The sequence below is a fragment of the Dyella sp. AtDHG13 genome (assembly GCF_003201105.1).
In the GTDB taxonomy this organism is placed as follows: domain Bacteria; phylum Pseudomonadota; class Gammaproteobacteria; order Xanthomonadales; family Rhodanobacteraceae; genus Dyella; species Dyella jiangningensis_B.
On the sequence record NZ_QICJ01000001.1, the window covers coordinates 115,344 to 230,686 of the forward strand.

The following is a 115,343-nucleotide window of genomic DNA, read 5'->3' on the forward strand; positions in this document are numbered from 1 at the left end:
GTCGCCGGTCACCACGTCGCCCGATGCCGGCCCATATGGGGTGTCGAGGGCATGGCGCGAAGTGTTCTCGAGCCCGGGGAAGTTGTACAAGCCGCTGCCGCCGATGACGGCCAGGTCGATGCTCACGATGCGTTCCTGTCTGGATTCAAAAGTCTTTGATGGAGGCGGCCAGCCGCTCGGCGAAGCTCTGCAGATGGCGGCCCAGCGCCTCCCGCGTGCGGTCGTCGGCGAGGCGGCCATCGATGATCTTGGTATGCGCCTGGAACACCAGCACGTCGCCCTGCGGTTCGGTGCGGGCGCCTGCCCTGCGCAGCACGAGGCGAAGCTGGTCCTGCGCTCGCACCGTGCCGGTGATGCCTGGGCTTGCGCCAACGATGCAGATGGTCTTGCCCGTGAGCGCCGCCACCTTGCCCGCCTTGCCCGCGCGCGAGGCCCAGTCCACGGCGTTCTTCAGCACACCGGTGATGCCGCCGTTGTACTCGGGACAGGCGAACAGCAGGCCATCCGCGCGCTCGATGGCCTGCTTGAACTCCACGACGGGTGCGGGATCACCCTGCTCTTCCACGTCCTGGTTGAACAACGGCAGGTCGTGCAGGCGATGGATGATGATGTTCATCCCCGCCGGCGCCAGTTCCTGCGCCGCATGCAGCAGCGCGGTATTGAACGAAGCCTGCCGCAGGCTGCCGGAAATCCCCAGAACGTTCATTGCTCACTCCCGTAGCGCCCCGCCTCGAGGGAAGCGCGATGTCACTTCAGCGCATAGATGCCCGGCAGGTTGCGACCCTGCTCGTGATAGTCCATGCCAAAACCGAACACGTAGCGATCCGGCAGCTCGACGCCGTTGAAGTCGGACGCGATGCCATCCACCAGCCGGTCGTGCTGCTTGGTGCAGAGGCTGGCGATCAGCACGCGGCGCGCGCTGCGGCGCAGGCAGTCGTCGCGCACGGCCTTGAGGGTGTGGCCTTCGTCCAGGATGTCGTCCACCAACAACACGGTTCGGCCGGTGAGGTCGACGGCCGGCTCGCGCAGCCAGTGCAGCTCGCTGCCCGAGGTGGCGCCGCGGTAACGCGTGGCGTGCACGTAGTCGAGTTCCACGTCGGTGCGGATGGCCAGCGCCAGCAGACCGGCGAAGATCAGTGCGCCATTCATGACGGTGAGGAACACCGCCCGTTCGCCATCCAGCGCCGCGTCGATGTCGCGCCCCATGGCAGCGATCACCGATTCTAGCGATGCGCGGTCGAACAACAGGTCGGCGTCGGCGAGCGCCTTGGCCAGCGAGGGAGAGGATGAAGTCATGCGGATGGGTTTCCTTCCGCGGCATGCAGCGCCGCGATGCGCGCGATGAAACGCTCGCGCTGGGGATTGTCGTTGAGGCTGTCCCAGGTGGACGCCACCGCGCCACGCAAGGCAGCGATGCGTTCGGGCGCGGCGGCTGCGCGGCCCTGCACGGCGGCGATGGCCTCGTCCACTACGTCGGGAAAACAGGCGAGCACCAGATCGCAACCGGCGTCGAGGTGTGCGTGCACCCGTGCAGCCACGCCGCCAGCCGCGCCGGCGGCCGCCATGCTGATGTCGTCGCTGATCACCGCGCCACCGAAACCCAATTCGCCGCGCAGGATGTCCTTGATCCAACGCGAGGAAAAGCCGGCAGGCTGCGGATCCACTTCGGGATAGATCACGTGCGCCACCATCACGGCCTCGGCGTGCGCGGCCATGCCTTCGGCGAACGGCACCAGGTCGTCGCGACGGATGATGTCGAGCGGGCGCGGGTCGATAGCCGTCGCCTTGTGCGTGTCCACCGCCACCGAGCCATGCCCAGGGAAGTGCTTGAGCACCGCCGCCATGCCGCCCAGGTGCATGCCGCGCACATAGGCCTGCGAGAGTTCGGCCGTGATGGCCGGGTCGGCATGAAAGGCGCGCTGCCCGATGGCCGCATTGCCGCGCGCCAGATCGACCACCGGGGCGAAGCTGAAGTCCACGCCGCTGGCACGCAGCTCGCTGGACATGATCCAGGCGTGCTCCTCCGCCAGGTGGATCGCTTCTTCCGGGTCGCGGTCGTAAACGGCGCCGATGGTGCACAGTGGCGGCAGGCGCGTATAGCTGTCACGGAAACGCTGGACGGGGCCGCCTTCCTGGTCCACGGCGATGAGCATGTCCTCGCCGCCCACGTCACGGATATCGTCCACCAGCGCCATCAGCTGATCGCGCGAGCTGTAGTTGCGCGAAAACAGCACCACGCCCGACACGCCCGGCGCCTTCAGCCACGCGTGCTCCGACGGTGCCAGCGTAGTGCCGGCCAAACCGATCATCAGCATGACGATGCGTCTCCCGCGGCCGAACGCTCTTCTTGCGTCCAGCGCGCATAAGGATGAGCAATGAGGTTGACGTTGTAGTAGCGGGCCAGGTGGCTCACCTCGCGTCCCAGCCACGCGGGGCGCGGAAACGCGGCGTCCGCCGAAGGCAGCTCGACCTCGGCCACGACCAGCCCGGCGTTCTCGCCAAAGAACTCGTCGATCTCGAACAGCACGCCGTCGACGATCACGTGGTGGCGGATCTTCTCGACCACGCCGTCGCAAAGATCGGCAAGCATCTGCTCGGCATCCGCGATGGACACGGGGTACTCGAACTCCGCGCGCTCGATGCCCAGCTGCGCGGACTTGATGTTCAGCCACGCGCGCTCGCCCGCGCGACGGACACGCACCGAGGCGCGCGCCGTGCCGTCGTGCAGCGCCTGCGCACTCACCAGGTAGCCCTGGGCGATGCGCTCGCTTTCGCTGACCGCATCGCGCCAGCCATCGTCGCCCAGGAGGAATTTGCGTTCGATCTCAATGCCCATGCTTTGGCCGATGATTGGGGGATTGTGTGACGGGGCGGTGAAAGCGGCGGCGCCGCTCAGCGCTCGAACAAGGCGATCGACTCCACGTGCGCGGTATGGGGGAACATGTCCATTACCCCCGCCGCGCTCAGGCGGAACCCGTGCTTCTGCACGAGGATGCCGGCATCGCGGGCCAGCGAGCCCGGATGGCACGACACGTAGACGATGCGCCGGGTTTCCTTGTGCGGCAGGTATTCCAGCACCTTGTCCGCGCCGGCCCGCGGCGGGTCGAGCAGCAGCTTGTCCCAGGGCTGCCTGGCCCAGTGCGCGTGCCGCTGGTCTTCGAACAGGTTGGCCACCTCGAAGCGTGCATGGGTGATGCCGTTGCGCGCGGCGTTCTCCGCGGCGCGCTCCACCAGGCCGTGCTCGCCTTCCACGCCCACCACCTCCGCCACGCGGCGGCCAATGGGCAGGGTGAAGTTGCCCAGGCCGCAGAACAGATCGAGCACGCGATCGGTCGGCTGCGGATCGAGCAGCTCCATCGCCCGCGCCATCATGCGGCGGTTCATGCCGGCGTTCACCTGCACGAAGTCGAGCGGGCGGAATTCCAGCTCCACGTCCTCGATGGCTGCATCGCCACTGGGAATGCGAAACGCCAGGCGCGGCGCCTCCGGCCACAGCGGATGCACGCTGGTCACGCCGCCCGGCTGCAGGTACATGGCGAAGCCATGTTGCTTGCCGAACTCGATCAGCGCCGACTGGTCGCGCTCGCTCAGCGGCACCATGTGACGGAACACCAGCGCGACGACATCGTCGCCGGCGGCGAACTCGATCTGCGGAATGTCCGCCGCCGCATCCATGCCGCTCACCAGTTCGGCGAGCAGGCCGATCTTGGGACCCAGCGCCGGATGCACGACCTCGCACTGCGTGATGTCGGCCACGAAGCGCGGATTGCTTTCCTCGCGGAAACCCACCAAGACGCGCCCCTTCTTCGCCACGGATCGCACGGACAGGCGCCCCTTGCGACGGTAAGCCCACGGCTCGTCGGTGACCGGCGACAGCCAGGCTTCCGGCATTACCTTGCCGATGCGCTCGAAGTTGTCCTTCAGCACCCGCTGCTTCACCTCGATCTGCGAGGCGGCATCCAGGTGCTGCAGCGAGCAGCCGCCGCACTGGCCGAAGTGCTGGCAGCGTGGCTCCACGCGATGCGGCGAACGGGTCAGCAGCTCCACCACCTCGGCCTCGTCGTAATGGCGATGCCGCTTGCGGATGCGCAGCTTGACCTCTTCGCCCAGCAGCGCGCCGCTGACGAACACGGCCTTGCCGTCGATGCGCGCGACGCCTTTGCCTTCATGGCTGAGGTCGGTGATGGTGGCTTCGAATTCTTTCATTGCAGGTGTCGTATTCCAGAAACGCGCGCGCCCGGATCAGCGGGACCCGGGCGCGGTGATCGGGCTGGTAGCCAGTTCGCCGGCCCGCGTCGGGCGGCGCCAGGGAACGGGCCGTGAATGGGCGAGTGGCTTACTTCTGCTTCCAGGCGCCCGAAGGGTCCTGATAATACCAGCCCTGGCGCGCCCGCTCGATCCAGCCCTTGGCGAAGGTGGCGCGGATCTGCGACTCCCACTCCGGGTGATTGTTGGCATTGGCCACTTCGCGATACAGGGCGTTGCGGTCGCGGTTCTCGTCGGCCACGGCGGCGTTCACGCCCGCGCGCTGGTCGAGCGGCAGCTTGCCGGCGTCGCGCACGGCCACCAGGCCGTCCTGGGTGAAACCCAGCACGCCGCTGTTGAACAGCGGCGCCAGCGTGTCACGGAAGCGTGCCTGCATGCGCCCGTGGATCGCGTCCGTCGTCGCCGTCTGGATGCGCAGGTTGGGCGCATCGGCCGCATAGGCGGCCGGAATCAGCAGGTCCAGCAGCATGGCGGAGGGCTGGCCGCCTTTTTTCGGCGCCGGCGCGGGCTCGTTGTTCTTGGCGGGCGGCGCAGGCGTCGCGTTGTCCAGCACGGTGCCGATGAACTGGTCGGCCGCCTTCTGCGCGGCGGCTTCGGGGAAATAGACGTTGATGGTGACGCACCCCACCAGCGCGACCAGCAACAGGGTCAGCAATCCATAGACAAGCTTGCGCATCTTCGACTCCTTCGGGACGGTGTGGGGCGGTGGCGCCTGATTCGACAGGCCCTTAGTGGACTTCCGGTCCGTTGCCCTCGATGGCGGCCTTCAGGCGACGGACGAGGGTCGGCCAGTCGACCTGGGTCTGGTGACCGATCACCTGCAGGCGCGGCAGTCCGCTGCCCTCGACGATAGTGTAGCCGTCGGCGTCGTTGTCCAGGCCACCCATGTGGCACACGGAAGCCTGCAGCGTGCAACTGAGACCGATGCGCTTGTAACCGAAGGTCTTGAACAGCTTGAGCACCGCGCCCTGCAAACCAGCCGCCGCGCCGCCGCCACCGACCGTGGTCAGGTTGTTCACGGCGCGTTGACTGATGCGCCCGCCACTGCCTGCCAGCAGGCTGGCCTTGAAGGCGACGGGATTCCAGTTGACCAGGCGCAGCTCGTCGATGGAGCCATCCATGCGGCCGGTGATGTTGCCGAAGTCGAAGACGCTGGTCATGGCGCCCAGGTCGAGCTGGCGTAGCTGCACGTCACTGGTAAGCACGGGACTGGGGCCGAAGGGGCTTTGCAGGGCCAGGCGCGTGATGTCGATGAAGCCGTCGAACACATTGACCGACAGGCCGCCCTCGAGCTCGAAGCGGTCGTCCACCCAGCGCAAGGCCGGAACGGCGCCGCCCAGCGTGCCCGGAAACTCCGGCCAGCCCATGGCGCGCGAGAACGCCGCCATGTCGATGCCCGCAAAAGCCAGCGAGGTTTCCAGTCGCCGTCCCTTAGACGCCGCGGGGCGCCATTCCAGATCGCCCACGTGCACGCGGCCGTTGAGCAGCGGAATATCGACCGAGTGCTGCAGGCTGAGCGCGCCGCTGCGGCTTTGCCAGCGCATCTGCGCGGGCCCGTGCGGCATGCGATAGACCTGCAGGGCCTGCCAGGACAGCGTGGTCGCCGGCCGATCGGCGTTGGCGTTCCAGTCGAGGCCGCCATGCAGGCCCTTCACGCCCAGCCGGCCTTCGCCGTCCGCTGCGTCCAGGCCATCGGTATCGAAGGCAAAGCTGCGCAGGCCATCGGCGCCGAGATCCAGGTTGCCGCTGAGCTGCCCCTGGATGTGCATGTCGCGCAGCCCCAGCGTGGCCAGCCATGCCTGTCCATAGCGCTGATAGGCAGCAGGGAAACGCGATTGCAGGCGGTCGAGCTTGAGCTGCTGCAGATCGCCCTTGGCATTGAACGCCATGGAGCCGTCGAGCTGCAGCGCATCGGCATCGGCCACGCGCAGGCGGCTGAAATCGACCGCACCATTGTGCGTGGCCGCGGACAGGCTCAACTGCACGGAGTGATCGGGCAGCCGGGCAAAGATGGGGCCCAGCAGCAATTCGCCGCCTCGCAGGCTGGCATCGAGATCGATGCGCGACGGTGCGCTGGTCGTATCGATATTCAGGCGTCCATTGCCGTTGACGGACTGTCCCGCCAACGCGCCGCCCGGCGTATCGAAGCCGCCGCCGCTCAACGCGAACTGCCCGGATGCCTGCAAACCCTTGTCCTGCAGGTCCAGCGCCATGTCCGCATCCAGCTTGCCGCCGGTGGCGCGGCCGGACCACACCGTGCTCAGGATGCCCTGCAACCAGGCCAACGGCACGCCCTTGAGGCTGATCTGCGCGTGCGTGGGCTGATCCAGCGGAAGCGCGGTGCTGGCCTGGATGGCCCCCTGCGACAGGTCGATCTGGAGCGTGTTGGCGGCTTGGTCGATCACCATCGACACTTTCGCATTGCTCAGCGCGCCACCCTGCGCACCCGACAGCTGGGCGACGCCATCGAACAGCCAGCGCATATGGGTGTCGCGCTGCAAGGTGCCCTGCAGGTCCACGCCGACGCGCTTCCAGCCCATGGACGGAACGTCGGCCTTGGCGGCCTTCAGGCTCAGCTTGAGTCCGCCCTGCCCGTCTTCGCCGATCTGCGATTGCACGCCCTGCATCTTGAGGCCGGGCACGGTCACCGTCTTCGCGCCCAGCGCCACATCCGCGCGGGCCGGCAAGGACCAGGCCACCCCCAACAGGATGATCAGACTGAGCAGCAGGTGGCTTGATGTGGCACGCATGACGCGCCATTCTGCCAAAATCAGCTGAACGACACGGACTAGTCATGCAACACCCGATTTCCAGCACCCCATCGGGGCACCGGAACGCGCCCGAGGCCGTCCGCGCGCTGGTGGCCGACGATGATCCGAGCAGCCGCTTCTTCCTGGTGGAAGCCTTGCGCAGCCTGGGGCTCGACGCGCATGCCTGCCACGATGGTCCGTCCGCCATCGCCATGGCCCGGCAGGAAGCCTTCGACCTGCTGCTGCTCGACTGCCGCATGCCCGGCGCCGGCGCCGAAGAAGTGCTGGCGGCGCTGCGTGGCGATCCGGATGCGCGCTCCAGTGACTGCACCGCCGTCGCGACCAGCGCCGAGATGGACATGAAGCAACGCCAGCGCCTGCTGTCCTCGGAATTCAGCGAGGTGCTGCAGAAGCCCTGCAACCTGGCCGACCTGCGACGCATCCTGGCCCTGGTGCAGGCCGGCACCACCAGCACGCCGCTGCTGGATGACGCACAGGCCATCGCGACCATGGGCGACGCCGAAGTGGTGAAAGCCATGCGCACACTGCTACGCGTGGAACTGACCGGCCTCTACCAGGACCTCGACGCGCTGCTGAACACCCCGGACGCGCTGGCAGATCGCCTGCATCGGCTGCGCTCGTCCTGCGGTTTCTGCGGCGCCACGGCCCTGGGCCTGCAGACGACGGTGCTGCAGCGTCACCTGAAGATGGGCCATGCGGGGGCATCGGTGCCTCTGTCGCGCTTCCGGCGTTCCCTGCTGGCCACCATCGAGGCGCTTGCCGCCGAGGACAAGGCCTGAGGCCACACCGGCTCAGCGGCGCGACATGGCCGCACCGAGCACGTGCCACGCACGCAGCTCGCCGCCGCCCAGGTGGAAGCGGATCACCTCGCGCATCATCGTCCGCAATGCCGACAAGCCAGCCGCATCGGGCATCACGTCCGCGGCGAGCGCGATCAGATCGGCGCCACGCAAGGCATGCGCCGTACCGGCCCGACACGGCATGGGCCCCTGCTCCACCACATAGCGATAGAGCTGCGTGGACTCTACCGGCTCGCCAGACTCCGCCTCGAACTCCAGCTGAAGCGCATAGCCCACCGCCTCCAGCAGGTCGCGCTCGAAACGCCGCAGGCTCCATGCCAAGGGTTCGCCGCCGGCCAGGCGCGGCAGCGTGCGCGCGTAGGCGTCGAACAGCTCGGGCAGCGGATCCTGCCGCCCCGTCAGGCGGACAGCCAGCTCATTGAGATAAAGACCGGCAAGCCCCGCGTCCCCGACAAGACGCAACGGCGCCCCCACGCCTTCGGCCGACTGCAAGGTCGCCAGTTCGCCCCGCTGCATCAAGTCGAGCGACAGCAACTGGAAGGGTTCGAGCTGTGCGCGCTGCAGCCGCGCGCGCTCACGCCGCACGCCGCGTGCGACCACGCCGAGCCGCCCATGGTCCCTGGTCAGGCACTCGAGCAGCAGCGACGTCTCACGATAGGGCCGCGAGTGAAGAACATAGGCAGGCTGCTGTTCGATGCGCATGGAAAGGAGCGGTGCGCCCGGGTCATCCCGTCGTCAGGAATGGAGGTTGCCGGCAGGCGCAGGCGCGATCAATCGGTGTAGCCGAACTTCTTCAGCATGGTCTCGTCGTCCACCCAGCCTTCGCGCACCTTGACCCAAAGGCGCAGGAACACCTTGCGCTCGAAAGCGCGCTCCATGTGGCGGCGTGCCGACGTGCCGATAGCCTTGAGCTGCGCGCCGCCATTGCCGATCACGATGGCCTTCTGGCCTTCGCGCTCCACCCAGATGACGGCGTGAATCTCGGCGACACCGTCCTCGCGATCCTTGAATTGCTCGATCTCGACGGTGGTGGCGTAGGGCAGCTCCTGGTCCAGCCGCAGCATCAGCTGTTCGCGCACCATCTCCGCGGCGAGGAAGCGCTCGCTGCGATCGGTGATCTCGTCCTCGCCGAATACCGGCGGCTGCACCGGCAGACGCTTGAGAATGCCCGCTTCCAGGTCCTTCAGGCCCTTTTCCTTCAGGGCGCTGACGTAATACACGTCGTCGAAGCTGTGACGCGTCATCAACTCCACCACGAACGGCAGCATGGCCGACTTTTCCTTGGCCAGGTCGACCTTGTTGATCACCAGCAGGCGCGGCACCTTCTGCTCCACCAGCGCGTCGTAGAGGGCCTCGTCCTCGTCCGTCCAGCGGCCGGCCTCGATCACCTGCACGACCACGTCCACTTCGCTGATCGCCGACCGGGCCGCCCGGTTCAGGCTGCGATTCATGGCGCGCTTGGCGCCACGATGCAGGCCCGGCGTATCGACGTACATGATCTGGCCGGCTTCGCTGGTGGCGATGCCCAGGATGCGGTGGCGGGTGGTCTGCGGCCGCGGGCTGACGATGGACAAGCGGAACCCGATCAGCGCGTTGAGCAGGGTCGATTTGCCCACATTGGGGCGACCGGCGAGCGCCACGGTGCCGCAGCGGAAATCGTCGTGGGGAAGTTCGGCGGGCGCGCCGAGATCGAGTTCGTCGTTCATGAATTCAGTTCCTGCAATCGGCGCAGCACGGTTTCAGCGGCGTCCTGTTCGGCGGCGCGGCGACTGGTGCCGCGACCCTCGGCGCGGATCGGCGCCGGCTCGGTGATTTCGCAGGACACGTCGAAGGTCTTGGCGTGGTCTTCGCCATGGCTGTCGATCAGATCGTACTGCGGCAAGGGCCAGCCGCGCGCCTGCAGGAGTTCCTGCAGGCGGGTCTTGGCGTCCTTGGAGGATCGCGGGATAGCGGCCACCAGCGGCTCGAACAGCGCGCGCACCACGGCGCGGCAGGCGTCGAACCCGGCGTCCAGGTAAACCGCCGCCACCAGCGCCTCGAAGGCGTCGGCCAGGATCGACTCACGCCTAAAGCCGCCGCTCTTCAGCTCGCCGGAGCCCAGTTTCAGTTCGTCGCCCAGCTCCAGCTCGCGGGCGATCACGGCTAGCGCCTGGCCGTTCACCAGCTGGGCCCGCAAGCGGGACATCTCGCCCTCGCTGGCGTTGGGGTGGGCCTCGTACAGCAGTTCCGCCACGACGACGCCCAGCAGGGCGTCGCCAAGGAACTCCATCCGCTCATTGTTCGGCCGGCCGGCGCTGCGATGCGTCAGCGCCAGCTGCGCAAGGGAGGGATCGCGAAATCGATAGTCGAGCTTGGTCAAATCCAGAGCCTGTGCTTAACCGTCGACATTGCCCTGCAGCTCTACGCTCTTTTCGAAGTGCACGAGGAAGTCGATGTTGTACATGAAGGGAATGCGCTTGTCGTAGCTGACGTTGAGCTCCGTGGCGTTGCCGGTGCGCTTGAGGCTGATGTCCTGCGGCGTGATGGTGTCATCGCTCACGTATTGGAAGTCCAGCTTCTTCATCAGCGCACCGCGGACCTCCGCCGGAGTCTTGGCGGCGTTTTCCGAAGCCAGCTGATTCATGGCCTTCGTCACGCCCATGAACTCGGTGTACGCAGGCACCAGCTTCATCGCCATGTAGCCGAAAAAGCCCACCACCATGAGCACCACGAGAAACCCGATCAGGGTGATGCCTTTCTGCTTCGATTTCATAGTCCCCTCGCTATGCCGCCTCGCGGCGATTTCCGGCTGACTGGCATGGCGCCACCGAACCGCTCCGGCAGCGGCTTGGCGCGCGCATTGTCGCGCCAAGTCGACGCGGGCGTCACGGGGCGCATGCCCAAGGCCGTCACGCTTTTAATGAATGACCGTGCCCATGCGATGGAACGCAACACTCGAGCCGGTCCAGCTCAGCCAGATCAGGAAGGCCTTGCCGGCGAGATTCTGCTCCGGCAGGCAGCCCCACCAGCGGCTGTCCGTGCTGTTGTAGCGGTTGTCGCCCATGGCCAGGTAGCAGCCCTGCGGCACCACCAGCGGCACGTGCGGGTTCGGCAGCGGCGGCGGCACGGCGTAATTGGGCATGCGCGCCGTCAGGTGGTTGACCACGCCGCCCTCGCCGTTGGGCAGATGCTCGTTCCACACGGTGGCGCCCATTTCCAGCATCAGGCGGGACTCGGCGCGCTTGGGGTCGCCTTCGTACGGGCCCACCAGGTCGGCCGCCACCGGCTGGCCGTTGACGATCAGCTGGTCGCCATGCATTTCCACGCGATCGCCCGGCACGCCGATCACGCGCTTGATCCAGTTCTGGCTGGGCACCGGCGCATGCGGGTCCGCGCAGCTCTGGTCGCCGCTGCGCACCAGCTTGCCGCCGTCCTCGCACAGGTAACCCGGGAAACGGAATACCACCACGTCGCCGCGCTTGGGCTCGCCCAGGTTCACGAACTTGTTGTTGAAGGCCGGCATGCGCAGGCCGTAGGCAAACTTGTTCACCAGGATGAAATCGCCCACGTCCAGCGTCGGCATCATCGAGCCGGACGGGATGCGGAAGGGCTCGGCCACGAACGAGCGCAGCACCAGCACGACCAGTACCACCGGGAACAGCGAGCGCGCCCAGTCCACCGCGACCGGCTCGTGCATCTCCCTGCCCGAAGCTTCGGCCCTGGCCTTGCGCCGCTTGTAGAACAACAGGCGGTCCAGCCCCCAGATCACGCCGAACAGCACCGTCAGGCCAAGCAGAATCGCCGAAAAATCAAAATCCATTGAGTGCTCCTTCGGAGCGGGGACTGGGAATGGAGGATAGTGAACAGGCAGGCGCACACGCCGTCTACCTATTCGCTATTCCCTATTCTCCATTCCCTGCTCTATTTATCCACCTTCAGCACGGCAAGGAAGGCCTCCTGCGGAATTTCCACGCGGCCCACCTGCTTCATGCGCTTCTTGCCTTCCTTCTGCTTCTCCAGCAGCTTCTTCTTTCGGCTGACGTCGCCGCCGTAGCACTTGGCCAGCACGTTCTTGCGCAAGGCCTTCACGGTCGAACGGGCCACGATCTGAGCGCCGATGGCCGCCTGGATCGCCACGTCGAACTGCTGGCGCGGAATCAGGTCCTTCATGCGCTCCACCAGGTCGCGACCGCGGCGCTCGGCATGGATGCGATGCACGATCAGGCTCAGCGCGTCCACGCGGTCGCCGTTGATCAGCACGTCCACGCGCACGAACGGGCCCGCCTCGAAACGCTCGAAGTGGTAGTCCATCGAGGCATAGCCGCGCGACACCGACTTCAGGCGATCGAAGAAATCGAGCACCACTTCGGCCAGCGGCATTTCATAGGTGATCTGCACCTGGGTGGCCAGGTACTGGATGGAGCGCTGCACGCCGCGCTTCTCTTCGCACAACGTGATGATGTTGCCGATGTAGTCGGGCGGCGTAAGGATGTTCGCCACGATGATCGGTTCGCGGATCTCGTTGATGAGGTTGGCCGCCGGCAGCTTGGCCGGGTTGTCCAGCATCATGATCGAGCCGTCGCTCTTCTCCACCTCGTACACCACGGTGGGTGCGGTGGTGATCAGGTCGAGGTCGTACTCGCGCTCCAGGCGCTCCTGCACGATCTCCATGTGCAGCATGCCGAGGAAGCCGCAGCGGAAGCCGAAGCCCATGGCCTCGGAGCTTTCGGGCTCGAAGAACAGCGCAGCGTCGTTGAGGCGCAGCTTGTCGAGCGCCTCGCGCAGCGCCGGATAATCGTCGGCGGAAACGGGGAACAGGCCCGCGAACACGCGCGGCTGCATGGTCTGGAAGCCCGACAGCGGCTTCTCGGCGGGCTTGCCGGCCAGGGTCAGCGTGTCGCCGACCGGTGCGCCATGCACGTCCTTGATCGAGGCGGTGATCCAGCCCACCTCGCCCGGCGAGAGCTTGTCGAGCTTCTTGCGCTTGGGCGTGAACACGCCCACTTCGCTGACCTCGTGCGCGCGGCCGGTGGACATCACCAGCAGCTTGTCGCCCGGCTTGATCTCGCCCTGCACCACGCGCACCAACGACACCACGCCGAGATAGTTGTCGAACCACGAGTCGATGATCAGCGCCTGCAGGCGATCGGTGTCGCCCACCTTCGGCGGCGGAATGCGCGCCACGATGGCCTCGAGCACTTCCACCACGTTCTGGCCGGTCTTGGCGCTGACGGCCACCGCGTCGGTGGCGTCGATGCCGATCACGGCCTCGATCTCGCCCTTCACCTTTTCCGGGTCGGCGGTCGGCAGGTCGATCTTGTTGAGGACGGGCACTACTTCCAGGCCCATTTCCACCGCCGTGTAGCAGTTGGCGACGGACTGCGCCTCCACGCCCTGCGCCGCATCGACCACTAGCAGCGCACCTTCGCACGCGGCCAGGGAGCGGCTGACCTCGTAGGAGAAGTCGACGTGGCCTGGGGTGTCGATGAAGTTGAGCTGGTAGGTCTTGCCGTCGCGCGCCTTGTACGGCAGCGACACGGACTGCGCCTTGATGGTGATGCCGCGCTCGCGCTCGATCGGATTGTTGTCGAGCACCTGCGCCTCCATCTCGCGCTCGGTCAGGCCTCCGCAGATCTGGATGATGCGGTCGGCAAGCGTGGACTTGCCGTGATCGATATGGGCGATGATGGAGAAGTTTCGGATCAGTTCCATGGAGCACGCTAGCGGCGTTCACTGCCCTGCGCGGCGCGCAGGCAGCGCATGACCGGGATGGTCACACGAACCCGGCATTATCGCATGGAACAGGGGGCCTCCGGGCACCCCGCATCGGGGCTCGCCTTCGGCAACACGCAGGGATCGGAACGCCCCGAGACCGGGGCGTCACACGACCCTCCCTGCATCCGTGACGACGGTAGCCCAAGCCCCCATCGTCACGGCCACCCGGCCGCGGAACGGCCGGGTCACGACGAGATCACGACCGACGGCGCTGCCATTCGCCGCCCATCGCCATCTCACTCGTCCTTGCCACCGGGCACGGTAAGCCCGATGAAGCCACTCTGATCGCCGTGGCGAACCAGCAGAAGCACGGTGTCACCGGGCTTGGCGTCCTTCGTGGCGTCCCGGAAGGCGGAAACGCTGCCCACCTTCTTCTGGTTGACCATGAGGATCACGTCGCCCGGCTGCAGCCCTGCCCGCGCCGCCGCGGAGCCGGTGACGTTGCCGATGCCCACGCCCTCGCCCGGCTTGAGGCCAAGCTGCTGGCGGGTATCGCTGTCCAGTTCCTGAACCGACAGGCCTAGCGCGCTGGCGCCCGTGCGGGCCGCCGGCTGGTCCGCATCGGCCGAGGCCATCACGGCGTTCTTGTCGCGCGGCATTTCGGCGACAGTCACCGGTATGTTCTCTTTCTTGCCGTCGCGCAGAATTTCCAGCGTGGCCTTGGTGCCCGGCGGTGTCTGGCCCACCAGCGGCGGCAGATCCGCGCTCGAATTGATGCTCTGGCCGTTGTAGGCAAGGATTACGTCGCCCGGGCGAATGCCGGCCTTCTCCGCCGCGCCGCCCTTGGTCACCTGGGTCACGGCGGCGCCATTGGCATTGTCGAGCTTGAGCGCCTTGACCATGTCATCCGTGACCTGCTGCACCATCACGCCGAGCTGGCCGCGCGAGACATAGCCCTTTTCCTTGATCTGCTTGACCACGTTCATGGCCACGTCGATCGGAATGGAAAACGCCACGCCCTGGTAACCGCCCGTGTTGGAGTAGATCTGCGAGTTGACGCCGACGACCCGGCCCTGCAGGTCGAACAGCGGGCCGCCGGAGTTGCCGCGGTTGATAGGCACGTCGGTCTGGATGAACGAGGTATACGGCTGGTCCTGGCTGCCCAGGTTCCGGCCCACCGCGCTCACGATGCCCTGCGTCACCGTGTAGTCGAAACCGAACGGCGAACCGATGGCGAGCACCCACTGGCCGGGCTTGAGCGTGCGCGAGTCGCCGACGGTGACGGACGGCAGGCCGCCCTTGGCGTCGACCTTCAACAGCGCGATGTCATACTGCGGATCGCTGCCCACCACCTTGGCGGTGAGCACGCGGCGATCCTGCAGGCGCACGGTCACCGTGTCAGCGCCGTCCACCACGTGCGTATTGGTAAGGACATAACCGTCCGGCGAAATGATGAAGCCGGAACCCAGCGAGGTGCGTGCCTGTTCTTCCGGGGAGGGCATCATCGGCATGCCGAAGAAACGGCGGAACATCTCCATCTGCGGGTCGTCGCTGTCGTCATCGCCCGGCGCCCCGGGCATGCCGCGCGGCGCCGAACGGCCCTTCGCCTGCTTCTTGCCGCTGTACTTGGCCTCCACGTGCACGACCGCGGGCGCGTTCTTCTGCACGATGCTGGTGAAATCAGGCAGCGAGGACATCGCAGGTGGCGCTGCCTGGGCCTGCACGCCGCCGGCCAGGGCCACACTCATGACAACAGCACAGGACAGCGTACGCAGAGCAAGTCGATTCATGCACGTCTCCTTCGTGTTTCAGGCACGCCGGACCCGTCCGCGCGACGGACAGGGCCGGTCAATCAAGTGGGAACGATCAGGCCGCGGCGATGGACACACGGCCGGCGATCATTGCGGGCCAGCAGCCTGGGCGGGCTGCTGCTGGTCCGGGTGAACCAGGATCAGGTAGCTGCCATCGCCATTGCTGGCCGCGGGATAGCGCGCCACCCGGTAGGGCGTCATGCTGTCGCGCGAGTACAGCAGCGTGCTGCCGCTGTCGCCCTCCAGCGTGGCCGAGGCCCGCTGGCTGATCTTGTAGGGCACCTCGGAGTAGACGTTCAACCCCGGCGGCGCCACGGCGGGCGACTCCGAACGCGTGGCCTGGGCCGTGCCGGTGTCCGTGGTCGTCGTCGGCACGGAGGCCATCTGCGGAGACAGGCGATCCGCCCCCTGCCCGGCCGGCTGCGCCACCATCAGGGCCGCCACGGCCACGCCAGCCGCGATGGCGCCACCGGCGGACCAATGCAGCCAGTGGCGGCGCTTGCCCTGCTGCACCACCGCGCCATCCTGCTCGATGGCCAGCATCACGCGGGCGGCAAAGCCCTCGGAAGCCAGCGGGGACAGCTCACGACGCAGGCCGTCCCGGGCCACGTGATAGCGCGACCAGGCCTGCTGGAGCGGCATGTCATGGTCGAGCCGCCGCAGCAGGAAGCGTAGTTCTTCCTTCGACAGCTCGCCGTCCATGCCGGCAGAAAGGTTTTCGCGTTGATTATCAGTCATGGGTTCTTGCCCTCGCGGTCCGACAGGAGTGGCCGCAATTTCTCATCGATAGCTTCGCGCGCCCGAAAAATACGTGAACGAACCGTACCGATCGGGCAACCCATCGCCTCGGCGATTTCCTCGTAGCTGAGGCCGTCCACTTCACGCAGGGTGATCGCGGTCCGCAATTCCTCAGGCAGCGCTTGGACAGTGGAAAACACCGTTTGTTCAATTTCCTGCCGCATGAGTTCGCGCTCAGGGGTGGCACTTTCCTGCATGCGGTCCGCGCCGGGCACGAAGGCGGCATCGTCGATGGCGATGTCGTCGGCGGGCGGACGGCGCCCCAGCGCCACCAGATGGTTCTTGGCCGTGTTCACGGCAATCTTGTACAGCCAGGTATAGAAAGCACTCTCGCCGCGGAAGGACGCAATGGCCCGCCAGGCGCGGATGAACGCTTCCTGTGCCACGTCCTCGCACTCGGCGTGGTTCTTCACATAGCGGGAAACCAGGCCGATGACCTTGTGCTGGTACTTGCGCACCAGCAGATCGAAGGCCCGCTTGTCCCCTTGTTGGACGCGCTCGACCAGCGCACTGTCCAGTTCGTTTTCGCCCATCCGGGCCATCTCCTTCGTCGATGCTGCCACGCGCCCCGGGACGCCTTGTGGATGGAAGCGGTCTGCTCAGACAAGAACCGATCGTGCTAGTTCAGCAAGCTTCGTCCCGGAACGACAAGTGCGCCGGTGGCGTCACCGATGGTGGAAACGCACGGGCGCGCCCACGGAGCACCCGTCGTGGCGAACAGGCCGCCGCCACCCCAGGGAGTGCGGCCCACGGGCGCATCAGGCGCCCTTCCGGGAAGTATGGGGGCCGGTGTGCCGCTTGCAAGTCAGGCGGCGGAATCGCCCACGCCGGCGAGCAGGCGCTGGCGCTCCAGCAGCAGCTTTTCGAAGGCCGGCTGCGGCAACGGACGGCAGAACAGATAGCCCTGCAATTCATCGCAGTGGTTGGCGCGCAGGAACTCCATGTGCTGCTCGGTTTCCACGCCCTCCGCCACCACGCCGCGCTTGAGGCGGTGCGCCATCTCGATGGTGGCGCGCACGATGGCCTCGTCATCGGGATCCACCCCGATGTTCCTGACGAAGCTCTGGTCGATCTTGATGCGGTCCGCAGGCAGCTTGCGCAGGTAGTCCAGCGATGCCGCGCCCGTGCCGAAATCGTCGATGGCGATGCGCACGCCCAGGCGATGCAGGCCCTGCAGGTTTTCCACCAGGTTGGGCGCCGCCTTGATGCTGATGCTCTCGGTGATTTCCATCTCCAGCAGGTTCGCTTCGAGCCCGCTTTCGTCCAGCGCCGCCGACACCACCTCCAGCAGGTTGGGCTGCATCAGCTGCACCGCCGACAGGTTCACGCCCAGACGCAACCCGAGTCCAAAGCGGCGCTCCCACTCCTGCGCATGACGGCAGGCCGCGCGCAGCACCCATTCGCCGATGGAAACAATCAGGCCGGTTTCTTCCGCCAACGGGATGAAGAAGCCGGGGCCAATGAAGCCGAGCTCCGGATGCTCCCAGCGCACCAGCGCCTCCATGCCGACGATGTCCTCGGTAACCGCGTCCACCTGCGGCTGGTAGAACACGCGCAGCTCGCCCTTGTGCTCGGCATGCCGCAGGCCGGACTTCAGCGCCAGGTTCTGCTGCTGCGACTGCTCCGCGCTGCCCTCGAAGATCTGATAGTTGTTGCGGCCCAGGCTCTTGGCCGCGTACATCGCCTCGTCGGCGTGCTTGAGCAGGGTGTCGGCGTCCGGCGCATCGTCCGGGAAGAAGCTCACGCCGATGGATGCGGTGACCTGCAGCTCGGTGCCGTCGTCGATGCGCAGCGGCGCGCCCATCACCTGCACGATCTTTTCGGCGATGCGCAGCACGTCCTCGTTCTTCACGATGTGGCGCAGGATCACCACGAACTCGTCGCCCGCATAGCGCGCCACCGTATCGGAAGCCCGCACCGTGCTGCGCAGGCGCTGCGTGGTGGTGAGCAGGACCTGGTCGCCTACCGCATGGCCCAGCGTGTCGTTGATGGTCTTGAAGCGGTCCAGATCCACGAACAGAAGCGCGAAGCACTCGCCGGTGCGATTGGCTTCGCGGATGACGGTGTCGAGGCGGTCGTTGAAAAGCAGGCGGTTCGGCAGGCCCGTCAGCGCATCGAGCAAGCCTTCGGCGCGCCCCTGTTCGCGGGTGTGCCGCAATTCGATGGCGTGCGCGAAGCGCGAGGCCGCCACGCGCAATACCGGCTGCACGATGGCCAACGACGGCAGCGGCTGTCGGGTGCCGATCAGCAAGGCGCCCAGCACGGTGCGCCGCTCGTCCTGCAGTGGCCAACCGGCAAAGCCGGCGAGCCCCAGCTGGGCGAGCAAGGGATCCATGGGTGCCAGACGCGCGGCATCGACCTGATGCAGCATCGCTTGTCCGGACAGCACCAGGCGCAGCGAACTCTGCAGGTGCGGCCCCGGCCACAGCTGCTCGTCGCCACGCCAGTACTGCACGAGCTGCACGGGCGCGCCGCCCTCGTCGGGCCGCGCGGACCATACGGCCAGATAGTCCAGCCCCATTTCCTCGTACAACAGGCGCGCGGCCTCGGCGATGCCCTCGTCGCCGCTGCCGGAAGCGAACATCCGCGCCAGCAGCGCCAGCGCCACTTCGGCGCGCACGCACGCACGGTCGCTGCGGAACATCAAGGCCACGGCGTCGCGGCCGGCGTGGCGCACGGCACGCGCGCTCACTTCGCCCGAGTCCGCTCCTCGCGAGGAGCGCCGACGCCCGGCGTGCCATTGGCGCGAACCTTCCGCGATCACATGCTCGACCGTGGTCTCGGCAAAAGCCAGCAGCTCCTTGATGGGACGACCGCGCAGCTCGTGGTCGCCCAGCCCGCTGTTGCGGGCGAGCGCGGGGCTGTAGTCGACCAGCCGCCCCCGGGCCGGGTCGACGATCAGCCATTCGGCGTCGACCTCGTCGAAGGCGAATCGGTAGTCGCCGTTGCGCGAGGCCGCGGCGTCATCGGCGACGTCGCCATGCGCCGCCACGCGCTGCATGCGTTGCCAGCGCGAGAGCAATTCGTGCTCGATCTGCGAGGCGTACAGCCAATCGGCGATGCCGGCCGGCAACACGTTGGGCTTGAGCACGGCGCCGTCATCGAGCACGGCGAGAACCGGGGCGCCCACGCAGGCGGGCAGACTACGCAACACCTCGATGCCCGCCATGGCTTCGCGGCCATCGCCTTCGAAAACCATGACGATCAGCGCCAGCGGCGACCGGCCTTCCAGCAGGATGCCCGCATGGGTGGCATCGCGCGCGGAATGCACGACGAAGTGTCCGTCTTGATCAAAGGTGTCGAACAGGGCCCGGCGGAGTTCCCGCTGCGCCGCAACGACCAGGATACCGGCAGGACTGGCCATGTCAGAGCATCCAGCGGCCGTCGCGCAGGCGGGGGCGCTGCGCGGGTTTGGGCTGGCAGCTCAGGCGCACCAGCACGTCGTTGAAACTGGCCACCAGCGACTCCGGAGGGTCCAGCAGCACCACCCGGCGCACGTGTCCCGTCGCGGCCCGCGCCAGCTGCCGCAGCAGCGTGGCGTCCGCCATGGGGAGCGGCAGCGGCAGGCGCTGCAGCAGATAGACGCCGAAGTGATTGCTCTGGAGCATGTAGCGCAATGCGATATTGAGTCGCTGCGACCCGGGCAGCGCGACGTGCTCTTCGCGCAGGTTGCCCAGGCCCAGTTCCGGATTCCACAGATACACAGCTTGCCCGCTGCGCCGGACCAGGGGCCGCAGTTGGCCAACCAAGCCGACCTCCTCGCCGCCATCGAGGGCAATCAGGTTGCCCCGAACCGCTAGGATGCGATCGAGGATCTCGGCGCCGGCCTGGGCGGGGCTGGCGGGGGTGGCGATGGACGTGTTCATGCGGGACTAAATTACGTGCTCAGGGGCGGTTCGCATAGCTCGAAACCAAGCCTCGCCGGAAACCGCTGCGCATTTCATGCGGCAGCGCACAGCTCGCGTTTTTATGGGCCGTTCATCCATGCCCGCGGGCGCCCGGAGCGTCTCGCAATCCTCGCTACGGGAGGGTATGGTGCAAGGCTTCATGGCCACCCTGTTTACCCCCATGTTCGAAGGATTGCGCTTCAATCATTGGAAGACGAGCCTGGATGACAGCGGCATCGTCACCCTGTCGCTCGACCGCGCGGGCAGCAACGTCAATGCCATCTCGCGCGAGGTGCTCGATGAACTGGGCCAGATCGTCGAGCGGCTCGCCATTGAGAAGCCGGCCGGTGTGTTGATCCATTCGGCCAAGCCGTTCGGTTTTGCCGTGGGCGCCGACATCAAGGAATTCGTCACCTACGCCCAGCAGGGCACGGTGCTGGAAAATATCGAGAACGGCCAGCGCGTGTACGAATCGCTGGCGCGTCTGCCCTGCCCCACGGTCGCGGCCATCCATGGCGCCTGCATGGGCGGCGGCACGGAACTGATCCTGGCCTGCCGCCAGCGCATCGCCGCGGACGACGACAAGACTCGTATCGGCCTGCCCGAGGTCATGCTGGGCATCCATCCCGGCTGGGGCGGCACCGCCCGTCTGCCGCGCCTCATCGGCGCCCCCGACGCGCTGCCCGTGATGCTCACGGGCAAGGCCCTGTCGGCCAAGCGCGCCCTGTCGCTGGGCGTGGTCGATCGCCTGGCTCCGCCGGCAGAGCTGCTGGCGGAGGCTCGCGCGCTGCTGCGCCGGCCGCATGCCCGTCCGTTCGCCCAGCGCGCGAAGGCCTGGGCCACCAACACGTGGCTGGCCCGCCAGATCCTCGCGCCCATGGTCATCAAGCAGACCGCCGCCAAGGTGCGCAAGGAGCACTATCCCGCGCCCTTTGCGCTGATAGATGTATGGAAGCGCGGCGGCGCCAGCATCCAGCAGCGGCTGAAGCTTGAGGCGCGCTCGGTCGCCAAGCTGGCGGAAACCTCCACCGCGCAGAACCTGATCCGCATCTTCTTCCTGCAGGAACGCCTGAAGGGACAAGGCAGCGGCATCGATCACGGCATCAAGCATGTGCACGTCGTGGGCGCCGGCGTGATGGGCGGCGACATCGCCGCCTGGGCCGCGTTCAAGGGCTTCGAGGTGACGCTGCAGGATCGCGAGATGAAGTTCATCCAGCCCGCGCTGGACCGCGCCCGCCAGCTCTACGAAAAAAAGCTCAAGACGGCCGACAAGGTCGAAGCCATCGTGCGTCGCCTGCGCGCGGACGTCGAAGGCAAGGGCGTCGCCACCGCCGATCTGGCCATCGAGGCGATCTTCGAGAACGCCGAGGCGAAGAAGTCGCTGTACGCCACCATCGAGCCACAGTTCCAATCCAATGAACTGCTCGCCACCAACACCTCGAGCATTCCACTGGATGAACTTCGCGTGGGCCTGAAGGCGCCCGAGCGCTTCCTCGGCCTGCACTTCTTCAATCCGGTCGCCCAGATGCCGCTGGTGGAAGTGGTTCGCCACGACCAGCTGGATGCCAATGCCGAGAAACGCGCCCTCGCGTTCTGCAAGGCCATCGGCAAGCTGCCGGTCGCCGTGAAGGGGACACCGGGTTTCCTGGTCAACCGCATCCTGATGCCTTACCTGCTCGAAGCCATGCGCCTCTACAGCGAAGGCGTGCCGGGTCCGGTGCTCGACAAGGAAGCGAAGAAGTTCGGCATGCCGATGGGGCCGATCGAGCTGGCCGATACCGTGGGCCTGGACGTGTGCGCCTCGGTCGGCAAGGAACTGGCGCCTTTTCTTGGCCTGGAACTGCCGCCGGGACTGGAGGACAAGCTCGCGGCCGGCAAGCGCGGCAAGAAGGACGGCCAGGGCATCTACGTGTGGCAGGACGGCAAGCCGCAGAAGCCGGAAGTCGACCCCGACTACGCCGTGCCCGCCGATCTGCAGGACCGCATGATCCTGCCCATGGTGAATGAGGCAGTCGCGTGTCTTGCCGACCAAGTGGTGGACGATGCAGAGCTGCTCGACGCCGGCGTGATCTTCGGTACCGGTTTTGCACCTTTCCGCGGCGGCCCGATCCAGTACGTGCGCAGCGAAGGCGCCACCGTCGTGAAGGGCAAACTGGAACGCCTCGCGCAACGCTATGGCGAACGCTTCGCACCCAAGAACGGCTGGGATCTGCCGACGCTGGCCAAGACCGGCTTCGACCTTCCGACCAACGAGACGCAGAGCGCCGATAGCGAGAGCTGATCACACGGCATCATCGCCACGCAAAAAGCCCGGCCTAGGCCGGGCTTTTTTTACGACTCAGGCCAGCGTGCTGGCTTCACCACATCAGGTCGTCAGGAACACCGTCCTCACCCACGCCGCTCTCGCTGCCCGGCTCCACCAGCAAGGCGACCTGATGGACATCGATGGCCTTGACCTGCTCGGCCAGCTCGCGCGTCACCACGAGATAACGCCCCTGCTGCTGGATCACCCCGAGCTCGCCGGCGTTGATCGCCTTGAGCTGGTCCGCATCGACGTGCACGCGACGAATCTTTCCGCCGTACTCGAAATGGCGGACGTGCTCGACGTCGGCCTTGTTCAAGGTCTTGCCTTCCAGCAGCTGCTGAATCTTCAGCTTGCGCTCGCGACGCAGGCGCGCTTCTTCTGCCGCCGCCTGCTCCGCACGCTTGCGCTCGTTGGCTTCGGCCTGCGCACGAATCGCGTAAGCCTTGGCCAGATCGATTTCTTCCTGGCTCTTGCCGCCCGCAGGCTTGCCGTGCGGCTTGTTGTGCTGTCCCGGCTTGCCTGCCTTGGACGGCGCGCCGCCATGGCGCGGCGGGAAGGGCTTGCTCCCTTGCGGCGGCGACGGACGCTTCTCTTCACGGACCTGTTTGACGATGCCGCTCTTGAGCAGCTGATCGCGCAGGGATTCGGCCATGGTTGAAACTCGCTTGCGTGGTACGGGAACGAAAAGTGCGTATCAATAATGCGGCGGCGGCGGCTCGCTGTGCGGATCATGCCCTTGCGAGGTGCGCAGCGCCGACAGCTCACTGCGCAACCCACGGATCAGATCCTCCAGCGCAGCCAGCCGCATCGACAACTCGGCATCGGCGGAAGCCAGGGCGTTCACCGTGTCGTCGACGAAAGTGAGCCTGACTTCCAGCTCGGTCAGGCGCTGCTGCAGGGAATCGTCCGCCATGTTCACTGCCTCAGGCTGCGGCCGCGACCGATACCGTAATACGCCAGCCCCGCCTCTTCCACTGCCGCGGGATCATACAGATTGCGGCCGTCGAACACCGCCGGCTCGGCGAGCATGTCGCGGATGCGCGCGAAATCCGGGCTGCGAAACGCCTTCCATTCGGTGACGATGGCGAGCACGTCCGCACCTTCGAGTGCCTGGTAGGCACTGTCGCAAAGGACGAGGTCAGCGCGATCGCCGTAGATGCGGTGCGTCTCATGGCGCGCCTCCGGATCAAAGGCCCGCACCTTGGCGCCCGCCTTCCACAGCGCTTCCATCAGGTTGCGGCTGGAGGCCTCGCGCATGTCATCGGTGTTCGGCTTGAAGGCCAAGCCCCACAGGGCGATGGTCTTGCCGGCGAGCTCGCCGTTGAAATGGCGCGAGATCAAATCGAACAACTTGGTCTTCTGGTCGTGGTTCACCGCTTCCACCGCACCGAGCAGGCGGGCCTGGTAGCCCACGCTGCGCGCGGTGCGCTCCAGCGCCTGCACGTCCTTGGGGAAGCACGAACCGCCATAGCCGGCACCGGGATAGATGAAGTGGTAGCCTATGCGTGGATCCGAACCGATGCCCTGCCGCACCAGCTCCACGTCCGCGCCCACGTGCTCGGCGATGTTGGCGATTTCGTTCATGAAGCTGATCTTGGTGGCCAGCATCGCGTTGGCCGCGTACTTGGTCAGCTCGGCGGAACGCTCGTCCATCACCACGGTGCGGTCGTGGTTGCGGTTGAACGGCGCATACAGCTTGCGCAGCACGCCGATGGCGCGCTCGCTGGAGCTGCCGATGATGATGCGGTCAGGGCGCAGGCAATCCTCCACCGCGTCGCCTTCCTTCAGGAATTCCGGATTGGACACCACGTCGAACTCGACGCTCACGCCACGGCGGGCAAGCTCGCCGGCGATGGCTTCGCGCACGCGATCGGCAGTGCCCACCGGCACGGTCGACTTGTTCACCACCACCGTGTAGCGGTCCATGTGCTGGCCGATGGTGCGGGCCACGCCAAGCACGTACTTGAGATCGGCGCTGCCGTCCTCGTCCGGCGGAGTGCCCACGGCAATGAAGACCACCTGCCCGTGGGCAATGGCCGGCGCAGGGTCGGTCGTGAAGTCCAGCTGCCCACTGGCGTGGTTGCGCTTGACGATGGGCTCCAGGCCCGGCTCGTAGATCGGGATATCGCCCTGCTTCAGGCGCTCTACCTTGGCCGCATCGATGTCGACGCAGACCACGTGGTTGCCCATCTCGGCCAGACAGGCGCCGGTGACCAGACCCACATAGCCGGTACCGAAGATAGTGACCTTCATTGTCGTGCAAGCTCCCAGAGGCAAGACAGCGATTCTAACAGGGCGGGCATAAGCCCAAGCTAAGAGAACTCCGCTCTTGGCGCCGCAGGCAACGCCCCAAAAAGCACAGGGCGCGAATCGCTTCGCGCCCTGCCTTTAGCCTTGGAGAGCTGTGCTACGCGATTACTTCGCGCCGCCAGCCTGCTCGCCAGCCGGGGTCGGACCGGTCTTGACCAGGGTGACGTCGAAGATGATCGTCGCGTTCGGCGGGAAGCCGTTCTGCGGCTGCGCACCGTAGGCGATGTTCGACGGGATGAAGAACTTGTAGTGGCCGCCGACCTGCATCAGCTGCATGCCTTCGCGGAAGCCCGGGATCACGCCGGCGAGCGGGATGGAAGCCGCGCCGCCGCCCTCGTGCTTGGACGAATCGTCAAAGGTTTCGCCGTTGACGAAGGTGCCGACGTAGTTCACCTGCACCGTGTCGTTCGGACCCGGGCGGGCGCCGGTACCCTGGCTGATCACCTGGTACTGCAGGCCCGAAGCGGTGGTCTTCACGCCCGGTGCGGTCTTGTTCTTGGCGAGGAAGGCGTCGCCTTCGGCCTTGTTCTTGGCGGCGACCTGGGTGTACTCGGCCTTGGCCTTGGCCTGCAGATTGGCGACGAACGCGTCACGGACCTGCTTGGCTTCGGCTTCGCTCATGGTCGGCTTCTGGCCCGACAGCGCGGACTGCAGCGCGCGAGCTACGGTGGCCGGGTCCACTTCCTCGCGGACCAGCGGCGGCAGCGAGCTGGCCAGATCCCAGCCGACCACGTAGCTGGCCTTGGTCTTGTCGACCGCAGCCGGAGCGGCCGTAGCGGGGGCGGCGGACTTCGCAGCCTGTGCGTGCACGCCAGCGGTCATGCCCAGAGCAACAGCGAGCGCGGCCGCCGTCAGCGTGGGACGCAGAAAATGCTTCATGTGGAACTCCCTCGTATTTGGATGTGCCGGCGCTACCGGACTCAAAGCCCCCCCGATGGAGGCAGGCCCCGCATTGTGCGGTGCTTACAGAGTCTTGGCAACGATGCGGGGCCTGTGACCGTCAGTCGTGATTAAAAGTTCACGATTTGGCCTGGAAGCGCGGCTTTTTACGAATTCTGCACACCTGGTCGGGTACCACACCGAGATGACAATTCAGGCATGCCCGTCATCAGAACGTCCTGGTTTCTCAAGCGTATCGCGCAATGCCGCCTGCAGACGGGCGTGAACCTGCACCAGACCGCGCCACAGCAGCCACGCCAGCAGGAGCAGTACGAGCACCAGCACCACGGCGACTTCGCGCGGCGGCAGGATGGTCGAGGCCAGCGCCGCCACCAGCAGCCCCAGCACCCACATCGCCGCCAGCGGGATGAAACGCGCCAGCACGCCGCGGATGCGCATGTTGTAGGCGCCGCCGATGCGCTCGGGGATGCTCAGTTCCGCCAGCAGCATGCCCAGCGCCGACGCCTTGCGGTACGCCGCCACGATCATCGGCAATGAGATCAGGGCGGCGATGGACCACGCCAGGCTGCGTTTCACCTGCGGGCTGTCCGCCAGGAAATCCCAGTGGAAGAAGCCGCGGCGATACAGGTAGGACATGATCAGGAACGCGGCGACCACCAGCATCATGTTGATGATCACGTGCCAGACGAGACGGCGGATCATCTTCGCCACCATGGCGCCCTGCCCGCTCAGACTCAGGTTGCCCATCCAGTCAGTGTAGGCGCGCAGGACACCAGTCAGGCCAGCGGGCAGGCGCCGCGCGAGCACGTTCGCCAGCGGATCGGAAGCACGGATGAGGTATGGCGTCAGGAACGTCGTGATGGCCGACACCGCCACCGCCACGGGATAGAGAAAGCTGCTGGTGACCTTCAGCGTGAGGCCCAGCGAGGCGATGACGAACGAAAACTCACCGATCTGTGCCAGCCCCATGCCCACGCGCAATGACGTGCGTCCGTCGTTACCGGCAATGAAGGTGCCGAAGCTGCACGTGATCACCTTGCCCAGCACCACCACGATGGTGACCACCAGGATCGGCAGCCAATACAGCTTGAGCATGGCCGGGTCGATCAGCATGCCGATGGCGACAAAGAAGATGGCGCTGAACATGTCGCGCACCGGGCCGATGATGCGCTCGATCCGCATCACGCTCTGCGACTCCCCCACGATGGCGCCGATCATGAAGGCGCCCAGCGCCACGCTGTAGCCCATCTCGGTCACCAGCAGGCAAAAACCGAAGCACAGGCCCAGCACGGCGACCAGCAGCACATCGTCCCGGCTCACGCGCGCGATGTAGTCGACCACGCGTGGCACCAGCAGCAGGCCGACCACCAGCGACACCGCCATGAAGAGCGTCAGCCGCCCCACCGCCGCGGCCGCCTCGCCAGCCTCCAGGCCACCGGTGCTGGCGATACCCGTCAGCAGCGCCATCAGCACGATGGCGATCACGTCCTCGATGATGAGGATGCCGAACATCAGCTGCGCGAAGCGCTCGCGCTTGAGGTTCAAGCCGTCCAGCGCCTTCATGATGATGGTCGTCGACGACATGGAAAGCATGGCGCCGAGGAACAGCGCATCCATCGGCGTCCAGCCGAAGAAGCGCCCTATCTCGTAGCCGAGCCACACCATCAAGACGATTTCGCAGACCGCCGCGACCAGCGCCGCGCCGCCGACCTCGCGCAGCTTTTTCAGGCTGAATTCCAGCCCCAGCGCGAACAGCAGCAGGATCATGCCCAGCTCGGACAGCGTGCGGATGGTCTGCTCGTCGTGGATGAAAACCACAGGAAACGTGTAAGGCCCGACCAGCACGCCGGCGATGATGTATCCGAGTACGACCGGCTGACGCAGCCGCTGGAAGATCACCGTCGTCAGGCCCGCGATCAACATGACGGTCGCGAGATCCTGGATGAAGTGCAGATCGTGCATCAGCGAAATCCGTAGGAGCGTCTCGCAAGACTAACAATCAGGCGTGCGATGCACAGCCCTGCGCGACGCCGCTGATCATTTACTCGCCACATGCGCGCATCCGCGCGCCAAGGCCGCCGCGCCCGACCTCACGTAACTATCTGTTGTGATTCATTCGTGAAAAAAAGTTGAAAGAAATTCACAACGAGCGCTTGACGAAATCGCAAACCCTATCTATTCTTTCGGGCTTCCAGAGGCACTTCGGGGCCATAGCTCAGCTGGGAGAGCGCCTGCATGGCATGCAGGAGGTCGGCGGTTCGATCCCGCCTGGCTCCACCAAATTTAGATACGTCCCCATCGTCTAGAGGCCTAGGACATCACCCTTTCACGGTGGCGACCGGGGTTCGAATCCCCGTGGGGACGCCACTCTAACGCCAAACCGGGTTCCGGCGAAGCGGCCTTGAGTGGACATGGATGTAGTCTGGTTTGGTAGAAGTACTGGAAGTTGTAAACGTGTGGAGCGGTAGTTCAGTCGGTTAGAATGCTGGCCTGTCACGCCGGAGGTCGCGGGTTCGAGTCCCGTCCGCTCCGCCACTTACGAAGGACCCGCCTATGGCGGGTTTTTTGTTGCCTGAAGAAAAGCAACCAGCCAACCCACCCGGGCAACATCCTGGTCTAGAGCGGCTCGCCCATCGGCCCTCGCAGCGCCTCGTCCGGCGACTGGTGATCTTCCAGCCGCTCCAGCGTTCCCTTGGAATGCCCCTGCTCCGCCAGGTATTCCAGCCAGCGCGAAAGAAACCCGTTCATGCGCAACCGGTGCTGCAGCACGGTGTGGGCCGGCGGAAACGGGCCCAGCACCTGCCACAGATGGCGCCCCGGATGGCAATGCAGGGCCTCGGCCACGTGCGCGTCGGTGTACATGCGCAACTGTGCCGATGGCGAGGGCTGCCCCGTATGCGCGTCGACGAAGTTGTAGGTGAGTTCCAGCTCCAGCGTGTACGGGTGCCGCTCCTGCACCTGCAGCCGCACGTCCAATCCGTCGTCGACGCTGGACACGTAGAACCCCGGCCCCAGCTCCTGCGGAACGAACAGCCGGGTCAAGCGATGGTAGTTCTCCGCATAAAGCCCCATCAGGAAGCCGAAGCGTCCCGGCAACAAGGCTTGGCGGCTGTCCAGTACGGCACTCATGGGCGGCACTCGCTCCTTCAGAACATGGTCCGCTCGATTCCGAAGCGGTCGAAGATCTTGCTCGCAATCTCCTCGATGGAGACGTGCGTGGTGTTGAGGCTGGGAATGCTTTCGCGGCGCATCAGCTTCTCGGCCTGCGCCAGCTCCCAGCGGCATTGCTCCAGCGTGGCATAACGGCTGCCCGCGCGCCGCTGTTCGCGGATCTGCGCCAGCCGTTGCGGGTCGATGGTGAGACCGAACAGCCGATCCTTGTAGGGGCGCAGTCGCGCCGGCAGTTCGAGTTTGTCCAGGTCGTCGTCGGTCAGGGGGTAATTGGCGGCGCTCACCCCGTAATGCAAGGCCATGTAGAGACAGGTCGGCGTCTTGCCGGAGCGGGACACACCCACCAGGATCAGGTCCGCCTGCGCATAGTCCACGTCGATGCCGTCGTCGTGGGACAAGGCATAGTTGGTGGCGTTGATGCGCGCCTCGTACTTGTCGAAATCCACCAGGCCGTGCGAGCGGTTCACCGCGCCGGAGCGCTTGGCGCCGAGTTCCTCTTCCAGCGGCCCGATAAAGGGCGCGAACACGTCCAGCATCAGCGCCCCGCTCTCCGCCACGATCTCGCACAGGGCGCGCGAGGCCATGGTGTTGACCACGATGGGGCGCTCGCCAGTCTGCGCGTAGCGGGTCTTGATGCGCAGGGCCGCGGCCTCGGCTTTCTGGGCGTCATCGATGAAAGGCAGGCGGTGCTTGTCGAACTGCACGCCCTCAAACTGCGCCAGAATGCTGTTCCCGATTGTCTCGGCGGTAATACCAGTGGAATCGGAGATATAGAAAACGGTTCGCTGCATGGGTACTCCAAAGTCCCTGTGGGTTCTTGCCTGACACCTTAGCTCAAGGTGAAAAGCCTGTCTTTGCTTGACTCACGGCTGACTGGTATGCAGTTGGCGCGGGTTTTCGCCCGAATGGTCTTCTTGTGCTACGCACCATCGGCAGCGGACAATACCAGTTCTTTGTAGCCCGTTTTCTTGAAGAAACCGGGACACACCTGTTTCCGAAACCTAAGAGCTCTCGAGGAGACTCCCTTGAACGACCTGGTGCTTTGGCTCGACACGCTGCGCATGACCGACCTGGGCAAGGTCGGCGGCAAGAATGCGTCGCTCGGCGAGATGATCGGCAATCTCGCCAAACTCGGCGTGTCGGTGCCCGGTGGCTTCGCGACCACCGCTGACGCGTTCCAGCAGTACCTCGACAAGAGCGGTGTGGCCAAGCGCATCCAGCAGCGCCTCGCCTCGCTGGATGTGGACGACGTAAGCGCCCTCACCACCGCCGGCAAGGAAATCCGCGAGTGGGTCACCGAGACCCCGCTACCGGCCGACCTGGACCAAGCCATCCGCGACGCCTACGCCAAGCTCTGCAAGGACGCCGGCGCCGAGAACATCGCCGTGGCCGTGCGCTCCTCCGCCACCGCGGAAGACCTGCCGGATGCCTCCTTCGCGGGCCAGCAGGAAACCTTCCTCAACGTGGTCGGCATCGAGGACGTGCTGCACAAGGTGAAGGAAGTCTTCGCCTCGCTGTACAACGACCGCGCCATCGCCTACCGCGTGCACCAGGGCTTCAAGCACGAGGACGTGTTCCTCTCCGCCGGCGTGCAGCTGATGGTGCGCTCCGACGTGGGCGCATCCGGCGTGCTGTTCACGCTGGACACCGAGTCGGGCTTCCGCGACGTGGTGTTCGTCACCGGCTCCTACGGCCTGGGCGAAATGGTCGTGCAGGGCGCGGTGAATCCCGACGAGTTCTACGTGTTCAAGCCCACGCTGAAGGCCGGCAAGCCGGCCGTGCTGCGCCGCAGCCTCGGCGCCAAGCAGCAGCGCATGGTGTATTCCAGCGCGCCCGGCGAGCGCGTGAAGATCGAGGAGACGCCCGCCGAACTGCGCAACCGCTTCTGCATCACCGACGAAGACGTGCAGGAACTGGCCAAGCAGGCGCTGATCATCGAGCAGCATTACGGCCGCCCGATGGACATCGAATGGGCGAAGGACGGCAACACCGGCAAGCTCTACATCGTGCAGGCCCGTCCGGAGACGGTGAAGTCGCGCGCGCACGCCACGCAGCTGGAGCGCTTCCATCTCAACGAAAAGGGCAAGGTGCTGGCCGAGGGTCGCGCCATCGGCCAGAAGATCGGCGCCGGCAAGGCCCGCGTGATCCGTTCGCTGGCCGACATGAACAAGGTGCAGGCCGGCGACGTGCTGATCGCCGACATGACCGACCCCGACTGGGAGCCGGTGATGAAGCGCGCCGCCGCCATTGTCACCAACCGCGGCGGCCGCACCTGCCACGCCGCCATCATCGCCCGTGAGCTGGGCGTGCCGGCCGTGGTCGGCACGGGCAACGCGCTGGACACCATTCCGGACGGCGCGGAAGTCACCGTGTCCTGCGCCGAGGGCGACACCGGCATGATCTACGAAGGCCAGCTCAAGTTCGACCGCGTGACCGCCGACCTCGGCGACATGCCGGAAGCGCCGCTCAAGATCATGATGAACGTGGCCAACCCCGAGCGCGCCTTCGACTTCGGCATGCTGCCGAACGCCGGCATCGGCCTGGCCCGCCTGGAAATGATCATCGCCAGCCACATCGGCGTGCACCCGAAGGCACTGCTGGAATACGGCAAGCAGGATGCCGAGACCAAGCGCAAGATCGACGAGCGCATGGCCGGCTATGCCGACCCGGTGTCGTTCTACGTCGACCGCCTGGCGGAAGGCATCGCCACCATCGCCGCCTCGGTCTACCCCAAGCCGGTGATCGTGCGCCTGTCCGACTTCAAGTCCAACGAGTACGCCGGCCTCATCGGCGGCTCGCGCTACGAGCCGCATGAAGAAAACCCGATGATCGGCTACCGCGGCGCCAGCCGCTACGTCGATCCGGGCTTCGCCGAGTCGTTCGGCCTGGAGTGCAAGGCCGTCAAGCGCGTGCGCGAAGTGATGGGCCTGGACAACGTGTGGGTGATGATCCCGTTCGTGCGCACGCTCGGCGAAGGCCGCAAGGTCATCGACGTGCTGGGCAAGAACGGCCTCAAGCAGGGCGAGCACGGCCTGAAGGTCATCATGATGTGCGAAGTGCCGAGCAATGCCCTGCTCGCCGACGAGTTCCTGGAGATCTTCGACGGTTTCTCCATCGGCTCCAACGACCTGACCCAGCTCACCCTGGGCCTGGACCGCGACTCCAGCATCGTGGCCAACCTGTTCGACGAACGCGACCCGGCGGTGAAGAAGCTGCTCGCGCTCGCCATCAAGACGGCCCGCGAGAAGGGCAAGTACGTCGGCATCTGCGGCCAGGGCCCGTCCGATCATCCGGACCTGGCGGAATGGCTGATGGATCAGGGTATCGAGTCCGTGTCGCTCAACCCGGATACGGTGGTGGATACCTGGCTGCGCCTGGCCAAGCGCAAGGCGGCCTGAGTCGCTCCAGCAGCAGCGTGTGATCCCAAAAGGGCGGTGGCGACACCGCCCTTTTTCTTGCCCGGCGATCGCGATAGCGACATAGCCCTTTTGTCGCCCAGGCGATCAAGGCACGCAGGGACGCCCGCTGGTATCGAACGTGCTGTCGTCGGAAACAATCCGTCCCTGCTCCACGGTGAGAAACGTGGATATGGGCAAACGCAGCGGCTTTCCTGTTGCCTGGCTTCTTGCCACAAAACGCACGGCCACCTGATTTCCCTGAACGACCACCTGCTCGATGTCGTCGCGTATATCGGGAAAGGCAGCGAACAATTCGCGATAGGTCCGCATCACCTCCGCCCGCCCTGCTCTTGGGCTACAGAAGTCCGACGACGACAACCGCGCATCGCTGGCGTAGAGGCCTGCCATGGCCCCGGCGTCGTGACGGTTGAAGGCATCGAACATCGCCCGCACGACGGACTCGGGCGAGGTCGGCACATCGGCCATCGCGCCCATGGCGAGGCCCAACAGCATGGCAGTTGACGGATTCATGAAGCCTCCGCGGCACATTGGGGAGTACCCGCAGTCTCCCTGTGCCTCACCGCCGGCGCGTTTCACGACTTGCTCTTTTCGCCTCAGCGAAACTTTGCGATACGCGCAGGGTCCACTTTCATCATCGACCTACGGGAGCACGCCATGCGACGACTCACCAGGCTGTTGGCGAACAACAGGGGCTTCCTCACCTTCATGCTCTGCATGTTCATGTTCCGCAGCGCGGTGGCTGACTGGAATGTCGTCCCAACCGGCTCCATGCAGCCGACCATCGAGATCGGCGACCGCATCCTGGTCGACAAGGCGGCCTACGACGTCCGCCTGCCCTTCACCCACGTCTCGCTACTGCACCGCGCCGACCCGCAGCACGGCGACATCGTGGTGCTGGATTCGAAGGCCGCTGGCGAGCGCCTGGTCAAACGCGTCATCGGCGTGCCGGGCGATCAGATCGCCCTGGTGCAGAACCACCTGTACGTGAACGGCAAGGCCGCCGGCTATCGCCCCATCCAGGTCAGCGGCATTCGTGCCGACCGAGAAGACCCGGCCCTCTACGCCATCGAAGACACCGGCGCCGTGCAGCATGCGGTCCGCTGGTCCCTCGCCACCCGCGACCACACCAACGACTTCGGCCCCGTGACCGTGCCCGCCGGCCACTACCTGCTGCTTGGCGACGACCGCGACCACAGTGCCGATTCACGCTATTTCGGCTTCTTCCCCCGCAACGAGATCACCGGCCGCGCCACGCGGGTCGCCCTATCCCTCGACCCCGGCAACCACTACCTGCCCCGCGCGGACCGCTGGGGCGCCGCCTTGCATTAGCTCCACCGGCATCCGCGACAAAAATCACCCGCCCCCATTGCCAGCACCCCTCGCACCACATAGAATTACCGGCTCGCGTGGACCACACGCACCATCTTGGAGAGGTGGCAGAGTGGTCGAATGTACCTGACTCGAAATCAGGCGTACGTGTAAGCGTACCGTGGGTTCGAATCCCACCCTCTCCGCCAGAAAAGCAAAACGCCCCCACGTGGGGCGTTTTGCTTTTCTGGCGGAGAGGGTGGGTGAGAGCCCACGCGGGTTCGACAAATTTGCAGGAGCAAATTTGGACAGCCGAAGGCTGGCCCCGCAGCGCGCAAGCGCGGAGGGGTCGGGTCCAAGGATGGACCCGACAATCCCACCCGTCACGGCGCCAGCACCCCGCCTTTCCCGTGTTTTATTTCAAACCAAACCCTATTCTTCTTTACGCATTCATCCCCTATCCGTCATGCTCGCATCGCGTCGCCACACCAGGCATCCCATGATCGAGTTTGGACACGGAACCCACGTCGGTTTGCGCCGTACGCGCAATGAAGACACCTACTACGCCGATGCCTCGCTCGGCCTGTTCCTCGTTGCCGATGGCATGGGCGGGCACCAGCACGGCGAAGTGGCTGCCGCGCTCGTTCGCGATGCCGTGGCCGACCTCGTCACCCGCGGACACAGCCTCGTCGAGGCTGTGCGCGCGGCGGACGAGCGGCTGATCCAGCACAGCCGCGGCTTTCGCGATGCGCGCCCGATGGGCACGACCATCGCAGCGCTGCGCCTGCACGCGGACAGTTACGAAGTGGTATGGGTTGGCGACAGCCGCGTGTATCTCTGGCAAAAAACACTGCGCCAGGTGAGCCACGACCATTCGCTCGTGCAGGAACTGGTGGAAGCAGGCACGCTCGACCCGGCGCAGGCTGCACGCCATCCGCACCGCAATGTCATTACCCAGGCCCTGGGCATCACCGCCGCGGAGCAGTTGCACATCGGCATGGCGCGCGGAAAGCTCGAGCACGGTATGCGCTTCCTGCTCTGCAGCGATGGGCTCACCGAAGAAGTCGGCGATGCGTCCATTGCGAGCATCGTGTCGCGGCAGGATCTTTCCGCGCAGGAAAGCGCCGAGCATCTGCTGCTCGCCGCACTTGATGGCGGCGGCAGCGACAACGTCACGGTGATCCTGGCCCGGATCAACTGAGCCGGGCCATCGCTTCAGTGCACGGCGGGCGCCTCTTCGCGGCGCCACACGCAAATACCACCCGCACTCTTGTCCAAGGCGTCGAGTCGTTTTTCGTGCGCCGCCGTTTCGTCGGCATCGGCGCGCAGCACGCGCGGACGACGATCAAGCACCACCGGCGCAAGCGTCACGGCAACGCCCTTCTCCTGCGCGCCCTCAAAACCAAGATCGAGCACGACCTGGCCGGACGTCATCGCGATATAGACGTCCGCCAGCAGCTGCGCGTCAATCAGGCCGCCGTGCAGGTCGCGCGCGGAGTTGTCGACGCCCAGGCGCTTGCACAGCGCGTCCAGGCTGTTGCGCTGGCCGGGATAGCGCTCGCGCGCCATCGCCAGCGTGTCCAGCACGCTGCAGCGATCTTCCAGTCGACCGAACGACTCACCCAAGCGGGCCAGCTCGGCGTTGATGAAGCCCACGTCGAACGTGGCGTTGTGGATGATCAGTTCCGCGCCATCGATAAAGGCGAGGAACTCCTCCACCACGTCCGCAAAGCGCGGCTTGTCCAGCAGAAACTCGTCCTCGATGCCCGTGACCTGGCGCGCGCCTTCGTCGATGGCCCGGTCCGGGTTGAGGTAGGTCTGATAGTGACGCCCGGTGGGACGACGCTCGATCATCTCCACGCATGCGATTTCGATCAGGCGATGGCCCTGACGGACTTCGAGACCCGTGGTCTCGGTATCCAGCACGATCTGCCTCATGCCTTGCTCCTGAATTGCTCGGCCTGCTCGCGCGCCGCCACGTCCACACGCTCGTTTTCCACGTGGCCGTTGTGGCCACGCACCCAATGCCAGCGCACCTGATGCGTTTGCGTGGCGCTGGACAGGCGCTCCCACAGGTCCTGGTTCTTTACCGGCTTCTTGTCCGCCGTTTTCCAGCCATTGGCGCGCCACTTGGGCACCCACTGCTCGATGCCCTGCATGACGTACTTCGAATCGGTGGTCAACGCCACCTTGCAGGGGCGCGTCAGCGCTTCCAGCGCGGCGATGGCGGCCATCAGTTCCATCCGATTATTGGTAGTGGCCGGCTCACCGCCTGAGAGCATGCGCTCGCCGCCCTTCGCACGCAGCAAAGCTGCCCAACCACCCGGCCCAGGATTGCCCAGGCAGGCGCCATCGGTAAAAGCTTCCACTTCAGTCATCGTCACCATCAACAATTCAAAAAATCAGGATGCCGCATTGCGTCGGGCACCCGGCGCCAGGCTCACGTTGACCGTGGCTGGCAGGGCCTTGGGCTTGAGACGGATGGGCGTGGCCATCCGGCGCCGCTTGCGCGCGATCAGCAGATAACCGCCGCCGAAGGCATGCGTGGCATCGATGCCGGCATGGCTGCTGGGCCACAGTCGACCGACGCGTTCGATGCGCTCGATATCCAGCTCGCGCCTGCGTACCCAGCGCTCCAGCAGGAGCGGCGAATGCATGGTCGGCGAATGGCCGCGCGTGCGCCACATCATCCATGGCAGCCACGCGCTGAGCGGATGCAGGCCGGTCAGCGCCAGGACGCCGCCCGGCGCCAGTACGCGCGAGGCTTCTTCCAACATGTCCTGCGGCGTGGCCGATACTTCCAGGGCGTGGCGCAGGAGCACCAGGTCAAACGCGTCGTCGATAAAAGGAAGCGGCTCGTCCACCCGGGCCTTCACGTCGCCGTCGTACTGCCTGGCGGCCACGCTGAGACGCGTCCAATTGCCCAGCAAGGGCAGTACCGGAGGCGTATCGTTGGCCGCCGCACTGATCAGGAGAGCATGAGGCCCGCTGCAGCGCTGCAGCCCCGGGGCAAGGGCCACGGTCTCCTCGGCCAGCAGGTTGCGCAACGGGGCGCTGCTGTAGATGTCTTGGTCACGCTGAGACATGGAGGGCCGACCGGTCGTCATGATGCCGACAGTGTAACGGGAGGTCGCCTACAACGTATCCTGGTCCGCAGCTCGGTGTTGGCCGACACCTCAAGTCTGAATATCCCTACAGCCGATTAACGTCTCAATAACGAGTGAGGTCCGCCAGCGGCTTATAGTCAGCCACTTCGCGCAAGCCAGGGAGAGGGCCTGCGTCAGTCGATACGAAACCCTGGAGGACGACTCCTTGCACGTCGTACCGTTACCGGCGCTTGCCGACAACTACATCTGGTTGCTGCACGACGAGGAAGGCCATGCCATCGTCGTCGATCCCGGCGAGGCGCAGCCCGTCGAGGAAGCGCTTGCACAGCGCCAGCTTCAGCTGCGCGCGATCCTGCTGACGCACCATCACCACGACCATATCGGCGGCGTGGACGCACTGCTGTCCCGCCACGGCGTGCCGGTCTATGCACCGCACGACGAACGGATCAGCAAGGCCACCTATCGCGTGGGCGACGGTGACGTGGTGAAGCTGGCGACACCGGCCGCCACCTTCGACGTCATGGCCGTGCCCGGGCACACGACCACGCACATCGCTTATGCCGGCGAAGGCGTCCTGCTCTGCGGCGACACGCTTTTCAGCATGGGCTGCGGGCGACTGTTCGAAGGCACGCCTGCGCAGATGCTGGCATCGCTCGACCGCCTGGCATCGTTGCCGAGCCATACGCTGGTGTGCTGCGCGCACGAATACACCGCTGCCAACGGCCGCTTCGCGCAGACCATCGAACCTGCCAACGCATCGCTCGCCGCGCGCCTGCAGGAAGTGGCCGCGCTACGCGCTAACAACAAGCCCAGCCTGCCCGTGGCGCTTTTCGTGGAGCAGGCCACCAATCCGTTTCTGCGTACCGACAGCGACGAGGTCATTGCGTGGAGTCGGCAGCAAGGAGCAGACGGCGATCGCGTGTCGCGCTTCGCCGCCCTGCGGGCCAGCAAGGACGTGTTCACCGGATGAAAACCACTCGCCGCTTACGCCCGCTCCCCCTCGCCACGTCGATATTCCTGGCGGCATGCGCATCGGGTCCTGCCCAGAAGCCGGCACCGGCGCCTGCGCCCTCCCCGGCCCCGCAGCCGGTCGCATCCAATCAGCCGGTGCGCCCGCAGCCCGCGCCGGCGACGAGCTATACCGCCGACGACAGCAACGTCTGGCAGAACCTGCGCAGCAGCTTCGCCATGGCCGACTGCGATGCCGATCCGGGCATCACGATGTGGGCTCGCCGCTACACCAGCAATCCCGAGCGTTTCGAGGACCAGCTCGCCGCGGCGGCACCGCGGCTCGCCTACGTGCAGCAGGTGGCGGCGCGCCACAACGTGGCCGGCGAATTTGCATTGATCCCTTGGGTGGAAAGCCAGTACCGCCCCATCGCCGGTAGCAAGGGCATGCCGGCTGGCATGTGGCAGATCATGCCGCAGACCGCCAATGCCATGGGTATTCGCGTCGACAAGAATTTCGATGGCCGCATGGACGTGCCGGCCGCGACCGACGCCATCATGGCGCTACTCAGCCGTTACCACGACGACCTTGGTGACTGGCGACTCGTGGATTACGCGTTCAATGCCGGCGAGTTCGGCATCAAGCGCGTGGTGAGCCAGCACGGTTCACCGCCGGCCGAACCGGTGATTCCGAAAATGCCCGTCAAGCCGGTGACGCGCGAGCATCTGGTCAAGCTGCTGGCCATCGCCTGCGTCATTCGCGACCCGGGTCGATTCAACGTCAGCCTGCCCACCCTGTCCTCGGAGCAACGCCTGGTCACGGTGAGCGTCGACAACTCCATGCCCATCGCGCGCGCCGCCAGCCATGCCGGCATGTCGACGGATGAACTGAAGGACATCAATGCCGCATTCCGCAATGGCATGGTGGACACCAACGCATCGCCGTATCTGCTGCTGCCCAGCAACAAGGTCCAGCAGTTCCGAAATTCGCTGCTTGCCGAAAACAACAACGGCACGCAGAACGTACCCGGCACGGCAACGCTACCGCCCCTGGGCGCGGCACTGAGCGCAGCCGATGGCGACGACGCCAGCTCCGCACCGACGAAGTCGAATGGCGGCGGCAAGCGCACCCATACCGTGAAGTCTGGCGAGAGCCTGTGGTCCATTGCCCGCCGATATTCGGTGGACATCAAGCAACTCGAGCTCTGGAATCACTTGCAGGGTGCCGTCGTCAAACCGGGGCAGATCCTCAAGGTGAGCGCGCCAGGCTGACCCGGTTCCGGCGCATCGGGCCGGCACGCACGACCCAACGAAGAAGGGCGGCCCAAGGCCGCCCTTCTTTTTCATCATTGCCGATGGCGTTGCCGATCACATGCGATCGGCAGCGATCTTGATCTCGGTCTTGGCCTTCAGCGCATCGATGAAGCCCTGCGTGGCGAGAATGCCGTAAGCCTGGGCCATCTGGTCACGCAGCGTGCTGCGCTGCTCGGCCGTGATCTTGCTGAGGTCGCCGTCCTGGACCTTGTCCACGGCCACCAGCGCATAGTTGCCGTCATGGGTGGCGACGCGGGCAAACTCGGCCTTGCCGCCAGCGGGATGCGGCAGCAGGAAGGCCTGCTGGAGCACTTCGGGCGCCACGCCCTGCTGCATGCGCACGGCGTCCGCCGTGGTCTGCACGGTCGCACCGGCGGAGCTCGCCACGGCCTGCATGTCCTCGCCCTTCTGCAGGCGCGCCAGCAAGGCATCGGCGTGCTTCTGCTCCTCGGCAGCCGTGCGCTCATCGAGAATCTTCTGGCGCACCTGATCCTTCACTTCGGCCAGCGGACGCGCGGCGGCCGGCACGTGCTTGTCCACGCGCACCACCACGGCATGATCCTGCCCGAGGTCAATCAGGCCCGAGTTGTTGCCCTGCGTGAGCACGTCGTCGGAGAACGCCGCCTGGATCAGCTTCGGATTCGCGAGAATGCCCTCCCCACCCTTGCGGGAGAACAGCTCGGTCGTCTTGACCGGCAGCTTCAGCTCCTGCGCGGCAGGATCCAGCGTCGAGGGATTCTGATAGGTCTGGTCGGTGAGCTTGCCGGCCAGTTCGTTGTACTGGCGGTCGCGCTCGGTCGAGGTGTAATCCTTCGCGATCTGGTCGCGCACTTCCGCGAAGGGCTTCGCATCGCCGCTGCGCACGTCGCGCAGCCACAGCACGTGATAACCCTCGTCGGACAGCACCGGCTTGGAAATCTGGCCCTTCTGCAGGGCAAACAATGCGGAGTCGAATGCGGCGTTCGTCACGCCCTTTTCCAGCCAACCCAGGTCACCGCCAGAGCGCTTGGAGCCCAGGTCGTCCGAATCCTCGGTGGCGAGCTTGGCGAAATTCTCGGGCGTGGCCTCGCTGGCAATCTTCTCGGCCTTGGCGAGCGCAGCCTTCTGCTGGTCCGGCGTCGCGTTCTTCGGCACATTCACCAGGATGTGCGACACCAGGCGCTGCTCCGGCTGCACGAAGCGCTGCTTTTCCTGCTCGTAGCGCTTCTTCAGGTCGTCCTCGCTCGGCTGCGCGTCGATCTTCAGATCGGCGCCATTGACCTCGATGTACTTCAGCGACACCTGCTCCGGATTCATGAAATCGGCCTGATGCTCCTTGTAGTAGGCATCGAGCTGGGCATCGGTGACGGTGGTGTCCGTGAGCGTGGGGCGCGGCACCGCAAACCAGCGCAGGTCGCGGCGCTGGTACAGCAGGCCAAGGTAGCGGTCCATGTCCGCGTCGGTGATGACGGTGCTGGCGATGATCGCGCGCGGCAGCAGGAATGGCTCAAGCGAGGCGCGCTGGCTGTTCTCGAACATCGCAGGCGTCATGTTCTGCGTCGCCAGCACGGCGCGGTACGTGGCCGGATCGAACTGGCCGTTGACCTGGAAGGCCTGCTGGCTGGAGATGCGATCGCGCAGGTCGGCACTGGAAACCTTCATGCCCAAGTCGTCGTTCGCCTGGCGTAGCAGCTGCTCGTTGATCAGCTGATCCAGGATCTGGCGCTTGGTTTCCGGCTTCTCGAATTCCGTGGCATCGAACTGGTCGCCCATGCGAGCCATGGCGTCGCGGCGGGCCTCGTTCATGCGGTCCTGGAAGTCGCGCTGGCTGATCTCGTGCTTGCCAACCATCGCCACGTAGGTATCGGTATGCGAGGCGAAGTACGACTCGATGCCGAAGAACGAGATAGCGAAAACGCAAATGCCCAGAATGACAATGGAAGGCCATCCGTGAAGCTTGTTACGCAATGCCTGCAGCATGGAAATGTTCCCGGGCTCTCGTTGTTCGGTGCACCAAAGTGCGGGGTACTCAAATGGCAAGGGCGCCACACGGGCGCCCTTGCGAACTGTGGCGGAGCGGACGGGACTCGAACCCGCGACCTCCGGCGTGACAGGCCAGCATTCTAACCGACTGAACTACCGCTCCGCATATTTCTGGTGGGTGCTGTAGGGATCGAACCTACGACCCTCGCCTTGTAAGGGCGACGCTCTACCGCTGAGCTAAGCACCCGAAACTAAGCAAGTAGCCGCTTAGTTTAGGGCATCCTTGAGGGTCTTGCCAGCCTTGAACGCCGGAACCTTCGAGGCCTTGATCTTGATCGTCTCGTTGGTGCGCGGGTTACGGCCGGTACGAGCCGCACGCTTGCGCACGGTGAAGGTGCCAAAGCCGACCACCGACACGTCGTCACCCTTCTTCAGCGCCTTCTGCACGGTCTCGAAGAACGCTTCGAGAGCACGGCCGGCGTCAGCCTTGGTGAGTTCGGCCTTCTCGGCAATGGCATTGATCAGATCGGTTTTATTCATTGAGACACTCCCTTAAACGGTTATGCAGCCCGCGTGGTCATTCTGGGACCAGGCGACGTCGCCTCGAGACTAGGCACCGGGACATCACCAAGCAACCCCGCATCACTGCGCATCTCGCTTGGCGTCAGGCTGCGGTGCCGCCTTTATACCAGTGCCCCCCAGGGTCCGCAATGACAAGCAATACCAAGGCTTCGCGCGGTTCAGCATGATTTGGAGCGCTTGCAAAGTACGTGCTGAAACGCTATGCGACGACGACCTTCACGGCTGTGATCCGGATACGAAAACGGGCGGTTGCCCGCCCGTTTTCATGGACTGCATCACAGGTCAGTGAGGCCGCGTGTACGGCTCCTGGTCCTGCGACTCTTCCCGCGGCGCGTCGACCTTCGGCTTGTCGCCGTCGCCGGCCTGACGCGGCTGCAGCGCGCGCTCCAGCGCGATGTCCAGCACCTCGTCGATCCAGCGCACCGGATGGATGTCCAGCGAAGCGGTGATGTTCTCCGGAATGTCCGCCAGATCCTTCTTGTTTTCATCCGGAATGATCACCGTGGTGATGCCACCGCGATGCGCCGCCAGCAGTTTCTCCTTCAGGCCACCGATGGGCAGCACGCGACCGCGCAGAGTGATCTCGCCGGTCATCGCGACCTCGGAGCGCACCGGCACCTTGGTCAGCGCCGACACCAGCGCCGTGCACATGGCGATACCCGCACTCGGGCCATCCTTGGGCGTGGCACCTTCCGGCACATGGATATGGATGTCGTATTTCTCGTGGAAATCCGCCTCGATACCCAGCCGTTCGGCCCGCGCACGCACCACCGACAAGGCCGCCTGGATCGACTCCTTCATGACGTCGCCGAGCTGGCCGGTGTGCACCAGACGCCCCTTGCCAGGGACCACCGAGGCTTCGATGCTGAGCAGATCGCCGCCCACCTGGGTCCAGGCCAGGCCCGTGACCAAACCAACCTCGTTCTGCAATTCCTTGCGGCCGAAGTCGAAGCGGCGCACGCCCAGGTAGTGCTCCAGATTCTCCGAATCGACCACCACGCGACCGGGCGCCTTCGACTTGGATTTGGCCGTCTTTACGGCCGCAACCGCCTTCTTGATCTCGCCCTTGGCGAGGTTCTTGGCCACGGCGCCCTTCTTGACCTGACCCAGCGCCAGCTCCTTCACCACCTTGCGGCAGATCTTGGACACTTCGCGCTCGAGGTTGCGTACGCCCGATTCGCGCGTGTAGTAACGCACGATGTCGCGCACGGCGCTCTCGTCGACGCTGAGCTCCTCCGGCTTCAGGCCATTGGCCTTCAGCTGCTTGGGCAGCAGGTACTTCTGGGCGATGTTGAGCTTCTCATCCTCGGTATAGCCCGGGATGCGGATGACTTCCATGCGGTCCAGCAGCGGGCCCGGGATGTTCAGCGAGTTGGCCGTGGCAATCCACATCACCTCGGACAGGTCGAGGTCGACCTCCAGGTAGTGATCGTTGAACGCGTGGTTCTGCTCAGGGTCGAGCACTTCGAGTAACGCCGACGACGGATCGCCGCGGAAGTCCATCGACATCTTGTCGATCTCGTCCAGCACGAACAGCGGGTTCTTCGAGCCGACCTTGTTGAGGTTCTGCACGATGCGGCCCGGCATGGAGCCGATATAGGTGCGGCGATGGCCACGGATCTCGGCCTCGTCGCGCACGCCGCCCAGGCTCATGCGAACGAATTTGCGGTTGGTCGCCTTGGCGATCGATTGACCCAGCGAGGTCTTGCCCACGCCCGGCGGACCCACCAGGCACAGGATGGGGCCGCGCATGGTGTTCACGCGCTGCTGCACCGCCAGGTACTCGAGGATGCGCTCCTTGACCTTCTCCAGGCCAAAGTGGTCGGCGTCCAGCACTTCCTGGGCAAGCTGGAGATCCTTGCGGACCTTGCTCTTCTTTTTCCAGGGAACGCCCACCAGCCAGTCCAGGTAGTTGCGCACCACCGTGGCTTCGGCCGACATGGGCGACATCTGGCGCAGCTTGCCGAATTCCTGCCGCGCCTTGGCCAGCACCGGCTTGGGCATGCCGGCGGCCTCGATCTTCTTCTGCAGATCCTCGATCTCGTTCGGGGCATCCTCGCCCTCGCCCAGTTCCTTCTGGATGGCCTTCATCTGCTCGTTGAGGTAGTACTCGCGCTGGCTCTTTTCCATCTGCGACTTCACGCGGCCGCGGATGCGCTTTTCCACCTGCTGCAGGTCCATCTCGCCATCGACGAGGCCGATCAGCAGCTCAAGGCGCTGGCCGACGTCGGCCGTCTCCAGCACCTTCTGCTTGTCGGCCATGCGCACGGACAGATGCGCAGCAATGGAGTCGGCCACGCGCGAGGGATCATCAATGCCCGACAGCGTCGCCAGCACTTCCGGCGGCAGCTTGCGGCTCTGCTTGACCAACTGCTCGAACAGGGACACGAGCGTGCGCGACACCACGTCGAGTTCGCGCTCCTTCGTGCTGTAGACCGGCTCGATGATGCGCGAGGTGGCGGTCAGCATGCCGCCCTCTTCGTCGTATTTCTCGATCTGCACGCGCGCCTGGCCTTCGACCAGCACCTTCACGGTGCCGTCGGGCAGCTTCAGCAGCTGGAGCACGCCAGCGACCGTGCCGATTTCATGCAGGTCGCCGATCTTGGGGTCGTCGATATCCGGGCTCTTTTGCGCCACCAGCAGGATCTGGCGCTCGCCCTCCATCGCGCGCTCGAGCGCACGCATGGACTTGTCGCGCCCAACGAACAGCGGAATGACCATGTGGGGATACACCACCACGTCACGCAGTGGCAACACCGGCAGGGCGTCCAGCGTGGCTCCAGCGGTCTGGGGATTGGGGGCGGTCTTTGCCATCGAAGAGAATCTCTTGTGATGAATTCGTCTTTGCGCCCGACACTGCGCCGGGTGCGTCTGTACGTCAAGTGGTGGTTCCTGGGTGCGCACTCAAGTGCATGAACCGCCACGCAAACAAAATGGCCCCGGCATTTCTGCCGGGGCCATTCAAGTCACTTGGGGCGCATGAACCGCTCAGGCGGCGTCGCCACCCTCGCCTGCCGCACGCGGCTGCTTGAGGTTGCCGCGATAGATGAGGTACGGCTCGGCCTGGCCCTCGATCACGGCGTCGTCCACCACGACCTTGCTGACGTGTTCCAGCGACGGCAACTCGTACATGGTGTCCAGCAGCACCTGCTCCAGGATGGTGCGCAGGCCACGGGCGCCGGTCTTGCGCTTGAGCGCCTTGCGGGCGATCGCCTGCAGCGCCTCCGGGCGGAACTCCAGCTCCACGCCTTCCATCTCGAACAGCTTCTTGAACTGCTTGGTGACGGCGTTCTTGGGCTCGGTGAGGATCTTCACCAGCGCCGGCTCGTCGAGCTCATCGAGCGTGGCCACCACCGGCAGACGGCCGACGAACTCGGGGATCAGGCCGTAACGCACCAGATCCGACGGCTCGACGTCGGCGAGCAGCTTGCCCAGGTTTTCCTTGCGCTCCTTGCTGCGGACCTCGGCGGAGAAGCCGATGCCGACGGTCTCGGAACGCTGCTGGATCACCTTTTCCAGGCCCGCGAATGCGCCGCCGCAGATGAACAGGATGTTCTTGGTGTCCACCTGCAGGAATTCCTGCTGCGGATGCTTGCGACCGCCCTGCGGCGGCACCGAGGCGAGCGTGCCCTCGATGAGCTTGAGCAAGGCCTGCTGCACGCCTTCGCCGGACACGTCGCGGGTGATCGACGGGTTCTCGCTCTTGCGCGAGATCTTGTCGATTTCGTCGATGTACACGATACCCGACTGCGCCTTGTCGACGTCGTAGTCGCACTTCTGCAGCAGCTTCTGGATGATGTTTTCCACGTCCTCGCCCACATAGCCGGCTTCGGTCAGCGTAGTGGCGTCGGCGATGGTGAACGGCACGTTGAGCAGGCGCGCCAGCGTTTCGGCCAGCAGCGTCTTGCCCGAGCCGGTCGGGCCGATCAGGAGGATGTTGGACTTGCCGAGCTCGACGTCATCGCTCTTCTGGCGCGATTCCATGCGCTTGTAGTGGTTGTACACGGCCACCGCGAGCGCCTTCTTGGCGCGCGTCTGGCCGACCACGTACTGGTCGAGCGTTTCCATGATCTCGCGGGGCTTGGGCAGCTGGCTGCGCCCGGAGGCGGCCTTCTCCTCCAGCTCCTCGCGGATGATGTCGTTGCACAGCTCTACGCATTCGTCGCAGATGAACACGGACGGACCCGCGATCAGCTTGCGCACTTCATGCTGGCTCTTGCCGCAGAAGGAGCAGTAGAGAATCTTGCCGCTGTCGTTGGAACGGCCCTGACGGTCGTCGCTCATGCCTGGATCCTGCTAGTAAATCGATTGCAGTTTGAGAATAGCACAGCGTTCCGCGTCTGCAGCCAGACGCGGAACGACTTGCAAACCCGGGACCAAATGCCTGAAATCAGGCCGATTTCACCGTCTCGACGGCGCGGCGGTCCAGAACCTGGTCAATCAGGCCGTATTCCTTGGCGGCCTCGGCGCTCATGAAGCGGTCGCGCTCCATGTCCCGCTCGATCTTGTCCAGGGGCTGGCCGGTATGCTGAACGTAGATATCGTTCAGGCGGCGGCGCAGGTACAGGATTTCCTGGGCCTGGATCTCGATGTCGGTGGCCTGGCCACGGGCGCCGCCCGAGGGCTGGTGGATCATCACGCGCGAATTGGGCAGCGAGTAACGCTTGCCCTTGGCGCCGGCCATCAGCAGCAGCGAGGCGGCGCTGCAGGCCTGGCCAATGCACATGGTGCTGACGTCGGGCTTGATGAACTGCATGGTGTCGTAGATCGCCAGCCCGGCGGTGACGGCACCGCCCGGGCTGTTGATGTACAGATGGATGTCCTTGTCCGGGTTTTCCGATTCAAGGAACAGCATCTGCGCGACCAGCAGGTTGGCGACCTGATCGTTCACCTCGCCCACGAGGAAGATCACGCGCTCCTTCAGGAGGCGCGAATAGATGTCGTACGAACGTTCGCCGCGGGCGGTCTGCTCGACGACGATCGGTACCAGGTTGAGGTTCTGGATCGGGTCCATGGCCATGCTTTGTCGCTCTCCGGTTGATTGGCCTGAAGGATGCCTCAGGCGCTGACCGGGCGCATCACCTCGTCGAAGCCCAGGTTCTGCACCGTGGTGTTGGCGTGATCGGCCACCCACTCTGCCACCTGGTCTTCCATGACGCGATTCTGCAGCCCGGACATCAATTGGGGGTCGCGGTTGTAAAGTTCAACAACCTTCTCCGGCTCCTCGTAGGTCGAGGCGATGGCGGCCAGCTGCTCGGCGATGCGGCTGCGGTCGATGGCCAGCGACTGCTTGCGGGCGATCTCACCCATCAGCAGACCGGCGATGACGCGCTTGCGAGCGACCGGGGTGGCGGCGTCGATCAGCTGCGGCGGCACCTGCTGGCCACGCGGGATGCTGCCCTGCGCCAGCGCGTGGGCCTCGGACTGCACCATCACGTTCGGCACGTCCAGGTCCGGGTGGGCGTTGGCGAGCTTCTCGGCCACTTCGGACTTCAGGCGGGCCATCAGGGTGGCCTTCAGTTCGCGCTCGAGGTTGGCGCGCACTTCCTTGCGGAACTTCTCCAGGTCACCGTCGGCGATGCCGAACAGCTGGGCGAACTCGGCGTCCACTTCCGGCAGCTTCGGCTCCTGCACCTTGATGATCTTGAAATGGCACTGGGCGGTCTTGCCGGCCAGGCTCTCGTTGCGGAAGTCAGCCGGGAACTCGACGTCGGCGTCGAACTCGTCATCGGCCTTGCGGCCGGTCAGCACGTCGTCCAGCGCCTTGAACAGGTTGCCCGAGCCGAGCACGCTGCCGGCGCGCTCCAGGCCTTCGGCCGGGAAGCGGTAGTCGCCCGCCTGGGCGGAGTATTCGAACATCACGAAGTCGCCCTCGGCCGAGGCGCGCTCGACCGGGTCGAAGCTGCGGCGCTGCAGGCGCAGGGTTTCGATCATCTTCTCGATGTCGGCATCGGTGACTTCGGCCACCGGGCGGCTGATCTCGAGCTTGGCGACGTCGATTTCCGGGAACTCCGGCATCACTTCGAACGTGGCGGTGTAGGCGATTTCACCGTTTTCCGGGCGGCCGGTGGTGTCGATGGCCGGGTTGGCGATCGGACGCAGGTTTTCCTGGTTGACGGCTTCGCGCAGCGTGCTGCCGATCAGGTCGGAGAGCACTTCGCCACGCACCTGGTCACCGAAGCGCTGCTGAATCACCGCGGTCGGCACCTTGCCCGGGCGGAAGCCCTTGAGGCGCACCGTGCGACCCATTTCGGCGATGCGGGCGCTCACCTGCGACTCGAAACGCTCCGCCGGGAACTTCACCGTGAGCTTGCGCTCGAGCTTGCCGACGTTTTCAACCGAAACCTGCATGACGTCTCCTGGTGTACCGGTAAGGGCGCCCGTCAAAGGCGCCTGGCGGCTCCGGGCCGCCTTCAGATAAAGAAAAATCAAAGGGATGGTGCGAAAGGAGGGACTCGAACCCTCACGGGGTTACCCGCTGGAACCTAAATCCAGTGCGTCTACCAATTCCGCCACTTTCGCATCAGAACGCTTGAGAAGAAGTGATCGTAAGCCACGGTTTTACAAGGAAATAAGCAGACCAAAAAGATCCGCATGCCCCGCCCCGCCAGCTTCCGGGCACCCCGCCCCTAAGTCGATGATTCCCTTACACGAAAGCGGGTCATTTTACGGTTCCGGTGGGCGGCAGCACAAGCGGGGAACGATGGCCAGCCAGCGATCCCGGCGTCACCGCACTGCCTCCCTGGAAACGACCTTCCGCCCGCCGTCAAAGCTCCCGCAGCACGCGGAAACCCACGCGCCCGCTGCGCACGCTCGCGTCGGCGCCCTGGCGGTAGGCCGAGCGCACCTGGTCCGGCGAACTGCCCCAGGAGCCGCCGCGGACCACGCGAACGCCACAGCCCGGGTTGACCCAGGCGCTGCCATCGCGCGGGGCGCGCAGGTAGCTGTCGTGCCAGCAGTCCTGCACCCATTCGGAGACATTGCCGTCGATGTCGTACAGCCCGAACCCGTTGGCGGCAAAACTCATGACCGGCGCCGGTCCCCAATAACCATCGCGATAGCCTTGGAAGGCGTTGCTCCAGCGGCGGCCGCTGGGCGAGCGGTCTCCGGACCCTGTGAGATTTTCCACCTTGCCGGTCGGTGCACCGTCACCCCACCAATAGCGGGAAGTGGTCCCCGCGCGCAGGGCGTACTCGAATTCCGCCTCGCTGGGCAGGCGGTAGGTCTTGCCGGTGCGCTGGCTCAACCAGTCGACGTAGGCCTTGGCGTCGCCCCAGGACACGTTCACCACCGGCAGCCGGCTGTCGGCGCTCTTGCCGGCGTAATCGTCCTGCCAGGTGGCGCTGGTGTCGTCGCGCATGGCGCCGGTGCTTTCGTCGTAGACACTGGCGCCGCCCAGCTTCACCGAGTCCGGCTGATAGCCGCTGGCGCGGACGAACTCGCGGAACTGCCCCACGGTGATGGCCGTGCGGGACAGCGCAAAGCCCTTGGCGATGGTGACCTCGTGCTGCGGCGTCTCGGCGTCCTCGCGTCCGGTTTCGTTATCGGGCGCGCCCATCTGGAAGCTGCCGGTGGGCACGACCACCATGGATGGCGTCTGCCCGGGAATATCGACGAAGCGATCGGTGAAGATCTGCCCCGGCTTGTAGCTCGCGTACAGGCGCGCATTGGTCAGCCGCTCGGCGAATTCGTTGAGGCCGGCCAAGTCCGGACTGATCGCCTTGGCCTGGTCCGCCAGCTGCTGCGCCAGCGCGAGGTTGCCGGCGTCCAGCGCCGAACGCGCCTGGGCAAGCAAGCCGGTGGCGCGCGCCTGACGCATGCTGTCGACGCGGCCATGCACGTCGCGCAAGGCCTGCGAATCGGGCGCCACCTGCGCCGCCTCGGTCAGTGCCTGGTCGGCCGCCTTGAAGTCGTTCTGGGCCACCGCCGCCAGCGCGCGATCGAGAATGGCGCGCTGCACCTGCAGCGTGCCCTGGGCGGCAACGGCGTTGTCCGGGTCCAACTGCTGCACCTGCCGGTAGAGTTCCAGGGCATTGTTGCCGGCCGGCTGATCGGCATGGCCCTGCTGCAGCAAGGTCGCCGCCTTGGCAAGCAGCGGGCGCACCTGGGCGAGTACCTTCAGCTTGCCCTGTAGCTGGTTCACGTCATCCGTGGATTCCGGAATCTGCTTGAGCGTATCGAGCAGATCGCTGGCCGAATCGGCGTCGCCCACGGCCACATCCTGATTGATCTCCGCGACCAGGCGCGCGCGCACTTCGAACAAGCCCTGCGCCGCGCGTCGGCTATCGGGCTTGTCCTTGAGCGCCTGCGCGAACAACGCCGCCGCGCTGTTCGGATCGCCCGCCAGTTGCCCGGCCTTGAGTGCCTTTTCGGCGCGGGCGATCAGCGCCTCGACCTCGGGCGTATCCGCGCTCAGCTGCTCGGGAAGGTTGGTGTTCTTCTTGCTCAGGCGCGCCACCACCACGTCCGTGGGCGCCAGTGTCAGCGGCGGCCCGGCGTCGACTTCCGACGGCTCGGGCGGGCGCGAGGACAACGCGGGCGCCGACGTACTCGCCGGCCCCAGGTTCATGGCGCGATGCGTGGCCGTGGTCGATGGCTCGACATGGAACACGCGCGGAAAGAAGTGATAGACGAGTGCGAGCCCCAGCACGACGACGCCCACGGCACCGCCGAAGGATCGCTGTCGTCGTACGGTTTCCTTGCTCGGCATGTTTGGGCGTCCCTGGGTGGCCTGCTATGGTGGCGGTCTAAACCATAGGCACAAACCGATGTCAGGACAATGCACACGCACATGTCCTGCATCGCCAGGAAGACGCATGCAACAAGAAACCTCCCTTGCGCCCGACGCCGCGTGGATTCAGCAGCGCGACGACCTGCAGGACTGGCTGGCGCAACTGCCGGACGATGCGGCGCTGGGCTTCGACACCGAATTCATGCGTCGGAACACGTTCTATCCGCAGCTGGCGCTGATCCAGCTGGGATGGAACGGGCGCTACGCGCTGGTCGACCCGCTGGCTTTCGATATCGGCAATGCGCTGCAGCCGCTGATCGGCGATGGCCACGCAGTGACCGTGATGCACAGCGCGAGCGAGGACCTGGAAGCGTTGTCCCCTTTCCTGCCCCACGGCCCGCGCCAGCTGTTCGATACGCAGATCGCCGCCGCCTTCGTCGGCATGGGCCTGGGCATCAGCTATCGCGCCCTGGTGGCCGAGCTGGCCGGCGCGGAACTGGACAAGGGCGAAACCCGCTCCGACTGGCTGCAACGTCCGCTGACCGACTCGCAGCGCGCCTACGCCACGCTGGATGTGGTCTATCTCAAGACGGTGCACGAACAACTGGCCGAGCGGCTGGCGCAGCATGACCGCGCGGCCTGGCACGCGGAGGATTGCGAACGCCTGAAGCGCCGCGCCTGCTATCGCGAGGGCGATCCGCAGCCGCAGCGTGGTTTCCGCAGCGCCGCCGACTGGCGCCCCGAGCAACGCGCCCTGCTTCGCCGCGTGCTGCTGTGGCGGGACCAGTCCGCGCGCACGCTGGACCGTCCGCGTCCCTGGCTGCTCGAAGACGCCGCCGCCATGAGCCTGGTGCAGCAGCCGCCACGCTCGGCCAATGAACTGGACGAGCGCACGCGCGGGCAACGCGCCCTGCGCGCTCCGCAACGCGCCGAATTGCTCGATGTGCTGCAGCGGGCCGTCGATGCGGACGAGGTGGCCGCCACGGAAGCCATTCCGGAGTCGCCGCAAGGCGACGCCAAGCGCGCGCTTTCCGCCATGAAGGACCGCGTCGACCAATGTGCCGCCGAGCTGGACCTGCCCGCCGGCCTGCTGTGTCCGCGCAAGGTATTGGAGGAATACGTGGTCACCGCCGAGTGGCCCGAATTCCTCGAAGGCTGGCGCCGCCCCATCCTGTTCGAGCCACTGAGCCGCCTGCTACCCTGAGTCAGATGTTGGGGGCTTGGCGAACGCCGGAGGTCGCTGCTAATATCATCGGCTCATGTGGGGCCATAGCTCAGCTGGGAGAGCGCGTCGTTCGCAATGACGAGGTCGGGAGTTCGATCCTCCCTGGCTCCACCACTTCTTAAGCACGCAAACAGCGCTTGATGCCACCGGCATGAAGCGCTGTTTTGTTTTGGGCGGCCGCATCGCTGCCGATCGCGCGCGACATCGAACAGGCAGCGCGCCAGTAGCCCGCTCTCAGTTCACCAGCGGCGGCTCGTTCACCACCGGGCGGCGCACGCTCAGCGCCGTTCCCGCGGCGGCCACGATGATGGCGGCGATCGCCAGCCACTGCAGCACACTCAGCCGCTCGCTCAGCAGCACCACGCCAGCCATGGCGGCCACGGCCGGCTCCAGGCTCAGCAAGGTACTGAACGTGCGCGCGGGCAATCGGGTCAATGCCACCATTTCCAGCGAATACGGCAGCGCCGAACTGAGCAGCGCGACGCCGAGCGCATAAGGCAGCAGCGCGGGCGACAACAGCGTGGCGCCCGCGTGCGCGACACCAAAGGGAATCACCAGTAAGGCGCCGATCGACGTGCCCCAGGTCACCGCGTCCCCGCCGTGCGCCTCGCCGGCCTTCTTGCCGAATACGATGTACAGGGCCCAGCCAAGGCCAGCCGCCAGCGCATACGCCACGCCCACGGGGTCCAGCGCATGCACCTCGCCATGCAGCGGCAGCAGCAAGGCCAAGCCTGCGACCACCAGGGCGATCCACACGAAATCGATCAGGCGGCGTGAGCTGAAGATGGCCAGCGCCAGCGGTCCGGTGAATTCCAGGGCCACGGCGATGCCCAGCGGAATCGTTCGCAGCGACATGTAGAACACCAGGTTCATGGCGCCCATGGAAAGCCCGTAGGCCCACAGCGCGGCCCAGTTCGGCCGCTGCCCCAGCCGGCGCCATGGCCGCCGCCACAGCAGCAGGATCAGCGCACTGAGACCCAGGCGATACGCGGTGGCGCCCTGCGCGCCCACGGCGGGAAACAGATGCTTCGCCAGCGAGGCGCCGCACTGGTAGGACACCATGCTGACCAGCAACGCGCCGATCGCCAAGGCGACCGGGCCGACCGGGGAACGAGAGGACATGTGGGGAATCGCGATGGAACGATGCGCACATCATGCCTGCAGATATTTGCGAAGCCCACTGCCCACACAGCTCCAACACCGCGATTGCTGACAGATTCCGTCAGCAAGGCAGGCGCCGGCCGCCATGCGACACCGAAAGACCTTGCGCATTCGCTGACTGCAAGGAAAACGACAGCGGCATGCCCCTTGATGTCACGCGTGCAGGTCACACTTCCGGCACTGCATGCCGGAAAACGCGGCCGCCACAGTGATCGTCATTCGCCGTCCCTTGGAGATTCGCCAGTCATGACCCCGCAGGAACAACAGCTACTCGAAGATTTCCTCCAGCGCCTTGTCGCTGCCGGCAGCGTGGGCAAGGACGCGCAGGCCGATGCGCTGATCCGCCAGCGCCTGGCCTCGCAGCCGGACGCGCTCTACCTGCTCGTGCAGCGCAGCCTGCTCCAGCAGCAGGCGCTCGACAGCGCGAAGGCGCAGATCGCGCAGCTTCAGGCGCAGCTCGCCTCGCAACAGGGTGGCGGCAGCTTCCTCGGCGGCAAGCCGCCATCCCCGGCCTGGGGCGCCGTGCCTCCGCCGATGCCGCAGCAACCCATGCCGCAACAGCCGGCACCCAGCTGGCGTGATCGCCTGTTCGGCGCCGCGCCGGCACAGCCCGCGCCGGCGGCTCCCAGCTTCCTGTCGCAGGCCGCAACCACCGCCGCAGGCGTGGCGGGCGGCATGTTCCTGTTCGACGGCATCGAGAATCTGCTGGGTGGCCACCATGGCGGTGGCTTCCTTGGTGGCGGGCAGCCCACCGTGGTCGAGAACATCACCGAGAACAACACGTACTACGACGGGGACAAGGATCGCCTCGACAACGACCGCAACCGCGACGACTTCGCCTCGAACGACGATTTCAGTTCGTCGAGCGATTTTGACGACAGCGGCTTCGACGACAACAACTGGGCCTGATTCAAGCAACGTATTGACGCCGGGACGCCTCGCCTTCAAGGGAGGCGTCCCAGACGAAGCCGCGATCGATTTTTACACCGCCTCGGCGCGCGCCAGCGCCCGCAACTGCGAATGCCGCGACTGGCCCAGCTCTTCGCGCAGCGCTTCCACGAAATAGCTGGGCGCCGTCGCCAGGACGCGACGCAATAAGGCGCAGGCTTCCTCGATGCGGCCCTGCTCGGTGAGCACGGAGGCCCAGCTGCACAGGCCGCGATAGTCGCCCTTCTCTGCGGAACCGCGATAAAGCTCGCGGGCGCGCTCCGGGTCCGCGTCGGTTTCCCAGCCGAACTCGTAGTACTGGCCGAGGAAGTGCATGGCACGCCCATGCCCTAGCTCCGCCGCGCGACTGAACCAGTGGAACGCGGCGGCGCGATCGGCCTTTACGCCACGGCCCTGTGCAAGCACGTGCGCGTAGTTGTACATGCCCCAGTCGCAGCCGTGCTCCGCCGACTCGCGATACCACACCGCCGCCAGTTCGTTGTCGACCGCACCGCCCCAACCGTTTTCCAGGCAGCGCCCCAGCATGTTCATGGCCATGGCGTCGCCGTGATGCGCGGCATGCTGGAACCAGTAACGCGCCTCCTCGCCGTTGCGCGCGCAGCCGATCCCTTCCAGGTACATCTGTCCCAGCGCGAGCTGCGAGGCGGCATCGCCGGCCAGTGCCTGCACGCGCAGCATGTGCAGCGCGCGCGGAGGGTCCGACCTCAACAACTTCGGAAAGTCGTCGCAAGCACCCTGTGCGGTCGTCATGTCTCGGACCAGGTGCGCAATAGGTTGTGGTACACGCCGGTCAGGCGCAGCACGTCCGCCTGCGGCGCATTCGCCTGCCCCAGGCTCTGGATGGATACATCCAGTTCCAGAAGCAGACGGCGATGGGCTTCGTCGCGCACCAGGCTCTGGATCCAGAAGGACGCAGCCAACCGCTCGCCGCGCGTCACCGGCTCCACGCGGTGCAGGCTGCTGGCGGGGTAAAGGATCAGATCGCCCGCGGCGAGCTTGACGCTGTGTTCGCCGTAGGTGTCTTCGATCACCAGCTCGCCACCGTCGTACTCGCCGGGCTCGCTGAGGAACAGCGTGGCCGACAGATCCGTGCGCAAAGCCACGTTCTCACCGTTGCGACGGTCACGGCGAACCGCGTTGTCGACGTGCAACCCGAGCGACGGGCCCACCCCGTAGCGATGGAACAGCGGCGGAAAGATATGGCGCGGCAAGGCGCCCGCAAAAAAGGTGGTGTTGCGGGCCAGTGCAGCCTGGATCAGGACGCCCAGCTCGCTGGCCTCCGAGCAGTCTTCCGGCAGCTGCAGGTGATGCCTGGCCCGAGCGGACGTAACGCGGCCACCGTCCCAGGGCGCCTGCGCGAGCCGTCGCCGGCACAGGGCGACTTCATCGGCGTTCAAAACCTCGGGGACGTGCAGCAGCATCCGATTTCCCTATCGTTACCTGTCGACCGCACCCCAGCGGGGTACGGTCGAGGCTCACGAACCTATCAGAAACTGATTTGGGCCGTGAGGATACCCGCCCTTCCCGGGGCGACCGACGCATAGTGCGAGGCGTAAGCCTTATCGAAGTAGTAGCGATTCGCAAGGTTCTGCACGTTGAGCTGCAGCGACAGGTGCGGATTGACCACGTACGACACCATGGCATCGAAGCGCGTGTACGACGGCACCCATTTCGTGTTGGCCGTGTTGCCGAACACCTTGTCCTGGTAGTACGCGCCACCGCCGATCGTCCACTGCGAGCCGATGGCGTAGGTGGTCCACAGCGTGAAGCTGTTCTTTGGCGTATTGGGGAACACGTTGCCCCGGCTGGCGGCATCGCCGGGTCCGGTCTTCACCAGTTCGCTGTCGAGGTAGGTATAGCCGCCATAGACATTCCAGCGTTCCGTGACCTGGCCACTGAAGCCCAGCTCGATACCGTCCACGCGTTGCTCGCCCGCATTGATCTGCGGACTGCCACGCCCGCCGGTGGCGACGCGGGCGTTGGTCTTTTCGCTGCGGAACACCGCCGCCGTCAGCGACAGGCGCTGGTCCAACACGTCCCACTTGGTGCCCAGCTCGATGTTGCGGCTGCTTTCGGGCTTGAGGTCCTGGTTGGTCACCGCGATGCCGTCCGCGCCGTCGCCGGCATCCACGCCCGGTGGATTGGACGAGGTGCCCCACGACACATAGACGCTGCCGTTGGCCGCCGGCTTGTAGACCACGCCCAGCTGGTAATTCCAGAAGTTGGAGTCGTTGCTGACGCGGGTCACCACGCCGGTGGTGGTGGTCGTTGCGGTGGAGCGCGTGCTGAAGCTGTCGAAGCGCACGCCGCCGTTGACGGACCACTGCGGGTTGAATGTCACCGTATCGAAGGCCCAGGCCGAACGCGTGTCAGTGACGATGCGCGTGGGGTTCTGTCCACCGATGATCGCGCCGTTGAACGGATCGTGCGGCGTCGGATGCTGCGCGCTGGTGCACCAGTAGTTGGACGGCGCGCCGATGCCGTACTTGCTGCTGCACGCGCCGTTGACGAGGGAGCCGGTGTTGTGGGTATCGCTGGCGTTCTTCGCGGGATCGACCAGATAGCTGGTGCGATGCGTCTTCTCGCTGCTCAGCTCGATGCCCGCCGCCACGCTGTGCCTGAGCGCGCCGGTGTCGAACTCGCCGGTGAGGTCGGTCTGGTTGGTGATGTTGGTGGTGCTGCTGTCGCGATTGTTGCTGCGGCGCCAGACGCCGCCATTGACCAGGAAGTTGCCCTGACTGTCGTCGGGCTGGGTCCAGATGTAGTCGTTGGTGGAGCGCGCGTAGACGGTGGTGTTGCGCAGCAGCCAGCCGTCGCCGAAGTCGTGCCGAATCAGGATGCTGCCGATGTCGTTCGACTGCTTCTGGTAGTCGCGATCCAGCCAGCCGTAGTACGTGCCGCGCGGCACCGAGTACGGGCGCCCGTCGCCGTTGAGGCGGGCGTAAGGGCTCGTGGCGGCAAACGGGTTGTTGTACGGGATGCCGCTGTCCGGCGTGTCGTCGCTCTGCAGATGGTAGTAGCTCAGCGTGACATTGGTGGGCGCGTGCAGCCCGAAAGTCACCGACGGCGCGATGCCCCAGCGCGACATGTCCGGCCCGTTGCGGCCCGGCACGTCGTTGCCGTGCCCCATCACGTTGAGGCGCACGGCCGAGTCGGCGCCCACGCGCTGGTTCCAGTCGAGCGTGCCGCGGTAGTAATTGTCTGTGCCGACACCCGCGGTGGCGCGCACGAAGTCCTCCGCCTTGGGCAACTTGGTGACCAGGTTGATGCTGCCGCCGACGCCGCCGCGTCCGCTGTAGGCGGAACTGGGGCCCTTCATCACCTCGACCTGCTCGATGTCGAAGATTTCGCGCGACTGCGAACCGGAACTGCGCACGCCGTCGATGAACACCGAGCTTTCGGAGTCGAAGCCGCGGATGATCGGACGGTCGCCATTGGGGTTGCCGCCCTCGCCCGCGCCGAAGGTAATGCCGGGCACCTGGCGCAGCACGTCCAGCAGCGAGGTCGCCGCCGTCTGCTGGATGATCTGCTGCGGCACCACGGTGACCGAGCGCGGCGTGTCGAGCAGCGGCGCCGTGAACTTGGGCGAGGTGGCGTTCACCACCGTGGAGCGCACCTTCACGCCATCGAGGTTCTGCGCATCCTGTGAATCGGCGGCCGGTTCGGCCGGCGCGTCGCCGGCGGCCATGGCCGAGGTCGACACCAGCGCCAGGCCGAGGGCGCTGGCCATCAGGCGGATGGGCGGGTTGGCCGATGAGGAGACAAAGGTCTTGGAGGTCATGCTCGATCCTTCGCGCAGGCGAACGCCGGCCGCCCAGGCTCAAGGCTGCCGTTCACCGTCGGGTTGAGGGGGAGAGGGGAAGCGCGCGGTCCTTGCCCCGCGCGCATCGCATGAAATTACGTTAACAATATTGAGAATGATTCGCAATATCTTGTTGCAACCCGCCCGCCCGGCATCGATCGAACCCCGCGCGAACGCCCTGCTTCCGAACGCCAGGGAGCCCCGGGCACTCGAATGCCATGCCCGCACGGCGCACGGGTTCACGTCCGCGCATACGCCATCCGGCAAGCATCCTCTGGCCTAGCGGAAAAGCATGACGACCCTGTTAGCCTTGCGCCGCCTGCAAGCGATGTCGGCCCGTTTATGTCCGCTTGCATTCATCAGGGGGCATGTACGTTCGCACTTCGTTGGGCCATCCGTCGGATACCCTGCGGCTCGAATTCACGCCTCCCCCTCGACAGCGGAAGAACGGCATGCAGAACCTGGAAGACACCAAGCTCGCCATCATCGGACTCGGCTACGTCGGCCTCCCCTTGGCCGTGGAGTTCGGCAAGCACTACGACACCGTCGGTTTCGACATCAACCAGAAGCGCATCGACGAACTGAGCAGCGGCGTCGACCACACGCTGGAAGTCAGCAACGAGGAACTGGCCGAGGCCAGGCGCCTGCGCTTCAGCTCGCAGCTGTCGGATCTCGCCGACTGCAACGTCTACATCGTCACCGTGCCCACGCCGATCGACTCGGCCAAGCGCCCCGACCTCACGCCATTGATCCGCGCCAGCGAAACCCTGGCCAAGGTGCTCAAGCGCGGCGACATCGTGGTCTACGAGTCCACCGTGTATCCCGGCTGCACCGAGGAAGTGTGCGTGCCGCTGCTGGAAAAAGGCTCGGGCCTGGTGTTCAACCGCGACTTCTACGCCGGCTACAGTCCCGAGCGCATCAACCCCGGCGACAAGCAGCATCGCGTCACCAGCATCCTCAAGGTGACCTCCGGTTCCACGCCGGAAACCGCCGATTTCGTCGACCGCCTGTACGGCTCCATCATCACCGCCGGCACGCACAAGGCCAGCTCGCTCAAGGTGGCCGAGGCGGCCAAGGTGATCGAGAACACGCAGCGCGACCTCAACATCGCCCTGGTCAACGATCTCTCCATCCTGTTCAACAAGCTGGGCATCGACACGCTGGAAGTGCTGCAGGCCGCCGGCACCAAGTGGAACTTCCTGCCGTTCCGTCCGGGCCTGGTGGGCGGCCACTGCATCAGCGTGGACCCCTACTACCTCACGCACAAGGCGCAGGAAGTCGGCCACCACCCCGACGTGATCCTGGCCGGCCGCCGCACCAACGACGGCATGGGCCCGTACGTGGCCAGCGAAGTGATACGCCTGATGGTGCGCAAGGGCATCAACCCGGTGCGCGCGCGCGTGCTGATCCTTGGCCTCGCCTTCAAGGAAAACTGCCCCGATCTGCGCAACACGCGCGTGGTCGACATCGTGGAGGCGCTGCGCGGCTACAACGCCGAGGTCGACGTGCACGACCCGTGGGTCAATGCCGCCGAAGCCGAGCACGAATACGCGCTGACGCCCATCGAGGCGCCGCGGCACGGCGACTACGATGCGGTGATCGTCGCCGTGGGCCATCGCCAGTTCACCGCATGGGGCGCCGAGGGCATCCGCGCGTTCGGCAAGGGTTCGTCCGTGGTGTATGACGTGAAGTACGTGCTGCCGCGCGAAGCGGTCGACGGTCGACTCTGAGGGGCTGCGTCATGAAAGTGTTGGTCACCGGTACGGCTGGCTTCATCGGTTCGCATGTCGCCCAGCGCCTGCTCGAGCGCGGCGACGAAGTGGTGGGCGTGGACAACCTCAACGACTACTACGACGTCACCCTGAAAAAAGCGCGCCTGGCGCGCTTCGCGGACAACCCCGGCTACACGCACATCCAGGCCGACCTGGCCGATCGCGCCGCCATCGAGCAGGCGTTCGCCGAACACCGTCCGCAGCGCGTGGTGAACCTGGCGGCCCAGGCCGGCGTGCGTTACGCCGCGCAGAATCCGCACGTCTACACCAGCAGCAACGTCACGGGCTTCCTGCACATCCTGGAAGGCTGCCGCCATCACGGTGTGGAACACCTGGTGTTCGCCTCCACCAGCTCGGTGTACGGCGCGAACACGGACATGCCCTTCTCCGAGCACAAATCCGCCGAGCATCCGCTGACGCTCTACGCGGCCACCAAGAAGGCGAACGAACAGATGGCGCACAGCTACGCGCATCTGTACGGCATCCCATGCACGGGGCTGCGCTTCTTCACCGTCTACGGCCCGTGGGGCCGTCCGGACATGGCCTTGTTCCTGTTCACCCGCGCCATCCTCGCGGGCGAGCCGATCCGCGTGTTCAACCACGGCAAGCACAAGCGCAGCTTCACCTATGTGGACGACATCGTCGAAGGCGTGATCCGCACGCTGGACAAGGTGCCGCCCATCGACGAGCGCTGGGACAGCAACCAGCCCGATCCGGCCAGCAGCGGCGTGGCGCCGTATCGCCTGTTCAACATCGGCAACGAACGTCCGGTGGAACTGCTCAAGTACATCGAAGTGCTGGAAGCCTGCCTGGGCCGCAAGGCCATCATGGAGATGCTGCCGCTGCAGCCGGGCGACGTGCCGGACACCGAAGCGGATGTAACGGACCTGATACAGGCCGTTGGCTATAGGCCGCAGGTGTCGGTAGAAACGGGCGTGGCCAACTTTGTACGCTGGTACAGGGAGTACTACCGCGTGTGATCGACTAAGGCGACCACCTTACCTGCGCCACCGGGCGCGACGCCAAGGACCAGATCCACGACCGACACCGCAGCAAGCGACGTGGATCTCTAGGGGGTGGCGTGATCATCGACTACTTGGGTGGAGCGCATCCGCAGGATGTGGAAGCCGACCTGTGCATCATCGGCGCAGGCGCCGCGGGCATTGCCATCGCGCACAGCTTCATCGGCAGCGCGGTGCAGGTCTGCCTGCTGGAAAGCGGCGGACTGGGCGGCGAGCAGCGCAGCCAGGCACTTTGCGAAGGCAGCTCCTCCGGCCCCATCGAATTCGATCCGGGCACCTCGCGCATGCGCGTGTTCGGCGGCAGCTGCAACCTGTGGGGTGGCGGCTGCATCCCGCTGGGCGACGACGACCTGAAACCGCGCGACTGGGTGCCCGACAGCGGCTGGCCGATCCGCTACGCGGAACTGGAACCCTACTATGCACGCGCGCGTTCGTTCTGCCAGCTGGGCGACATCGCCTTCACCGAAGGCAGCTTCACCGCGCCGACCGCCCGCCCGGTGCTGTCCTTCGACGAGGACAAGCTCATCAACCCGCTGTTCGCGCGCTGCGCCATCCTGTTCGGCGACGCCTACCGCGATGCCCTGGATCGCGCGCCGAACATCAAGGTGCTGCTGCATGCCAATCTGCTCGAACTGCTGCCCTCGGCGGACGGCGCGCACGTGCAGGAGGCCGTGATCGCCTCGCTGGGCGGCGGCCGCGGACGGGTGCGCGCGCGGCATTACGTGCTGGCCTCCGGCGGCATCGAGAATGCGCGCCTGCTCCTGCTGTCCAATTCGGTCGTGCGCGAAGGCCTGGGCAACCGGCACGACGTGGTCGGCCGGTATTTCATGGATCACCCCAGCGGCACGCTGGGCACGCTGACGGCCGATGAGCCACACCGCATCACCCGACCCTATGAACGCCTGCGCGGCAAGAATGCGCCATCGTCGTTCCCGGAGATCGCGCTGTCGCCCGTCTACCAGCGCACCGAGCGCGTGCTCAACGGACGCGTGCATCCCTTCGGCGTGGAAGGGCCGCTGCCGCGTGGCATCCGCGCGCTGCGTGAACTGCGCACTGCGCTGCGCAAAACCGTGCTCGACGAGAACGCGCTGCTGGAGGCTCGCCTTTCCGAAGCGCTGCGCAACGCGCCGGCCGGCGAGGTCATCACGGCGCCCTCCAGCCTCGGACTCACCGCGCTGAAGCTCGGCCTGGGTATGGGCGACATCGCCAGGGCCTTCGTGCACAAGCTCACCGACCGGCCGGCGGTGAGCAACAGCCACGTCGAACTGGTCGGCTATTTCGAACAGGCGCCCAACCCCGAAAGCCGCATCACGCTTGGCGAGGAAACCGACGCGCTCGGGCAACGCAAGGTATGCGTGGACTGGCGCCTCACGCCGCTCGACCACCGCACCTATCGCCGCTCGGCCACGCTGTTCGGCAACGAACTGGCACGCGCCTGCAACGGGCATTTCGCGCTCGCGCCGTGGCTCGCCGATCCCGACCATGTGAAGCCCGAGATCCACGGCACGGCCCACCACATCGGCACGACCCGCATGTCGGACGATCCCACCAAGGGCGTGGTCGACCGCGACTGCAAGGTGCACGGCATGGACAACCTGCACGTCGCCGGCAGCTCGGTGTTCCCGACCGGCGGCTGGGCGTTCCCCACCTTCACCATCGTCGCCCTCAGCCTGCGCCTGGCCGATGAGCTGCGCGGCCTGCTGATGAGCGGCTTCCTGTAATGCGGGGCGATGGAATGCAGGCGGCCATGCTCCCGCAGACGAGCTTCTCCCGTTTCGCGCATCGCGTGTCCGCGGCGCTGCGCGCTTGCCAATTCACGGCTCCGTCGGCGGGCGAAGCACGCGTCATCGTGTTCGACAGCGCGCCCTGGTGGCCGCTGCGCGACGACGCCGCCGGCCTGCTCTGCGCCTACGAGGCGAATCGCGCGGCGCGGTTCCGCCACGCGCTGGACCACGACACCTACACCGTCGCGCACGCGTTCTGGCGCGTGGCCCTTGGCGTGGTGATGAACGCAGACCCGGCCGAGGTGGAGCTGACGCGCTCCCCAAACGGCCAGCCGCTGTTGCCCGGCAGCGGCCTTGCCACCAGCCTCAGCCACAGCGGCACCATGGTGGCGGTGGCCATCGGCCGGGGCACCGCTATCGGCGTGGATATCGAGGGCTTTCCCTCGCGCACATCGCTGCACGATATCGCCAGCGTGCTGTGCTCGCGCCGCGAAGCGGAAGCGATGTCGATGCTGGACGTCGGCGCGCGCAGCCGCGCACTGCTGGAGCTATGGACGCGCAAGGAAGCCGTGCTCAAGGCATTCGGCGTAGGGCTGCGGGTGCCGCCATCGACCATCGAGGTGGATGCCGGCAGCACCATCGAACCGCCTGTCGAAGCGGCGGGCGCCAGCGCCTGTCGCGTGTTTCCGCTGGCCATGCCGGTGAGCTGGCTGGGTTCGCTGGCGCTGAGCTGCGACATCGGCGGCTACTCGCTGCATCACGTCTGAGTTTTTCGATGCCCGCGCATGTAACACCCCTGAGACAGCCGAACAGACTGTGCCGCCGGTAAACCGTTAGTTGCATCGACACGCGCGAAGCCGCCGCGATAGCCTCGTTGCTGCCACTGGACGTTGGCACTTTAGGGGACGCAAGGGGGGATCGGATGCTTCGTTTTCTACGTCGGCAATCCATGCGATGGCTGGTCTTTCTCGGCTTCTGCGAGCTGCTGCTCCTGGCCATGTCGCTGGCGCTTGCCACCTATATCCGCTACGCCTACAACCCCGATGAACTCGCCGAGTTCACCGTGCACCTGCCGCAGCGCTCGCTGGTGTTCGCCATCATCATCATGGTCGGCATGATGGCTCTGGGTCAGTACCAGGCGCACATCCGCATGACGCGCTTCGGCCTTGTCGCCCGCCAGTTCGTGGCCTTCGTGCTGGGCGGCGTGCTGCTGGTGATCGGCTACTACATCGTGCCGCAGGCCTATGTCGGCCGCGGCGTGCTGGCCATTGCGTTGGCTCTCGGTTTCATCCTGGTGCTCGGCCTGCGCATGGCGTTCCTGCAACTGGTGGAAGTGGAAGCCTTGAAGCGCCGCGTGCTGATCCTCGGCGCCGGCAACCGCGCCGCGCAGATCCACAACCAGATGCGTCGCCGCACGGATCGCCGTGGCTTCTGCGTGGTCGGCTACGTGCCCCGCGCCAACGAAACCGTCGCGGTGCCCGAACATCACCTCATCCACACCGACATACCGCTGCATCTCTTCGTGCAGCGCGAACAGATCGACGAAGTGGTGGTCGGCGTGGACGACCGCCGCGGCCACCTGCCCATGGACGACCTGCTCGAGTGCCGGCAGATGGGCATCACCATCACCGACCTCACCTCGTTCTTCGAACGCGAATCCGGTCGCCTGCAGCTCACCATTCTCGATCCGTCGTGGCTGGTATTTTCCGGCGGCTTCAACGCCACGCCGCTGCGCCAGCTGAGCAAGCGCTGCTTCGACCTGGGCGCGGCCACGCTGCTTCTGCTGCTGTGCTGGCCGCTGATGCTGCTGGAAATGCTGGCCATCCGCATCGAATCGGGCGCGGGGCAACCGATTCTCTATCGGCAGGAGCGCGTGGGCGCGCATGGACGCACCTTCCTCCTGCTCAAGTTCCGCAGCATGCGCACCGACGCGGAGCGCGACGGCGTGGCGCGCTGGGCGGCGAAGAACGACGACCGCGTCACCCGCGTCGGCCGCATCAGCCGCAAGCTGCGCATCGACGAGCTGCCGCAATTGTGGAACGTGCTCAAGGGCGACATGAGCATCGTCGGGCCGCGCCCGGAGCGCCCGCAGTTCGTAGCCGACCTCGCTTCGCAGATCCGCTACTACAGCCTGCGCCATTGCCTGAAGCCCGGGCTCGCCGGCTGGGCGCAGCTCAGCTATCCCTACGGCGCCACCGTCGAGGAAGCCGCCGAAAAACTGAAGTACGACCTGTTCTACGTGAAGAATCACAACCTCATGCTCGACCTGCTCATCCTGATCCAGACGGTCGAGGTGGTGTTGTTCGGACGAGGCGCGCGTTGACGCACGTCGACCGCACCGGCCGCCGGGTGGTGGAAGCCAAGCGATGTGATCTGACCTACCGCAGATCCACTGCAAGCAGCCGCCTGGCGACCGGTGCGGTCGGGGCCTGGAGCCTATTCAAAATCTCCGTGAAATTCAGTCCCCTCACCGTCATTCCGGCGCAGGCCGGAATCCAGTGGCCTTATCAAATGGTTTTTGCGGAAGAGCCAAACGCTTTAGCTTCACGCAGCGACCGACTTCTTTCGCCACTGGATTCCGGCCTGCGCCGGAATGACGACGCGAACATTCAGCGCTTTTCGAGATTTTGGAGATGCCCTCAAGGCAGCCGCGCCGACGGCCCACTAGCCGTATGCAGCGGCCGCAAGGGCGAACTGTGCCATTCGACGAGTTCGTCGTGATCGAAACGTACCCATGACGGCCCGTATTCCCACAGGTCGCCGTGCACGGCGAGCGGCTCGCCTTCCAGCGAACGTACGTCGGCGGTGGACATGCCTGCATGCAACACTGTGTCCGCATCGGCGGCCTCGTGCGGAATGACCGGTGACACCGCTTGTGCAGGAACATCTTCCTCGACGGCATCGGCGGATGTCTTCAACGAAGCTTCGTGCGCCATCCAACCCAACGTCGCGAGCACCACAATGACCAGCAGCACGACAAGCTTTCCGCGCGAGCGGTTTCCTGCCGGTGATGGCCTGTCCTGCGGCAGCGATTCGTGCGGAACGCGCTGGCGAGGGGCGGCGAACGGATCCGCCGATTCGCGCGGCGCACCCGGCAAGCGGCCATGGCGCTTGTGAAACTCCATGGCCGCACCGTACTGCGCGGTAAGCCGCTGCAGCCGTGCCGCGGAGCGGGCGTCGGCGGGCTGACCTTGCCGGCGATCGGGATGAAGCAAGGCAACGTGACGCCGGTACGCCTGTTTCAGCTCGGCCAGTTCGCAGCCCGGGCTCACGCCCAGCCGGCGATACAGATCGAGAAAGTCGGTTTCGTGCGTCACCAGCGTCCCCCAACCATGGCGTCGAAGCGTCGTTACGCAAGGTGTTCCGGCCGATCCATTCGCCAGGATTTCTACATCGTTTGGCCGTCCATTCGGCGCCCTTGGCGAGCTTGACACGGCATAGGTCGAATCACAATATCGTTGCCATACGACAGGAGAATGCGCACATGCAAGCCCGTTTCTCCTTCCCATCCTGCTCGTCGCGCCGCCGCGCCGGCATGCTCGCGCTGCTACTCGCCGCCGCCCTTCCCGTCGCCGCCACAGGCACCGATGACGCCATGCCCGCCATGCAGGCCATACCCACGCTCGGCGCGCACACCTTGCTCACCCAATCCGAAGGCGACGGCAGCTCGCCCGCCGTTACCTCCGCGATACACACGCAGGACGACGGCAGCTCGCTGCTCGTGCTGGTGGCGGGCCACGCCGACAACGATGCCGACCCTACCGACAGCTATGCCAACACCTGGAAGCGCATCGGCGAACCGGTGACGTACAACGGCTACGACGGCCGTTTCAACGCCCGCGCCTACCTGGCCATCGGCGCGCACGGCGGCAAACATCACACTGTCCAAGTGGTGAAGGCCGGCTCGCCCAACGGCGAAATCAGCCTGCCGTTCATCGAGATCGTGCACGCCGGCAAGCTGCAGGACGTGGCGCAGAACTACCCCACGCCCAGCGTCACCGCCCGTGCCGCGAACAAGCTGACGCGCGCGTGGCAAGGCATGGTCGGCAACCCGGATACCACCAGCAGCCTGCTGACCAGCGGCACGGTGACCACCACCGGCCCGGCCACCCTGGTGGCGGTATGGCTGGGCGATGCCTACATCTATTCCATGAGCGCGATTCCCGGCGACGGCTTCAAGGTCATCGACAGCTACCTGCACCTGCCGCCGAACAGCGGCGTGCAATGCGCGGTTGCCGTGCGCCAGGTGAATGCGGCGGGCACGTACTCCGTCACCTGGAGCGGTTCGCCGGCGCAGGGCGCCATCCTCTGGCTGTTCGCTTTCCAGGCGCCCTGACGCCGCTCCACGCCGCACCTGTTACATCCCTGTATCACTTTTCGGCGCCATGCCGGCCGTGCCTGCTGCCGCCGTGACAACGAGTGTCGCGGCAACGCGCCAGAGCTACCCCTAACAGCCTATTTCGTCGGGTTTGCCGCGCGTCGTTCGTTGCGGCCCTCTGCTGCTTAGGGCGTATTCACACCCATGCGCGCGGGACGGAGACTACCCCCGTTCCGATGCATCGCCGTTTGTCGGAACACGGCTCCGGGGGATGGCGCCAGCGACGCGTGACCGGGCCGGCAACGGCCCGCACGGCGGGAACAGCGATTGTCGGCCACCGGATGGACAGCACGTCGCTGCGACGCGAACCGCACTTGCACAGGGGGAAGCCATGAGCGCCGATGCCGGCCGGCTGATTGAGGTAGACAGGGAAACCTTCGATCCCTGGCGGATCCAGCCAGTGCGACATCGCCTGGCCGATCATCCGCTGCTGCAACTCTCCTCGCTGGTGGAACTGGGTAAGCGCCTGGAGTCACGCGGCCGCGTGCGCACGCATACCAGCGACGTCACGCCGGGCACGCCTTTCAACAACGCGCCGAAACTCCATCCGCACCGCATGTCGGCCGCCAACACGCTGCAGCAGATCGAACAGGCCAGGTGCTGGATGTCGCTGCTCAACGTGCAGACGGACGACACCTATCGCACGCTGGTCGACCACGTGCTCGACGACGTCAAGCCGGTCGTCGATCCGGTCGATCCCGGCATGTGCTATCGCGGCGGCTGGATCTTCATCACCTCGCCAAACACGGTGACGCCGTTCCATTTCGACAAGGAACACAATTTCATCCTGCAGGTGAGCGGCCGCAAGACGCTCTACGTGTGGGACCACCGCGACACCGTCGCCGCCAGCGAGGAATCGCGCGACCGTTTCCACGCATGCCATGAACGCGACCGCCTGAAGTGGGACGAAAGCCTGCGCGAGCGCGCCACGGTCTTCCACCTAGAACCGGGCCAGGGCGCGTACATGCCATCGACCAGCCCGCACATGGTGGAGAACGGCGACAACGCCTCCATCACCGTCAGCTTCACCTACTACACCCGGGCGACCCGGCACGACTCCCTGCTGCACGCCGCGCACGAACGCCTGCGCCACTGGGGCATGGCGCCGCCCGCGGTCGGACAGAACACGCTGCTCGACTTCCTTCTGCACAGCGGCTTTCGTTCCGCCATCCATGCGCGCGAACTGCTGCGCCGTTCACTGGGCAAGCGCCCGAACACGGATGGCGCGCCCTACGCCATCGCCAGTTGACCGACCGCGCCGCGTCGCGCAGGTGCATGCCCATGAAACCGTCCCGCATCCCGCAAACGTCACCCGCCAGCATGGAGCTGTCGTTGCTCGATGTGCTGGTGCGGCAGGCCTCTTCCGCTGCGGCGAGCCTGCCACAGCGGCTGACCATGGCGATCGATCCGGCCATCGTCCATCGCGTGGAAACGCGCGCCGCGCGCCTGCAACTGGCGCCCCTGCAGCTGCGCCGTGCCGCGCTCGCGCTGCTGGATGCCCGCCTCACCGGCCGGGCGGAGATCGTGCTCGCCACGGCCGCCGGCCCCGTCCGCTACACGATTCCAGCGGATGGCACCGTGGACGCGTGGCTGGTGGCACACGCCGCCACCGACGACGCCACGCCAAGCAGCGTCGGCGCGTGGATGGATGACGTACCGGCGGGCCCGCCCCTGCCGCTGCGCTGGTCGCTGTCCGCCGACGGCGCTCACCTGCAGCTCGATTACGACGCTGCCGTATTCGACGAGGCCATGCTGCTCACGCTTGCGCGCGCCCTGTCGAACATCTTGCACACACTCGCACACGAGGACGCCATCGACGCCGTCTCGGCGCTCGACGACGAAACGCGCGAACGCCTGCTCGCCACCTGGAACGATACGGCCGTGCCACGCCACCGCGCGGACACCGTGCACGGCCTGTTCAAGGCCGCCGTCGCCACGCGTGGCGATGCCATTGCCCTCGATGGCGCGCTTGGCGCGTTCACCTATGCGGAACTCGACCAGCTCAGCGACCGCCTTGCCGCCGGCCTGATCCGGGCCGATGTACGGCCGGGCGCCGTGATCGGCCTGCTGATGGATCGTTCGCCGGAGGCCATCCTCGCCATCCTCGCCATCCTCAAGGCGGGCGCCGCCTATCTGCCGCTGGATCGCACGAATCCCGCCGAGCGCCTCGCCTTCGTGCTGAAGGATGCACAGGCTGCCCTCGTGATCGCACCCGTAGGCACGGAGCCGCCCGATGGCATCACGGTGCCCGTGCGGGGCATCGATGCGCTGATGGAGATAACGGACGCCGTGGCGCTGCCCACCGTCGACGGCGACGCGCTGGCCTACGTGATGTACACCTCCGGTTCCACCGGCACGCCCAAGGGCGTGGAGATACGCCATCGCTCGATCATCCGCCTCGTGCGCGGCATCGACTACGTGGACTTCGGCGAGGCGCCGCGCCTGCTTCACGCGGCGCCGCTGGGTTTCGATGCCTCCACGCTGGAAATCTGGGGCTCCTTGCTCAACGGCGGCTGCTGCATCGTGCACGACGAACGCGTGCCCAGCGGCGCCGGCCTCGCCGCCACCATTCGCAAGCACGACGCGCGCATCGTCTGGCTCACCGCCGCGCTGTTCAATGCCATCGTCGATGAAGACGGCACGAACCTGCGCGGCGTGCAGCAATTGCTCACCGGCGGCGAGGCCCTCTCCGTCGCGCATGTGCGCAAGGCGCAGGCGCTGCTGCCGGGCACCACGCTGATCAACGGCTACGGCCCCACCGAATGCACCACGTTCGCCACCACCTATCGCATTCCCGCCGCGCTGGATGCGGCCGCGCGATCCATCCCCATTGGCCGTCCCATCGCCGACACCACGCTTTACGTGGTGAACGCGCGCGGCGAACTGGTGCCGCCCGGCGTCATCGGTGAGCTGTACATCGGCGGCGAAGGCGTGGCACGCGGCTACATGGCGCGCGAGGAACTCACCGCGGCGCGCTTCGTTCCCGATCCCTTCGCCGGTGACGGGCACATGCTGTATCGCACGGGCGACCTAGTGCGTTGGCTGCCCGAGGGTGTCATCGATTTCGTCGGCCGCATCGACGGCCAGGTGAAGATCCGCGGCTATCGCATCGAGATCGGCGAGATCGAAGCCGCCTTGCAGCAACTGCCGGGCGTGCGCGCCAGCGCGGTGCTGGCGCGCGAGGACCATCCCGGCCAGAAGCGGCTGGTCGCCTACTTCGTCGCCGAGGATGCCGCCGTCACGGCACGCGCCCTGCGTGCGCAGCTGGCGCAGACGCTGCCGGAGTACATGCTGCCGGTCGCCTACGTGCGCATGGACAGCATGCCGGTGACCACCAACGGCAAGCTGGATCGCCGTGCCCTGCCCGCGCCCGGCCGTGGCCGTCCGGAACTGGCGGATCGCTACGTGCCGCCGTCCAACGAACTGGAACAGCGGCTGTGCGCGCTGTTCTCAGACGTGCTGGAGGTGGACCAGGTCGGCCGCACCGACCATTTCTTCGACCTCGGCGGCAATTCGCTACTCGCCGTGCGCCTGATGGAGCGCGTGCATGCCGAACTGTCGGCCACGCCCACCATCCCCGCCTTCTTCGCCGAGCCGACACCGGCCGCGCTGGCAACGCTCATCGAAGGCCGCGCCACACGCTCCGCCCTCGCCGCGCGCCTGTCGCGTGGACGCCAGTGCGACGCGAACGAGCCCATCGCCATCATCGCGGCGAGCGGCCGTTTCCCCGGCGCATCGGATGTGGAAACGTTCTGGGACAACCTGTGCGCGGGGCGCGAATCCATCACGCACTTCCGCAGCGAAGAACTCGACCCGTCCATTCCCGCTGCGCTGCGCAACGATCCGGCCTACGTGGCCGCCCGCGGCATCATCGACGGCGTGGAGGACTTCGACGCCGCCTTCTTCGGCATATCGCCGCGCGAAGCCGAACTGATGGATCCGCAGCAGCGCATCTTCCTCGAACTGTGCTGGGAGTGCCTGGAGCGCGGCGGCTATACGCCGGACCGCCATGACGTGCCGGTCGGCGTGTTCGGCGGCATGTACCACGCGACCTACTTCCAACATCACCTCACGCAGCGCCCGGACCTGATCGACAAGCTCGGTGCGTTCCAGGTGTCGCTGGGCAACGAGAAGGATTTCTTCGCCACGCGCGTGGCGCACAAGCTCAACCTCACCGGCCCGGCGGTCAACGTCAGTTCGGCCTGCTCCACCTCGCTGGTCGCCATCTGCCAGGCCGTCGCCGCGCTGCGCGCGGGGCAATGCGAGCTGGCCATCGCGGGCGGCGCGTCGGTCACCTGCCCACCGCGCAGCGGCTACATCGCGCAGGAAGGCTCCATGCTGTCGCCCGACGGCCACACGCGCACCTTCGATGCGCAGGCGCAAGGCACCGTGTTCAGCGATGGCGCCGCCGTGGTGCTGCTCAAGCGCTGGTCGGATGCGCAACGCGACGGCGACGACGTGCTCGCCCTGATCCGCGGCATCGCCTTGAACAACGACGGCGGCGGCAAGGCCAGCTTCACCGCGCCCAGCAGCGAAGGCCAGGCGGCGGTGATCGCCATGGCGCTGGCCGATGCCGGCGTGGATGCGCGCAGCATTTCCTATGTGGAGGCCCACGGCACCGCCACGCCGTTGGGCGACCCCATCGAGATCGAAGGCCTGACCACCGCGTTCCGCCAGCACACCGACGATTGCGGCTACTGCGCCATCGGCTCGGTGAAGAGCAACATCGGCCACACGGTGATCGCGGCGGGCGCCACGGGAGTGATCAAGACGGCGCTGTCGCTGCACGAGCAGGTGTTGCCGCCGTCGCTGCACATGCAGGCGACCAATCCCAAGATCGACTTCGCGCATTCGCCGTTCGTGGTCAACGACACGCTGCGCGCGTGGCCGCATAGCCCGCAGCCGCGCCGCGCGGGCGTGAGCTCGTTCGGCGTCGGCGGCACCAACGCGCACGTGATCATGGAAGAGGCGCCGCAGCCCGCGCCATCCGACGCCGCGCAGGGGCCGCAACTGCTGTTCCTCTCCGGCCGCACGCCCGCCGCCGCGGTGGCCTATGCCGCGCGCCTGGCGGATCACCTGGCCGCGCATCCGGAAACGAATCTGGCCGACGCCAGCAGCACCCTGCTGCATGGCCGCAAGGCCTTCGCCCATCGCGGCAGCGTGGTGGCCGCGACGGTGGACGACGCCGTGACGCGCCTGCGCGAGTTCACCGCCGCCAACGTTCGTGAAGCGACCAAGCCTGCGCCGGAAGTAGTGTTCCTGTTCCCCGGCCAAGGCTCGCAGTACGCCGGCATGGGCAAGGCGCTGTATGCGAGCGAGCCGAGCTTCCGCGCCGCCATCGACGACTGCGCCGAAGCGCTGCGCGGCGAGCTGGGCTTCGACCTGCGTGACCGCCTGTTCGACGGCGATGCCGCCGCGCTGCGCGAAACCTCGCTGACTCAGCCCGCCACGTTCGCCATCGAGTACGCTCTGGCCAAGCTGTGGCTTTCCATGGACATCACGCCGGCGGCGATGATCGGCCATAGCGTGGGCGAGTTCGTCGCCGCCGTGATTGCCGGCGTCATGAGCCTGCCCGACGGCGCCCGACTCATCGCCCGGCGCGGCCGCCTGATGCAGGCGATGCCGGCGGGCGCCATGCTGTCGGTGCGCATGGCCGCGGACGCGCTGCGCGCGCGCCTGCCCGAAACGCTGCAACTGGCGGCGGAAAACAGCCCCAATGCCAGCGTGGTCAGCGGCGAAACGGCCGAGGTCGACGCGTTCCGCCAGCAGCTGGAAGCCGAGGGGGTGGCCTGCCGACTGCTGCAGACCTCGCATGCATTCCACTCCGCCATGATGGATCCGGTGCTGGAACCGTTCCGCGCCGAAGTGGCGCGTATCGCGCTCGCGGCTCCGGCCATACCGATCATTTCCACCCTCACCGGCGAGCCGCTCGGCGACGCCGACGCCACGTCGCCGGATTACTGGACGCGCCATCTGCGCGGCACCGTGCGTTTCTCGCCCGCCCTGCTCACGCAGCTGGACGGTCAGCCGCGCGTGTTCCTGGAAGTCGGCCCGCGCAACGCGCTGACCACGCTGACCCGGCAGCATGCGCAAAGCCGCAAGCATCAGGTCGTGGCCAGCCTCGCCGATGCCGAAGCAGCGGAACGCGCCGCCTGGGTCGGCGCGATGGGTGAGCTGTGGTGCGCCGGGCTGCCGGTGGCCGTGTGCTCGCTGGATCGCCGCGCCAACCGCCGGCGCGTGCGCCTGCCCACCTACCCGTTCGAGCGCAAGCGCTACTGGGTGGAAGCCGCCGCACCGGCCATCGCCACGCCACCCCACACGCCGGACAACGTCGTGCCGTTGTTCGCCCCTTCGCCTGCCCCCGTCGTGGAGCCACCCATGGATGTCAACGTTTCCGCCGCCAATACCGGCTCGCCCCGCCACGCCCGCCTGCTTGCCCAGCTCACCGAACTGTTCGAGGACGTGTCGGGCGCCGAGCTGCAGGGTGTCGATCCCGCGGCCGGTTTCGTGGAGCTGGGGCTGGATTCGCTGTCGCTCACCCAGGTCGCGCTGCAGCTGCAGAAGACTTTCGCGTTGAAGATCACCTTCCGCGAGCTGATGGAGTCGTTTTCCTCATTCGAGCGCCTCGCCATGCATATCGACCAGATGCTGCCGCCGGATGCCGCCACGCCCGCGCCGGCCAACCCTGTTCATCCCGCCGCATCCGGCGCGCCGGTGGCTCCCGCCGCCATCGTCGCGCCGGCCATGCCGATGGCCGCCAGCGGCAACGTTGTGCAGGACCTGATCCAGCAGCAGATGCTGATCATGCAGCAGCAGCTGGCCTTGCTCGCCGGCGCAGGCATGAACGTCACCGTTGCCACGCCCGCGCCGGTGCAGGCGGCCATGCCTGCAACGCCTGTACCCGCACCAGCGACGCCGGTTGCCGCGGTGGCTGCCGCGCCCGCCGCGTCACCTGCGCAGGACGAAGAAGCCGCACTGGCCCACACCACCTACGACGTGAAAAAAGCTTTCGGCGCCATCGCGCGCATCCACTCCACCCAGACGGAGCTGAGCGATCGCCAGCATGCGCGGCTGGATGCCTTCATGCGTCGCTACATCGACCGCACGCGCGCGTCCAAGGAATACACGCAGCGCCATCGCGATCATCTCGCCGACCCGCGCGTGGTCAACGGCTTCCGTCCGCTGCTCAAGGAAATGATCTACCAGATCGTGGTGAACCGCTCCAAGGGTTCCAAGGTGTGGGACCTGGACGGCAACGAATACGTCGATGCGCTCAACGGCTTCGGCATGAACCTGTTCGGCTGGCAACCGGATTTCGTGCTCGACGCCGTGCGCCGCCAGCTGGATGCCGGCTACGAGATCGGACCGCAGCATCCGCTGGCCGGCGAAGTGGCCGAGCAGGTGTGCGAGCTCACCGGCTTCGATCGCGCGGCGCTGTGCAACACCGGTTCGGAAGCGGTGATGGGCGCCATCCGCATCGCGCGCACCGTCACCGGGCGCGACACGCTGGTGATCTTCACCGGTTCGTACCACGGCATCTTCGACGAAGTGATCGTGCGCGGCACCAAGAAGCTGCGCTCGGTGCCGGCCGCGCCGGGCATCCTGCGCAACACCTCGGAAAACGTGCTGGTACTGGATTACGGCACGCCCGAAACGCTGCAGATCATCCGCGAGCGCGCAGCCAGCATCGCCGCCGTGCTGGTCGAGCCTGTGCAGAGCCGTCGCCCGGATTTCCAGCCGCGCGACTTCCTCAAGGAACTGCGCGCCATCACCGCCGACGCCGGCGCGCTGCTGATCTTCGACGAAGTGGTCACCGGCTTCCGCTCGCACCCGCGCGGCGCGCAGCACGTGCTGGGCATCGATGCGGACCTTGCCTCCTACGGCAAGGTGGTGGGCGGCGGCTTCCCCATCGGCGTGATCGCCGGCAAGCGCCGCTACATGGACGCGCTGGATGGCGGCGGCTGGCAGTACGGCGATGCGTCCATCCCCACCGTGGGCGTCACCTATTTCGCCGGCACCTTCGTGCGCCATCCGCTGGCGCTGGCCGCCGCGCATGCCGTGCTCAACCACCTCAAGCAGAACGGCCCCGCGCTGCAGGAACGCCTGAACGCGCGCACCAGCCTGCTGATGGACGAGCTCAACGCCTTCTGCGCCAGCGTCGGCGCACCGATCCAGCTGGTGCACTTCGCCTCGGTGTGGAAGACCAACTTCACCGAAGACCACCCGCTGCAGGACCTGCTGTTCGCCATGATCCGCAGCCGCGGCATCCATCTGCTGGACAACTTCCCCTGCTTCTTCACCACCGCGCACAGCGAGCAGGACTTCCAGGCCATCGCCAAGGCGTTCAAGGAATCCGTGCTCGAAATGCAGGAGGCCGAATTCCTGCCGCGCAACAAGAAGGTGGAAACGCTCGCCATCGACGCCAGCCGTCCGCCGGTGATCGGCGCGCGGCTGGGCAAGGACCAGGACGGCAACCCCGCCTGGTTCGTGCCCAACCCCGACGTGCCCGGCAAGTACATGAGGGTGAACGCATGAACCCGCAGGAGCCTGCACGCGCGGCGGAAACCGCGGTTGCCGTCGACTACGATCCGTTTGCCGGCGCCACGCTGGCGCGGGTGGTGCCCGCCACCGCGCCGCAGCGCGAGGTGTGGCTTGCGTCCACGCTGGAACCCGAAGCCTCGCTGGCCTACAACGAGTCCGTGTCGCTGCGGCTGCACGGCGATCTCGACGTCGCCGCCTTGCAGACGGCGCTGCGCCAGCTGCCGGAACGCCACGAGGCGCTGCGCGGCAGCTTCGCCAACGAAGGCACCGAGCTGTGCATCGCCGCCGAACTGGACCTGCCCTGCCCGCTGCGCGAACTCGCCTGGCTGGGACCGGACGAGCAGCAGGCCGAGATCGACGCCACGCTGCATCGCGCGGTGACTGAACCGTTCAACCTGGACACGGGCCCGCTGGTGCGCGCGGAACTGCTGCGCCTGTCGGCGCAGGAACACCTGCTGGTGTTCACCGCGCACCACATCGTGTGCGATGGCTGGTCGTTCGGCGTGATCGTGCGCGACCTGGCGGCGCTGTATGCGCAGCAGATCGGCCAGGGCCAGGATCTTCCGCCGGCCGACGTATTCGCCGACTACGCGCTGGCCGAGGCAGAGCGCGCGCAGAGCGCCGACGGCAAGGGCGACGAAGCCTACTGGCTCGCGCGCTTCGCCAACGCCACGCCCTCGCTGGACCTGCCCACCGACCGTCCGCGTCCGCGCCAGCGCAGCTTCCATTCGCGGCGCGAGGACCTGGTGCTGGACGCGGCGCTCATCTCCGACATCAAGCGCATGGGCGCGCAGCGCGGCGCCAGCCTGTATGCCACCCTGCTCGCCGCGTTCGGCCTGCTGCTGCAGCGGCTCAGCGGGCAGGACGACGTGGTTATCGGCATTCCCTCGGCCGGGCAGGCCGCGGGCGGCCATCAGGATCTGGTCGGCCACTGCGTGAACGTGCTGCCGCTGCGCGTGATGCTGGATACGGCGGCGCCGTTCGAGGACAGCCTCAAGCAGGTACGTGGCGACCTGCTCGATGCGTTCGACCACCAGCAATACACGCTGGGCAGCCTGCTCGCCCGCCTCGCCTTGCCGCGCGATCCGGGCCGCCTGCCGCTGGCGGGCGTGCTGTTCAATCTCGATCAGGCGCTGGACGAGCGCACCATCCGCTTCCCCGGCCTCTCCTTTGAGTTTGCCGGCAACCCGCGCGCGTTCGAGAACTTCGAGCTGTTCGTCAACGCCGTGCAGCTGCCCGCAGGCATCCGGCTGGAATGCCAGTACAACAGCGACCTGTTCGACGCGGCCACCATCCAGGCCTGGCTGGAGGCGTATGCCAGCTTGCTGCGGCATGCCGTGGCCACGCCGCAGGCGGCCGGCAGCATGCTCGGGTTGGTGTCTCCTTCGGCCCAGGCCGCATTGGCGGCGCTGCAACCGCCGCGCACGCCCTACGCGGCGGAACGGCTCGCACATCAGTATTTTGAACAGCAGGCCGATTGCGCGCCCGCGCGCATCGCCATCGCCGGCGATGCTCCGCTGAGCTATGCGGCGCTGGACGCACGCGCCAATCGCATCGCGCGCGTACTGCGCGACCGTGGCGTGGGCCAGGGCCAGCTGGTCGGCCTGTCGCTGCAACGCAGCCCGGACATGATCGCGGCCTTGTTAAGCGTACTGAAATCCGGCGCGGGCTACGTGCCGCTCGATCCCGGCTTTCCGGCGGAACGACTCGCCTTCATGGCGCAGGATGCCGCGCTTGCCGCGCTCATCGTCGACGACGAGGCATCGGCCGTCTTCGACTTCCCGGCGGCGAACGTGCTGTCGCTGCAACGCGATGCCGCGCTCATCGAATCGGCAAGCGCCGAACGCCTGCCGCACGACGTGCGCTCGGCCTCGCCCGAGTCCGTCGCCTACGTGATCTACACCTCCGGCTCCACCGGCAAGCCCAAGGGCGTGCGCGTGCCGCATCGCGCCGCGAGCAACTTCATCAGCAGCATGCAGCGCGAACCCGGCATCGGCGAGGATGACCGCCTGGTCGCCGTGACCACGCTGTCCTTCGACATCGCCTTCCTCGAACTGATGCTGCCGCTCAGCGTCGGCGCCGCCATCGTGCTGGCGGACCACGACCACGTGCGCGACGGCACCGCGCTGCGCCAGCTGCTGGAACGCAGCGAAGCCACCATGATGCAGGCCACGCCCGCTGGTTGGCGCGTGCTGCTGGAATCGGGCTGGCAAGGCCGCCCCGGTTTCAAGGCCATCGCCGGCGGCGAACCGTTGCCGCTGGATCTTGCCGAGGCGCTGCTCGCCCGCTGCGGTGAACTGTGGAATGCCTACGGGCCGACCGAAACCACCGTGTGGTCCACGCTGTGGCGCGCGCATGATCCGCGCGCCGGCATCACCATCGGCCGCCCCATCGCCAACACCACCGTGTACGTGCTCGACGAACACGGTGCGCCCTGCCCGCTCGGCATGCCGGGTGAGCTCTATATCGGCGGCGACGGCGTGACCTTGGGCTACCTGGATCGCCCCGAACTCAACGCGGAGCGCTTCCTGCCCGATCCGTTCTCCGGCGATGCGCAGGCACGCATGTACCGCACCGGCGACCGTGGCCGCTGGCTGGCCAAGGGCGAGCTGGAACATCTCGGCCGCCTGGACTTCCAGGTGAAGATCCGCGGCTACCGCATCGAACTGGGCGAGATCGAAACCGCGCTGGCCGACCTGCCGGAAGTGGCGCGCGCCGTGGTGATGGCGCGCGAGGACCGCCCCGGCGACGTGCGCCTGGTCGCCTACGTGGTGGCCGCCGAGGGCGTGGACCTGGAAACGGTGGACCTGTGCCCGCGCCTGCGCCAGCGCCTGCCCGACTACATGGTGCCGCAACACTTCGTGGCGATGGCGGCCATTCCCCTGCTGCCCAACGGCAAGATCGACCGCAAGTCGCTGCCCGCGCCGAGCGCTCCGGCGGTCGAGGCACGACGTGACCGGCGCGCGCCCAGCACGGATACCGAACGCCGCGTGGCGGCCGCCATGGAAGCCGTGCTCGCCCTGCCGGAGCTGGACGTGCGCGACAACTTCTTCGCGCTGGGCGGCCACTCGCTGCTCGCCGCGCAGCTCACGGCACGGCTGAACCGCGAGTTCGGCATCGCGCTGTCCTTCCGCACGCTGTTCGATGCGCCGACCATCGAAGGCCTGGCGCAAACCATCGACGGCTATCGCGCACCGGAAACGACGACGCCCGCGGCCGAGATTCCACGCCTCACTGACCGCAGCGTCGCGCCGCTGTCCTCGATGCAGCAGCGCCTGTGGTATCTGGAGCAGTTGCATCCCGGCCGCGTGGTCTACAACACGCCCTCCGCGCATCGCCTGCGCGGCCCCATGAACGTGGATGCATTCCGCCAGGCCCTGCGCGACGTGGTGCAACGCCAGCCGGCGCTGCGCACGTCCATCGAGGCGGGCGAAAGCGGCGGCGTGCAGCGCATCCATGCGGGGCTGCTGCCCGACCTTCCGCTGGAAGACCTGTCGTCGCTGCCCGCCGACACGCGCATGGACGTGCTGAAGCAGACGCTGGAAGCGGATATCGCTCAGCCCTTCGACCTGGCGCAAGCGCCGCTGTATCGCGCGCGCCTGTTCCGGCTCGGCGACGACGACCACGTGCTGTACTTCATGGCGCACCACATCGTGTGGGATGGCTGGTCGTTCGACCTGCTGTACGAAGACCTGTCGCGCGCCTATGTCGCGCGCTGCGCGGGAAACACCGAAGGCCTGCCGCCGCTGGCCGTGGAATACGCCGATTTCGCCGCGTGGCATCGCGACTGGATGCGCAGCGACACCGTGCAGCAGCAACTCGCGCATTGGCTCAAGGTGCTGGAAGGTCCGCTGGAGCCGCTGGAACTTCCTGCCGACCGCCAGCGTCCCGCGCGCATGTCCGGCGCCGGCGCCACCGAATGGATCCGCATACCGGCCGAACGCGCCGCCGCCGTGCATGCGCTGGCGCAGCGCGAGGAAGCCACGCCCTTCATGGTGCTGCTGGCCACGTATTACGTGCTGCTGCATCGCCTGAGCGGCCAGCGCGACCTGATCGTCGGCACGCCGGTGCGCGGCCGCGACCGCGTGGACACCGAAAGCATCATGGGCCTGTTCGTGAACGCGCTGCCGCTGCGCGTGGCGGTCGATCCCGAGGCGCCGTTCCGCGACGTGCTGCATCAGGTGCGGCAGGTGGTGCTGGATGCGTTCGCGCATCCCGACGTGCCGTTCGAGCAACTGGTGTTCTCGCTGGGCCTGGCGCGCGACGAAAGCCGGCCGCCGATCTCGCAGGCGATGTTCTCATTCCAGGATGCGCGCCGCCGCATCGTCTCTTGGGGCGAGCTTGCGCACGAACATCTGCCGGTATTCCAGCGCGGCGCAGCGGACGACATCGGCCTGTGGTTCCTCGAACAGGAGCAGGGCCTGCTCGGCGGCATCACGTATAACGCCGACATCTTCGATCCGGCCACCGCCGCGCGTTTCCGTGACGGCTACGAAACCCTGCTCGCCTCGGCCCTGGCCGACCCCGGCCGCGCCGTCGCACGCCTCGACCTGCTGCCGCCGCGCGAGAGCGCCCTGCTTGCCGAATGGAACCAGACCGCGCTGGACGTTCCCGACGTTCGCCTGCACCAGCTGTTCGAACAGCAGTGCGATCGGGCGCCGGAACGCGCCGCCATCCGCTGCAATGACATCACGCTGAGCTACCGCGAGCTGGATGCGCGCGCCAACCGCATCGCGCATGCCTTGCGCGAACGCGGCGCCGCGCACGGCACGCTGGTCGGCGTATCGCTCACGCGCGGCATCGACATGCTGGCCGCGGTGCTGGCGGTGCTCAAGACCGGCGCAGGCTATGTGCCGCTCGATCCGGAGTTCCCTGCCGACCGGCTTTCCTATATGGCGCAGGACGCGCATCTGGCCGTGCTGGTCACCGAATCGGCTATCGCCTCCCGCATCGACGACAGCGGCGCGGCGCGCCTGCTGCTGGACGAAGCCGCCGCCGAGCTCGCCTCGCAACCGGATACGCGCCTGCCCACCGATGCCGCGCTCAACGGCGAATCCGTGGCGTACGTGATCTACACCTCCGGTTCCACCGGTCGCCCCAAGGGTGTCGCCATTTCTCATCGGGCGGTGGTGAATTTCCTGGCCGGCATGGCGCAGCGCCCCGGCCTGCGCGCGGACGAGCGCCTGCTCGCCGTGACCACGCTGTCGTTCGACATTGCCGTGCTGGAACTTTTCGGCCCGCTCAGCGTGGGTGGTGAAGTGCTGCTCGCCACGCGCGAGGAATCGATGGATGGCGACGCGCTGCATCGGCTACTCGACACGCAGGCTGCCACATCGATGCAGGCCACGCCGGTCACCTGGCGCCTGCTGTTGCAGACGTCGTGGCAGCCCTCGCCGGGCTTCCGCGCGCTGTGCGGCGGCGAGCCGCTGTCGGCCGACCTGGCGCAGCAACTGCTGGCACGCGGCACCGAGCTGTGGAACATGTACGGCCCCACCGAAACCACGGTGTGGTCGACCTGCTGGCGTGTGGAGCATCCCGAGCGCGGCATCGCCATCGGCACGCCCATCGCCAACACCACCATCCACGTGCTCGATGAACACGGCCAGCACTGCCCCATCGGCGTGCCCGGCGAGCTGTGCATCGGCGGCGCCGGCGTGGCGCTGGGCTATCTGAATCGCGCGGAGCTGACGGCCGAGCGCTTCCCGGCCGACCCGTTCGCGCCCGGCGCACGCTTCTATCGCACCGGCGACCGCGCGCGCTGGCTGGCGAATGGCACGCTGGAACACCTGGGCCGTCTCGACTTCCAGGTGAAGCTGCGCGGCTACCGCATCGAACCCGGCGAGATCGAAACCGTGGCGCGCATGGAGCCGGGTGTGCTCGACTGCGTGGTGGTGGTGCGCGAAGTCGCGCCGAACGACGAGCGCCTCGTGCTGTATGCCGTGTCCGGCGAGGACGAGGAACAATTGTGGCCCAAGCTGCGCGCCCTGCTGTCCGCGCGGCTGCCCGCGTACATGCAGCCGCAGCACATGGTTCGACTGTCCGCGCTGCCGCGCACGCCGAACGGCAAGACCGACCGCAAGGCCCTGCCCGCGCCTGCGCTCGGCACGAACACACAGATCGAAGACGCGGAACCGGGCGTGAGCGCCAGCGACGATCCGCGCGAGCGCTACCTGGGCCAAGTGTGGTGCCGCCTGGTCGGCGTGGATGACGTGCGCGCCAGCGACAACTTCTTCGACATCGGCGGCCACTCGCTGCTGGCGATCGAGATGGTCACGCAGGTGCGCAAGGAAACCGGAGTGAAACTCAACCTGCTGGACGTGGCGACCAGTCCGCTCGCGTCGCTGGCCGCGGCCCTGCCGGATGGCGACCTGACCGAACCCCACCGCGCGGCCTCGCTGGGCGGACGCCTGCGGCAACTGTTCGGGCGCCGGTGAACAGGCATGGCGACAGGGGGCTCGACATGACGACGATGGCGACACTGATGTGCAGGGCCAGCTTCTGGCTGCTGTTCTACATCTTCTTCGGCTACCCGCTGATCGCCGCGCTGTGCGGCCGGCTGATGCATCGCCCGGTGCGCAAACAGCCGGTGCTGCCCACCGTGTCCATCATCATCGTGGTGCGCGATGGCGTGCGGCATATCCGCGCCAAGCTCAAGAACCTCCGCGCGCTGGACTATCCGGCCGACTACATCGAGATCATCGTGGCCTGCGACGGCTGCAAGGACCGCACCGCCGCGCTGGTGCGCCACTCGCATGATTCGCGCGTGCGCGTGCTGGAATTCCCGGTGTCGCGCGGCAAGGCGCTGTGCCTCAACGACGCCATCGCCACCGCGCGCGGCGAGATCCTGCTGATGACGGACGTGCAGCACAAGCTGTCGCCGCTGGCGCTGCGCGAACTGGTGGGCAACCTGGGCGATCCGCAGGTGGGCGCGGTCAGCGGCAACCTGGAGCTGGAGAACGTCACCAGCACCTTCGCGCACGGCGTGAATGCGTACTGGCACTACGAGAAATTCATCCGCCGTCAGGAAAGCCGCTGCGGTTCGGCCGTCGGCGTGTGCGCCGCGCTCTACGCCGTGCGCGCCGAACTCTACAAGCCGCTGCCGCCGGACACCCTGCTGGACGACGTGCTGGTACCGATGACGGTAGCCGCCGCCGGCCGCCGCGTGGTGTTCGAGCCGCGCGCCGTGGCCTGGGGCGAAACCGCCCAGGCGCCGCTGGACGAACAGGCGCGGCGCATGCGCGCCATGGTGGGCTGCTTCCAGCTGATGGACGTGGCGCCGTGGCTGCTTTCGCCCGCTCGCAACCCGCTGTGGTTCCAATTCATGAGCCACAAGATGCTCCGCCTGCTCGCGCCGTGGCTGCTGCTGGCGCTGCTGCTGTCCTGCGCCTATCTCGCGCGCCACCACCTGGCCTATGGCGCCGTGCTCGCCGCGCTGCTGGCCTGCATCGGCCTGGTCGCCGTCGAGCGCGCGCGGCCGGACGCGGGACGCTGGCTGCCGGTGCGCCTGATGGTGGCGTTCTTCTATCTCAATCTTTACGCGGCGCAGGCCTCCATCGCCTATGCGCGCAGCCGAGGGGAACAACTATGGTGAGCCCGACCCAGCACACCGGCATCCGCGAGAAGCTGGGCGCGCTGTGCTACAACGCCGGCCTGCTGCATCCGCTGCAGAAGGTGCGCGCCTGGTGGCAGAAGGACCTGCGCATCCTCGCCTACCACCGCGTGATGCCGGTGCCCGATCCGGACCAGTACGCATTCGACATGGAGCTGATCAGCACCACGCCGGAGGAATTCCGCGAGCAGATGCTGCTGGTGCGCGAGCGCTACCGCCCGATGCGCCTCAGCGACGTAGCCGCCGCCATCAACGCGGGCCAGCCGCTGCCGCCGGACGCGTTGGTGGTCACCTTCGACGACGGCTACGACGACAACTACCGCATCGCCTATCCGATCCTCAAGGAGCTGGGCGTGCCCGCCACCTTCTTCATCTCCACCGGCCATATCGACAGCGGTCGTCCCTACGCCTACGACTGGCTGGTGCACATGATCCTGATGAGCACGGCGCCGCGCCTGGACCTGCCCGAACTCGACATAAACGTGCCCATGCCCGCGACACGCGCCGAGCGCCGCGCCATGGCGGGATGCGTGCTCGACGGCATGAAGGAGATCAGCGCGCTCGCGCAGGCGGCCATGATCCATCGCCTGGAAGACGAGTGGCAGATGCCCTCCGAGCATGCGCGCCCCGCGGACTGCCGCCCCATGAGCTGGGACCAGCTGCGCGAGATGCGCGCCGCCGGGCTGGAGATCGGTTCGCACGGCGTGAACCACTGGATGCTCTCCAAGCTGCCGCGCGAGGAACTGGAGCGCGAGGTGTTCGATTCTCGCAACGCCCTGCTGCGCGAACTCGGCCCGATGCCGCTCTTGATGTCCTACCCGGTGGGCAGCAATCGCGCGTTCGACCGGCAGGTGATCGAGGTGACGCGCGACGCCGGCTTCGACCTGGCCTGCAGCTACATCAGCGGCACCAACCCGCATCCGGCCGACAACCGCTACGCGCTCTACCGCATTGCCGTGGAGCGCTACTACGGCAAGGCCTGGTTCGCCGCGCTGCTCGCCATGCCGGGGCTGGTGGGCTATCCGACGCCGGCGCACCTTGCGTCAACGGATGATGCGCCATGTTCCCATTAATTCTTTGCTACGTCGTACTGACCATCGTCCGCCCGCAGGAGTACATACCGGCGCTGATCGGCGTGCCCGTGCTGCCCATCGTGCTGGCGTTGTCGTTCGCCGCGTGGATCGCCTCGGGCACGGGCCGGCCGCGCGCGCCGCAGTTTCCTATCCTGCTGGCCTTCTTCGCCGTGCTGATGGTGTCGGAAGTCGCCAACGGCTGGGTGGGCGGCGTGAAGGACCAGTTGGGCAAGTTCGGCCCCGTCGTGCTCGCGTTCTTCATGATCGCCGCCGCATGCAACACGCAGCGGCGCATCCTCACCCTCATGTCGGTGATGGTGCTGTGCGCGACCATCCTGTCCCTGCACGGCATCGGCCAGGCGCGCAGCGGCATCGGCTGGACCGACATTCCGCTGGGCGAGGATGGGCGCATCCAGTACGTGGGCATCTTCAACGACCCGAACGATCTGGGCATGCTGTTCGTCTCCGTGTTCCCCATGGCCTGCCTGCTGCTCAAGCGCGGCAGCCCGTTCGGCAAGGCGCTCTGGCTGGGCTGCATCCTCGTCCTGCTCTACGGCGTGCGCCTTACCAACTCGCGCGGCGCGATGCTGGGCGTGCTGGTGGTCATCGGCGGCTACATCTGGTATCGCCGCGGCGCCATCGTGGCGGGCGTGCTGGGCGCGGCGGGCCTGGCGGTGATGAAGATGCTCTCCTCGCGCATGCAGGAACTCGATGCCGGCGAGGAATCGGCCAGCGGCCGCGTGGACGCCTGGTACGAGGGGCTGCAGATGTTCAAGTCGCACCCGCTGCTCGGCGTGGGGCCCGGCAACTTCACCGACTACAACCCGCTCACCGCGCACAACTCCTTCGTGCTGGTGCTGGCGGAAACCGGCTTCGTCGGCTACGTGCTGTGGCTGATGCTGATCGGCTACACCTTCTGGATGGTGGCGACCGTGCTGCGCCTGAAGCCCGACCCCATCACCGATCCCGAGCGCCATGCCGCATGGAGCGTGGAGCGTCCGATGGCGCTGACCCTGCTGCTGTCGCTGTGCGGCATGTTCACCTGCGCGTTCTTCCTCAGCCGCAGCTACATGATCGTGCTTTACGTGGTGCTGGCCATCGTCACCGGTTTCTACCTGGGCGCGCGCGAACGCATCGGCGGGCTGCCCTCCTTCAGCATGAACGAGAGCGGCATGCGCTGGGTGCCCGCCGCCATCGGCAGCATCGCCGGATTGTTCGTGCTGGTCAGCGTGCTGCTGAGGACGGAAGGATGAAACGCCCGATGCCCTCCGTCGCGTCATGCATCCAAAAAGGTTTCCGCCATGAGTGACTGGTACGAACAGGTTTTCCGCCGCGCGCTGTATCCCGCGTATGAAACCCACTTGCGCCGGCGCAGCACGCTGTCCTGGCTGGATGCCTACGAACGCGACCAGTGGTACTCGCCCGAAGCCATCGCCGCGCTGCAGTTCCAGCGCCTCAAGGCGCTGATCGAGCACTGCTACCGCGAGGTGCCCTACTACCGCCGGCGCTGGCGCGAGCTGGGCATCCTGCCGGAAGACATCCGCAGCATGAACGACTACGCGCGGCTGCCCGTGCTCACCAAGGCCGACATCCGCGAGAACTTCGATGACCTGCAGGCCACCTCCTGGCGCGGACGCCTGCTGTTCAAGCGCACCGGCGGCTCCACCGGCGATCCGCTGAAGCTGGGCTACACGCACGAGAGCTATGAGCGCCGCATGGCCGTGATGTGGCGCGGCTACGGCTGGGCGGGTTCGCGGCCGGGCCGCCGCACGCTGTACCTGTGGGCAGGCGCGGTAGGCACGCCGGGACGCGTGCAGCAGTTCAAGGATGGCATCTACAACACGCTGTTCGCGCGCCGCATGCTCAACAGCTTCGAGATGACCGAATCGAACCTGGTCAGCTACGCCGACGCCATCGACCGCTACCGGCCCGCCATCATCGTCGGCTACGTGAATCCGCTGGCGCGGCTGGCCAAATGGATCGTGGACACCGGCCGCAAGGTGCATCGCCCGGACGCCGTGATCGGCGCAGCCGAGGCGTTGCATCCGCACCAGCGCGACACCATCGCCCGTGCCTTCGGCAGCCCGGTGTACAACACCTACGGTTGCCGCGAATTCATGCTGATCGCATCGGAATGCGCGCATCACCACGGCCTGCACGTCAATGCCGACCACCTGGTGCTGGAACTGCTGGACACCGACGGCAGCCGCGTTGCCAGCGGCCCCGGCGAGGTCGCGATCACCGACCTCTCCAACTACGGCATGCCGTTCATCCGCTACCTCAACGGCGACCTGGCCACCGCATCCAACGCCTACAGCTGCCCCTGCGGACGCGGCCTGCCCCTGCTGGAACGTGTGGAAGGTCGCGTGCTCGACGCCATCCGCACGCCGGACGGCCGCATCCTGCCCGGCGAGTTCTTCCCGCACATGCTCAAGGACGTGCCGGGCCTCACGCGCTTCCAGCTGGTGCAGCGCGAGCTGCATCGGCTGGAACTTTCCATCGTGCGCGGCGACGGCTTCGACGATGCATCCATCGCCTATATCCGCCGCGAAACGGCCAAGGTGCTGGGCGATGAGGTATCGCTGGATCACCGCTTCGTCGATGACATTCCGCTCACGCGCAGCGGCAAGCACCGCGTCACGCGCTCGGAACTGACGGGAGCGTGATCGCCATGATCCCCGCACTTCACGTCATGCACAGCCACGCGACGAGGCGCGAAGCCCCGTGAACATCACCCACGTGGTCGAAAACCTCAATCGCGGCGGCCTGGAGCGCATGGTGCTCGACCTGGTGCAGCGGCAGCAGCAACAAGGGCACCGGTGCCAGGTGGTGTGCCTGTACGAAACCGGCGCGCTCGCGCACGAGCTGGATGCCGCCGGCATTCCCGTGGTGGCCTGCCACAAGGGGCGCGGCATCGACTTGCGTGCGCTGGCGCGCGCGCGCGGCGCCATCGACCGCCATGCCACCGATATCCTGCATACGCACAACGCGGTGGCGCACTACCAGGCCGTACTGGCGTCATGCGGCCTGCATGTGCTGCGCATACTCAACACGCGCCACGGCATGGGCGCCGGCCAGCGCACCGGCCGCAAGGAATGGCTGTACCGCCGCGCACTGACTCGCACGGACATCGTGGTGACGGTGTGCGAAGCCGCACGCCGCAGCGGCATCTCGCGCGGCATGCTGCCCCAGGACATGACGCGCGTCGTACCCAACGGCATCGCAGTCGAGCGCTTCCGCCCTGCCTCGTCCACCATGCGTCAGCAGGTGGTGCAAGCGCTGAAACTTCCAGATGACGCCTTCCTTATCGGCAATGTCGGGCGACTCAACTGGACCAAGGACCAGGCTGGCCTGATCCGCGCCTTTCGCCAGGTGCACGAACAGCACCCGAACGCCGTGCTTCTGCTGATCGGCGATGGCGAACTGCGCGCCGAACTCGAACAATGCGCCGAACGGCAAGGCGTGCGCCACGCCGTGCACTTCCTTGGCGACCGCAACGACGTGCGCGACCTGCTGCAGGGGCTGGACCTGTTCGTGCTGTCCTCCGTCAGCGAGGGCTATTCCATGGCCCTGCTGGAAGCCTGCGCCGTGGCGCTGCCCATCGTGGCCACCGACGTCGGCGGCAATGGAGAAATCGTCTACAGCGGGCGCACCGGCCAATTGGTGCCGCCGGACGATCCGGATGCGCTGGCCGAAGCGATGCTGTTGCTGTTGAACCAACCGCACCGCGCATCGGCCTATGGCCACGCGGCGCGCGCCTGGGTGGAAAAGCACGGCTCGCTGGAAGCCATGGCGGCACGCTACGAACGCCTGTACCTGGACATGGAGTGCGAGACATGCGCCTGAAGGTGCTGGTGCTCACCAACCTGTTTCCCTCGCCGTGGGATCCGCTGCGCAGCCCCTTCAATCGCCAGCAGTTCGAACGGCTAGGCAGGGAGCACGAAGTGGACGTGATCACCGCCGTCGACTTCCGCGAGCGCTTCGGCCGCAAGCGCGCGGCCTTCCGCACCGAGCACGTGAACGCCGACCAGTTCGTGTTCTTCTATCCGCCGGTGATCGGCCGCTCGCTGCACGCCGCTTTCTGGCTGGCCTCGCTGCTGGTCCAGAAGCTGCGCCGACTGCGCCGCGCGCAGTACGACTGCATGCTGCTCAGCTGGGCCTACCCCGATGCCGCCGCGGCCTGCTGGGTGGCGCGCCATCTCGGCATTCCCTACGTGGTGAAAGTGCACGGCACCGATCTCAACGTCAAAGCCACGCAGGCGTGGCTGCGGCCACAGATCAAACAGGCGCTGCGCGGCGCCCAGGGCGTGGTGGCGGTCAGCCAGGCGCTGGCCGACAAGGCTATCGAACTGGGCGTGGACGCCTCGCGCGTGCACGTGATCTACAACGGCGTGGAGCCCAACCTGTTCCATTCCGGCTCGCGCAGCGAAGCGCGCGCCAAACTCGCCCTGCCGCAGGACGAGCGCATCCTGCTCTACGTCGGCAACCTCAAGGACACCAAAGGCTGCCTCGACCTGCTCGAAGCCTTCCCACGCGTGCTGCTTGCCCATCCCGACACCAACCTGCTCTTCGTCGGCGCCGGCCCCTGCCGCGAAACGATCCTGCAACGCAGCGCGGCGCTCGGCATCCAGGATCGCGTGCGCCTGATCGGCGCCGTGGAACACTACGCACTTGGCGACTGGTTCCGCGCCACCGACCTGCTATGCCTGCCCAGCCACAACGAAGGCGTACCCAACGTAGTGCTGGAAGCCATGGCTTGCGGCACCCCCGTGGTCGCCACGCGCGTGGGCGGCATTCCCGAGGTGCTACCGGAACAGGCGGGCATCCTGGTGAATGCGCACGACCGCATTGGCCTCGAGGGCGCGCTGGTGGATGCGCTTGGCACGTCGTGGGATGCCAAGGTGATTGCCGCGCAGGCGAGCCGGTTTCGCTGGGATGAGAATATCCAGCGGCTGGGAGAGATTCTTGAGGCGGCAGCGATGAGTCGGACGGGGCAGGTGAAGTATTTGGCGCCGTGAGAGGGCGAGAATCGTTGTGCTCGGTTGTCGTGCGGCGAGCTCTTACGACCTGGCCTCACCGTTTCATTCTTCAGCCGTCGTCCCGGCTCAGGCCGGGATGACGGTTCTTTTGATAGGGCGAGGCCAGGGTGCGCCCTCGCCGCTCTAAAGGCCGTGACAGACAATCAAGGAAAACCGCCGAACACAGCCCCCCCTACTTGTCCGACACGGTGGCACCCACATCCCCCACCACCTCACCCCCAAACATCCCCTCCATCCCCCGCCTCACCCCCACCCGCGGCTCCCACCCCAACACATCCCTCGCCACCCGCTGATCGAAATTCGCCAACGGCCGCAACGAACGCACCCGATAACGCGTCAGCGGCACATTCCTGCGCAACAATTTCCCCAGCCCTTCCACGCCCGTCGCCAGACCCAGCAGAAACCAGCCAGGCCAGCGCATCAGTTTCAGTTCCCTGCCGCGTTTGCGCCGCACGCCATCCAGATATTCGCCCTGCGTGACAGTGGCGGGATCGACCACGTGCACCACCTGCCCCTTTGCCGCCGGCGCTTGCGCAGCCAGCAACAACGCGTCGACCACGTCGTCCAGGTAGACCAGGGGCAAGGTCTGCGAGGGCGATCCGACGGCGATCCAGCGACCAGCAATACCCAGCGTGCCATTGGGCGTCACGTGTTCCGAACCGGGTCCGATGATCTGTCCGGGTCGTATCACGACGGCGGGAAGTCCCCGCTCGCGAATCGCCTCGCGCACATATGTTTCGGCCACCAGCTTGGTCTGCGTGTAACTGCCACGCCAATCCGGATGCGGTTCCAGCGTGTACGCCTCGTCGATGGGCACGGCAGGATCCCGCCCGGCGTGATCGAGCACGCTCATCGAGCTGACGTATACCAGCGTTTCGCTGCCGTGACGCAGGCAGGCGTCGACGATGTTGCGCGTGCCCCATACCGTGCCGGCCTCGAACTCGCGCGGACTGCCACCCATGGCGGCGCCCACGTGATAGACGACGCGCGCGCCTAGCACCGCGTGATCGACGATGCGCGGATCGCCCAGATCGCCCACGACCACCTGCTCGGCCACGGCGGCAAGCCGGGCATCCGGCCGGCGCACCAGCACGCGCACGCGTTCGCCCTTGCGACGCAGGGCGCTCACCAGCGCGCGGCCCAGGAAGCCCGATGCGCCGGTCACCAAGGCATCGACAGGCTCCAGCGGCTCGATGCGCGCGTCCAGTTCCCTGCGTCGTTCTTCGTCCGCCTGCCGGCATGCCGACTCCATCAAGGCGATCGGCCGTCGTCCGTCTTCCGCGCTCACTGGTGGCGCCTTGCCATCGAGCAAGGCCCGCGCGAACGCCTCGGCACCGGACTGGATGCCAGGCGACGGGCGCAAACGACCGGTGGCGAAGCGCAGCACGTTCCACGGAATACGGAACACATCGCGCACCGCGTCGAAGAATGCGCCAGCCACGATGCCGATGAACTTCGGCCCCGGCAGCACGCGCCGCACGTGGCACACCTGCAGGAAACGGTCGATCTCGATCACGCCGCGCGTGCCCTGCACCACGATGCGGTTGAGCATGGGCCGCACGTTCCACGAGAGCATCACGCGTCCCGTGCCTTGCGCGCATTCCGCGAAGGCCTGCCATTCGTCGAACTTCAGCGTGGTCGAGCGGCCTGTGGATCGATAGCGGATGTCCACGCGCGCGATCTCGCCCAGGAAAGCTTCCAGCGTGTACAGACCGTGCACGCCCAGGTCGCGGAACGGGTACGAGCCCTGCGTCACCATCGCCGGCAGCGGACCGCCGCCATACGGCGGATAGTCGGAGCTGCGCCACACGTCCACCGCGACCAGATCGCCGCAGGCGCCGGCATCGATCAGCTGCTTTGCTCGCACGATCATCGGGTCGAACAGGTCGGAATGGTCAACCGACAACACCAGGCCTTTCTCGCGCGCCTTGGCGATCATCGCGTCGCACTCGGACACCGAATCCGCCATGGGCTTTTCCACGAACACATGGCAACCCATGTCCAGCGCGCGCAAGGTCAAGGCGCAATGGCTGGAAGGCGGCGTCAGCACGAAGATGGCGTGCGGATGGCGCGCGCCCAGTTCCGCCAGATCCGACGTGGCCAGCGCGATGCCGTAGGTCTGCGCCAGTTTGTCCGCGGCATCGCGGTCGAGATCGCAGATGCCCACGATCTCCACGGCGTCGAGCCGCTTCAGCGCCTCGATGTGGTAGCGCGCCACGTAACCGGCTCCGACGATGCCGACACGCAAACGTTGAATGGCCGTAGCGTTCATTCCGTCACCTTGCGGGCCGCCAGGTTCATTTCCGCTGCCGCGAGCGACGTGGCGACTTCGCGCAACACATCTTCCACGCGACGATCCCAGGTCTGGTCCGCCACCGCCGCCATGCGCTCGGCCGCGCCATGCGCCGGGCCGTCGGCGATGGATTGGTCCAGCGCGGCGAGAAAGGGATCGCGATCATTGGCGATGCGCACCAGCGACGCGAAGCGTTCGATCTCCGGATTGCCCACCGCGACGATGGGCTTGCCGGTGGCGAGGTATTCGCGCAGCTTGAGCGGGTTGGCGTTTTCCACCTGCCGGTTGCGTCGATACGGAATGATGGCGACATCGAACGCCTTGGCCCACGCCGGCAAGCTGGCGTACGGCTGCGCACCGGCCAGCACCACATTGGGCAGCGCCTCCAGCGCCGACACCTTGATCGCGGCATAGCCCACCAGCAGAAAGGTCCACTGCGGCCGCTGCTGCGCCAGCCACGCGATCAGCTCCACGTCGATCCATTCATGAATCGAACCGAAGTAGCCGACCACCGGCTCTGCGATGCCTTGGGCCGCAGCCGGCAGCTGAGTGGCGGGGTCGGATGCCTGCGCGAACAGCCGGGCGTCCACGCCATGCGGAGAAAACCGCGTCTGCGGATTCTGCGCCTGCTTGGTCGCCACCAGCGCAGGCGGAGCCACGAAGACGAGGTCGGCGGCACGTGTGAGCGCAAGGTCACTCGCCGCGATCAGCTCCGCATCCACGCCGGGATGCGCCGCATAGTCATCGATGCAGTAATAGACGCAGAAGCGTTCGCCCAGCCGGCGCGCGAGAAACCCGGGATGCGGCGTCACGAACCACGATATGCGCTGACGCGTGCCCAGCACCCTCATGGCGCGACGCAGCGCCCATTGGCTGAACAGCCGGTTGAACAGCGGCACGCCCGGCACGCGGCGGAACGGCAATTGCGGCACGGTGCAGCGCCACAGCCCCTCCCCCACGCGCTGCGGCGCGCGCAGGGCTTCGCGCAGCTTGCGCCACGCGCGCCGCAGGTCGCGTCCGCTGGCCTGCGGTGTGCGCATGCCCGGCGAGTCCACGTAGAGCACAGGCATGTGGGCCGCCAGACGCTGGGCCACGTGATGGCTGCTCGTGCGGTTCTCGGCAAACCAGTCGTTGCCGAAATAGACGACGCCGTAGCGCTCTAGCATGCCCGCTCCGATGCGAGGGCCGGGTGTGGAACCACCATGGCTGTCCCCTGTCCAGGTTGATCACGAGAGCGAGCAACGCAAGAACGCCCGCTCCGACGGCCCGTACATCGAAACCGGGCCATGTCGACGTCACGAGCCTAGCGCAACGGCCTGCGTGCTCCCATCCGTCGAATTGCCAAGGCGAACGCTGAAAACGCGCGCTTTTTCACCGCGCACAGGCGACACCGGGACCCGCACGCAGGGGCCATCGGCCGTTCGTCATAGCCTGTCGGTGGCATGCGGTACTGACTATGTGCCCAATGGAACTGCGGCCCGCTTGGCGACACAGTGGCACCTGGCGGAACGGCGCCTGCGCGCCGCTGCGCCCCCTTCGTCCACATCCTTTCCGTGCGTGAAGTCGTCATGACACTCCGGCCGAAAAAGATGCAGTTGCTGCAGTGCCTGCCGCGCGGGGTGGTCGCCACGCGCGCGCCGAAAGAGGAGAAAGCGCTGTATCTCACCTTCGACGACGGTCCGCATCCGGACCACACGCTTGCCCTGCTCGAACTGCTGGGCCAGCATGGCGTGAAGGCGACGTTCTTCCTGATCGGGCGCGAAGCGGAGCGCTATCCGCAATTGGTGGAACGCATCGTCGAAGAGGGGCACGTGCTGGGCAACCATTCGTACAGCCACCCGATGTTCGATGCGCTTACGCACACCGAGCAATGGGTGGAGGTCGAGCGCACCGACGAGGTGCTGTCGAATTTCGACGGCCGCAGCCATCACGGCTTCCGACCGCCGCGCGGCGTGTTCTCCCTGCTGCTGACCCTGCGCTTCGCCTTCAGCCGGCGCACGCTCACCTACTGGTCGTACGACACGCTGGACTACCAGGGCCGCGAGCCCGACGAGCTCGCCAACCGCCTGCGTGCGCAGCCGCCGCGTGCGGGCGACGTGATGCTGATGCACGACGACAGCGACTGCTCCCGCCGCATGCTGGAAATGCTGCTGCCCGAGTGGAAGCAGCACGGTTTCACTTTTCGCGCCTTGCCGGCATGAACCCGGCGAAGCGCCCATCGCGACCGCTGACAGGGGATAGGTGATGAACCCAACGATGGTGATCGCGCTGCTCGTGCTTGCCGTGCTGGGCGCCCTGTTCTGCGCCGCCGCGTGGCTGGCCATACGTTCGCGCAACATGCAGGTATGGCTGGGCAGCTATCTGCGCCGGCGACCGCGCTCCGCCGTGCAAGGGCCCACCCATATCATGTTCTGCTTCGTGGATCACTACGAGCCGGCGTGGGGCCGCGTGGACCTGGACACGCAGCGGCGCCGCGTGGATCGCTGGTACAGGGATTACCCCGCCATGGCCTCGCGCCACCGCGACGCCGACGGCCGCCCGCCGCAGCACAGCTTCTTCTATCCCGAAGAGGAATACCTGCCCGAGCACCTCGACAAGATCGCCGGCCTTTGCGCGGACGGCTACGGCGAAATCGAGATCCACCTGCACCACGACAACGACACGCCGGAAAATTTCTGCGCCACCATCTCGCGCTTCAACGAACTGCTGCATGCGCGGCATGGCGCACTGTCGCGCGACCGGCGCACCGGGCAGCTGCGTTTCGGCTTCATCCACGGCAACTGGTCGCTGGACAACTCGCGCGCCGACGGCCGCTGGTGCGGGCTCAACAACGAACTGATCCTGCTGCGCGAACTGGGTTGCTACGCCGACTTCACCCTGCCCTCCGCGCCCAGCGAAACACAGACGCGCACCATCAACGCCATCTACTACGCCACCGACGATCCCTGCCATCCGAAATCCCATGACACGGGCACGCCGGTGCGGGTCGACGGCACGCACACGGGCGACCTCATGATCATCCAGGGTCCGCTGGGGCTAGACTGGAAGCGCCGGCGCAAGCTGGTCATGCCGCGCATCGAGAACGCCGATGTGCGCCACAGCTGCCCGCCCACGCCCGAACGCGTGGACGCCTGGGTGCGCACCGGCATCCATGTCGAGGGGCGGCCAGACTGGATCTTCATCAAGATCCACACGCATGGCACGCAGGAGCGGGACATGGACACCCTGCTCGGCGAACCCATGCATGCCATGCACGATCACCTGGAAAAGCACTACAACGACGGGCGCCGCTACGTGCTGCATTACGTCACCGCGCGCGAAACCTACAACATCATCAAGGCGGCCGAGGCCGGCATGCAGGGCAACCCCGCGCGCTACCGCGACTTCGAACTGCCGCCGCCACCCGGCGTCACCCGATGGACGCGCCAGGGTTTGGCTCCTGACGAAGTCGAAGCCACGGCCGACGTTCCCGGCATGGAGTAATCCGCAATGCATTGGCGAGCCAAAGGCGTACTGCAGAAGCTGCTGGGACACGTGCCCGGCGGCGAACAGGCGCACTACGTATTGCAGCGCCGTTTCGGCGGCCTGCGCGGCTTTACCCGCGAGTTCGACATCAAGATGGACGACTGGCGCCTGATGGCGGGCCATCTGCGCGAAGCGGGCGTACCCATCCCCGGTGCGCGCCTGTTCGAGATCGGCAGCGGCTGGTATCCCACCTTCCCCTTCGCCTGCTATCTCGGCGGCGCGAAGCAGGTCATCACGGTGGATCTCAACCGCCACATCAAGCCCGACCTGGTGCTCGACTGCGCCGACAACCTGGCACGCCACACCGCGCTGATCGCCGACGCCTGCGGCCTGCCGGAAGTCGAGGTGCGGCAACGCCAGCAACGACTGGCAGAACGCCTGCGCCAAGGCGACGACATCGGCATCGCCACGGATGGCGTGGTGGCCTACCAGGCCCCGGCGGACGCGGCGAGCACGGCCCTGCCCGCGCACGGTCTCGATTGCGTGTTCTCCAACAGCGTGCTCGAACACGTGTTACCCGCCGCGGTGGACGGCATCTTCCGCGAGGCCATGCGCATCCTGGCGCCGGGCGGCGTGATGTTCCACTCGGTCAACTGCGGCGACCACTACGCCTACGTCGACCGCAAGATCAACCAGCTCAACTACCTGAAGTATTCCGATCGCCAGTGGCGCCACTGGGACAACGCGTTCCTCTACCAGAACCGCATGCGCGCCTACGAGTTCGTGGACCGCGCCCAGGCCGTGGGTTTCGACATCGTGCTGAACACGGAATGCCCGCGCGAGAAGCGCCTGGCGGAACTCGCCGCCATGCAGGTGCATCCGCAATTCGCGCACATTCCGCCGGAACGCCTGTGCGTCACCTCCATCGACTTCATCGGACGCAAGCGAGCAGAGGGAGTCGCCGCATGAGCAGCGCGCTGGTCAGCGTGGTGATGCCCGCCTACAACGCCGCGCGGTACATCCGCGGCGCCGTGGGATCCGTGCTCTCGCAGACCTACCCATCCTGGGAACTGGTGGTCGTCGACGACTGCTCCACCGACGAAACCCCGCACCTGCTCGATGCGCTGGCCGATGCCGACGACCGCATCCACGTCATCCACGCCCGCCATAACGCCGGCATCGCCGCCGCACGCAACGCCGCCATCGCCGCCGCACGCGGCAGCCACATCGCCTTCCTCGACAGCGACGACGGCTGGCATCCGCGCAAGCTGGAATGGCAGATGGAGCACATGGAGGAAACGCGCTCACGCGTCTGCTACACGCCCTACGACCGCATCACCGAAGACGGCCACCTGCTCTCCCGCGTACGCCCGCCGGCATCCGTCGACTACGCACAGATGCTGCGCAGCAACCACATCGGCAACCTCACCGGCCTGTACGACCGCACCCTCGGTGACGCCACCTTCCCCGCCGTGGGACACGAGGATTATGTGTTCTGGCTGGAGATGGTCCGCCGCGCCGGACACGCCACCTGCGTCCCCGGCGACCAGCCGCTGGCCTACTACCGCGTGCGGGAGGGTTCCGTCTCCGCCGACAAGTGGCGCGCGGCGCGCTGGCAGTGGCGCATCTATCGCGACGTGGCGCGGCTGGGTTGGCTGTCGTCGTCGCAGCATATGTGTCATTACGCTTGGGAGGCGGTGAGGAAGAGGATGGCTTAGGAGTGCAGGCGTGGGCCGGTCGTTTGTGGGTGGGTGCGTGTGCCGGGCCTCTTTCTCCCAACCGGGGTACGCGAGGTAGCAATTGTGAATGGCTGCGGTTCTGTGGGAAGAGGAGAAGGTTGGGCATTTCCGCCGGCAGCACTACAGCCTTCACAATGGCCTGACCACCCCTACGGTGGTGAGGCGTCAATCTAGCCTCACGGCTTCATTCTTTAGCCCGTCATTCCTGCGAAGGCAGGAATCCAGTGACTTTGCTTTTGTTTGTCGCGTGACGGTGATGGGCTTCCTCGTGCGCTCCCGCGACCGGGCCGCCTGCGCGGCGGGCGTTTCGACCTTCTGCCGAAGGCTGAGTCACTTTTCTTTTGCTGGCCCAAAAGAAAAGTAACCCAAAGAAAATGGCCTTCAGAGCCAACGCTCGTAGCATTTCGTAGGGATAAGCCCGAACGGGTGAGGTGCGTTGTGGCTTGGCAACCTTCGCCGCTACATAGTGGGTAGTTCGACGCGCTTCGCAACGCGCCGTGGCGGAGAGGGCTTAAAGCAGCTCGCGCTACGCTTCCCGACCGCTGAGGCTAGGTAAAGGGGACGCTACGCTTCCCAACCGTTTTGGAGAACTCGCCGCCTTACGGCAAGCCATTCCCGTAGCGTGCCGCTTAACTTCCTCAGCACGTTCCAACACGGCACCTCACTCCTGCCTTTGGAGCTGATTCAAAGCTCGCGTGTATGCACATTTTCCCTCCCGTCATCCCCGCGAAAGCGGGGATCCAGCGACTTTATTCGCTGCGAGAAGGATTAAAGACACCGGATCCCGCTTTCGCGGGGATGACGGTGAGGGAACCGGGGTCGCTCCGGAGATTTTGAACAAGCCTAGGACAGGCGCTCCGCGCCTGCCTCGACGCGAAGTGCCGCGCAGCGGCACGAGCCGTCGGCTCGATGCTCTTGATCTTCCAGGGCCCCGGATGAGGCGCCTTCCGGGCTTCGCCCGGAAGGCGCCTCATCCGGGGGGCCCTTCTCTTTGGTTACTTTCTCTTGGGCAAGCAAGAGAAAGTAACCCGGACCGCGGCAGCGGTTCGGAACGCCCGCTGCGTAGGCGGCCCGGTCGCGGCAGCGTCGAAAAGTGCGGACCACACTTCACACGACAACCCAGCGCAAAGTCACTGGATCCCTGCCTTCGCAGGGATGACGGTTCTTTTGAAGTGATGAGGCTAGAGCGGCCCCTCACCCCAACCCTCTCCCCATAGGGGAGAGGGAGAAAGCCCGGCGCGCCTTGGCTAAGGCGCCACCCTCTCCACCGGCCCCTGCAACACCCCAATCACCCTCTTCACCACCCGCCCCAACAGCCCCAACTTATCGGTGATCATCCCCATCAACCGGTAATCCTCCTCGCTCCAGTAACGCACCAGGAAACTGGCCGGCAGGAACACCGCCGTGAATGCAACCGCCCCCGCGAGAAACGCGAAATGCCCCGGCGTCACACTCGCCACCAGCCACCCTGCCCCGGTCGCCAGCAACGCCACCACCAGCAACCTCGACATGACGGCCACCGGCAGGCCGGCGCTGGCCACGCGGCGGATGTAGAAGGTGCAGATCACCAGTTCGGCCAGGCGCGTGCCTGCGTAGCAGAGCACCGCGCCGAGCAGGCCGAAGCGCGGAATCAGGCTGAAGCCGAGTACCACGTTGATGACCAGCGCGGAGCCCGAGATGCGCAGGCGGTCCCATTGGCGATCGGTCACCACCTGGAACGCCGCGATGCTGTTGGTGATCAGCAGCAGGCCCGCGAGCACCAGCGTCACCTCGATGGCGGGAATCGCGTCCACGTATTTGTTGCCGTACATCAGCGTGACCAGGCCCGGCGTGGTGACGAAGCCGAGGCCCGCGATCATCAGGCCGGTGGCCCAGTAGAAGCGCGTGGCTTCGGCCAGCACACGCGTGGCCTGGCCCTGTCCGTTCTGCCCGAAGGCGCGTGCCATGTACGGCAGCAGTGTGGAGGTAAGGCCCACCGAGAACAGCTCCACTGCGCCGCGCGTCAGCGTGCCGGCGATGGCGAAGAAGCCCACCGCGGTGGAGTTGGCGTAGGTGTTGAGCAGGAACACCTCGATGGTGTTGGTCTTCAATGCCAGCAGCAGGATCAGCACCGCCGTGAGCCGAAGGTGCCGCGTCAAACGCCGGGACAATTCATCGGGCACGTCGCCCGGCCCGAACGGCAGGCAATAGCGGCGATAGGCGATGCGGTTGATCAGGTTCAGCGTCAGGCAGGAGATGGTGAAGATGCCCACGAAGGCGATCAGACCGGCATGGAACACGGTCGCCAGCACTACCAGCGCCAGCATGATCACGCCCGATATCACGGTGGCGATGGACACCGGCTCGAAGCGCTCCTGTCCCTTGGAAATCGCCACCCACAGGCTGTAATTGGCCTTGGCCACCACGCCGACGGCGACCAGCACGGTGATGGGCAGGATGAAGCCCGTCCACTCCTGCGGACGGATGATCGTCACGCCCACGAAGAACAGCGCGATCACGATCGCGCAACTCCATGCCTGGTTGCGCGCCAGCCGATAGGAGATATGCGAGGCCACCTCCGGCGTGCCTGCGCCATACGCTTCGGCGATGAACTTGGTGGACGACGTGGTCAGCGCGTGGTTGCTGAAGGTCATCAGCCAGCCGCACAGCCACACGGTGAACGCGTAGCGGCCGAAATCCGCCGGCCCCAGCGCGCGCGCGATCCACACGCTGATGAACAGACCCAGCGCGTACTCCACGTAGGTGGACGCGGAGACCAGCGCCACGCTGCGAAGAGCTGCCATCCTACGATTCATCTGCACCTGCCCTTGTTCATCGATCTGTTCCTGGCCGCCCTAGTGGGCCGTTTGCGCCAACGGCGACGTCGCGCCGCTGCCGGGCGGTTGCTGGAGAAACCACATCGCCACGCCTGCGCCCCGGTTGTTCCAGTTGAAGCGGCGCAGCGTTTCGCTGATCTGCGCGCACTCGGTGTTGTAAGAAGTCGACAGTGCGTCGATGCGCTTCCGGTAGGCTGCGCTCTGCGCCGGATCGCGCTCGAAGTAGTAGGCGGCCGCCATCGGCATGACCAGTTCGACGTTGTGCGCGTCGCTGTACCAGCCGTCGGAATCCTCGATGTCGGCGAGCTTCTTGTGGCTGGCCTGCGAAGACGACCAGTACCAGGCAATCTGGCCGTTGGAACCCGAACACGGGTTGCGCCAGTCATGGCCCTGCACGATGGTGCTCACGTCGATCCAGCCGTAGCGCTCCATGTAGCGCCCGAACGCGGTGATCATCTCGGGTATGCGCTTGTCGCCGGTGACGAGCCACGTGTGCCACAGCCCATCGATGATGTTCTCGCTCATCCACGGCGAATTGCCGCGCACGTCGCGCTCGGGATTCCACGAATCGTCCTCGTGCAGGTTCCAGCTGCTGCGCCATGAGCCGTCGTTGCCGAGCTTGTCCGGGTTGTTGCGCTGATGGTCGTACAGCCAGCCCACCCGCTCGCGCGCCCACTCCAGGTAACGCGTGCTGCCGGTGAGTTCGTAGGCATTGATGGTCGCCAGCAGGCCCAGGCCCGCCAGGCGTTCGGTGAAGCGCTGGCCCGGCTCGGTATACGGACCGGCTTCGCCGCTCCAGCCGTTGTGCCGCCACAGGATGGCCATCTTGTCGACCAGTTCGGCGTCGTGCTCGCTGTCGTCACCGGTCAGCGCCAGCGCGAGCAGGATGGGCTCGACGTAGACGTACTTCACGTCGCAGGGTTCCTTACCGTACGTCCAGCCGCCACCGCAGAAAGGGCTGAACGGCATGCCGTCGCGCTTGATGTACTTCATGTAGAAGTGATAGCTCTCGTCCGCCGCCTGCAGGTAATCGAACCGACCGGTGCGCACATAGGCCTTGAACAGCGTGCTCGGCCGGTCGAACAACCATGCGGTGTGGTCGTCGGCAGGCAGCTTGCGCGCCCATTCGAACTGCGTGGCCACATAGTTGGCATAAGCCTCGCCCTTGGCGGCGGGCACCTGCGGACCGGCGATCAGCGACGCGCACAGCCATGTCGGCTCCAGCGTGGCCAGCGCCGCCGCCACGCGAACGCCGTGCGCGTCGGGCACCAGTTCTTGCGCATACGGCCAGCCCGGCATGTCCCTCGTGCGCGGCTTGCCGAGCGCGAAGTAATACGTGCCCTCGCCTTTCACCAGCTGCGCCTGGAATTGCGCACGCACCGCGCGGATGCTGCGGTCGCGCGCGTACCACAGCAAGGTGGCATCCACGTGCGCGGGCACCTCGTTGCCTGTTGCATCGAGAATGCGCACTTGATGGGCATCGCGCAGCATGGAAGGCGGGAACGGAATGCCCACCGAAACGCGCACCTCCGCAGCATCGCCCACGTTCTGGTGCACGACGATGCGTTGCGCCGCGGCGCTGTCCTGCGGCACCTGTGCGGCGGGCGGTTCCTGCGCCTTTGTCGCAGCCGCAGGCGATGTGCGATGCGAATGCGAGGCCGCCACGGTCGTGAACGCCAGCAAGGCGAAGCACAGCACCAGCGCCGCAACGCATCGCCCGGCCTGATGCGCAGGCCGAGCGGCGACGGGTACAGCCGGCGCCATCACGCCACCGACGACAGCGGCGCGCGCTGGCTGACCATCTTGCGTTCCCACGTCAGCGCCGTGCGCACGATGAAATCCAGATCGTCGTACTGCGGGTGCCAGTCCAGCACCTGTTTCAGCCGGTCACTGCAGGCGATGAGCATGGCGAGGTCGCCGTCGCGCCTGGGGAATTCGACGATATTCAGCGGGTGGCCGCCGACGCGCGCCACCGCGTCCAGCACCTCGCGCACGCTGTAGCCGTGGCCGTAGCCGCAGTTGAGCTTGAGCGAGGCGCCGCCCGCGCGCAGATGATCGAGCGCGCGCAGATGCGCCGAGGCCAGGTCTTCCACGTGGATGTAATCACGGATGCCGGTGCCGTCGGGCGTGTCGTAGTCCGTGCCGTAGATCGCCATGTATTCGCGCTTGCCCACCGCATGTTCGCAGGCCGCCTTGATCAGCAGCGTGGCCGATGGCGCCGAGTGGCCGATGCGCCCCTTGGGATCGCAGCCGGCGACGTTGAAATAACGCAGGATCACGTGGCGCATCTGTCCGGTGGCGCAGTAGTCGCACAGCATCATCTCCGACATGAGCTTGGACATGCCGTATGGGTTGGCGGGCCGCGTCGGCGTGTCCTCGTCGGCCACGCCCTGGTCGGTCAACCCGTACACGGCCGCGGTGGATGAGAAGATGAACTTGTCCACGCCGGATGCCGCGCACGAGGCCAGCAGGTTGCGCGTATTGCAGGTGTTGTTGCCGTAGTACTTCAGCGGATCGCTGACCGATTCGGGCACCACCGTATGCGCCGCGAAATGCATGACGGCGTCGATGCGATGCGCGCGGAGCACGGCGCCGACCAGTTCCGCATCCCCCACGTTGCCCACCACCAGGTCCGCGCCGCGCACGGCTTCGCGATAACCCGTGCTCAGATTGTCGATCACCACCACATGTTCGCCCCGCGCCACCAGCTGCTGGACGACGTGACTCCCGATGTAGCCGGCTCCGCCGGTAACAAGCACCTTGTGCATACTCACGTACCTGGTCGCGTGATCGGAAAGTGGCGTCCCATCCATTGCACGACGTGGGTTATCAGTCGCTGGCGGTCGCCGCTGAAAACGTAGGTGTGGTCCGTTTCCTTGAAGAAGCTGACATCGACGCCGGGATGGTCGGCCAGCCGCCCGAAGCATTCGCGGAATTGGCGGATGTGGTTGAAGTACCGCGCCACGCCGCCGCTGTAGACGAAGTCCAGCTTGAGCCCGCGCCCCAGCATGTCGGCAAGCTGCGCGCGCACCACCTTGGGCGGCAGCGGCTCCACCACGAAGGCCGGCTCGGCCGGTCGCGGCGATGCGGGCGCGTGACGCCGCGACAGGCGGTTGCGCCACGAGGCGATGCTCAGCAGGCGCGGCAGATAGTGGCGAACGCGCTGGCCCAGCGTGCGGTGTCCGTAGCCATCGAGGAAGAAAGCGCCCGCCACGCGCGGGTCGGCGTGCGCCGCCGAGTGGGCGTTCTGCGCGCCAGAGCACAGCCCGAACAGGACGAAACGCGAACAGCCCGACTGCTGCTTGAGCAGCTCCATGGCATCGCGCACGTCCGCCACCACCTGCTCCTCGCGCGACAGGCGCTGGCCGCTGGCGCCGCTGTCGCCAATGGTGGACATGTCGAAACGCAAGGTCGGATAGCCCAGCGCGTTGAGCCGGCGCGACAGGTCCACGTGCAAGCGGAACGGACCCACGCGATACACCAGGCCCGCATTGAGGAAGATCACGCCCACGCCATGATCGATCACGGCGGGCAGCCCCACCACGCCGACCAGATGCCGTGCCGCGCCGAAACGGAACGCCTGCTCGTGCATCACGCCATCTCCTTCAGGCAGCGCCTGGCGGCGTCGAGCAGCGGATGCGAGAGGATCGCCAGTTCCAGGCTGTCCACGTCGTCCCAGCGCGGGGTCACGTCCACGCTGATGCGTTTCCTGGCGCAGCGCTCGTCGGGCTGCGAGGCCTCGTCGATCACTGCCGAGGAAAGCCATACCGACGCCATGCCCGGATCGAGCAGGCGCAGCTGCCGCAATTGCCCGCGCAGGTGGTCGCCGCGTTCAAAGCCCGGCCACTGGCTACTGACGTCCAGCTCCGGGCGCGCATATTCGAAACGGTTGAGGTCGACCTTGAGCGCCTCCTGCATGCGGTCGTACTGGCGAACCAGCGCCTCGCCGTCGGTGATCGCATCCCAGGCCACCACGCCATCCAGCCGCGCCGCCTGCGCCACGGCCAGCGCCGCATTGGCGCCCAGGCGCGCGCCGAAGGCGAGCACGCGGCCGCCGCCGTGTCGCGCACGCAGCTCGGCGGCGGCGGTGATCACATCGGCAAGGCAGCGCGTCCAATCGAACTCGCGGCTGGTGCCGACCGAATCGCCGGTGCCGAAGTAGTCGAAACGCAGCACCGGCAGGCCGCTCTCCGCCAGCCCGTGCGCCAGCTGGCGATACAGCCGGTGGCAACGGATCTGCTCCACGCCGAAGGGCGGGCACAGCAACACCGCCGTGCCCGTCACCGGCGCGGCGGGATGATAGAAGCCGAACAGCTCCCGCCCCGGCCCGAAGTAGAACGGCAACTCCGCTTCGATGCGCGCTTTCATCGGCGATACACCACGCCCACGATGAACTCGTTCTCGTGGTAGCTCTGCAGCGCAGCGGTACTGGCGCGCAGCTGGCGCGTGTAGCCCGCGCGCCAGCTCCAGTGCTGCGTGAATTCATGGCTGATCGCCACGCCGAAGCGCGTGGTCTTGTCCGTGCGGTTGAGCGCGGTGTAATCGATGTGCTGGTAGTCGGCGAAACCCGTCAGCGTCAGCGTGGGGCGCAGCTTGTAGTCCACTGCGATGTCGGCGCTCTTTTCCTTCTGGTTGAAGGTCGGCGTGTTGAGGTAGTCGAGCTTGCGGTACACCGGCGCCACGGTGATCGAGAGGCGGTCGCCGCGATAGCTGTAGGTGCCCTGCACGCTCTTGTCCAGGTACACGGTGGAGTCCACCACCACGGTGCCGGTGTTGAGGCCGCGGTTCGGATCGTTGATCAGGTCCAGCGGGTTGCTGGACACGTTGGTCATGCTGTCCACGATGGTCTGGCCGGGCTGCAGCAACATGTCCTGCGCGGCGTCCGAGAACTCGTAGATGCCGGTCAGGGTGAAACTGTTCCGCGTGCTCGGCCGCCAGCCCAGGGTGAACCGCGCCATGGGCTTGGACGCGCTGGGCGCATGGTTGAAGTCCACATAGTTCCAGCCCAGCAGCGCATCCACGTCGAAATACCTCAGCGTGTGGACGTAGTGGGCGTAGATCTCGTCGCGCGTGTAGTTGGGCCCCGCCGTTGCGGTCTTCAGGTCGACGCGCTGCGACTCCAGGTTCAACGACACCTGGGTGGTGGGGCTCACGTCGCGGATCACGCGAAACGCGCCCAGCCCGCGCGAGGAATCGAAATCGTCCACCTTGGAGGCATAGCTGTTGACGTACTTCAGCTCCACCTGGCCACGCGTGGCCGCATTGAAGTCGAAGTGCAGGATCGGGCCCAGCGACAGTACGTTGGTCTGCTGCAGGTTGTTGGGCGCGTTGCTGGCCAGCGTGTCCACCGGCTGCACGCCGGCATCGTCTTCCACGCTGAAATCCAGACGCTGCGGAATCGCCGACCAGTTCACCTGTGCGCTCAGCGTGCCCAGCGTCTGGTTGTCGAACTGGCTGCTGCTGTAGGCGAGATATTCGGCCGTGCCGACCACGTTCGCCTGGATGGTCGAACCCAGCTGCCGATACGCGAAGTTGATGCCCGGGGTGATGACGCTGCTGCTCACCGGGTTGTCGGTGGACAGGGCGATGTTGTCGCTGTGCTCCACGCTGGTGAACAGCGAATAGGCGAAGTCCCCGGCCCACGAACAGCCGGGCACCACGACCAGCGCGAGCATGGTGGCGCGGGCAAGCCTGTTGTATGCCGGCATATCCATTCCTCTGACCGTTTCCCCCTTGGGGTGCCGTTCCATCCCGGGACGGCACCTCCCTCCCCGTCCTTCCGTCTAGGGCGCCTGGTTGAACACCACTCCTGCGAGCTTGCTGGGCTCGAAATGACTCAGTGCCTGGCTGATGGATCCGGGCGTGTCGCGCCCGTAACCCGCCACCACCACCACGAAATCGGCCAGGTCCGCGAGAATGCGCGCATCGGGTGCGCCCTTGATGGCCGGGCCATCGAGGAACAGATAGCGGTCCGCATAGCGCGAGCGCAGCGAATCGATCACCGCGCGCATGCGATGCGAAGTGAAGTATTCGCTGCTGCTCTCGCGCGGCTTGCCGGCCGGGATCAGACGCAGATGCGGCACGCCCGTGTGATAGATGATCGACTCCAGGCCAATGGCGGGATGGTCCATCAGGTCGCTCAGGCCGCCACGGCCGGGCTCCACGCCCATCACCTTGTGCTGGTTCGGGTACCGCACGTTGCAGTCGATCAGCAGGCTGGTCTTGGCCTCGTCGAAGGCAAACGCCGCCGCCAGATTGCGCGCCACGAAACTGCTGCCCGAATGCGGGCTCACCGCTACCACCAGCGTCACGAAATTCTGGTGCCCGCCCATGGCGAGCAGGCGCGTGCGGATCTCGCGGAAGGCGTCGGACTGCTGCCGCACCGACTCCTCGCGATGGATCATGCGCCGCTGTTCCAGCTGGATCGGCGCCAGCGCGCCGCCCGCCTCGTGCATGCGCGCGATGGACTGGCTGGACGATTTGCGCATTTCCAGGCTGTGCGCCGCCGCTTCCAGCACTTCGCTGATGCGGTCGGACATGTTGTCGTCTTCGAGATTCTTCATGGTCATCCCTTCAGCCGGATCCACACGGCAACGAGGTAGACGGCGATCACGCCGGCCACGATCAGCGCCACCGTCATGTTGCGCATGCGGTCGCGGCGGCGATCGGCCGGCGTGGGATAGAACGGAATGGTCGCCAGCACCGGCGCGCCGATGGCCTGCTCCAGCTGCCACACGGAGCGCACGCGCGGGTCGAACCACACCAGCGCGAGCAGCAGGCCCAGCGGCAGGATCAGCGACAGGCCCATGCCGGCGAGCCCAAAGTGCATGAAGCGCAGGCCCGAAGGCGTCAGCGGCATCACCGCGGGGTTCTGCACCAGGAAGGTGAGCCCGCGCTGCTCGGCGTCCAGGTTCATCGACACGCGCGCGTTCTCGCGGCGCTTGAGCAGGTCCTGGTACACGTCGCGGTTGACGTTGTAGTCGCGGGTCAGCTCGGCGGTGACGTTTTCCGAACTGGCGATGCGCGTGGCGCGCTCCAGTTCCGACTGCAGCATCGCCTCGCTCGCGCCCATGCGCGCCGCCGCGGCGGCGCTGGCCGCGCGGGCGGAGGCCAGCTGCGTCTTGATCTGCTGGTAGGCGGGATTGAAGGTGACGTTGTTGTCCAGCGCGATGGGCGTGCCGGCAGCCTGCGCCGCCTGCGCGCGCTGGTCTTCGCTGGCGAGCTGCTTCTTCAGGTCCTCGATCTGGTGGCGGATGCGCACCACGTCCGGATACGAATCCGTATAGGTCAGCTGCAGCTTGCTCAGTTGCCCCTGCAACTCGCCGATCTGCGCCTGCAGGATGCCGCCCGTGGTCTGCACCGTGCTCACTTCGGATTCGCCGTTCAACTGCGCGGCCAGCGAGCCCTCCTGCGAGCGACGCTCCATCATGTCCATGCGCGCCGATTCGATCTGCGTGCGCAACTGGCTGATGCGCGCCGACGTGTCGGCCTCGCTGCCGGGCCGCGCATCGGCATTGGCGTCGCGATAGGCCTTCAGCTTGTCTTCCGCGTCGGTGAGCTTGGCGCGGTATGCCTCGACCTGGCTGTTGATGAACTCGTAGGCCTCGCGGCTTTCGCGCTGCTTGGAAGCGAGGCTTTCGCTGATGAACAGCTGCGCGAACGCGCGCGCCACCTCGTAGGTGCGGCGGGCGTTGTTGTCGCTGTAGGTGATGGTGATCAGGTTGTCATGCGTGATCTGCACCTGCGTGCGGGTCTTGATGCCCTCGGCGATGCGGTCCTGCTCCACCGGCGTGGGGTTGGCGGCCATCCAGCCGCCGGCCTCCAGGATCTTCGCCATCACCTTGCGGCTGAAGATCACGTCGCGCGCCATGCTCGCGCGGTTCTTGTTTGCCGTAGGCGCGGCGGCGCCTTCCATCAGCGGCGTGATGATGCTGCTTTCCTGCGCCAGGATGGTGGTGGACGCGACGTACTTGCGCGGCCACAACATGCCTGCCGTCAAGGCAGCCAATGCGATCAAGGCAAACGCGATACCCAGCGCAAGGCGGCGGCGACGCGCCTCGTTGACCAACGCTGGTACCAGGCTTGCCATCGGCCTGAGTTCTCCGCTCATGTCGATGTCCTCCCCTTACCCTTCAGGCGGCCTCAGAACGACCGCATCGGAACCGTGACAACGTCCCCCGGCTGCACCGGGTAGTTGGTGTCGAGATCGCCCTTCTGCAGCACCTTGTCCAGGCGCACGGCATAAGGCGTGGTCACGCCGTTCTTGCCTTCGCGGAACAGCTCGGTGCGGTCCGGCGCCGCGAATTCCGTGGTGCCGCCCGCCGCCAGCACGGCATCCAGCACGGTCATGCCCTGGCGATAGGGAATGGACACCGGTTGGCGCACCGCGCCCGTCACGCGCACGCGGGACAGATATTCATGGCTGCGCAACGCCGTGAGGATCACCGCCACCTGCGGGTCGCGGATGTACGAGGTCAGCTTGTCCTTGATCTCGGCAGCGACTTCCTCCGGCGTCTTGCCGCCGGCCATCACGTCGCCGATCAGGGGCACGGTGATCTTGCCGTCCGGCCGCACCGGCACGCTCACGCTCAGCTCCTGGTTCTGCCAGACCGTGACCTGCAACTGGTCGTCGACACCGATCCGGTAGGTGGACACCGCCTGCGCGGCCGGGTCGACCTTCGGCGCCTCGGTCGAAGCGCCCCCGGTAGCGCAGCCGCCAAGCAGCGCGGCAGCGCAAACAGCGAACAACAGAGGAAGTACTTTCATGGTGGGCCCCCTGCAACACAAAATGTGAACTGCGTCACTTACGAGTATATCCACGGCCCTCAGAAACTTGACAAAACCATTGGTTCTATGTCTTGCCGCACATGGATTCCGTAAAAATGCCCTGCGCCGCGCCACCGCGGCCGGCAAGCGAAGCGCCGCAGACGCCCGTACACCAATGGAAGCGAAACCCCTTGCGGAGCCCACGCACCGCGCCGGCTGCCAGATTTAGGCCGTTTGGCCGATGGCATGCCGACATCGCCGCCGCGTCCCTTTCACTCGCCCGCACCGGCGCCAGGCTTTAGCCTTCCAGGGTCGCGCCGTCCGCGCAGCGCTTTTGACGAGGAACACCCCGCATGACCACCACGCCTTCCATCGCCGCGTTCGACGCCACGCCGCTCGCCGGCAAGACCATCCTCATCACGGGCGGCGCGCAAGGCATCGGCCGCGGCATCGCGCAGGCCGTGCTCGGCGCGGGCGGCAACGTTTTCATCGGTGACCTGGATGCCGAAGCCGGCAAGGCCTGCATAGCCGAATGGAACGTCGGCAAGCGCGCCGCGTTCGGCGTGCTCGACGTTTCCCGCGAGGCCAGCGTCCGCCGATGGATAGCCGCCGCACGCAAGCGCTTCGGCCCGCTGCATGGGCTGGTCAATAACGCCGGCATCGCGCATGCGCACACCGGCCCGCTCGGCGAGCTATCGCTGGACCTCTGGAACCGCTACCTGGCCACCAACCTCACCGGCACGTTCCTGTGCAGCAAGCACATGCTGGACGACCTGAAACAGCACAAGGGCGCCGTGGTGAACATCGCCTCCACGCGCGCCCTGCAATCGGAAGCGGATTCGGAAGCCTATGCCGCCACCAAGGGCGGCCTGCTCGCGTTCACGCATGCGCTCGCGATAAGCGCCGGCCCGCACGTCAGGGTCAACGCGATACTTCCCGGATGGATCGCCACCGACGCCTGGCGCAAACCCACCGAACGCCACGCACCCGCACTCAGCCGCCGCGACCATGCGCAGCACCCGGCCGGCCGCGTCGGCACCCCGGAAGACATCGGCGCACTGGCGGTGTTTCTGCTCTCGGCGCAGTCGTCCTTCATCACCGGCCAGCACTTTGTCGTGGACGGCGGCATGACGGTGAAGATGCAGTACGTCTGAGTTGTCCTGGTCGGATCACATCCCTGGTTTGCTGAGCACGCACCGATTGGCTACCGAATAAACGCTTACCGGGCGACGAATTCGACGTTGCCCTGCACCACCAAACTCACACGTGAATACGGATCCCAAAAGTCGACTGCGGACTTTTCCATGGCCGCCCCGCTCTCTTTACCCGTGAAGCATTGCGACTCAGAGTCTACCTAGCCCCGGCGCTCCATACTTCAAAGGAAAAAAAGGCCCGACCATGTCGGGCCCTTTTCTTAGGCTGGTTTCGATCCAGGCGACGCTTGGCCCTACTACCTCAGCCCTCGTTTTCCGTTCGGATCGCGCCAGTCCGCGAATACGTCAGCACCAGTGATAGCCGATGGTGCCGCCACCATTGCAGGTCGCGAGCTGGGTGATATATGCAGTCAACACGAATTGCTGGCCTGTTGTCGTGTTGTATGCCGTGGCGGTCACCGTTTCATTAAAATCGTCGCCATTGGCGCGAAACTGGACAGTACAGTTGGCTCCGGTAGTGCACCCCACAAGGCCGTAGATGCGCGGCTGCGAAGGAATGTTCCAGCTATAGGTGTAGCTACCGGCCGGAAGATTGAGGAAGTTGAACACCGCCTGATAGGTACCCGAGGGCACCGGTCCTGAGCATGAAAGTCCGGGCGCATTCGGGAATGGGTAGACCTGACACACGAGCTGTGGCGAAGGCGTATCCGTGGGGGAAGCGGCGATGCGCGCGGCGTGCGACGCGTTTTGGGCGGAAGCGCTGCCGATGAACATCAAGCCCGCGACGAAGGCGGTGACAAGAAACGGTTTCATATGAGCACCCCTACAAGGCCTCGGATTGAGGCCGGAAGATTGGGCTCGCATCACCAATCAAACCACAGTAGGACATCAACGCATCAATGCGTAGGCGCACACCTACATTGCGCATTCGTGTGCGACGCCTCGCAATTCGGCACGCGCACCTCGGAAATACACGCACATTTGATGGCAACTGTGCAAGCTGCCGTTTCTCTCTGTAGGCTGAGCAGTCGGTTGCTCGCGTCGCGCCCGGATCGAGCCGCCCATTGTCGAAGCGGCGTACCGCGAATGCCTGGCACCAATGGCGGTAAAAATACCTAATTCCAAGAAGTAGTCTTGCTGAAGAAATCTCCGGCCCACAAGGCGCAGGCTTTGCGTATTCCCAATCGGAGACCTTTCATGAAGCCTCGCGCCCGTCACCTGGCTGTTGCCCTGGGAACGCTCTTCGCCGCGGCGGCCTACGGCCAGGCGAAGCCATCGCTGCCGTCGGATCAGGAGGTGAGCGATAGCTACATCTATCTGCTCAGCCGGCTGCTTGTGCTGAATCAGGAGCAGGCGGATTTCGCCAGTGGCTTCCAGTGGAACCAACTGGTCCATCGCAAGGTGGGCGACGTGGCGTGGCCTAACCCCAATCTCGATGTCGCGTATTCGGAAGCCTGGGTAGCCATCGACGAGAGGAGCTGCGCGCTGGTGACGGTTCCGAAGGTGGAGAAACGGTATTACACCGTGCAGTTTCTCAACGGCTGGGGCGAGACCTTGGCCAACATCAATGAGCGCGTCTTTCCGCAACGCCCCTACGGCGAATTCGCCGTGTGCCTGAAAGGCGTGGATATCGCGCTTCCAGCAAGCGTGCAGCGCGTGGATGTATCCAGCAAGACGCTGCGCGTGCTCTCGCGCGTGGAACTGGGAGCCACCCCGGACGAAGCCGTGGCCTTGCAGAAGAAGTTCAGCATCCGCAGCAGCGGCCATCCGGCCATTCCCGAGGTGCCCAAGACCGTGCGTTTCGACATCGAGAAGCTGCCGGGCGCGGCCGCGTTCGACTCCGCGACCCTCGCGCTGGACAGCGCGGCCGACATCAACCCGGGCATGGAGAACCTGCAGGCCAACACGCGCGCCATCGCCGAGGCCATCAAGGACCCCGCCGCGCGCCAGCATGTGGACGAGGTGATCCATCAGAAGGCCATCCCTGCGATCTACAAGGCATCGCCCACGCTGGGCGACGGCACGGTCAAGAACGGCTGGGCCTTGCCCACCACCATCGGCGTTTATGGCCACAACTGGCTGTTGCGCACCCTGGTGAACCTGGGCGGCATCTGGGCGAACTCCTATGAGGAAGTGATCTACTACAAGGCGTTTCTCGGCCCCGACGGCAAGCCTCTCAACGGCGATCACGCCTACGCCATGCGCTTCGAGAAAGACCAGTTGCCGTCGCTCTACGCGACCTATTTCTGGTCGGTGATTGCGGTGGATGCGGTGCACCGCCGCGTCCTGCCGAACCCGATGAAGCGCTATCTGCTGAGCAACTTCTCCAAGCTCGCCTACGGCGCGGATGGTTCGCTCACGCTGTACCTCGGTGCCGACAAGCCCGCGAACGCGCCAGAGAGCAACTGGATCCCGACGCCCAAGGGAACGGGCTACAGCCTCACCTTCCGCTTCTATCGACCCAAGGGTGCGGTGGCGGATCGTGCCTACTTTCCGCCGGCGCTCAAAGAGCAGCAGGGTCCGTAGAAAACGGGCGACGTTCGACTTGGCGCATTCTGTCGGACGGCCTGCGTTGCCGGGAACAAGACAAACCGCGCAAGGAAAAAGAAAAACCTCGGCTTCAGATGGACAAACCCTGACGCGCCAACCCCGCAGCAGGCCTACAAAACCAGGCCACCGCGAAACACCGACTTTGCTAGGTTAGCGAGGCTGCTCGCAGGGGTCTTTGGACGGGGTTTGCGGGCGGTCGCGGCAGCGATGCCGCGAGCAGCGCGGGCTGCAGGTGCTAGAACACCTGCAGCCCGCTAACCATCACCAACTAGATAGGAGTTGATCATGGCTACGCCGGATCATAAGGCACGCGCACATCCGTCTTTCAGCAAAGACGATCACCTCACACCGTTCCCGGACAGTTCGCACACCGCGAACACGGCCGCGATTGCGCACCGCGATGCGCCGCACGGGCCCATGACACGCCCAAGCGTCAACCACCCTGCCCGTCGACAGCAAGGCTGGGCTCCGCATGGGGCAACGCGTGCCGCATGCGGAGATGGGCGAACACGCATGGGTCAACGCCCCCGCAGGGACCTGCGCAGCGCGAGCGCGCCGCGCCGTTGAGCACCGGGACAGTCGGCCACGCGCCGACGTGAGTGTGTTGCGAGCCGATGGATCGCCCCTGTGGCGTGGCGGATAGGTGTCCGTCGCGCCACACCCGGCAACGGCGGCCATCGCGCGTGCCCACGTGCCGCGGGCGGTATCATCGCGGGGCCTTGCCGCCAGCCGCGCCAGGTGTCCGCCATCACCGCAGGCCCACGTCCCATGAACCGCTACAGCGACGGCGATATCGCCGCCATTTACCGCGTGATCGAGCAACGACGCGACATGCGCCATTTCCTGCCCGAGCCGCTGGAACCCGCGCTGCTGCAGCGCCTGCTCCGCGCCGCGCACCTGGGCCCCAGCGTCGGCTTCATGCAGCCGTGGCGCTTTATCCGCATCACGGACACCGACTTGCGCCAGCGCATCCACGCACTGGTGGACGAGGAACGCCGCCACACGGCCGACGCGCTCGGCGAGCGCCAGGACGAGTTCATGCGGCTGAAGGTCGAAGGCGTGCTCGATTGCGGCGAACTGCTGGTGGCCGCCCTGATGGATCGGCGCGAGCGGCACGTATTCGGACGCCGCACCATGCCGCAGATGGATCTGGCCTCCGTGGCCTGCGCCATCCAGAACCTGTGGCTGGCCGCACGCGCCGAAGGCATTGGCATGGGCTGGGTGTCGCTGTTCGATCCGGAAGCCCTGGGCGCGCTGCTCGGCCTGCCGCCGGGCGCCACACCCGTCGCCGTGCTCTGCCTGGGCCATGTGCCGGCGTTCTATGCCGAGCCCATGCTGCAGCAGGAGAAATGGGCCAATCGCCAGCCGCTGGACGCGATGGTGTTCGAGAACACGTGGCGGCATGAGGATGCCAACCCGGCGTGAGCTGAGCCGCGCGGTTGGCGACGCCGCTCCATTTCCTCCTGCTGCCCGCTCGCCTAGACTCGGGCGAATACCCATGGAGGAGTGGCGCGATGCGACATGCAGAGCTGCTGGTTTCCCTCTGCCTGCTGATGGCGCTGATGGCCGCAAGCCTGCCGGCCTCCGCAGAGCCTGCAGGGAGCGCACACGTCACCCTGGGGCAGTCCACCCTGCCCTTGAACAGGCCTTGGAAGTTCCATATCGGCGACGACCCGCGCTGGTCCGCGCCCGACTTCGATGACAGCGCCTGGGAAACCGTCGATCTCACGCCCGCGCCCGGCGCGCACGACGGCGACGTTGGGTTGCCGAGCTACGTTTCCGGATGGAGCCGACGCGGCCATGCGGGCTACACGGGTTATGCGTGGTATCGGCTCACCATCACCGTGGACAGCAAACCCGGCGCGCCACTCGCCCTGGCAGGGCCAACCCTGGTGGACTCGACCTACGCGCTTTACGTCAATGGAAAACGCCTCGGTGGGCCGGGCGTGTTTTCCGGTGCGCACCCCACCGTGTTCGGCGTTCGCCCAAGTGTCTATGCGTTGCCCGCATCCGCATCGGCGGCCACGCAAACCTACGTGGTCGCGTTTCGCGTGTGGATGGATCCCGTCGATGCGGGTGACGACAACGGCGGCCTGCATGTCGCACCCACGCTGGGTTACGCCGACGACATCGAGCGCCTGCATCAGGTGCAATGGCTGCAAACCTTCAAAGGCTACGTGGTGGACGCGGCCGAGCCGATGGCATTCACGCTGCTGGCCGTCATGGTGATCGCGCTGATCGCATGCCGCACCCGCGACGCCTACCGCTGGCTGGTGGCCGCGCTGTTGCTGCTCGCGTTGCTGCGCGTCCAGCAGGTGCTGTTCTACTGGACGGACGCTCTGAGCCTGCGCACCTACGACATCGCGACCACCATCATCCTCAAACCGCTCAACCTGACTGCGTGGACGCTGGCGTGGCGCGACTGGTTTCGCCTCGGCAGAAAACCCTGGCAACGCCACGCCATCGGCGCGCTTACCGTGGCTTATGCACTCTTCGCCCTCGTCGGCCGCCCCTGGTTTGCGCCGGACGCATTGCAAGCGTTCAAGCCCGCGGCCGATATCGGCGTGCAAGGTGTTCGGCTGATCTATGCCGCGATCTATCTATGGATCATCGGGCTGGGCGTGATTCGCCTGGCGAGGCCATCCGCCTTCCTCGCTGCGCTCGCCGCCCTGCTCGTCGGCATCGGCCTGTTCGCCACCGAACTCAATGCGCTGGGCATTCCGGGCATCTGGTTTCCCTACGGCACCGGCGTCGCGAGAGGCCAGTATGCGTATGCCGCGTTTATCGCGCTGTTGTTCGTGCTGATCCTGGGGCGGATGGTGGGTTATGCGCGAAGCCGGGGGAATGGTGTTGCGTTTATGCGGTAGGTTTGTTCTGCGCACGCGTGATCACCCCGGATTCCGCTGCGCTGCATCCGGGCTACGGCTTAGTAGCCTCGTGGCTGGGTGAAGGCGCCTTCGACGATCTGTGCTATCAGGGCGTGTGCGTCGGCAGGATCCTTTCCGCCCGCGCCGCCCCAGGTCAGCGTCGCCGCGCCGTTCTTCGAGGTATCCAGGATCATCGCGGCGCGATAAGGCGCGAAGCCGCCAATCTCGTAGAACACCACGCAGCGATCGTTCGACACGGCACCGATCAGCAACCGCCGCCAGGGCAAGCGCGGGCCTTTCGCGATGACATCGGTGGCCTGGTAAGGCTGCCCGGGATTGGCCAGCTCGGCATCGCGCGTATGCGTCAGCGCCCCGCCAAAGTTCTAGTCAGGAATTCACCGCCGCCAAAGCGGCGTGAACGCATCCTGGATGCCCCGGTAAGAAGATACGTTTGATGGCGCCAAAGGTCTGTAGGCGAATTCCTACGTGACGAATGCGGGGCTGTTCAGAGACTTGGAGGGAGCACTGCGCCCCTTGTTAGACCGGGCTTAGTTGATATCCCCGGAGTTCCACGAAGATTGTTAGCCAGGACTAATACGCCCAAAGAAAAAGGCACTTAGCTTGCGCTAAGTGCCTGATTCAATTGGTGGGCCGTCTAGGATTCGAACCTAGGACCAATTGATTAAGAGTCAACTGCTCTACCAGCTGAGCTAACGGCCCGGAAAACTCATATTGTCTTTAACTGCTCAACTGGGGTGGAAGATGGGACTCGAACCCACGACCCTCGGAATCACAATCCGATGCTCTAACCAGCTGAGCTACATCCACCGCATTGTTGAACTGGCGCGCCCGACAGGAATCGAACCTGCAACCGTCGGCTTAGAAGGCCGATGCTCTATCCGGTTGAGCTACAGGCGCTTGTGCACATTGTGCATAGCATCTGCATGGTCGGGGCAGAGGGATTCGAACCCCCGACATCCAGCTCCCAAAGCTGGCGCTCTACCAGGCTGAGCTATACCCCGATTTCGAACCCTCAACCGCTTTCGCGGGCTGAAGCTTTGAAATGCTACGGGTGACGCCTAGCCTAGTCAATCCGTATCAAAGCACACCGAACATCCATCGTTCGTTCGGTCCGTTTGGCGATTCACTGCCTTGCGGTGCAAGCCGCGATGCGAACATCACCTCTTGCTGTTAAATGGCGCGCCCGGAGAGATTCGAACTCCCGACCACCAAGTTCGTAGCCTGGTACTCTATCCAACTGAGCTACGGGCGCGTTTTTAACCTTTGCCTTGCCGCTTAACCACCGAGGTGGAAA

The 115,343-nt window shown here is 66.2% G+C and carries 88 protein-coding genes and 13 tRNA genes (1 of these 101 only partly in view); 38 read left to right on the forward strand and 63 right to left on the reverse strand.

Annotated features, from left to right (window positions below; all coding sequences use genetic code 11):
- From BDW41_RS00495 to BDW41_RS00530, 8 genes are all read right to left on the reverse strand, one after another.
- A protein-coding gene (locus BDW41_RS00495) for an S-methyl-5'-thioinosine phosphorylase (protein ID WP_074547572.1) crosses the window boundary here: on the reverse strand, positions 1-126 show its start. 618 nt of this gene lie to the left of the window's left edge; the window shows 126 of its 744 coding nt (coding positions 1-126); its start codon is at positions 124-126; its stop codon lies beyond the left edge, outside the window.
- 19 nt (positions 127-145) lie between these two features.
- Positions 146-706: an NADPH-dependent FMN reductase gene (locus BDW41_RS00500; protein WP_074547571.1), complete on the reverse strand. Its 561-nt coding sequence runs from the start codon at positions 704-706 to the stop codon at positions 146-148.
- Positions 707-747: 41 nt separating this feature from the next.
- Positions 748-1,296: a hypoxanthine-guanine phosphoribosyltransferase gene (locus BDW41_RS00505; protein WP_074547570.1), complete on the reverse strand. Its 549-nt coding sequence runs from the start codon at positions 1,294-1,296 to the stop codon at positions 748-750.
- Positions 1,293-2,315: a beta-N-acetylhexosaminidase gene (gene nagZ, locus BDW41_RS00510; protein ID WP_074547569.1), complete on the reverse strand. Its 1,023-nt coding sequence runs from the start codon at positions 2,313-2,315 to the stop codon at positions 1,293-1,295. The genes BDW41_RS00505 and nagZ overlap by 4 nt, the downstream gene beginning before the upstream one ends.
- Positions 2,309-2,836 carry a CYTH domain-containing protein gene (locus tag BDW41_RS00515; protein ID WP_074547568.1) on the reverse strand — a complete coding sequence of 176 codons (528 nt, stop codon included), beginning with the start codon at positions 2,834-2,836 and terminating at the stop codon, positions 2,309-2,311. The genes nagZ and BDW41_RS00515 overlap by 7 nt, the downstream gene beginning before the upstream one ends.
- 56 nt (positions 2,837-2,892) lie before the next feature.
- Positions 2,893-4,206: a 23S rRNA (uracil(1939)-C(5))-methyltransferase RlmD gene (rlmD, locus tag BDW41_RS00520; RefSeq protein WP_074547567.1), complete on the reverse strand. Its 1,314-nt coding sequence runs from the start codon at positions 4,204-4,206 to the stop codon at positions 2,893-2,895.
- Positions 4,207-4,336: 130 nt separating this feature from the next.
- Positions 4,337-4,942 (reverse strand): YdbL family protein, encoded by a 606-nt coding sequence (locus BDW41_RS00525; RefSeq protein ID WP_074547566.1) that lies wholly within the window; start codon positions 4,940-4,942, stop codon positions 4,337-4,339.
- 52 nt (positions 4,943-4,994) lie between these two features.
- A complete protein-coding gene (locus BDW41_RS00530) occupies positions 4,995-7,016 on the reverse strand; it encodes a hypothetical protein (RefSeq protein WP_074547565.1) in 2,022 nt (673 codons plus the stop codon).
- Positions 7,017-7,060: 44 nt separating this feature from the next.
- Here BDW41_RS00530 and BDW41_RS00535 point away from each other — a divergent pair, with 44 nt between their 5' ends.
- The gene (locus BDW41_RS00535) at positions 7,061-7,816 is read left to right on the forward strand and encodes a response regulator (RefSeq protein ID WP_074547564.1); all 756 of its coding nucleotides are present in this window, start codon (positions 7,061-7,063) and stop codon (positions 7,814-7,816) included.
- 12 nt (positions 7,817-7,828) lie between these two features.
- Here BDW41_RS00535 and recO read toward each other — a convergent pair whose 3' ends face one another.
- From recO to BDW41_RS00590, 11 genes are all read right to left on the reverse strand, one after another.
- Positions 7,829-8,539 carry a DNA repair protein RecO gene (gene recO, locus BDW41_RS00540; protein ID WP_074547563.1) on the reverse strand — a complete coding sequence of 237 codons (711 nt, stop codon included), beginning with the start codon at positions 8,537-8,539 and terminating at the stop codon, positions 7,829-7,831.
- Positions 8,540-8,607: 68 nt separating this feature from the next.
- Positions 8,608-9,543: a GTPase Era gene (gene era, locus BDW41_RS00545; RefSeq protein ID WP_074547562.1), complete on the reverse strand. Its 936-nt coding sequence runs from the start codon at positions 9,541-9,543 to the stop codon at positions 8,608-8,610.
- Entirely contained in the window at positions 9,540-10,196 is a 657-nt protein-coding gene (rnc, locus tag BDW41_RS00550) for a ribonuclease III (RefSeq protein WP_074547561.1), read from the reverse strand. Before rnc ends, era begins: the two co-directional genes overlap by 4 nt.
- Before the next feature lie 15 nt (positions 10,197-10,211).
- Positions 10,212-10,589, reverse strand: a complete 378-nt coding sequence (locus BDW41_RS00555) for a DUF4845 domain-containing protein (RefSeq protein WP_074547560.1) — start codon at positions 10,587-10,589, stop codon at positions 10,212-10,214.
- A gap of 144 nt (positions 10,590-10,733) precedes the next feature.
- Entirely contained in the window at positions 10,734-11,636 is a 903-nt protein-coding gene (gene lepB, locus BDW41_RS00560; protein ID WP_074547559.1) for a signal peptidase I, read from the reverse strand.
- Positions 11,637-11,737: 101 nt separating this feature from the next.
- Positions 11,738-13,528: a translation elongation factor 4 gene (lepA, locus tag BDW41_RS00565; protein ID WP_074547558.1), complete on the reverse strand. Its 1,791-nt coding sequence runs from the start codon at positions 13,526-13,528 to the stop codon at positions 11,738-11,740.
- Positions 13,529-13,827: 299 nt separating this feature from the next.
- Entirely contained in the window at positions 13,828-15,321 is a 1,494-nt protein-coding gene (locus BDW41_RS00570; protein ID WP_074547557.1) for a DegQ family serine endoprotease, read from the reverse strand.
- A gap of 108 nt (positions 15,322-15,429) precedes the next feature.
- Positions 15,430-16,080: a sigma-E factor negative regulatory protein gene (locus tag BDW41_RS00575; protein ID WP_074547556.1), complete on the reverse strand. Its 651-nt coding sequence runs from the start codon at positions 16,078-16,080 to the stop codon at positions 15,430-15,432.
- Positions 16,077-16,673, reverse strand: a complete 597-nt coding sequence (gene rpoE / locus BDW41_RS00580) for an RNA polymerase sigma factor RpoE (protein ID WP_074547555.1) — start codon at positions 16,671-16,673, stop codon at positions 16,077-16,079. The genes BDW41_RS00575 and rpoE overlap by 4 nt, the downstream gene beginning before the upstream one ends.
- A gap of 272 nt (positions 16,674-16,945) precedes the next feature.
- Positions 16,946-19,504: a bifunctional diguanylate cyclase/phosphodiesterase gene (locus BDW41_RS00585; protein ID WP_074547554.1), complete on the reverse strand. Its 2,559-nt coding sequence runs from the start codon at positions 19,502-19,504 to the stop codon at positions 16,946-16,948.
- A gap of 1 nt (position 19,505) precedes the next feature.
- Positions 19,506-20,006 (reverse strand): hypothetical protein, encoded by a 501-nt coding sequence (locus tag BDW41_RS00590; RefSeq protein WP_074547553.1) that lies wholly within the window; start codon positions 20,004-20,006, stop codon positions 19,506-19,508.
- A gap of 202 nt (positions 20,007-20,208) precedes the next feature.
- Between BDW41_RS00590 and BDW41_RS00595 the strand changes: the two genes are divergently transcribed.
- Positions 20,209-22,308 (forward strand): 3-hydroxyacyl-CoA dehydrogenase NAD-binding domain-containing protein, encoded by a 2,100-nt coding sequence (locus tag BDW41_RS00595; RefSeq protein ID WP_074547676.1) that lies wholly within the window; start codon positions 20,209-20,211, stop codon positions 22,306-22,308.
- A 76-nt stretch (positions 22,309-22,384) separates the two neighbouring features.
- On the opposite strand, the gene BDW41_RS00600 is transcribed toward BDW41_RS00595, so the two are convergent.
- From BDW41_RS00600 to BDW41_RS00620, 5 genes are all read right to left on the reverse strand, one after another.
- Positions 22,385-22,984 (reverse strand): DUF2058 family protein, encoded by a 600-nt coding sequence (locus BDW41_RS00600; protein WP_074547552.1) that lies wholly within the window; start codon positions 22,982-22,984, stop codon positions 22,385-22,387.
- A 42-nt stretch (positions 22,985-23,026) separates the two neighbouring features.
- A complete protein-coding gene (locus BDW41_RS00605) occupies positions 23,027-23,245 on the reverse strand; it encodes a SlyX family protein (protein WP_199535243.1) in 219 nt (72 codons plus the stop codon).
- 2 nt (positions 23,246-23,247) lie between these two features.
- Positions 23,248-24,585, reverse strand: coding sequence for a UDP-glucose/GDP-mannose dehydrogenase family protein (locus tag BDW41_RS00610; protein WP_074547550.1), 1,338 nt, complete (start codon positions 24,583-24,585; stop codon positions 23,248-23,250).
- A 162-nt stretch (positions 24,586-24,747) separates the two neighbouring features.
- Positions 24,748-25,521, reverse strand: a complete 774-nt coding sequence (locus BDW41_RS00615) for an FKBP-type peptidyl-prolyl cis-trans isomerase (protein ID WP_074547549.1) — start codon at positions 25,519-25,521, stop codon at positions 24,748-24,750.
- A gap of 213 nt (positions 25,522-25,734) precedes the next feature.
- Positions 25,735-27,504: a cation:proton antiporter gene (locus BDW41_RS00620; protein WP_074547548.1), complete on the reverse strand. Its 1,770-nt coding sequence runs from the start codon at positions 27,502-27,504 to the stop codon at positions 25,735-25,737.
- A gap of 242 nt (positions 27,505-27,746) precedes the next feature.
- Between BDW41_RS00620 and BDW41_RS00625 the strand changes: the two genes are divergently transcribed.
- The 3 genes from BDW41_RS00625 (at position 27,747) to BDW41_RS00635 (ending at position 28,077) form a co-directional block, all read left to right on the forward strand.
- Positions 27,747-27,822, forward strand: a tRNA-Ala gene (locus tag BDW41_RS00625).
- Positions 27,823-27,833: 11 nt separating this feature from the next.
- A tRNA-Glu gene (locus tag BDW41_RS00630) sits at positions 27,834-27,909 on the forward strand.
- A 91-nt stretch (positions 27,910-28,000) separates the two neighbouring features.
- Positions 28,001-28,077, forward strand: a tRNA-Asp gene (locus BDW41_RS00635).
- 81 nt (positions 28,078-28,158) lie between these two features.
- Here BDW41_RS00635 and BDW41_RS00640 read toward each other — a convergent pair.
- Both BDW41_RS00640 and BDW41_RS00645 read right to left on the reverse strand, forming a co-directional pair.
- Positions 28,159-28,671: a DUF1249 domain-containing protein gene (locus BDW41_RS00640; protein ID WP_074547547.1), complete on the reverse strand. Its 513-nt coding sequence runs from the start codon at positions 28,669-28,671 to the stop codon at positions 28,159-28,161.
- 17 nt (positions 28,672-28,688) lie between these two features.
- Positions 28,689-29,504 carry a pyruvate, water dikinase regulatory protein gene (locus tag BDW41_RS00645; RefSeq protein WP_074547546.1) on the reverse strand — a complete coding sequence of 272 codons (816 nt, stop codon included), beginning with the start codon at positions 29,502-29,504 and terminating at the stop codon, positions 28,689-28,691.
- Between the two features lie 234 nt (positions 29,505-29,738).
- On the opposite strand from BDW41_RS00645, the gene ppsA reads away from it, so the two are divergent.
- Positions 29,739-32,111 carry a phosphoenolpyruvate synthase gene (gene ppsA / locus BDW41_RS00650; RefSeq protein ID WP_074547545.1) on the forward strand — a complete coding sequence of 791 codons (2,373 nt, stop codon included), beginning with the start codon at positions 29,739-29,741 and terminating at the stop codon, positions 32,109-32,111.
- A 105-nt stretch (positions 32,112-32,216) separates the two neighbouring features.
- Here ppsA and BDW41_RS00655 read toward each other — a convergent pair whose 3' ends face one another.
- Positions 32,217-32,642 (reverse strand): nuclear transport factor 2 family protein, encoded by a 426-nt coding sequence (locus BDW41_RS00655; protein WP_158536958.1) that lies wholly within the window; start codon positions 32,640-32,642, stop codon positions 32,217-32,219.
- A gap of 144 nt (positions 32,643-32,786) precedes the next feature.
- Here BDW41_RS00655 and lepB (BDW41_RS00660) point away from each other — a divergent pair, with 144 nt between their 5' ends.
- The 3 genes from lepB (BDW41_RS00660) to BDW41_RS00670 all read left to right on the forward strand — a co-directional run bounded on the left by lepB (BDW41_RS00660) (position 32,787) and on the right by BDW41_RS00670 (position 34,641).
- Positions 32,787-33,461, forward strand: a complete 675-nt coding sequence (gene lepB, locus BDW41_RS00660; protein WP_074547543.1) for a signal peptidase I — start codon at positions 32,787-32,789, stop codon at positions 33,459-33,461.
- A 98-nt stretch (positions 33,462-33,559) separates the two neighbouring features.
- A tRNA-Ser gene (locus BDW41_RS00665) sits at positions 33,560-33,649 on the forward strand.
- A 290-nt stretch (positions 33,650-33,939) separates the two neighbouring features.
- Positions 33,940-34,641, forward strand: coding sequence for a protein phosphatase 2C domain-containing protein (locus BDW41_RS00670; protein WP_074547542.1), 702 nt, complete (start codon positions 33,940-33,942; stop codon positions 34,639-34,641).
- Between the two features lie 14 nt (positions 34,642-34,655).
- Here BDW41_RS00670 and dnaQ read toward each other — a convergent pair whose 3' ends face one another.
- Genes dnaQ through BDW41_RS00685 form a run of 3 tightly spaced genes read right to left on the reverse strand, consistent with a single transcriptional unit; the run spans position 34,656 to position 36,526 of the window.
- Positions 34,656-35,378 carry a DNA polymerase III subunit epsilon gene (gene dnaQ / locus BDW41_RS00675; protein WP_074547541.1) on the reverse strand — a complete coding sequence of 241 codons (723 nt, stop codon included), beginning with the start codon at positions 35,376-35,378 and terminating at the stop codon, positions 34,656-34,658.
- Entirely contained in the window at positions 35,375-35,818 is a 444-nt protein-coding gene (gene rnhA / locus BDW41_RS00680) for a ribonuclease HI (RefSeq protein WP_074547675.1), read from the reverse strand. Before rnhA ends, dnaQ begins: the two co-directional genes overlap by 4 nt.
- A gap of 24 nt (positions 35,819-35,842) precedes the next feature.
- Positions 35,843-36,526: a methyltransferase domain-containing protein gene (locus tag BDW41_RS00685; protein ID WP_074547540.1), complete on the reverse strand. Its 684-nt coding sequence runs from the start codon at positions 36,524-36,526 to the stop codon at positions 35,843-35,845.
- A gap of 226 nt (positions 36,527-36,752) precedes the next feature.
- Between BDW41_RS00685 and gloB the strand changes: the two genes are divergently transcribed.
- Entirely contained in the window at positions 36,753-37,517 is a 765-nt protein-coding gene (gloB, locus tag BDW41_RS00690; RefSeq protein WP_074547539.1) for a hydroxyacylglutathione hydrolase, read from the forward strand.
- A gap of 137 nt (positions 37,518-37,654) precedes the next feature.
- Positions 37,655-38,767 carry a transglycosylase SLT domain-containing protein gene (locus tag BDW41_RS00695; protein WP_343125747.1) on the forward strand — a complete coding sequence of 371 codons (1,113 nt, stop codon included), beginning with the start codon at positions 37,655-37,657 and terminating at the stop codon, positions 38,765-38,767.
- Positions 38,768-38,863: 96 nt separating this feature from the next.
- Here BDW41_RS00695 and BDW41_RS00700 read toward each other — a convergent pair whose 3' ends face one another.
- From BDW41_RS00700 to BDW41_RS00745, 10 genes are all read right to left on the reverse strand, one after another.
- Positions 38,864-40,768, reverse strand: coding sequence for a SurA N-terminal domain-containing protein (locus BDW41_RS00700; RefSeq protein WP_074547538.1), 1,905 nt, complete (start codon positions 40,766-40,768; stop codon positions 38,864-38,866).
- Positions 40,769-40,857: 89 nt separating this feature from the next.
- Positions 40,858-40,934: transfer RNA gene (locus BDW41_RS00705), tRNA-Asp, on the reverse strand.
- A gap of 9 nt (positions 40,935-40,943) precedes the next feature.
- Positions 40,944-41,018 (reverse strand) — tRNA-Val (locus BDW41_RS00710).
- Between the two features lie 20 nt (positions 41,019-41,038).
- Positions 41,039-41,311: an HU family DNA-binding protein gene (locus BDW41_RS00715; RefSeq protein ID WP_019465590.1), complete on the reverse strand. Its 273-nt coding sequence runs from the start codon at positions 41,309-41,311 to the stop codon at positions 41,039-41,041.
- Positions 41,312-41,635: 324 nt separating this feature from the next.
- Positions 41,636-44,167, reverse strand: coding sequence for an endopeptidase La (gene lon / locus BDW41_RS00720; protein ID WP_074547537.1), 2,532 nt, complete (start codon positions 44,165-44,167; stop codon positions 41,636-41,638).
- 174 nt (positions 44,168-44,341) lie between these two features.
- Positions 44,342-45,637: an ATP-dependent Clp protease ATP-binding subunit ClpX gene (gene clpX, locus BDW41_RS00725; protein WP_074547536.1), complete on the reverse strand. Its 1,296-nt coding sequence runs from the start codon at positions 45,635-45,637 to the stop codon at positions 44,342-44,344.
- A 106-nt stretch (positions 45,638-45,743) separates the two neighbouring features.
- Positions 45,744-46,373: an ATP-dependent Clp endopeptidase proteolytic subunit ClpP gene (gene clpP / locus BDW41_RS00730; protein WP_074547535.1), complete on the reverse strand. Its 630-nt coding sequence runs from the start codon at positions 46,371-46,373 to the stop codon at positions 45,744-45,746.
- Between the two features lie 38 nt (positions 46,374-46,411).
- Positions 46,412-47,704 (reverse strand): trigger factor, encoded by a 1,293-nt coding sequence (gene tig / locus BDW41_RS00735; RefSeq protein WP_074547534.1) that lies wholly within the window; start codon positions 47,702-47,704, stop codon positions 46,412-46,414.
- Positions 47,705-47,790: 86 nt separating this feature from the next.
- A tRNA-Leu gene (locus BDW41_RS00740) sits at positions 47,791-47,875 on the reverse strand.
- Positions 47,876-48,119: 244 nt separating this feature from the next.
- A complete protein-coding gene (locus BDW41_RS00745) occupies positions 48,120-50,063 on the reverse strand; it encodes a formylglycine-generating enzyme family protein (RefSeq protein ID WP_074547533.1) in 1,944 nt (647 codons plus the stop codon).
- Positions 50,064-50,169: 106 nt separating this feature from the next.
- Between BDW41_RS00745 and rnd the strand changes: the two genes are divergently transcribed.
- Positions 50,170-51,288: a ribonuclease D gene (gene rnd, locus BDW41_RS00750; RefSeq protein WP_074547532.1), complete on the forward strand. Its 1,119-nt coding sequence runs from the start codon at positions 50,170-50,172 to the stop codon at positions 51,286-51,288.
- Positions 51,289-51,347: 59 nt separating this feature from the next.
- Positions 51,348-51,423, forward strand: a tRNA-Ala gene (locus BDW41_RS00755).
- Between the two features lie 120 nt (positions 51,424-51,543).
- Here BDW41_RS00755 and BDW41_RS00760 read toward each other — a convergent pair.
- A complete protein-coding gene (locus BDW41_RS00760; protein ID WP_074547531.1) occupies positions 51,544-52,431 on the reverse strand; it encodes an EamA family transporter in 888 nt (295 codons plus the stop codon).
- 285 nt (positions 52,432-52,716) lie between these two features.
- On the opposite strand from BDW41_RS00760, the gene BDW41_RS00765 reads away from it, so the two are divergent.
- Positions 52,717-53,379, forward strand: coding sequence for a DUF2076 family protein (locus tag BDW41_RS00765; RefSeq protein WP_074547530.1), 663 nt, complete (start codon positions 52,717-52,719; stop codon positions 53,377-53,379).
- A 72-nt stretch (positions 53,380-53,451) separates the two neighbouring features.
- On the opposite strand, the gene BDW41_RS00770 is transcribed toward BDW41_RS00765, so the two are convergent.
- The 3 genes from BDW41_RS00770 to BDW41_RS00780 all read right to left on the reverse strand — a co-directional run bounded on the left by BDW41_RS00770 (position 53,452) and on the right by BDW41_RS00780 (position 57,199).
- The gene (locus BDW41_RS00770) at positions 53,452-54,168 is read right to left on the reverse strand and encodes a tetratricopeptide repeat protein (RefSeq protein ID WP_074547529.1); all 717 of its coding nucleotides are present in this window, start codon (positions 54,166-54,168) and stop codon (positions 53,452-53,454) included.
- Complete coding sequence (locus BDW41_RS00775) at positions 54,165-54,839, reverse strand: Fe2+-dependent dioxygenase (protein WP_074547528.1); 675 nt, start codon at positions 54,837-54,839, stop codon at positions 54,165-54,167. Before BDW41_RS00775 ends, BDW41_RS00770 begins: the two co-directional genes overlap by 4 nt.
- Before the next feature lie 65 nt (positions 54,840-54,904).
- Complete coding sequence (locus tag BDW41_RS00780; RefSeq protein WP_083337569.1) at positions 54,905-57,199, reverse strand: TonB-dependent siderophore receptor; 2,295 nt, start codon at positions 57,197-57,199, stop codon at positions 54,905-54,907.
- Positions 57,200-57,672: 473 nt separating this feature from the next.
- On the opposite strand from BDW41_RS00780, the gene tviB reads away from it, so the two are divergent.
- The 5 genes from tviB to BDW41_RS00805 all read left to right on the forward strand — a co-directional run bounded on the left by tviB (position 57,673) and on the right by BDW41_RS00805 (position 64,061).
- Entirely contained in the window at positions 57,673-58,950 is a 1,278-nt protein-coding gene (gene tviB / locus BDW41_RS00785; protein WP_074547527.1) for a Vi polysaccharide biosynthesis UDP-N-acetylglucosamine C-6 dehydrogenase TviB, read from the forward strand.
- 11 nt (positions 58,951-58,961) lie between these two features.
- On the forward strand, positions 58,962-59,972 hold the full coding sequence (locus BDW41_RS00790) for an NAD-dependent epimerase (RefSeq protein WP_074547526.1): 1,011 nt from the start codon (positions 58,962-58,964) through the stop codon (positions 59,970-59,972).
- A 101-nt stretch (positions 59,973-60,073) separates the two neighbouring features.
- On the forward strand, positions 60,074-61,735 hold the full coding sequence (locus BDW41_RS00795) for a GMC oxidoreductase (RefSeq protein ID WP_074547525.1): 1,662 nt from the start codon (positions 60,074-60,076) through the stop codon (positions 61,733-61,735).
- Between the two features lie 26 nt (positions 61,736-61,761).
- Entirely contained in the window at positions 61,762-62,505 is a 744-nt protein-coding gene (locus tag BDW41_RS00800) for a 4'-phosphopantetheinyl transferase superfamily protein (RefSeq protein WP_158536959.1), read from the forward strand.
- Positions 62,506-62,660: 155 nt separating this feature from the next.
- Entirely contained in the window at positions 62,661-64,061 is a 1,401-nt protein-coding gene (locus tag BDW41_RS00805) for a TIGR03013 family XrtA/PEP-CTERM system glycosyltransferase (RefSeq protein WP_074547523.1), read from the forward strand.
- A 316-nt stretch (positions 64,062-64,377) separates the two neighbouring features.
- Here the strand turns inward: BDW41_RS00805 and BDW41_RS00810 are convergent, their stop codons facing one another.
- The gene (locus BDW41_RS00810; protein WP_074547522.1) at positions 64,378-65,055 is read right to left on the reverse strand and encodes a J domain-containing protein; all 678 of its coding nucleotides are present in this window, start codon (positions 65,053-65,055) and stop codon (positions 64,378-64,380) included.
- 167 nt (positions 65,056-65,222) lie between these two features.
- On the opposite strand from BDW41_RS00810, the gene BDW41_RS00815 reads away from it, so the two are divergent.
- The 10 genes from BDW41_RS00815 to BDW41_RS00860 all read left to right on the forward strand — a co-directional run bounded on the left by BDW41_RS00815 (position 65,223) and on the right by BDW41_RS00860 (position 88,357).
- Positions 65,223-66,074 carry a hypothetical protein gene (locus BDW41_RS00815; RefSeq protein ID WP_074547521.1) on the forward strand — a complete coding sequence of 284 codons (852 nt, stop codon included), beginning with the start codon at positions 65,223-65,225 and terminating at the stop codon, positions 66,072-66,074.
- A gap of 373 nt (positions 66,075-66,447) precedes the next feature.
- The gene (locus BDW41_RS00820) at positions 66,448-67,365 is read left to right on the forward strand and encodes a cupin-like domain-containing protein (RefSeq protein ID WP_074547520.1); all 918 of its coding nucleotides are present in this window, start codon (positions 66,448-66,450) and stop codon (positions 67,363-67,365) included.
- Positions 67,366-67,397: 32 nt separating this feature from the next.
- Positions 67,398-74,651: a polyketide synthase gene (locus BDW41_RS00825; RefSeq protein WP_233496726.1), complete on the forward strand. Its 7,254-nt coding sequence runs from the start codon at positions 67,398-67,400 to the stop codon at positions 74,649-74,651.
- Positions 74,648-81,091: a non-ribosomal peptide synthetase gene (locus BDW41_RS00830; protein ID WP_074547518.1), complete on the forward strand. Its 6,444-nt coding sequence runs from the start codon at positions 74,648-74,650 to the stop codon at positions 81,089-81,091. Before BDW41_RS00825 ends, BDW41_RS00830 begins: the two co-directional genes overlap by 4 nt.
- A 26-nt stretch (positions 81,092-81,117) precedes the next feature.
- Entirely contained in the window at positions 81,118-82,248 is a 1,131-nt protein-coding gene (locus BDW41_RS00835) for a glycosyltransferase family 2 protein (protein WP_074547517.1), read from the forward strand.
- Positions 82,242-83,339, forward strand: coding sequence for a polysaccharide deacetylase family protein (locus BDW41_RS00840; RefSeq protein ID WP_074547516.1), 1,098 nt, complete (start codon positions 82,242-82,244; stop codon positions 83,337-83,339). Before BDW41_RS00835 ends, BDW41_RS00840 begins: the two co-directional genes overlap by 7 nt.
- Positions 83,327-84,592: an O-antigen ligase family protein gene (locus BDW41_RS00845; protein ID WP_074547515.1), complete on the forward strand. Its 1,266-nt coding sequence runs from the start codon at positions 83,327-83,329 to the stop codon at positions 84,590-84,592. Before BDW41_RS00840 ends, BDW41_RS00845 begins: the two co-directional genes overlap by 13 nt.
- Before the next feature lie 48 nt (positions 84,593-84,640).
- Positions 84,641-86,005, forward strand: coding sequence for a phenylacetate--CoA ligase family protein (locus BDW41_RS00850; protein WP_074547514.1), 1,365 nt, complete (start codon positions 84,641-84,643; stop codon positions 86,003-86,005).
- A gap of 58 nt (positions 86,006-86,063) precedes the next feature.
- Positions 86,064-87,185 carry a GT4 family glycosyltransferase PelF gene (pelF, locus tag BDW41_RS00855; RefSeq protein ID WP_074547513.1) on the forward strand — a complete coding sequence of 374 codons (1,122 nt, stop codon included), beginning with the start codon at positions 86,064-86,066 and terminating at the stop codon, positions 87,183-87,185.
- Complete coding sequence (locus tag BDW41_RS00860) at positions 87,176-88,357, forward strand: glycosyltransferase family 4 protein (RefSeq protein ID WP_074547512.1); 1,182 nt, start codon at positions 87,176-87,178, stop codon at positions 88,355-88,357. The genes pelF and BDW41_RS00860 overlap by 10 nt, the downstream gene beginning before the upstream one ends.
- 193 nt (positions 88,358-88,550) lie before the next feature.
- Here BDW41_RS00860 and BDW41_RS00865 read toward each other — a convergent pair whose 3' ends face one another.
- A complete protein-coding gene (locus BDW41_RS00865; protein WP_074547511.1) occupies positions 88,551-90,650 on the reverse strand; it encodes an NAD-dependent epimerase/dehydratase family protein in 2,100 nt (699 codons plus the stop codon).
- Entirely contained in the window at positions 90,647-91,837 is a 1,191-nt protein-coding gene (locus BDW41_RS00870; RefSeq protein WP_074547510.1) for a glycosyltransferase, read from the reverse strand. Before BDW41_RS00870 ends, BDW41_RS00865 begins: the two co-directional genes overlap by 4 nt.
- 402 nt (positions 91,838-92,239) lie before the next feature.
- Here BDW41_RS00870 and BDW41_RS00875 point away from each other — a divergent pair, with 402 nt between their 5' ends.
- The 5 genes from BDW41_RS00875 to BDW41_RS22880 all read left to right on the forward strand — a co-directional run bounded on the left by BDW41_RS00875 (position 92,240) and on the right by BDW41_RS22880 (position 96,239).
- Positions 92,240-92,872, forward strand: a complete 633-nt coding sequence (locus BDW41_RS00875) for a polysaccharide deacetylase family protein (protein WP_074547509.1) — start codon at positions 92,240-92,242, stop codon at positions 92,870-92,872.
- Between the two features lie 43 nt (positions 92,873-92,915).
- Positions 92,916-94,154 (forward strand): hypothetical protein, encoded by a 1,239-nt coding sequence (locus BDW41_RS00880; RefSeq protein ID WP_074547508.1) that lies wholly within the window; start codon positions 92,916-92,918, stop codon positions 94,152-94,154.
- Between the two features lie 6 nt (positions 94,155-94,160).
- The gene (locus BDW41_RS00885; RefSeq protein ID WP_074547507.1) at positions 94,161-95,105 is read left to right on the forward strand and encodes a class I SAM-dependent methyltransferase; all 945 of its coding nucleotides are present in this window, start codon (positions 94,161-94,163) and stop codon (positions 95,103-95,105) included.
- Positions 95,102-95,854, forward strand: coding sequence for a glycosyltransferase family 2 protein (locus BDW41_RS00890; RefSeq protein ID WP_074547506.1), 753 nt, complete (start codon positions 95,102-95,104; stop codon positions 95,852-95,854). Before BDW41_RS00885 ends, BDW41_RS00890 begins: the two co-directional genes overlap by 4 nt.
- Positions 95,855-95,942: 88 nt before the next feature.
- Positions 95,943-96,239 carry a hypothetical protein gene (locus BDW41_RS22880; RefSeq protein WP_146217275.1) on the forward strand — a complete coding sequence of 99 codons (297 nt, stop codon included), beginning with the start codon at positions 95,943-95,945 and terminating at the stop codon, positions 96,237-96,239.
- An 883-nt stretch (positions 96,240-97,122) separates the two neighbouring features.
- Here the strand turns inward: BDW41_RS22880 and BDW41_RS00895 are convergent.
- From BDW41_RS00895 to BDW41_RS00935, 9 genes are all read right to left on the reverse strand, one after another.
- Positions 97,123-98,658, reverse strand: a complete 1,536-nt coding sequence (locus BDW41_RS00895) for an oligosaccharide flippase family protein (protein WP_074547505.1) — start codon at positions 98,656-98,658, stop codon at positions 97,123-97,125.
- Positions 98,659-98,709: 51 nt separating this feature from the next.
- Positions 98,710-100,506: a hypothetical protein gene (locus tag BDW41_RS00900; RefSeq protein WP_233496727.1), complete on the reverse strand. Its 1,797-nt coding sequence runs from the start codon at positions 100,504-100,506 to the stop codon at positions 98,710-98,712.
- Entirely contained in the window at positions 100,455-101,459 is a 1,005-nt protein-coding gene (galE, locus tag BDW41_RS00905; protein WP_083337562.1) for a UDP-glucose 4-epimerase GalE, read from the reverse strand. Before galE ends, BDW41_RS00900 begins: the two co-directional genes overlap by 52 nt.
- Positions 101,460-101,461: 2 nt before the next feature.
- Positions 101,462-102,283: an alpha/beta hydrolase gene (locus BDW41_RS00910; protein ID WP_074547503.1), complete on the reverse strand. Its 822-nt coding sequence runs from the start codon at positions 102,281-102,283 to the stop codon at positions 101,462-101,464.
- Positions 102,283-103,059, reverse strand: coding sequence for an alpha/beta hydrolase (locus BDW41_RS00915; RefSeq protein ID WP_074547502.1), 777 nt, complete (start codon positions 103,057-103,059; stop codon positions 102,283-102,285). The genes BDW41_RS00910 and BDW41_RS00915 overlap by 1 nt, the downstream gene beginning before the upstream one ends.
- Positions 103,056-104,399: an outer membrane beta-barrel protein gene (locus BDW41_RS00920; protein ID WP_158536960.1), complete on the reverse strand. Its 1,344-nt coding sequence runs from the start codon at positions 104,397-104,399 to the stop codon at positions 103,056-103,058. The genes BDW41_RS00915 and BDW41_RS00920 overlap by 4 nt, the downstream gene beginning before the upstream one ends.
- Before the next feature lie 75 nt (positions 104,400-104,474).
- Entirely contained in the window at positions 104,475-105,254 is a 780-nt protein-coding gene (locus tag BDW41_RS00925; protein WP_233496728.1) for a polysaccharide biosynthesis protein, read from the reverse strand.
- A gap of 2 nt (positions 105,255-105,256) precedes the next feature.
- Positions 105,257-106,801, reverse strand: a complete 1,545-nt coding sequence (locus BDW41_RS00930) for an XrtA system polysaccharide chain length determinant (protein WP_233496729.1) — start codon at positions 106,799-106,801, stop codon at positions 105,257-105,259.
- Between the two features lie 32 nt (positions 106,802-106,833).
- Positions 106,834-107,457: an XrtA/PEP-CTERM system exopolysaccharide export protein gene (locus tag BDW41_RS00935; protein WP_199535244.1), complete on the reverse strand. Its 624-nt coding sequence runs from the start codon at positions 107,455-107,457 to the stop codon at positions 106,834-106,836.
- 353 nt (positions 107,458-107,810) lie between these two features.
- Here BDW41_RS00935 and BDW41_RS00940 point away from each other — a divergent pair, with 353 nt between their 5' ends.
- The gene (locus BDW41_RS00940; RefSeq protein ID WP_074547498.1) at positions 107,811-108,611 is read left to right on the forward strand and encodes a glucose 1-dehydrogenase; all 801 of its coding nucleotides are present in this window, start codon (positions 107,811-107,813) and stop codon (positions 108,609-108,611) included.
- Positions 108,612-108,956: 345 nt separating this feature from the next.
- Here the strand turns inward: BDW41_RS00940 and BDW41_RS22885 are convergent, their stop codons facing one another.
- On the reverse strand, positions 108,957-109,424 hold the full coding sequence (locus BDW41_RS22885) for a hypothetical protein (protein WP_146217276.1): 468 nt from the start codon (positions 109,422-109,424) through the stop codon (positions 108,957-108,959).
- Positions 109,425-109,808: 384 nt separating this feature from the next.
- Here BDW41_RS22885 and BDW41_RS00945 point away from each other — a divergent pair, with 384 nt between their 5' ends.
- From BDW41_RS00945 to BDW41_RS00955, 3 genes are all read left to right on the forward strand, one after another.
- Complete coding sequence (locus BDW41_RS00945; RefSeq protein WP_074547496.1) at positions 109,809-111,137, forward strand: DUF1214 domain-containing protein; 1,329 nt, start codon at positions 109,809-109,811, stop codon at positions 111,135-111,137.
- Positions 111,138-111,929: 792 nt separating this feature from the next.
- Positions 111,930-112,586 (forward strand): 5,6-dimethylbenzimidazole synthase, encoded by a 657-nt coding sequence (gene bluB / locus BDW41_RS00950; RefSeq protein WP_074547495.1) that lies wholly within the window; start codon positions 111,930-111,932, stop codon positions 112,584-112,586.
- An 89-nt stretch (positions 112,587-112,675) separates the two neighbouring features.
- A complete protein-coding gene (locus tag BDW41_RS00955; RefSeq protein WP_074547494.1) occupies positions 112,676-114,028 on the forward strand; it encodes a hypothetical protein in 1,353 nt (450 codons plus the stop codon).
- A gap of 59 nt (positions 114,029-114,087) precedes the next feature.
- Here the strand turns inward: BDW41_RS00955 and BDW41_RS00960 are convergent, their stop codons facing one another.
- The 6 genes from BDW41_RS00960 to BDW41_RS00985 all read right to left on the reverse strand — a co-directional run bounded on the left by BDW41_RS00960 (position 114,088) and on the right by BDW41_RS00985 (position 115,301).
- Positions 114,088-114,285, reverse strand: coding sequence for a hypothetical protein (locus tag BDW41_RS00960; RefSeq protein WP_146217277.1), 198 nt, complete (start codon positions 114,283-114,285; stop codon positions 114,088-114,090).
- A gap of 387 nt (positions 114,286-114,672) precedes the next feature.
- A tRNA-Lys gene (locus BDW41_RS00965) sits at positions 114,673-114,748 on the reverse strand.
- A 31-nt stretch (positions 114,749-114,779) separates the two neighbouring features.
- Positions 114,780-114,856, reverse strand: a tRNA-His gene (locus BDW41_RS00970).
- 13 nt (positions 114,857-114,869) lie between these two features.
- Positions 114,870-114,946, reverse strand: a tRNA-Arg gene (locus tag BDW41_RS00975).
- A gap of 27 nt (positions 114,947-114,973) precedes the next feature.
- Positions 114,974-115,050: transfer RNA gene (locus tag BDW41_RS00980), tRNA-Pro, on the reverse strand.
- A 174-nt stretch (positions 115,051-115,224) separates the two neighbouring features.
- Positions 115,225-115,301: transfer RNA gene (locus BDW41_RS00985), tRNA-Arg, on the reverse strand.
- Between the last annotated feature and the right edge of the window lie 42 nt (positions 115,302-115,343).

Bases quoted from the DNA above. Each gene is read 5' to 3' on its own strand.
- BDW41_RS00775 (WP_074547528.1), bottom strand. From the start codon at position 54,839: ATGCTGCTGCACGTCCCCGAGGTTTTGAACGCCGATGAAGTCGCCCTG.
- BDW41_RS00930 (WP_233496729.1), bottom strand. From the start codon at position 106,801: ATGAGCGGAGAACTCAGGCCGATGGCAAGCCTGGTACCAGCGTTGGTC.
- BDW41_RS00505 (WP_074547570.1), bottom strand. From the start codon at position 1,296: ATGACTTCATCCTCTCCCTCGCTGGCCAAGGCGCTCGCCGACGCCGAC.
- BDW41_RS00895 (WP_074547505.1), bottom strand. From the start codon at position 98,658: ATGGCAGCTCTTCGCAGCGTGGCGCTGGTCTCCGCGTCCACCTACGTG.
- lepB (WP_074547559.1), bottom strand. From the start codon at position 11,636: ATGGATTTTGATTTTTCGGCGATTCTGCTTGGCCTGACGGTGCTGTTC.
- BDW41_RS00590 (WP_074547553.1), bottom strand. From the start codon at position 20,006: ATGAACACGTCCATCGCCACCCCCGCCAGCCCCGCCCAGGCCGGCGCC.
- clpP (WP_074547535.1), bottom strand. From the start codon at position 46,373: ATGGCCATGGACCCGATCCAGAACCTCAACCTGGTACCGATCGTCGTC.
- tig (WP_074547534.1), bottom strand. From the start codon at position 47,704: ATGCAGGTTTCGGTTGAAAACGTCGGCAAGCTCGAGCGCAAGCTCACG.
- dnaQ (WP_074547541.1), bottom strand. From the start codon at position 35,378: ATGAGGCAGATCGTGCTGGATACCGAGACCACGGGTCTCGAAGTCCGT.
- BDW41_RS00890 (WP_074547506.1), top strand. From the start codon at position 95,102: ATGAGCAGCGCGCTGGTCAGCGTGGTGATGCCCGCCTACAACGCCGCG.
- BDW41_RS00515 (WP_074547568.1), bottom strand. From the start codon at position 2,836: ATGGGCATTGAGATCGAACGCAAATTCCTCCTGGGCGACGATGGCTGG.
- BDW41_RS00595 (WP_074547676.1), top strand. From the start codon at position 20,209: ATGTTCGAAGGATTGCGCTTCAATCATTGGAAGACGAGCCTGGATGAC.
- BDW41_RS00880 (WP_074547508.1), top strand. From the start codon at position 92,916: ATGAACCCAACGATGGTGATCGCGCTGCTCGTGCTTGCCGTGCTGGGC.
- BDW41_RS00945 (WP_074547496.1), top strand. From the start codon at position 109,809: ATGAAGCCTCGCGCCCGTCACCTGGCTGTTGCCCTGGGAACGCTCTTC.
- BDW41_RS00600 (WP_074547552.1), bottom strand. From the start codon at position 22,984: ATGGCCGAATCCCTGCGCGATCAGCTGCTCAAGAGCGGCATCGTCAAA.
- BDW41_RS00940 (WP_074547498.1), top strand. From the start codon at position 107,811: ATGACCACCACGCCTTCCATCGCCGCGTTCGACGCCACGCCGCTCGCC.
- BDW41_RS00870 (WP_074547510.1), bottom strand. From the start codon at position 91,837: ATGCTAGAGCGCTACGGCGTCGTCTATTTCGGCAACGACTGGTTTGCC.
- BDW41_RS00585 (WP_074547554.1), bottom strand. From the start codon at position 19,504: ATGGCCAGTCCTGCCGGTATCCTGGTCGTTGCGGCGCAGCGGGAACTC.
- clpX (WP_074547536.1), bottom strand. From the start codon at position 45,637: ATGAGCGACGACCGTCAGGGCCGTTCCAACGACAGCGGCAAGATTCTC.
- BDW41_RS00920 (WP_158536960.1), bottom strand. From the start codon at position 104,399: ATGCCGGCATACAACAGGCTTGCCCGCGCCACCATGCTCGCGCTGGTC.
- BDW41_RS00915 (WP_074547502.1), bottom strand. From the start codon at position 103,059: ATGAAAGCGCGCATCGAAGCGGAGTTGCCGTTCTACTTCGGGCCGGGG.
- BDW41_RS00570 (WP_074547557.1), bottom strand. From the start codon at position 15,321: ATGAATCGACTTGCTCTGCGTACGCTGTCCTGTGCTGTTGTCATGAGT.
- nagZ (WP_074547569.1), bottom strand. From the start codon at position 2,315: ATGCTGATGATCGGTTTGGCCGGCACTACGCTGGCACCGTCGGAGCAC.
- BDW41_RS00500 (WP_074547571.1), bottom strand. From the start codon at position 706: ATGAACGTTCTGGGGATTTCCGGCAGCCTGCGGCAGGCTTCGTTCAAT.
- BDW41_RS00605 (WP_199535243.1), bottom strand. From the start codon at position 23,245: ATGGCGGACGATTCCCTGCAGCAGCGCCTGACCGAGCTGGAAGTCAGG.
- BDW41_RS00840 (WP_074547516.1), top strand. From the start codon at position 82,242: ATGGTGAGCCCGACCCAGCACACCGGCATCCGCGAGAAGCTGGGCGCG.
- BDW41_RS00955 (WP_074547494.1), top strand. From the start codon at position 112,676: ATGCGACATGCAGAGCTGCTGGTTTCCCTCTGCCTGCTGATGGCGCTG.
- BDW41_RS00770 (WP_074547529.1), bottom strand. From the start codon at position 54,168: ATGACGACCGCACAGGGTGCTTGCGACGACTTTCCGAAGTTGTTGAGG.
- BDW41_RS00790 (WP_074547526.1), top strand. From the start codon at position 58,962: ATGAAAGTGTTGGTCACCGGTACGGCTGGCTTCATCGGTTCGCATGTC.
- BDW41_RS22880 (WP_146217275.1), top strand. From the start codon at position 95,943: ATGGCTGCGGTTCTGTGGGAAGAGGAGAAGGTTGGGCATTTCCGCCGG.
- BDW41_RS00760 (WP_074547531.1), bottom strand. From the start codon at position 52,431: ATGTCCTCTCGTTCCCCGGTCGGCCCGGTCGCCTTGGCGATCGGCGCG.
- BDW41_RS00615 (WP_074547549.1), bottom strand. From the start codon at position 25,521: ATGAAGCATTTTCTGCGTCCCACGCTGACGGCGGCCGCGCTCGCTGTT.
- BDW41_RS00765 (WP_074547530.1), top strand. From the start codon at position 52,717: ATGACCCCGCAGGAACAACAGCTACTCGAAGATTTCCTCCAGCGCCTT.
- rnhA (WP_074547675.1), bottom strand. From the start codon at position 35,818: ATGACTGAAGTGGAAGCTTTTACCGATGGCGCCTGCCTGGGCAATCCT.
- BDW41_RS00700 (WP_074547538.1), bottom strand. From the start codon at position 40,768: ATGCTGCAGGCATTGCGTAACAAGCTTCACGGATGGCCTTCCATTGTC.
- BDW41_RS00715 (WP_019465590.1), bottom strand. From the start codon at position 41,311: ATGAATAAAACCGATCTGATCAATGCCATTGCCGAGAAGGCCGAACTC.
- lepA (WP_074547558.1), bottom strand. From the start codon at position 13,528: ATGGAACTGATCCGAAACTTCTCCATCATCGCCCATATCGATCACGGC.
- tviB (WP_074547527.1), top strand. From the start codon at position 57,673: ATGCAGAACCTGGAAGACACCAAGCTCGCCATCATCGGACTCGGCTAC.
- BDW41_RS00910 (WP_074547503.1), bottom strand. From the start codon at position 102,283: ATGCACGAGCAGGCGTTCCGTTTCGGCGCGGCACGGCATCTGGTCGGC.
- BDW41_RS00800 (WP_158536959.1), top strand. From the start codon at position 61,762: ATGCTCCCGCAGACGAGCTTCTCCCGTTTCGCGCATCGCGTGTCCGCG.
- recO (WP_074547563.1), bottom strand. From the start codon at position 8,539: ATGCGCATCGAACAGCAGCCTGCCTATGTTCTTCACTCGCGGCCCTAT.
- BDW41_RS00830 (WP_074547518.1), top strand. From the start codon at position 74,648: ATGAACCCGCAGGAGCCTGCACGCGCGGCGGAAACCGCGGTTGCCGTC.
- BDW41_RS00935 (WP_199535244.1), bottom strand. From the start codon at position 107,457: ATGAAAGTACTTCCTCTGTTGTTCGCTGTTTGCGCTGCCGCGCTGCTT.
- lepB (WP_074547543.1), top strand. From the start codon at position 32,787: ATGCGACGACTCACCAGGCTGTTGGCGAACAACAGGGGCTTCCTCACC.
- BDW41_RS00850 (WP_074547514.1), top strand. From the start codon at position 84,641: ATGAGTGACTGGTACGAACAGGTTTTCCGCCGCGCGCTGTATCCCGCG.
- BDW41_RS00645 (WP_074547546.1), bottom strand. From the start codon at position 29,504: ATGCAGCGAACCGTTTTCTATATCTCCGATTCCACTGGTATTACCGCC.
- BDW41_RS00845 (WP_074547515.1), top strand. From the start codon at position 83,327: ATGTTCCCATTAATTCTTTGCTACGTCGTACTGACCATCGTCCGCCCG.
- BDW41_RS00575 (WP_074547556.1), bottom strand. From the start codon at position 16,080: ATGACTGATAATCAACGCGAAAACCTTTCTGCCGGCATGGACGGCGAG.
- BDW41_RS00885 (WP_074547507.1), top strand. From the start codon at position 94,161: ATGCATTGGCGAGCCAAAGGCGTACTGCAGAAGCTGCTGGGACACGTG.
- lon (WP_074547537.1), bottom strand. From the start codon at position 44,167: ATGGCAAAGACCGCCCCCAATCCCCAGACCGCTGGAGCCACGCTGGAC.
- BDW41_RS22885 (WP_146217276.1), bottom strand. From the start codon at position 109,424: ATGAAACCGTTTCTTGTCACCGCCTTCGTCGCGGGCTTGATGTTCATC.
- BDW41_RS00555 (WP_074547560.1), bottom strand. From the start codon at position 10,589: ATGAAATCGAAGCAGAAAGGCATCACCCTGATCGGGTTTCTCGTGGTG.
- BDW41_RS00835 (WP_074547517.1), top strand. From the start codon at position 81,118: ATGACGACGATGGCGACACTGATGTGCAGGGCCAGCTTCTGGCTGCTG.
- bluB (WP_074547495.1), top strand. From the start codon at position 111,930: ATGAACCGCTACAGCGACGGCGATATCGCCGCCATTTACCGCGTGATC.
- BDW41_RS00805 (WP_074547523.1), top strand. From the start codon at position 62,661: ATGCTTCGTTTTCTACGTCGGCAATCCATGCGATGGCTGGTCTTTCTC.
- BDW41_RS00535 (WP_074547564.1), top strand. From the start codon at position 7,061: ATGCAACACCCGATTTCCAGCACCCCATCGGGGCACCGGAACGCGCCC.
- BDW41_RS00530 (WP_074547565.1), bottom strand. From the start codon at position 7,016: ATGCGTGCCACATCAAGCCACCTGCTGCTCAGTCTGATCATCCTGTTG.
- BDW41_RS00875 (WP_074547509.1), top strand. From the start codon at position 92,240: ATGACACTCCGGCCGAAAAAGATGCAGTTGCTGCAGTGCCTGCCGCGC.
- BDW41_RS00860 (WP_074547512.1), top strand. From the start codon at position 87,176: ATGCGCCTGAAGGTGCTGGTGCTCACCAACCTGTTTCCCTCGCCGTGG.
- BDW41_RS00825 (WP_233496726.1), top strand. From the start codon at position 67,398: ATGAAACCGTCCCGCATCCCGCAAACGTCACCCGCCAGCATGGAGCTG.
- BDW41_RS00620 (WP_074547548.1), bottom strand. From the start codon at position 27,504: ATGCACGATCTGCACTTCATCCAGGATCTCGCGACCGTCATGTTGATC.
- BDW41_RS00610 (WP_074547550.1), bottom strand. From the start codon at position 24,585: ATGAAGGTCACTATCTTCGGTACCGGCTATGTGGGTCTGGTCACCGGC.
- BDW41_RS00670 (WP_074547542.1), top strand. From the start codon at position 33,940: ATGATCGAGTTTGGACACGGAACCCACGTCGGTTTGCGCCGTACGCGC.
- BDW41_RS00815 (WP_074547521.1), top strand. From the start codon at position 65,223: ATGCAAGCCCGTTTCTCCTTCCCATCCTGCTCGTCGCGCCGCCGCGCC.
- BDW41_RS00640 (WP_074547547.1), bottom strand. From the start codon at position 28,671: ATGAGTGCCGTACTGGACAGCCGCCAAGCCTTGTTGCCGGGACGCTTC.
- galE (WP_083337562.1), bottom strand. From the start codon at position 101,459: ATGCACAAGGTGCTTGTTACCGGCGGAGCCGGCTACATCGGGAGTCAC.
- rnd (WP_074547532.1), top strand. From the start codon at position 50,170: ATGCAACAAGAAACCTCCCTTGCGCCCGACGCCGCGTGGATTCAGCAG.
- BDW41_RS00820 (WP_074547520.1), top strand. From the start codon at position 66,448: ATGAGCGCCGATGCCGGCCGGCTGATTGAGGTAGACAGGGAAACCTTC.
- rpoE (WP_074547555.1), bottom strand. From the start codon at position 16,673: ATGGGCGAAAACGAACTGGACAGTGCGCTGGTCGAGCGCGTCCAACAA.
- BDW41_RS00780 (WP_083337569.1), bottom strand. From the start codon at position 57,199: ATGACCTCCAAGACCTTTGTCTCCTCATCGGCCAACCCGCCCATCCGC.
- BDW41_RS00745 (WP_074547533.1), bottom strand. From the start codon at position 50,063: ATGCCGAGCAAGGAAACCGTACGACGACAGCGATCCTTCGGCGGTGCC.
- era (WP_074547562.1), bottom strand. From the start codon at position 9,543: ATGAACGACGAACTCGATCTCGGCGCGCCCGCCGAACTTCCCCACGAC.
- BDW41_RS00925 (WP_233496728.1), bottom strand. From the start codon at position 105,254: ATGAAGAATCTCGAAGACGACAACATGTCCGACCGCATCAGCGAAGTG.
- BDW41_RS00865 (WP_074547511.1), bottom strand. From the start codon at position 90,650: ATGAACGCTACGGCCATTCAACGTTTGCGTGTCGGCATCGTCGGAGCC.
- rlmD (WP_074547567.1), bottom strand. From the start codon at position 4,206: ATGAAAGAATTCGAAGCCACCATCACCGACCTCAGCCATGAAGGCAAA.
- BDW41_RS00525 (WP_074547566.1), bottom strand. From the start codon at position 4,942: ATGCGCAAGCTTGTCTATGGATTGCTGACCCTGTTGCTGGTCGCGCTG.
- BDW41_RS00685 (WP_074547540.1), bottom strand. From the start codon at position 36,526: ATGTCTCAGCGTGACCAAGACATCTACAGCAGCGCCCCGTTGCGCAAC.
- BDW41_RS00655 (WP_158536958.1), bottom strand. From the start codon at position 32,642: ATGAATCCGTCAACTGCCATGCTGTTGGGCCTCGCCATGGGCGCGATG.